Source organism: Endozoicomonas sp. Mp262 (genome assembly GCF_025643335.1).
Lineage (GTDB): Bacteria > Pseudomonadota > Gammaproteobacteria > Pseudomonadales > Endozoicomonadaceae > Endonucleibacter.
The window spans coordinates 3857301-3971403 of sequence record NZ_CP092489.1; the positions used below are offsets into that span (position 1 = coordinate 3857301).

127 protein-coding genes, 4 tRNA genes and 1 pseudogene (2 of these 132 only partly in view) are annotated in these 114103 nt (G+C 46.4%); 45 read left to right on the forward strand and 87 right to left on the reverse strand.

Translation table 11 applies throughout. The annotated features are described in order from the left end of the window. The 3 genes from rraA to MJ595_RS16700 form a co-directional block, all read left to right on the forward strand. Positions 1 to 408: the 3' portion of a ribonuclease E activity regulator RraA gene (gene rraA, locus MJ595_RS16690; protein ID WP_263079126.1), read on the forward strand. Its footprint begins 75 nt before the window's first position; only the last 408 of its 483 coding nucleotides appear in the window; the start codon falls outside the window, past its left edge; the stop codon is at positions 406 to 408. Between the two features lie 264 nt (positions 409 to 672). Next, complete coding sequence (locus MJ595_RS16695) at positions 673 to 2040, forward strand: transposase (protein ID WP_263078002.1); 1368 nt, start codon at positions 673 to 675, stop codon at positions 2038 to 2040. 392 nt (positions 2041 to 2432) lie between these two features. Beyond that, positions 2433 to 3053, forward strand: a complete 621-nt coding sequence (locus MJ595_RS16700) for a hypothetical protein (protein WP_263079128.1) — start codon at positions 2433 to 2435, stop codon at positions 3051 to 3053. A 7-nt stretch (positions 3054 to 3060) separates the two neighbouring features. On the opposite strand, the gene MJ595_RS16705 is transcribed toward MJ595_RS16700, so the two are convergent. Next, positions 3061 to 4089: a threonine/serine dehydratase gene (locus MJ595_RS16705; RefSeq protein WP_263079129.1), complete on the reverse strand. Its 1029-nt coding sequence runs from the start codon at positions 4087 to 4089 to the stop codon at positions 3061 to 3063. A 107-nt stretch (positions 4090 to 4196) separates the two neighbouring features. Continuing rightward, positions 4197 to 5510 carry an isocitrate lyase gene (gene aceA / locus MJ595_RS16710; protein ID WP_263079131.1) on the reverse strand — a complete coding sequence of 438 codons (1314 nt, stop codon included), beginning with the start codon at positions 5508 to 5510 and terminating at the stop codon, positions 4197 to 4199. Positions 5511 to 5643: 133 nt separating this feature from the next. On the opposite strand from aceA, the gene MJ595_RS16715 reads away from it, so the two are divergent. Continuing rightward, on the forward strand, positions 5644 to 6612 hold the full coding sequence (locus tag MJ595_RS16715) for a LysR family transcriptional regulator (protein ID WP_263079132.1): 969 nt from the start codon (positions 5644 to 5646) through the stop codon (positions 6610 to 6612). Positions 6613 to 6663: 51 nt separating this feature from the next. Here MJ595_RS16715 and MJ595_RS16720 read toward each other — a convergent pair whose 3' ends face one another. Next, complete coding sequence (locus MJ595_RS16720; protein ID WP_263079133.1) at positions 6664 to 7143, reverse strand: MarR family winged helix-turn-helix transcriptional regulator; 480 nt, start codon at positions 7141 to 7143, stop codon at positions 6664 to 6666. 223 nt (positions 7144 to 7366) lie between these two features. Between MJ595_RS16720 and betT the strand changes: the two genes are divergently transcribed. The 3 genes from betT (at position 7367) to MJ595_RS16735 (ending at position 11898) form a co-directional block, all read left to right on the forward strand. After that, positions 7367 to 9346 carry a choline BCCT transporter BetT gene (gene betT / locus MJ595_RS16725; RefSeq protein WP_263079135.1) on the forward strand — a complete coding sequence of 660 codons (1980 nt, stop codon included), beginning with the start codon at positions 7367 to 7369 and terminating at the stop codon, positions 9344 to 9346. A gap of 67 nt (positions 9347 to 9413) precedes the next feature. Next, positions 9414 to 9542, forward strand: a complete 129-nt coding sequence (locus MJ595_RS16730) for a hypothetical protein (RefSeq protein WP_263079136.1) — start codon at positions 9414 to 9416, stop codon at positions 9540 to 9542. 178 nt (positions 9543 to 9720) lie between these two features. Next, a complete protein-coding gene (locus MJ595_RS16735) occupies positions 9721 to 11898 on the forward strand; it encodes a malate synthase G (RefSeq protein ID WP_263079137.1) in 2178 nt (725 codons plus the stop codon). A 158-nt stretch (positions 11899 to 12056) separates the two neighbouring features. Here MJ595_RS16735 and MJ595_RS16740 read toward each other — a convergent pair whose 3' ends face one another. From MJ595_RS16740 to mnmA, 5 genes are all read right to left on the reverse strand, one after another. Further along, positions 12057 to 12341 carry a type II toxin-antitoxin system RelE/ParE family toxin gene (locus MJ595_RS16740; protein WP_263079139.1) on the reverse strand — a complete coding sequence of 95 codons (285 nt, stop codon included), beginning with the start codon at positions 12339 to 12341 and terminating at the stop codon, positions 12057 to 12059. Then, positions 12334 to 12624: a type II toxin-antitoxin system RelB/DinJ family antitoxin gene (locus MJ595_RS16745; RefSeq protein WP_263079140.1), complete on the reverse strand. Its 291-nt coding sequence runs from the start codon at positions 12622 to 12624 to the stop codon at positions 12334 to 12336. Before MJ595_RS16745 ends, MJ595_RS16740 begins: the two co-directional genes overlap by 8 nt. Before the next feature lie 451 nt (positions 12625 to 13075). Further along, positions 13076 to 14446 (reverse strand): adenylosuccinate lyase, encoded by a 1371-nt coding sequence (purB, locus tag MJ595_RS16750; protein ID WP_263079141.1) that lies wholly within the window; start codon positions 14444 to 14446, stop codon positions 13076 to 13078. Positions 14447 to 14590: 144 nt separating this feature from the next. Continuing rightward, positions 14591 to 15202 (reverse strand): high frequency lysogenization protein HflD, encoded by a 612-nt coding sequence (gene hflD, locus MJ595_RS16755; protein WP_263079142.1) that lies wholly within the window; start codon positions 15200 to 15202, stop codon positions 14591 to 14593. A 20-nt stretch (positions 15203 to 15222) separates the two neighbouring features. After that, positions 15223 to 16356, reverse strand: coding sequence for a tRNA 2-thiouridine(34) synthase MnmA (gene mnmA, locus MJ595_RS16760; RefSeq protein WP_263079143.1), 1134 nt, complete (start codon positions 16354 to 16356; stop codon positions 15223 to 15225). Positions 16357 to 16643: 287 nt separating this feature from the next. Between mnmA and icd the strand changes: the two genes are divergently transcribed. The 3 genes from icd (at position 16644) to clpA (ending at position 20830) form a co-directional block, all read left to right on the forward strand. Beyond that, positions 16644 to 17900, forward strand: coding sequence for an NADP-dependent isocitrate dehydrogenase (gene icd / locus MJ595_RS16765; RefSeq protein ID WP_263079144.1), 1257 nt, complete (start codon positions 16644 to 16646; stop codon positions 17898 to 17900). 258 nt (positions 17901 to 18158) lie between these two features. Further along, the gene (gene clpS / locus MJ595_RS16770) at positions 18159 to 18515 is read left to right on the forward strand and encodes an ATP-dependent Clp protease adapter ClpS (protein ID WP_263079145.1); all 357 of its coding nucleotides are present in this window, start codon (positions 18159 to 18161) and stop codon (positions 18513 to 18515) included. A gap of 20 nt (positions 18516 to 18535) precedes the next feature. Further along, entirely contained in the window at positions 18536 to 20830 is a 2295-nt protein-coding gene (clpA, locus tag MJ595_RS16775) for an ATP-dependent Clp protease ATP-binding subunit ClpA (protein ID WP_263079146.1), read from the forward strand. Positions 20831 to 20871: 41 nt separating this feature from the next. On the opposite strand, the gene infA is transcribed toward clpA, so the two are convergent. The 3 genes from infA to aat form a co-directional block, all read right to left on the reverse strand. After that, positions 20872 to 21090, reverse strand: a complete 219-nt coding sequence (gene infA, locus MJ595_RS16780) for a translation initiation factor IF-1 (protein WP_263079148.1) — start codon at positions 21088 to 21090, stop codon at positions 20872 to 20874. A 129-nt stretch (positions 21091 to 21219) separates the two neighbouring features. Next, complete coding sequence (locus MJ595_RS16785; protein ID WP_263079149.1) at positions 21220 to 21927, reverse strand: arginyltransferase; 708 nt, start codon at positions 21925 to 21927, stop codon at positions 21220 to 21222. Next, positions 21905 to 22645: a leucyl/phenylalanyl-tRNA--protein transferase gene (gene aat, locus MJ595_RS16790; protein ID WP_263079150.1), complete on the reverse strand. Its 741-nt coding sequence runs from the start codon at positions 22643 to 22645 to the stop codon at positions 21905 to 21907. Before aat ends, MJ595_RS16785 begins: the two co-directional genes overlap by 23 nt. A 147-nt stretch (positions 22646 to 22792) precedes the next feature. Between aat and MJ595_RS16795 the strand changes: the two genes are divergently transcribed. From MJ595_RS16795 to MJ595_RS16820, 6 genes are all read left to right on the forward strand, one after another. After that, positions 22793 to 24250: an aminoacyl-histidine dipeptidase gene (locus MJ595_RS16795; RefSeq protein WP_263079151.1), complete on the forward strand. Its 1458-nt coding sequence runs from the start codon at positions 22793 to 22795 to the stop codon at positions 24248 to 24250. A gap of 317 nt (positions 24251 to 24567) precedes the next feature. Then, entirely contained in the window at positions 24568 to 24966 is a 399-nt protein-coding gene (locus MJ595_RS16800; protein WP_263079152.1) for a hypothetical protein, read from the forward strand. Positions 24967 to 25166: 200 nt separating this feature from the next. Then, positions 25167 to 25442 carry a 4a-hydroxytetrahydrobiopterin dehydratase gene (locus MJ595_RS16805; protein WP_263079153.1) on the forward strand — a complete coding sequence of 92 codons (276 nt, stop codon included), beginning with the start codon at positions 25167 to 25169 and terminating at the stop codon, positions 25440 to 25442. Positions 25443 to 25635: 193 nt separating this feature from the next. Further along, the gene (locus tag MJ595_RS16810) at positions 25636 to 25986 is read left to right on the forward strand and encodes a hypothetical protein (protein ID WP_263079155.1); all 351 of its coding nucleotides are present in this window, start codon (positions 25636 to 25638) and stop codon (positions 25984 to 25986) included. A 599-nt stretch (positions 25987 to 26585) separates the two neighbouring features. Further along, positions 26586 to 27638 (forward strand): hypothetical protein, encoded by a 1053-nt coding sequence (locus MJ595_RS16815; protein ID WP_263079157.1) that lies wholly within the window; start codon positions 26586 to 26588, stop codon positions 27636 to 27638. A gap of 5 nt (positions 27639 to 27643) precedes the next feature. Further along, on the forward strand, positions 27644 to 28777 hold the full coding sequence (locus tag MJ595_RS16820) for a site-specific integrase (protein ID WP_263079158.1): 1134 nt from the start codon (positions 27644 to 27646) through the stop codon (positions 28775 to 28777). 409 nt (positions 28778 to 29186) lie between these two features. Here MJ595_RS16820 and MJ595_RS16825 read toward each other — a convergent pair whose 3' ends face one another. Continuing rightward, positions 29187 to 29339 carry a hypothetical protein gene (locus MJ595_RS16825; protein ID WP_263079159.1) on the reverse strand — a complete coding sequence of 51 codons (153 nt, stop codon included), beginning with the start codon at positions 29337 to 29339 and terminating at the stop codon, positions 29187 to 29189. A gap of 63 nt (positions 29340 to 29402) precedes the next feature. Between MJ595_RS16825 and MJ595_RS16830 the strand changes: the two genes are divergently transcribed. Next, on the forward strand, positions 29403 to 30020 hold the full coding sequence (locus MJ595_RS16830) for a protein DA1 (RefSeq protein ID WP_263079160.1): 618 nt from the start codon (positions 29403 to 29405) through the stop codon (positions 30018 to 30020). Positions 30021 to 30081: 61 nt separating this feature from the next. Here MJ595_RS16830 and MJ595_RS16835 read toward each other — a convergent pair. From MJ595_RS16835 to MJ595_RS16865, 7 genes and pseudogenes are all read right to left on the reverse strand, one after another. Continuing rightward, positions 30082 to 30155: transfer RNA gene (locus MJ595_RS16835), tRNA-Cys, on the reverse strand. A gap of 26 nt (positions 30156 to 30181) precedes the next feature. After that, positions 30182 to 30268, reverse strand: a tRNA-Leu gene (locus MJ595_RS16840). 32 nt (positions 30269 to 30300) lie between these two features. Continuing rightward, positions 30301 to 30374 (reverse strand) — tRNA-Cys (locus MJ595_RS16845). 46 nt (positions 30375 to 30420) lie between these two features. Further along, positions 30421 to 30496: transfer RNA gene (locus tag MJ595_RS16850), tRNA-Gly, on the reverse strand. Between the two features lie 62 nt (positions 30497 to 30558). Then, complete coding sequence (gene pgsA / locus MJ595_RS16855; RefSeq protein WP_263079162.1) at positions 30559 to 31125, reverse strand: CDP-diacylglycerol--glycerol-3-phosphate 3-phosphatidyltransferase; 567 nt, start codon at positions 31123 to 31125, stop codon at positions 30559 to 30561. Positions 31126 to 31430: 305 nt separating this feature from the next. Further along, entirely contained in the window at positions 31431 to 33275 is a 1845-nt protein-coding gene (gene uvrC, locus MJ595_RS16860) for an excinuclease ABC subunit UvrC (protein ID WP_263079163.1), read from the reverse strand. Between the two features lie 612 nt (positions 33276 to 33887). Then, a pseudogene (locus tag MJ595_RS16865) lies at positions 33888 to 34172 on the reverse strand (transposase); the annotation flags it as partial. A gap of 129 nt (positions 34173 to 34301) precedes the next feature. On the opposite strand from MJ595_RS16865, the gene MJ595_RS16870 reads away from it, so the two are divergent. After that, complete coding sequence (locus MJ595_RS16870) at positions 34302 to 35669, forward strand: transposase (RefSeq protein ID WP_263078002.1); 1368 nt, start codon at positions 34302 to 34304, stop codon at positions 35667 to 35669. A 121-nt stretch (positions 35670 to 35790) separates the two neighbouring features. On the opposite strand, the gene MJ595_RS16875 is transcribed toward MJ595_RS16870, so the two are convergent. Beyond that, a complete protein-coding gene (locus MJ595_RS16875; RefSeq protein WP_263079164.1) occupies positions 35791 to 36984 on the reverse strand; it encodes an IS1380 family transposase in 1194 nt (397 codons plus the stop codon). Positions 36985 to 37062: 78 nt separating this feature from the next. Between MJ595_RS16875 and MJ595_RS16880 the strand changes: the two genes are divergently transcribed. After that, positions 37063 to 37758 (forward strand): hypothetical protein, encoded by a 696-nt coding sequence (locus MJ595_RS16880; protein ID WP_263079165.1) that lies wholly within the window; start codon positions 37063 to 37065, stop codon positions 37756 to 37758. A gap of 10 nt (positions 37759 to 37768) precedes the next feature. On the opposite strand, the gene MJ595_RS16885 is transcribed toward MJ595_RS16880, so the two are convergent. After that, on the reverse strand, positions 37769 to 38698 hold the full coding sequence (locus MJ595_RS16885; protein ID WP_263079167.1) for an FAD-binding protein: 930 nt from the start codon (positions 38696 to 38698) through the stop codon (positions 37769 to 37771). Further along, positions 38698 to 39447, reverse strand: a complete 750-nt coding sequence (locus tag MJ595_RS16890; RefSeq protein WP_263079169.1) for an electron transfer flavoprotein subunit beta/FixA family protein — start codon at positions 39445 to 39447, stop codon at positions 38698 to 38700. Before MJ595_RS16890 ends, MJ595_RS16885 begins: the two co-directional genes overlap by 1 nt. 260 nt (positions 39448 to 39707) lie before the next feature. Between MJ595_RS16890 and MJ595_RS16895 the strand changes: the two genes are divergently transcribed. The 5 genes from MJ595_RS16895 to ltrA all read left to right on the forward strand — a co-directional run bounded on the left by MJ595_RS16895 (position 39708) and on the right by ltrA (position 46538). After that, positions 39708 to 41375 (forward strand): electron transfer flavoprotein-ubiquinone oxidoreductase, encoded by a 1668-nt coding sequence (locus tag MJ595_RS16895; protein WP_263079170.1) that lies wholly within the window; start codon positions 39708 to 39710, stop codon positions 41373 to 41375. 384 nt (positions 41376 to 41759) lie between these two features. Further along, positions 41760 to 42065, forward strand: coding sequence for a hypothetical protein (locus MJ595_RS16900; RefSeq protein ID WP_263079171.1), 306 nt, complete (start codon positions 41760 to 41762; stop codon positions 42063 to 42065). After that, positions 42062 to 42412 carry an IS66 family insertion sequence element accessory protein TnpB gene (gene tnpB / locus MJ595_RS16905; RefSeq protein ID WP_263079172.1) on the forward strand — a complete coding sequence of 117 codons (351 nt, stop codon included), beginning with the start codon at positions 42062 to 42064 and terminating at the stop codon, positions 42410 to 42412. Before MJ595_RS16900 ends, tnpB (MJ595_RS16905) begins: the two co-directional genes overlap by 4 nt. A gap of 40 nt (positions 42413 to 42452) precedes the next feature. Then, a complete protein-coding gene (locus MJ595_RS16910) occupies positions 42453 to 43976 on the forward strand; it encodes an IS66 family transposase (RefSeq protein ID WP_263079174.1) in 1524 nt (507 codons plus the stop codon). Positions 43977 to 44837: 861 nt separating this feature from the next. Beyond that, a complete protein-coding gene (gene ltrA, locus MJ595_RS16915; protein ID WP_263079175.1) occupies positions 44838 to 46538 on the forward strand; it encodes a group II intron reverse transcriptase/maturase in 1701 nt (566 codons plus the stop codon). 209 nt (positions 46539 to 46747) lie between these two features. Here the strand turns inward: ltrA and MJ595_RS16920 are convergent, their stop codons facing one another. The 7 genes from MJ595_RS16920 to MJ595_RS16950 form a co-directional block, all read right to left on the reverse strand. Continuing rightward, a complete protein-coding gene (locus MJ595_RS16920; protein ID WP_263079178.1) occupies positions 46748 to 46987 on the reverse strand; it encodes a hypothetical protein in 240 nt (79 codons plus the stop codon). Positions 46988 to 46993: 6 nt separating this feature from the next. After that, complete coding sequence (locus tag MJ595_RS16925) at positions 46994 to 48517, reverse strand: IS66 family transposase (RefSeq protein ID WP_263079174.1); 1524 nt, start codon at positions 48515 to 48517, stop codon at positions 46994 to 46996. A gap of 40 nt (positions 48518 to 48557) precedes the next feature. After that, entirely contained in the window at positions 48558 to 48908 is a 351-nt protein-coding gene (gene tnpB, locus MJ595_RS16930) for an IS66 family insertion sequence element accessory protein TnpB (RefSeq protein ID WP_263079172.1), read from the reverse strand. Then, positions 48905 to 49210 carry a hypothetical protein gene (locus tag MJ595_RS16935; RefSeq protein ID WP_263079171.1) on the reverse strand — a complete coding sequence of 102 codons (306 nt, stop codon included), beginning with the start codon at positions 49208 to 49210 and terminating at the stop codon, positions 48905 to 48907. Before MJ595_RS16935 ends, tnpB (MJ595_RS16930) begins: the two co-directional genes overlap by 4 nt. 49 nt (positions 49211 to 49259) lie before the next feature. Continuing rightward, entirely contained in the window at positions 49260 to 50051 is a 792-nt protein-coding gene (locus MJ595_RS16940) for an IS30 family transposase (RefSeq protein ID WP_263079181.1), read from the reverse strand. Positions 50052 to 50322: 271 nt separating this feature from the next. Further along, positions 50323 to 50688 (reverse strand): hypothetical protein, encoded by a 366-nt coding sequence (locus MJ595_RS16945; RefSeq protein ID WP_263079183.1) that lies wholly within the window; start codon positions 50686 to 50688, stop codon positions 50323 to 50325. 93 nt (positions 50689 to 50781) lie between these two features. After that, positions 50782 to 50940: a hypothetical protein gene (locus MJ595_RS16950; RefSeq protein WP_263079185.1), complete on the reverse strand. Its 159-nt coding sequence runs from the start codon at positions 50938 to 50940 to the stop codon at positions 50782 to 50784. Positions 50941 to 50992: 52 nt separating this feature from the next. Between MJ595_RS16950 and MJ595_RS16955 the strand changes: the two genes are divergently transcribed. Then, positions 50993 to 51595, forward strand: a complete 603-nt coding sequence (locus MJ595_RS16955; RefSeq protein WP_263079187.1) for a porin family protein — start codon at positions 50993 to 50995, stop codon at positions 51593 to 51595. A 139-nt stretch (positions 51596 to 51734) separates the two neighbouring features. Here the strand turns inward: MJ595_RS16955 and MJ595_RS16960 are convergent, their stop codons facing one another. Next, complete coding sequence (locus MJ595_RS16960; RefSeq protein ID WP_263079189.1) at positions 51735 to 52313, reverse strand: DUF1285 domain-containing protein; 579 nt, start codon at positions 52311 to 52313, stop codon at positions 51735 to 51737. A gap of 157 nt (positions 52314 to 52470) precedes the next feature. Between MJ595_RS16960 and MJ595_RS16965 the strand changes: the two genes are divergently transcribed. Beyond that, complete coding sequence (locus MJ595_RS16965; RefSeq protein ID WP_263079192.1) at positions 52471 to 53400, forward strand: YiiX/YebB-like N1pC/P60 family cysteine hydrolase; 930 nt, start codon at positions 52471 to 52473, stop codon at positions 53398 to 53400. Between the two features lie 414 nt (positions 53401 to 53814). Here the strand turns inward: MJ595_RS16965 and MJ595_RS16970 are convergent, their stop codons facing one another. From MJ595_RS16970 to MJ595_RS17200, 47 genes are all read right to left on the reverse strand, one after another. After that, positions 53815 to 54033 (reverse strand): hypothetical protein, encoded by a 219-nt coding sequence (locus MJ595_RS16970; protein WP_263079194.1) that lies wholly within the window; start codon positions 54031 to 54033, stop codon positions 53815 to 53817. Positions 54034 to 54505: 472 nt separating this feature from the next. Then, the gene (locus MJ595_RS16975) at positions 54506 to 55183 is read right to left on the reverse strand and encodes a hypothetical protein (protein ID WP_263079196.1); all 678 of its coding nucleotides are present in this window, start codon (positions 55181 to 55183) and stop codon (positions 54506 to 54508) included. Beyond that, positions 55183 to 55551: a hypothetical protein gene (locus tag MJ595_RS16980; RefSeq protein ID WP_263079198.1), complete on the reverse strand. Its 369-nt coding sequence runs from the start codon at positions 55549 to 55551 to the stop codon at positions 55183 to 55185. The genes MJ595_RS16975 and MJ595_RS16980 overlap by 1 nt, the downstream gene beginning before the upstream one ends. A 172-nt stretch (positions 55552 to 55723) precedes the next feature. Further along, the gene (locus MJ595_RS16985; RefSeq protein ID WP_263079199.1) at positions 55724 to 56581 is read right to left on the reverse strand and encodes a hypothetical protein; all 858 of its coding nucleotides are present in this window, start codon (positions 56579 to 56581) and stop codon (positions 55724 to 55726) included. Continuing rightward, a complete protein-coding gene (locus MJ595_RS16990; protein WP_263079201.1) occupies positions 56571 to 56945 on the reverse strand; it encodes a hypothetical protein in 375 nt (124 codons plus the stop codon). Before MJ595_RS16990 ends, MJ595_RS16985 begins: the two co-directional genes overlap by 11 nt. After that, positions 56942 to 62110 carry a host specificity factor TipJ family phage tail protein gene (locus MJ595_RS16995; RefSeq protein WP_263079202.1) on the reverse strand — a complete coding sequence of 1723 codons (5169 nt, stop codon included), beginning with the start codon at positions 62108 to 62110 and terminating at the stop codon, positions 56942 to 56944. The genes MJ595_RS16990 and MJ595_RS16995 overlap by 4 nt, the downstream gene beginning before the upstream one ends. Beyond that, positions 62088 to 62504, reverse strand: coding sequence for an NlpC/P60 family protein (locus MJ595_RS17000; RefSeq protein ID WP_263079205.1), 417 nt, complete (start codon positions 62502 to 62504; stop codon positions 62088 to 62090). The genes MJ595_RS16995 and MJ595_RS17000 overlap by 23 nt, the downstream gene beginning before the upstream one ends. Positions 62505 to 62541: 37 nt before the next feature. Beyond that, a complete protein-coding gene (locus MJ595_RS17005; protein ID WP_263079207.1) occupies positions 62542 to 63084 on the reverse strand; it encodes a DUF1833 domain-containing protein in 543 nt (180 codons plus the stop codon). 109 nt (positions 63085 to 63193) lie between these two features. Then, entirely contained in the window at positions 63194 to 63484 is a 291-nt protein-coding gene (locus MJ595_RS17010) for a hypothetical protein (RefSeq protein WP_263079210.1), read from the reverse strand. Then, positions 63484 to 64671, reverse strand: coding sequence for a reverse transcriptase/maturase family protein (locus MJ595_RS17015; protein ID WP_263079211.1), 1188 nt, complete (start codon positions 64669 to 64671; stop codon positions 63484 to 63486). Before MJ595_RS17015 ends, MJ595_RS17010 begins: the two co-directional genes overlap by 1 nt. A 59-nt stretch (positions 64672 to 64730) precedes the next feature. Continuing rightward, positions 64731 to 65072, reverse strand: a complete 342-nt coding sequence (avd, locus tag MJ595_RS17020) for a diversity-generating retroelement protein Avd (protein WP_263079212.1) — start codon at positions 65070 to 65072, stop codon at positions 64731 to 64733. Positions 65073 to 65121: 49 nt separating this feature from the next. Continuing rightward, entirely contained in the window at positions 65122 to 66489 is a 1368-nt protein-coding gene (locus MJ595_RS17025) for a formylglycine-generating enzyme family protein (protein WP_263079213.1), read from the reverse strand. Between the two features lie 8 nt (positions 66490 to 66497). Beyond that, positions 66498 to 67328 (reverse strand): hypothetical protein, encoded by an 831-nt coding sequence (locus MJ595_RS17030; RefSeq protein ID WP_263079215.1) that lies wholly within the window; start codon positions 67326 to 67328, stop codon positions 66498 to 66500. Next, the gene (locus MJ595_RS17035) at positions 67329 to 67796 is read right to left on the reverse strand and encodes a hypothetical protein (protein ID WP_263079218.1); all 468 of its coding nucleotides are present in this window, start codon (positions 67794 to 67796) and stop codon (positions 67329 to 67331) included. Continuing rightward, positions 67789 to 68142: a hypothetical protein gene (locus tag MJ595_RS17040; RefSeq protein ID WP_263079219.1), complete on the reverse strand. Its 354-nt coding sequence runs from the start codon at positions 68140 to 68142 to the stop codon at positions 67789 to 67791. Before MJ595_RS17040 ends, MJ595_RS17035 begins: the two co-directional genes overlap by 8 nt. Next, positions 68139 to 70202 carry a hypothetical protein gene (locus MJ595_RS17045; protein ID WP_263079220.1) on the reverse strand — a complete coding sequence of 688 codons (2064 nt, stop codon included), beginning with the start codon at positions 70200 to 70202 and terminating at the stop codon, positions 68139 to 68141. The genes MJ595_RS17040 and MJ595_RS17045 overlap by 4 nt, the downstream gene beginning before the upstream one ends. A 3-nt stretch (positions 70203 to 70205) precedes the next feature. Next, the gene (locus MJ595_RS17050) at positions 70206 to 70406 is read right to left on the reverse strand and encodes a hypothetical protein (RefSeq protein WP_263079222.1); all 201 of its coding nucleotides are present in this window, start codon (positions 70404 to 70406) and stop codon (positions 70206 to 70208) included. A gap of 17 nt (positions 70407 to 70423) precedes the next feature. After that, the gene (locus MJ595_RS17055) at positions 70424 to 70771 is read right to left on the reverse strand and encodes a hypothetical protein (protein ID WP_263079223.1); all 348 of its coding nucleotides are present in this window, start codon (positions 70769 to 70771) and stop codon (positions 70424 to 70426) included. Further along, the gene (locus MJ595_RS17060; protein WP_263079224.1) at positions 70771 to 71220 is read right to left on the reverse strand and encodes a hypothetical protein; all 450 of its coding nucleotides are present in this window, start codon (positions 71218 to 71220) and stop codon (positions 70771 to 70773) included. Before MJ595_RS17060 ends, MJ595_RS17055 begins: the two co-directional genes overlap by 1 nt. Before the next feature lie 10 nt (positions 71221 to 71230). Beyond that, the gene (locus MJ595_RS17065) at positions 71231 to 71593 is read right to left on the reverse strand and encodes a DUF3168 domain-containing protein (protein ID WP_263079225.1); all 363 of its coding nucleotides are present in this window, start codon (positions 71591 to 71593) and stop codon (positions 71231 to 71233) included. Further along, positions 71593 to 72114 carry an HK97 gp10 family phage protein gene (locus MJ595_RS17070; RefSeq protein ID WP_263079227.1) on the reverse strand — a complete coding sequence of 174 codons (522 nt, stop codon included), beginning with the start codon at positions 72112 to 72114 and terminating at the stop codon, positions 71593 to 71595. Before MJ595_RS17070 ends, MJ595_RS17065 begins: the two co-directional genes overlap by 1 nt. Next, positions 72098 to 72511, reverse strand: a complete 414-nt coding sequence (locus tag MJ595_RS17075; protein WP_263079229.1) for a head-tail adaptor protein — start codon at positions 72509 to 72511, stop codon at positions 72098 to 72100. The genes MJ595_RS17070 and MJ595_RS17075 overlap by 17 nt, the downstream gene beginning before the upstream one ends. Positions 72512 to 72554: 43 nt before the next feature. Continuing rightward, a complete protein-coding gene (locus MJ595_RS17080) occupies positions 72555 to 72887 on the reverse strand; it encodes a hypothetical protein (protein WP_263079230.1) in 333 nt (110 codons plus the stop codon). A gap of 14 nt (positions 72888 to 72901) precedes the next feature. Further along, on the reverse strand, positions 72902 to 73222 hold the full coding sequence (locus MJ595_RS17085; protein WP_263079232.1) for a head-tail connector protein: 321 nt from the start codon (positions 73220 to 73222) through the stop codon (positions 72902 to 72904). A 131-nt stretch (positions 73223 to 73353) separates the two neighbouring features. Then, positions 73354 to 74562, reverse strand: a complete 1209-nt coding sequence (locus tag MJ595_RS17090) for a phage major capsid protein (protein ID WP_263079233.1) — start codon at positions 74560 to 74562, stop codon at positions 73354 to 73356. A 9-nt stretch (positions 74563 to 74571) separates the two neighbouring features. After that, complete coding sequence (locus MJ595_RS17095) at positions 74572 to 75222, reverse strand: HK97 family phage prohead protease (RefSeq protein WP_263079234.1); 651 nt, start codon at positions 75220 to 75222, stop codon at positions 74572 to 74574. After that, on the reverse strand, positions 75200 to 76417 hold the full coding sequence (locus MJ595_RS17100; protein ID WP_263079235.1) for a phage portal protein: 1218 nt from the start codon (positions 76415 to 76417) through the stop codon (positions 75200 to 75202). Before MJ595_RS17100 ends, MJ595_RS17095 begins: the two co-directional genes overlap by 23 nt. Next, positions 76414 to 78129, reverse strand: a complete 1716-nt coding sequence (locus MJ595_RS17105) for a terminase large subunit (protein ID WP_263079236.1) — start codon at positions 78127 to 78129, stop codon at positions 76414 to 76416. The genes MJ595_RS17100 and MJ595_RS17105 overlap by 4 nt, the downstream gene beginning before the upstream one ends. 7 nt (positions 78130 to 78136) lie before the next feature. After that, positions 78137 to 78616, reverse strand: coding sequence for a phage terminase small subunit P27 family (locus MJ595_RS17110; protein ID WP_263079237.1), 480 nt, complete (start codon positions 78614 to 78616; stop codon positions 78137 to 78139). Positions 78617 to 78720: 104 nt separating this feature from the next. Continuing rightward, on the reverse strand, positions 78721 to 79092 hold the full coding sequence (locus tag MJ595_RS17115) for an HNH endonuclease (RefSeq protein WP_263079239.1): 372 nt from the start codon (positions 79090 to 79092) through the stop codon (positions 78721 to 78723). A gap of 375 nt (positions 79093 to 79467) precedes the next feature. Beyond that, the gene (locus tag MJ595_RS17120; RefSeq protein WP_263079240.1) at positions 79468 to 79710 is read right to left on the reverse strand and encodes a hypothetical protein; all 243 of its coding nucleotides are present in this window, start codon (positions 79708 to 79710) and stop codon (positions 79468 to 79470) included. Further along, entirely contained in the window at positions 79707 to 79913 is a 207-nt protein-coding gene (locus MJ595_RS17125) for a hypothetical protein (protein WP_263079241.1), read from the reverse strand. Before MJ595_RS17125 ends, MJ595_RS17120 begins: the two co-directional genes overlap by 4 nt. Then, positions 79910 to 80155 carry a hypothetical protein gene (locus MJ595_RS17130; RefSeq protein WP_263079242.1) on the reverse strand — a complete coding sequence of 82 codons (246 nt, stop codon included), beginning with the start codon at positions 80153 to 80155 and terminating at the stop codon, positions 79910 to 79912. Before MJ595_RS17130 ends, MJ595_RS17125 begins: the two co-directional genes overlap by 4 nt. Next, on the reverse strand, positions 80155 to 80562 hold the full coding sequence (locus tag MJ595_RS17135; protein ID WP_263079244.1) for a structural protein: 408 nt from the start codon (positions 80560 to 80562) through the stop codon (positions 80155 to 80157). The genes MJ595_RS17130 and MJ595_RS17135 overlap by 1 nt, the downstream gene beginning before the upstream one ends. A 38-nt stretch (positions 80563 to 80600) precedes the next feature. Continuing rightward, positions 80601 to 81656: a site-specific DNA-methyltransferase gene (locus MJ595_RS17140; protein WP_263079245.1), complete on the reverse strand. Its 1056-nt coding sequence runs from the start codon at positions 81654 to 81656 to the stop codon at positions 80601 to 80603. A 52-nt stretch (positions 81657 to 81708) separates the two neighbouring features. Next, positions 81709 to 81870: a KilA-N domain-containing protein gene (locus MJ595_RS17145; RefSeq protein ID WP_263079246.1), complete on the reverse strand. Its 162-nt coding sequence runs from the start codon at positions 81868 to 81870 to the stop codon at positions 81709 to 81711. Positions 81871 to 82421: 551 nt separating this feature from the next. Further along, positions 82422 to 82958 carry a hypothetical protein gene (locus tag MJ595_RS17150; protein ID WP_263079247.1) on the reverse strand — a complete coding sequence of 179 codons (537 nt, stop codon included), beginning with the start codon at positions 82956 to 82958 and terminating at the stop codon, positions 82422 to 82424. After that, positions 82955 to 83281 (reverse strand): endonuclease domain-containing protein, encoded by a 327-nt coding sequence (locus MJ595_RS17155; protein ID WP_263079249.1) that lies wholly within the window; start codon positions 83279 to 83281, stop codon positions 82955 to 82957. The genes MJ595_RS17150 and MJ595_RS17155 overlap by 4 nt, the downstream gene beginning before the upstream one ends. Then, complete coding sequence (locus tag MJ595_RS17160) at positions 83274 to 83594, reverse strand: hypothetical protein (RefSeq protein WP_263079252.1); 321 nt, start codon at positions 83592 to 83594, stop codon at positions 83274 to 83276. Before MJ595_RS17160 ends, MJ595_RS17155 begins: the two co-directional genes overlap by 8 nt. Next, a complete protein-coding gene (locus tag MJ595_RS17165; protein ID WP_263079255.1) occupies positions 83587 to 83754 on the reverse strand; it encodes a hypothetical protein in 168 nt (55 codons plus the stop codon). The genes MJ595_RS17160 and MJ595_RS17165 overlap by 8 nt, the downstream gene beginning before the upstream one ends. Positions 83755 to 83781: 27 nt before the next feature. After that, on the reverse strand, positions 83782 to 84249 hold the full coding sequence (locus tag MJ595_RS17170) for a single-stranded DNA-binding protein (protein WP_263079256.1): 468 nt from the start codon (positions 84247 to 84249) through the stop codon (positions 83782 to 83784). 90 nt (positions 84250 to 84339) lie between these two features. Continuing rightward, complete coding sequence (locus tag MJ595_RS17175) at positions 84340 to 84645, reverse strand: Ref family protein (protein WP_263079257.1); 306 nt, start codon at positions 84643 to 84645, stop codon at positions 84340 to 84342. Then, a complete protein-coding gene (locus MJ595_RS17180; RefSeq protein WP_263079259.1) occupies positions 84642 to 85061 on the reverse strand; it encodes a recombination protein NinB in 420 nt (139 codons plus the stop codon). The genes MJ595_RS17175 and MJ595_RS17180 overlap by 4 nt, the downstream gene beginning before the upstream one ends. A gap of 161 nt (positions 85062 to 85222) precedes the next feature. Further along, positions 85223 to 85741 (reverse strand): hypothetical protein, encoded by a 519-nt coding sequence (locus tag MJ595_RS17185; RefSeq protein WP_263079260.1) that lies wholly within the window; start codon positions 85739 to 85741, stop codon positions 85223 to 85225. After that, positions 85741 to 86547 (reverse strand): DUF6475 domain-containing protein, encoded by an 807-nt coding sequence (locus MJ595_RS17190; protein WP_263079261.1) that lies wholly within the window; start codon positions 86545 to 86547, stop codon positions 85741 to 85743. Before MJ595_RS17190 ends, MJ595_RS17185 begins: the two co-directional genes overlap by 1 nt. Further along, a complete protein-coding gene (locus MJ595_RS17195; protein WP_263079262.1) occupies positions 86544 to 87179 on the reverse strand; it encodes a helix-turn-helix domain-containing protein in 636 nt (211 codons plus the stop codon). Before MJ595_RS17195 ends, MJ595_RS17190 begins: the two co-directional genes overlap by 4 nt. Before the next feature lie 127 nt (positions 87180 to 87306). Next, complete coding sequence (locus tag MJ595_RS17200) at positions 87307 to 88020, reverse strand: phage antirepressor KilAC domain-containing protein (RefSeq protein ID WP_263079263.1); 714 nt, start codon at positions 88018 to 88020, stop codon at positions 87307 to 87309. Positions 88021 to 88444: 424 nt separating this feature from the next. On the opposite strand from MJ595_RS17200, the gene MJ595_RS17205 reads away from it, so the two are divergent. The 11 genes from MJ595_RS17205 (at position 88445) to greB (ending at position 96501) form a co-directional block, all read left to right on the forward strand. Beyond that, positions 88445 to 89188, forward strand: coding sequence for a LexA family transcriptional regulator (locus MJ595_RS17205; protein ID WP_263079264.1), 744 nt, complete (start codon positions 88445 to 88447; stop codon positions 89186 to 89188). Between the two features lie 912 nt (positions 89189 to 90100). Continuing rightward, positions 90101 to 90385 carry a hypothetical protein gene (locus MJ595_RS17210; protein ID WP_263079265.1) on the forward strand — a complete coding sequence of 95 codons (285 nt, stop codon included), beginning with the start codon at positions 90101 to 90103 and terminating at the stop codon, positions 90383 to 90385. Positions 90386 to 90430: 45 nt separating this feature from the next. Beyond that, on the forward strand, positions 90431 to 90769 hold the full coding sequence (locus tag MJ595_RS17215; RefSeq protein WP_263079266.1) for a hypothetical protein: 339 nt from the start codon (positions 90431 to 90433) through the stop codon (positions 90767 to 90769). 91 nt (positions 90770 to 90860) lie between these two features. After that, complete coding sequence (locus MJ595_RS17220) at positions 90861 to 91169, forward strand: hypothetical protein (protein ID WP_263079267.1); 309 nt, start codon at positions 90861 to 90863, stop codon at positions 91167 to 91169. Positions 91170 to 91225: 56 nt separating this feature from the next. Further along, positions 91226 to 91903 (forward strand): ERF family protein, encoded by a 678-nt coding sequence (locus MJ595_RS17225; protein ID WP_263079268.1) that lies wholly within the window; start codon positions 91226 to 91228, stop codon positions 91901 to 91903. Between the two features lie 30 nt (positions 91904 to 91933). Continuing rightward, positions 91934 to 92590: a hypothetical protein gene (locus MJ595_RS17230; protein WP_263079269.1), complete on the forward strand. Its 657-nt coding sequence runs from the start codon at positions 91934 to 91936 to the stop codon at positions 92588 to 92590. A gap of 33 nt (positions 92591 to 92623) precedes the next feature. Further along, entirely contained in the window at positions 92624 to 93076 is a 453-nt protein-coding gene (locus MJ595_RS17235; RefSeq protein WP_263079270.1) for a hypothetical protein, read from the forward strand. Between the two features lie 80 nt (positions 93077 to 93156). Beyond that, entirely contained in the window at positions 93157 to 93381 is a 225-nt protein-coding gene (locus tag MJ595_RS17240; RefSeq protein ID WP_263079271.1) for a hypothetical protein, read from the forward strand. Between the two features lie 452 nt (positions 93382 to 93833). Then, on the forward strand, positions 93834 to 95015 hold the full coding sequence (locus MJ595_RS17245) for a site-specific integrase (RefSeq protein WP_263079272.1): 1182 nt from the start codon (positions 93834 to 93836) through the stop codon (positions 95013 to 95015). Between the two features lie 370 nt (positions 95016 to 95385). Continuing rightward, the gene (locus MJ595_RS17250; RefSeq protein ID WP_263079274.1) at positions 95386 to 95832 is read left to right on the forward strand and encodes a hypothetical protein; all 447 of its coding nucleotides are present in this window, start codon (positions 95386 to 95388) and stop codon (positions 95830 to 95832) included. A gap of 168 nt (positions 95833 to 96000) precedes the next feature. Then, complete coding sequence (greB, locus tag MJ595_RS17255; protein ID WP_263079275.1) at positions 96001 to 96501, forward strand: transcription elongation factor GreB; 501 nt, start codon at positions 96001 to 96003, stop codon at positions 96499 to 96501. Positions 96502 to 96617: 116 nt separating this feature from the next. Here greB and MJ595_RS17260 read toward each other — a convergent pair whose 3' ends face one another. Then, entirely contained in the window at positions 96618 to 96947 is a 330-nt protein-coding gene (locus MJ595_RS17260) for a MarR family winged helix-turn-helix transcriptional regulator (RefSeq protein WP_263079276.1), read from the reverse strand. A 381-nt stretch (positions 96948 to 97328) separates the two neighbouring features. Between MJ595_RS17260 and xthA the strand changes: the two genes are divergently transcribed. Both xthA and MJ595_RS17270 read left to right on the forward strand, forming a co-directional pair. Beyond that, positions 97329 to 98135, forward strand: a complete 807-nt coding sequence (gene xthA / locus MJ595_RS17265) for an exodeoxyribonuclease III (protein WP_263079277.1) — start codon at positions 97329 to 97331, stop codon at positions 98133 to 98135. A 150-nt stretch (positions 98136 to 98285) separates the two neighbouring features. After that, on the forward strand, positions 98286 to 99086 hold the full coding sequence (locus MJ595_RS17270) for a TatD family hydrolase (protein WP_263079279.1): 801 nt from the start codon (positions 98286 to 98288) through the stop codon (positions 99084 to 99086). On the opposite strand, the gene MJ595_RS17275 is transcribed toward MJ595_RS17270, so the two are convergent. After that, the gene (locus tag MJ595_RS17275) at positions 99064 to 99957 is read right to left on the reverse strand and encodes a cation diffusion facilitator family transporter (protein WP_263079280.1); all 894 of its coding nucleotides are present in this window, start codon (positions 99955 to 99957) and stop codon (positions 99064 to 99066) included. The genes MJ595_RS17270 and MJ595_RS17275 overlap by 23 nt on opposite strands. Before the next feature lie 275 nt (positions 99958 to 100232). Next, a complete protein-coding gene (locus tag MJ595_RS17280) occupies positions 100233 to 100499 on the reverse strand; it encodes a glutaredoxin family protein (RefSeq protein ID WP_263079281.1) in 267 nt (88 codons plus the stop codon). Between the two features lie 76 nt (positions 100500 to 100575). Between MJ595_RS17280 and MJ595_RS17285 the strand changes: the two genes are divergently transcribed. Together MJ595_RS17285 and MJ595_RS17290 are read left to right on the forward strand one after the other, a co-directional pair. Continuing rightward, the gene (locus MJ595_RS17285; RefSeq protein WP_263079282.1) at positions 100576 to 102555 is read left to right on the forward strand and encodes a cation:proton antiporter; all 1980 of its coding nucleotides are present in this window, start codon (positions 100576 to 100578) and stop codon (positions 102553 to 102555) included. A 3-nt stretch (positions 102556 to 102558) separates the two neighbouring features. Then, positions 102559 to 102753 (forward strand): DUF2970 domain-containing protein, encoded by a 195-nt coding sequence (locus MJ595_RS17290; protein WP_263079283.1) that lies wholly within the window; start codon positions 102559 to 102561, stop codon positions 102751 to 102753. 301 nt (positions 102754 to 103054) lie between these two features. On the opposite strand, the gene sohB is transcribed toward MJ595_RS17290, so the two are convergent. Beyond that, positions 103055 to 104086: a protease SohB gene (gene sohB / locus MJ595_RS17295; protein WP_263079284.1), complete on the reverse strand. Its 1032-nt coding sequence runs from the start codon at positions 104084 to 104086 to the stop codon at positions 103055 to 103057. Between the two features lie 271 nt (positions 104087 to 104357). Between sohB and MJ595_RS17300 the strand changes: the two genes are divergently transcribed. Then, positions 104358 to 104672, forward strand: coding sequence for an SCP2 sterol-binding domain-containing protein (locus MJ595_RS17300; RefSeq protein ID WP_263079285.1), 315 nt, complete (start codon positions 104358 to 104360; stop codon positions 104670 to 104672). A gap of 165 nt (positions 104673 to 104837) precedes the next feature. Here the strand turns inward: MJ595_RS17300 and MJ595_RS17305 are convergent, their stop codons facing one another. From MJ595_RS17305 to MJ595_RS17330, 6 genes are all read right to left on the reverse strand, one after another. Continuing rightward, positions 104838 to 106160, reverse strand: a complete 1323-nt coding sequence (locus tag MJ595_RS17305) for a hypothetical protein (RefSeq protein ID WP_263079287.1) — start codon at positions 106158 to 106160, stop codon at positions 104838 to 104840. 176 nt (positions 106161 to 106336) lie between these two features. Further along, on the reverse strand, positions 106337 to 106537 hold the full coding sequence (locus MJ595_RS17310) for a hypothetical protein (RefSeq protein WP_263079289.1): 201 nt from the start codon (positions 106535 to 106537) through the stop codon (positions 106337 to 106339). Between the two features lie 112 nt (positions 106538 to 106649). Next, positions 106650 to 107453, reverse strand: a complete 804-nt coding sequence (gene nudC, locus MJ595_RS17315) for an NAD(+) diphosphatase (RefSeq protein ID WP_263079290.1) — start codon at positions 107451 to 107453, stop codon at positions 106650 to 106652. A 35-nt stretch (positions 107454 to 107488) separates the two neighbouring features. Beyond that, a complete protein-coding gene (gene dnaQ / locus MJ595_RS17320) occupies positions 107489 to 108211 on the reverse strand; it encodes a DNA polymerase III subunit epsilon (protein WP_263079291.1) in 723 nt (240 codons plus the stop codon). A 1-nt stretch (position 108212) separates the two neighbouring features. Further along, a complete protein-coding gene (gene rnhA, locus MJ595_RS17325; protein ID WP_263079292.1) occupies positions 108213 to 108665 on the reverse strand; it encodes a ribonuclease HI in 453 nt (150 codons plus the stop codon). Then, positions 108662 to 109441: a class I SAM-dependent methyltransferase gene (locus MJ595_RS17330; RefSeq protein ID WP_263079293.1), complete on the reverse strand. Its 780-nt coding sequence runs from the start codon at positions 109439 to 109441 to the stop codon at positions 108662 to 108664. Before MJ595_RS17330 ends, rnhA begins: the two co-directional genes overlap by 4 nt. Before the next feature lie 435 nt (positions 109442 to 109876). On the opposite strand from MJ595_RS17330, the gene gloB reads away from it, so the two are divergent. The 3 genes from gloB to MJ595_RS17345 form a co-directional block, all read left to right on the forward strand. Beyond that, a complete protein-coding gene (gene gloB / locus MJ595_RS17335; RefSeq protein ID WP_263079295.1) occupies positions 109877 to 110659 on the forward strand; it encodes a hydroxyacylglutathione hydrolase in 783 nt (260 codons plus the stop codon). Positions 110660 to 110744: 85 nt separating this feature from the next. Beyond that, on the forward strand, positions 110745 to 112376 hold the full coding sequence (locus MJ595_RS17340; RefSeq protein WP_263079296.1) for a LysM peptidoglycan-binding domain-containing protein: 1632 nt from the start codon (positions 110745 to 110747) through the stop codon (positions 112374 to 112376). A 280-nt stretch (positions 112377 to 112656) separates the two neighbouring features. Next, positions 112657 to 114103: the 5' portion of an extracellular solute-binding protein gene (locus MJ595_RS17345; protein WP_263079297.1), read on the forward strand. The gene runs 365 nt beyond the window's last position; 1447 of the gene's 1812 nt are visible here — the first part of the coding sequence; it begins with the start codon at positions 112657 to 112659; its stop codon lies off the right edge, out of view.

Here is a 114103-nt window from a genome sequence, read left to right on the forward strand (position 1 = left end):
AACTTTGGTGGTATGGATAGGTTCTACGGCGAAATAGTGACTATTAAATGCTTCGAAGATAACTCCCTGGTTCGTGAATGGGTGGCCCAAGAGGGTACTGGCAAGGTTTTGGTTATTGATGGGGGAGGATCAATGGCCAAAGCCCTGTTGGGTGACATGCTGGCAGGTAAAGCAGTCACCAATAACTGGGCAGGCATTATTGTCTATGGTTGTATCAGGGATGTGGATGCTATTGCGGATATGACCATTGGCGTTCAGGCCTTAGGCTCTCACCCCATGAAAACGGAAAAGAAGGGGGCAGGGGAGTCCAATATAAAGGTCAGTTTTAAAGGGGCAGATTTTTCTCCGGGTCATTTTTTATACGCCGATAATAATGGTGTCGTATTGTCAAAAAAGTGTTTACTATAAATTCAATGGCAAGGTTATCACAGTAAGAAAGTAGTCAGTATAACGGATCAGCAAATGGACTGTGTAGCGAAGAAAAGGACTTCTTATGATGACAAAACTCATCTTTTTGCTATCTATTTACCTGGTTGTCAATGGTGCCAGCTATTCCCGTGACATCAATTAAATCACTGCAACAGCAAGGCTTACAGTAAATTCCAAATGGAGTGATTTCGCACAAAATAACGTCTACTTTTGATAGGGATACTTTATCAATGGCTGTCTCTCATGGCTTATCCATTCCAAAAAAGTCGTAAGCATCTTTGTGCAAACAGTTTAATTACTACGATTTCTGAAAGTTATGAGCAAATTCCAGATGTCCGACCAAACAAGGATTCCAGAAAAATAACAATACATGATGCCTCCATGTCCGCTTTTGCCATGATGCATCTCAAGTACCCATCGCTCCTCTCGTTTGAGCGTGATAAAACAGAGCAAGAAGTAAGGCATAACCTTGAGCACCTGTATCAGATAAAAAAACGTGCTCCCTGTGATACCAGTATGCGGGAAATCCTGGATCCAATAGATCCCGTAGAGTTCAAAAAGCCTTTTAAGACATTGCTGTCTAACGTCCAAAGGGGCGGATTACTGAAGGCATTCGAATTTCACTGCGGGAACTTGAAAAATCACTACTTGCTCCCGATCGATGGAACTGGGCTATTTTACTCCTGCAATAATAAAAAACCTTGTCAGGAGTGCTGTACTAAAAATAAGGGAAAGGCCAACGAAGCTCACTACCACCAGTTAATGGCAGCATGCATTGCTCACCCGGATCAAAAAACAGTCTTGCCATTGGCACCGGAAGCCATAGTTTGCCAGGACGGTTCGACCAAAAATGACTGTGAAAAAAATGCCATTAAACGGTTGTTTGCCACCATACGAGAGCATCACCCACGTCTAAAGTTCGTTATTCTTCTGGACAGTCTTTATGCTGACAACCCCACTGTCCAACTGATTAAGAGTTATGGCTGGCATTACATCATTGTCGCGAAAGATGGCAACCATGCCTCGCTGGTTGAAGCGATGGATGAGCTGGATAAAGAAGGAAAAGTTCACCGTGCTGAAAAAGTTAATGAAGAGACTGGAATTAAGTGGTGGTTTCGCTATGCCAATGACGTCAGGCTGAACAAGGCAAAATATGCAGAACAGGTTAATGTGCTTGATTTTGTCGAAACCGATAAAAAAGGTAAACAGCATATCTGGTGCTGGGTGACTGATATTCCGCTTAACGAAGAAACCATAGAACCCGTCATGAAAGGAGGGCGCTGCCGATGGCATATTGAGAACCAGACGTTTAACACCCTGAAAAATCAAGGCTACGATCTCGAACATAACTACGGTCACGGTGAGAAGCACTTAGCCACAAATCTGGCCTATCTGACGATGCTTGCTTTTCTCGTAGATCAAATACAGGAACTGTGCTGTCCCCAGTTTCAGGAAGCTTTAAGAACCCGCTCAAAAGGAGTCCGTATAGCATTATGGAAATGGATACAGGGCTATTTTTTGCATTGGCTGATAAAAACGTGGGAGGGGCTTTTTTACACAGTAACTCATGGTATTGAAGAGAAAAGGGTGATTCCATTCGATACATCATAACCGGCCATATCGTAGCTACGTTCAGGGGTGACATTTTTTCTTTAAAGCTCCGCTTTGTTAATTGGCGGCTCAGTTTTGATCGGCTTCATTATTTTTGCTGCCTTATTGTCAATACCAACGATCATCGACGTTCATCATGCGGGAATAGCTGCAATGGTGCAGTTGCCAATGAGCCGGAAGTCAATATAGCATGTAAAATTCCAAGTGGTGTATACCAGGTTGTATTTGATAATAACAACAAATTATCTCTTGGCATTGAGAATGGATATATCTCCAGTTTTTCAGGACTCTATCAAGAGCAGCGCATACTGGGACTTTTTGGTGAAGACCAGGAGCATGTCATTGAATTTAATCTCCTGGCATCAAGTTGCGTAAATAACAAATTAATTATTGTGTGGGATACGTCTGAGGACAGCCCCAGCTATTTATCAAAAAACTCGGGTATTTTATATGGCAGATATAGCCAGAATATTATTATTTTTGACGATATAGCGGAATACCCATCAAACCTCTCTACATTTTCAGGAATGACCTCAGGTACTAAAGAACCTATAAAAATGCTGTTGATGGAGGAGGATGAATTACCACAGACCTATACCACACACACTCATTGTGATTTTTTAAATTATTCCAAATTTACTTTGGATAATAACCACTATCTCATTGAGTTAAATGGTTATGCTGTTAATAGCAGAGATTTTATATCTGTCTATGAATACAGTTATAGGGATATATTTTCAACAGAGTACGACATTAAAATTGCGATAGATGATTTTATCTATGCATGCAGTGATACTCAATTATTTTTGCTTGTCATCCCTAAACGAAACAAAAACAAAGTGGTTGTCACAAGTAAAAATCCGGAAAATATCGAAAAATCAACCACAAGGCATAGCTTACTATTCGGCGGAAAGATTGAGGAAGACCGTTCTTCTATAAATAGTACAGTATCAGCAAAAGATACATTTCAAAACTTTACATTTATCAACGGTGACTTCGAAAAAGTTAATTAAATGAAGTTTATGTTCTTAAAAAACAAGAAAAATCCTTCCTGTCTATATTACCTCCCGAGGTAATGATAGCCACATTTTTTTTGTGAAAAAGAGCCGGATGCTGAAGTATGGCAGCAATGGTTATAGCCCCACTGGGTTCCAACACCAGCTTAAGCTCTTCAAAGGCCAATATTATCGCCTCTTGAATAAATGATTCATCAACTGACAGCCCTTTTACAGATGTCTCTTGGGCAACAGTAAAGGTGGCTATGCCAGGGGCTGGCGCCAGCAAGGCATCACACTGGCTAGGAGCGTTCCCGGGAGCTCTTGCCCGCTTTCCCTGAGTCAGTGATCGTCCCATTCCATCATAACCATCAACTTCTACCGCATAGACCTGAGTAGCGGTGGTTTTCGGGGAAAAAATCAAACTGCTGCCTGCCACCAGACTGCCGCCACCGGATGGACACAGCAGACAATCACAAGGTTGTTGGCCCACCAGCAACTGACGCTGTAGTTCAACGGCCACTGAAGCCTGTCCTTTTATAATCAGAGGATCATCAAAGGGATGGAGAAGAATATAATGGCCTTTCCTGGCAATAGTTGCAGCCATCCTGCTGGCAGCTTCCTCCCGCGAAGGGTTTGTATCATGGCAAAGGGTGACCTCTGCTTTCAGTTTTTTGGCACTTTCTATTTTATTAACTGGCGCATCAAAAGGCATAACCAAATGAACGGGAATATTCAACAGTTTTCCTGCCTGGGCAAGCCCCCTGGCAAAGTTTCCTGAAGAGTAAGCGGCAACGCCTTGTTTTCTTTCCTTTTCACTGAGCTGCATTAGCCGGAAAAGCGCCCCCCTGAACTTAAAGGCACCGGTAATCTGGAGATTTTCAGGTTTTACCCAAACTTGCCCGGCAATCATCTGCCCCAGTGTTTCACTGAGAAGTAAAGGGGTAACCCGGGTATAGGGTTCAAGCTGATTATAGATTTCATTCAGCTCTTGATGGGAATACGCTTCATGCAAAAAAAAAGATTCTGCATGTTGATCTGTGGTCTCTGGCATTGTCTACCGCTTCAATCCGTTATCCTGCTTGAAAAGATAGACCCTGATATACAATAAGGAAGGCCAAAGCCTTCCTTTTGATGTTTTTTAACGTTATTGATATACGATCAGAATTGATCTTCTTCCGTAGATCCGGTTAATGCCGTCACCGAAGACTGTCCACCTTGAATAACGGTGGTCACATCATCAAAGTAACCGGTTCCCACTTCCTGCTGGTGTGCAACAAAAGAATAACCCCGCTCGGCGGCAGCAAATTCAGGCTCCTGAACCATCTCCACATAATGCTTCATGCCTTCACCCTGGGCATAATTATGAGCCAGTTCAAACATGTTGTACCACATGTTATGGATGCCCGCTAAGGTAATAAATTGATATTTATAACCCATATCACTGAGCTCCTGCTGGAATTTGGCGATGGTGGCATCATCCAGATTTTTCTTCCAGTTGAATGAAGGGGAGCAGTTATAGGCCAGTAGTTGCTCCGGATACTCCTTACGAATGGCCACGGCAAATTTACGGGCCTCATCGAGATCCGGGGTGGCCGTTTCACACCAGAGCAAGTCAGCATAAGGCGCATAGGCAAGGCCCCTGGCTATGGCTTGATCAATACCGGCCCTGGTACGATAGAACCCTTCATCAGTGCGTTCGCCAGTGAGGAAAGGTGCGTCGTATTCATCACAATCCGATGTAATCAGATCCGCAGCATTGGCATCGGTCCGGGCCAATACAATAGTAGGCACGTCAGCAACATCCGCAGCCAGGCGTGCTGAAATTAACTTTTGCACGGCTTCCCTGGTGGGTACCAGTACCTTGCCTCCCATATGGCCACATTTCTTCACCGATGCCAGCTGATCTTCAAAGTGTACACCCGCAGCCCCTGCCTCAATCATGGCTTTCATTAACTCATAGGCATTGAGCACTCCACCGAAGCCAGCCTCTGCATCCGCTACAATCGGTGCAAAATAATCGGTATAACTGTCATCCTCGGGATTTACCCCTTTCTTCCACTGAATTTGATCCGCCCGTTTAAAGCTGTTGTTAATGCGCTGAACAACCGTTGGTACAGAATTAACGGGATAGAGTGATTGATCAGGATACATGGTAAAACCGGTATTATTGTCCGCTGCAACCTGCCAGCCGGAAAGATAAATAGCCTCAATGCCTGCCTTTACCTGCTGAACCGCCTGACCGCCTGTCAAAGCCCCCAGGCAATTGACATAACCCTTTTTAGCGGAACCGTGAACCAACTCCCATAGCTTTTCAGCGCCCTGCCTGGCTAGCGTATTTTCTACTTTTACAGAACCCCTGAGTCTTACCACATCTTCCGCAGTGTAGGTTCGTTTTACATTTTTCCAGCGAGGGTTTTCGGCCCAATCGTTTTTAATGCGGGCAATTTCTTCAGCGCGGTTATAGGTTGCCATTATTATTATCTCCACCAATTCAAACGGGCGTTTAAAGTCTCACAGTGAATCCTAAACAAAAGTTAATAATTCTGATAATTTATATATCTTATGACGGCTATTTCCGAGATGAATAATAACAGGCTGTAACTTTATGAACATTGCTCGAGTTGATCTTAATCTATTGGTATATCTTGATGTTTTATTGAGAGAAAAAAATGTCACCCGGGCAGCGGAGCAATTAGGCATTACCCAGCCTGCCCTAAGCAATGGCTTGCGGCGTTTAAGGAAATTATTTAACGACCCTTTGCTGGTGCGTACCAGTGATGGCATGACACCCACCGAAAGAGCCCTTGAGTTAAGACCCAAAATTTGCGATGCCCTCTATACCCTGGAACAGGCCATTCAACCTAATATGCCATTCAGTCCCATTAGCAGCCATCGTGTCTTTCGGATTATGGCCAGTGATTATGCCGAGTCCACCTTAATTCCCAAGCTGCTAAGGCAACTTAGAATCCAGGCGCCGCATATTACCCTTGATGTACTGACCCCCAGCGATGTCAGTTTTTACGACGTTGAACAGGGCAGGGTGGATATGGCCATTAACCGGTTTGATACCTTGCCGCAATCATTTCATCACACCATATTATGGCGAGATGGTTTTTCCTGTGTCATTAGTAAATCAAACCCGATACTGGAAGAATTCACCTTGTCTAACTACCTGACTGCCAGGCACATCTGGGCCAGTAAAACGGGCATGGGCATTGGTGTCGGGGTGAATCCTGAAGATGTCCAGAAGCTGGGTTGGGTTGATGAGGCATTATCCCAACTGGGTTATAAACGGGATATCAGTGTCTTTACCCGTCATTATCAAGTGGCCATGTTACTATCCGGCCAAAATGATTTAATAGCAACATTGCCCACTAAACTGGCCCACCAGCAACAGGGTAATTCCTCTCTTGTAGTGCTGGCACCTCCCTTTGATATTCCCCCCATCGAGCTGACACTAGCCTGGAGTCCACTCCTGCACCATAGCCCGGATCACCAATGGCTCAGGCGGGTGATAAAATCTATCACCATCGAAGATACAGCCAAGCAATCAGATAAACAGTTACAGATCTAATTATTTGATATCAAATAATGCATGGGTCAGCTTAATGATTATTGAGCATTATCAGGGGTTTGGGGAGGCTATATCCAGCAGGGGGGCTGCATCAATGCATTCAGCATCCATCATCGCAGCCACTCGCTGAAGGGAAGATAGCAACTGGGTTTTCTCCCATTCATCAAGTGCCTCAAACCGTTCGATAAATTTCTCGTGTAACAGTGTGGGAGCCGTAGCCAGAACGCTATGACCGGTCTCGGTTAAACGGGCATACACTATGCGTTTATCAAGGCTGCTACGTACCCTTTCCACATACTTTCGCTCTTCCAGACGATTAAGGATCGTGGTAACGGTTGCCTGGCTCAAAGACACGTCTTGAGAGATTTTTCTGACCGTGACATCCCCAAGGGTATCAATGACCCTTAACACTATAATTTGAGGGATCGTTAGGCCACAGACCTTGATCATCCGCTTGGATTGCAGGTCAGTGGCACGAATAATCCGCCGAAGCGAAACCAGCACATCATTCCAGTAACAGGGTTCAGCCATAACAGCTCACAAAAATAACAGAGAAAAGAGAAACAGGGCACTTATTTGCCACAGAATAAGCCCGTAAGCAATCAAATTTTGACCTCTAATGGTTAGAGGTATAATATTTGCGCCCCTCTATTATGTCTAAATACTGATCACTTCTTTTCAATGCAGTCATGGGAAAGGTTGTTGGTATGACTACAGGCATGTCAGATGTTCCTTTTCAGGAGACCCCCTCTTTATGTCGTTACAACCGACACAAGCCACTTCACCAAAGCACCCGTTAAATCCCCCCGTATTTTTTGGCGCCTCCCTGCTGATCTTTCTTCTGGTGGGCTACACCGTGTTACTTCCTGAGCAGGCCGGGCACTATTTTAGCCAATTACAGTTAAGCATAACCACCAATGCCAGTTGGTTTTATGTGTCTGCAGTGGCCATTATTCTTTTATGCGTAGCCTACCTTGGGCTATCTCGATACGGCGATATCAAGTTAGGCCCGGACCATGCCGAACCTGACTTCAGTTTTGGCTCATGGTTTGCCATGCTGTTTTCCGCTGGAATGGGGATTGGCCTGATGTTTTTCGGGGTATCAGAACCGGTTATGCACTTTCTATCCCCTCCGCTTGGCGAAGCCGGAACGATACAGGCAGCCAGCGAGGCCATGAAACTCACTTTTTTCCACTGGGGACTCCACGCCTGGGCTATTTACGCCATTGTTGCCCTGATTCTTGCATTTTTTGGTTACCGGCATGATCTGCCATTGACGCTGCGTTCTGCCCTTTACCCCATGATTGGAGACCGCATTCATGGCTGGGCCGGACATGCCGTCGATATTTTCGCCATTCTTGGTACTGTTTTTGGTGTGGCTACCGCCCTGGGCTATGGCGTACTACAGGTGAACTCCGGTCTAAACTACCTGTTTGGTATCAGCATCAGTAACCAGACTCAGGTTGTTTTAATTATTGCTATCACTGCGTTAGCCACCATTTCTGTTGCCACGGGACTGGACAAGGGCATTCGGCGACTGTCAGAGCTTAACCTGACCCTTGCCCTGGTGTTGCTAGCCCTGGTGATCATCCTTGGGCCTACAGTGCTTCTGCTTCAGATGTTTATTCAGAATACCGGGGGGTATCTCTCTGATATTGTCAGCAAAACCTTCAACCTCTACGCCTATGAACCCACCGATTGGCTCGGGGGCTGGACGCTGTTTTACTGGTCCTGGTGGTTATCCTGGTCCCCCTTTGTAGGTATGTTTATTGCGCGTATTTCCCGTGGTCGAACCATTCGTGAATTTGTAACCGGTGTGCTGTTTGTACCGGCGGGACTGACATTTCTCTGGATGACGGTTTTTGGCAATACGGCCATTGATATGATTATGAATCAGGGCATGGATAGTCTTGGCCAGGTGGTTCAGCAAGATGTGTCCCTGGCGTTATTTAAATTTCTTGAGCATTTCCCTTTCTCCAGCACACTATCTTTTATTGCCATGCTGATGGTGGTTGTGTTTTTTGTCACCTCCTGCGACTCTGGTGCCATGGTTATTGATATGCTGGCATCCGGTGGCACCAGTAAAACACCTATTTGGCAACGGGTTTTCTGGTCTACACTGGTCGGTGTTGTTGCAACAGTACTATTGCTGGCTGGCGGACTTCAGGCACTGCAAACGGTAACCATTGCCAGCGCATTGCCCTTTACCATTATTTTGCTGACCTCAACCTATGGGTTATTAAAAGCACTGGCAGTGGATGCCACCAAAAGGGATAGTCTGGCTCAAACCATGCTAACCCCTAAAGTAGGGCATAAAACCATTCCATGGCAGCACAGGCTGGGTAATTTGGTTCGTTTTCCCCGCCGCACCCATGTTAATCGCTTTATCAAACAGCTGGTGATGCCTGCCATGGAGTCAGTGGCCGCAGAACTTCATAAGCAGGGCGTAGATACAGCCATCGAATTTAACGAAGCGAAAGCAATCCCCACCTTGAAAGTCTTTCATGGTGACGAGCATGACTTCCTTTATCAAATTTACCCCAGAGCCTACTTACAGCCCAGTTTTATGCTGGATGAAGAGGATGATGAAGAACGGAAGTATTTCAGGGCTGAAGTATTTTTGAGGGAAGGGGGACAGGACTACGACATTATGGGCTGGACCAAAGACCAGGTCATCGGCGATATCATTGACCAGTATGAAAAGCATATGCATTTTTTACATATGGTACGTTAATTATTGTTTTACTTTGTTTTTCTTTGTGGTAAATTTTGTGAAAACTTGATAATAAAGGACAACAATAATGAACTGGCTCAATGATCTCGAAAAGGAAAATCCTCTCTACGCCTTGGCTGATGAGTGCCTGGAGCATGTGGTAGAAAGCTATTACCTGATTTTCTCCGACCAGAAAGATGACCAGCCAGAAGATTGATGCCTCACATAGAAAACCGCCCTTCGGCGGTTTTCTATAATTCACCATTCCCTATTCCCCCTTCAACACCACTATTTCCATAGAAAATAATGGAAATACAGTGCATAAATTAGTGATTTCCAAAACAAATCCAATAAAATTCCAGTTAATAAAATCATCAGGAAGTGGAGTATAAATAATGACCGTTCGGGTTTCACGAGGACGCTTGCAAGTTGCCAGCATTATTGCAGATTTACTTGAAAATGAGATTTTACCCGGTACAGGTATTGATTCTCATAGCCTTTGGCAGGGCCTGGAAAATATTATTGATGACTTAACCTCCATCAATAACGCTTTACTGCAAAAACGAGATAGCCTGCAACAACAGATAGATACCTGGCATAAAAAACATAAAGGACAGCCCCATAATGCCACTGCCTACCAGCAATTTCTGACTGAGATTGGCTACCTTGTTCCTGAAACCGGTGACTTCACCATTGCCACCGAAAATGTAGACCCTGAAATTGCCATTCTCGCAGGCCCTCAACTGGTGGTACCGGTTATCAATGCACGCTTTGCCTTGAACGCGGCCAATGCCCGCTGGGGAAGCCTTTATGATGCCCTTTATGGCACCGATGCCATCCCTGATCAAGAACACAGTAACGGCCAGGGGTACGATCCTGCCAGAGGGGAAAAGGTTATTGCCTTTGCCAGAGCATTTCTTGATGAAGCTGCGCCATTGTTGAAGGGCAGTCATAAAGACGCCACTCTGTATTCGGTTAAAGAAAGCCAGTTGGCGGTTACCCTGGCGGATGGTTCGATAACCACTCTCGCACAAGCAGAACAGTTTGCAGGCTATCAGGGAGAAGCACTGTCTCCCGTCTCCATCCTGCTAAAAAATAACGGGCTCCATATTGATATCCTCATAGATCACCAATCAACCATAGGAAAAAGCGACAGGGCAGGCATTAAGGATATTATTCTGGAAGCAGCCTTAACCACCATCATGGATTGTGAGGATTCTGTGGCTGCCGTGGACGCTGAAGACAAAGCCCTGGTATATAGAAACTGGCTGGGATTAATGAAGGGAGAGCTTGAAACCACCTTCAAAAAAGGAGGCAAGTCTTTGACCCGGAAAATGAATCCGGATCGTCACTATAAATCACCGCAAGGGCAACTGCTGACTTTACCCGGACGCAGCCTGATGTTTGTCCGGAACGTGGGACACTTGATGACCAATGATGCCGTTCTGGATCATGAAGGCAATGAAACACCAGAAGGTATCCTTGACGGTCTGTTTACCGCCCTTATTGCCCTGCATGATGTAAAGAAAAATAGCCATTTGGTTAACAGCAAAACCGGCAGCGTTTATATTGTAAAACCCAAAATGCATGGGCCTGAGGAAGTCTCATTTACCTGTACTCTCTTTGGTCGTATAGAGCAAGTGCTTGGCTTGCCGGAACATACCCTGAAAATAGGCATAATGGATGAGGAGCGCCGTACCTCACTGAATCTTAAAGCATGCATTAAAGCGGCCAAAGAACGGGTTGTATTTATCAATACCGGCTTTCTGGATCGAACCGGTGATGAGATCCATACCAGTATGCGGGCTGGCCCGGTGATAACCAAAGGAGCCATGAAACAGACCCAATGGATTCAGGCTTATGAAGATCAAAATGTTGATTTAGGGCTAAAGACTGGCATGAAAGGCCGGGCCCAGATTGGCAAAGGCATGTGGCCCATGCCTGATGAGATGGCCCAAATGATGGAAGTTAAAATTGGACACCCACGTTCTGGAGCGAATACTGCCTGGGTTCCATCGCCCAATGCCGCGACCCTTCATGCTATCCACTACCATAAAATCAATGTGGCAGCCCGTCAGGATGAACTGATAGCCCGCCAGCAAGCCAGTATTAATGACCTTCTAACCATACCCATTCTTGAAAATCCGGGATCACTGACGCCAGAACAAATCCAGCAAGAGCTGGATAACAATGCCCAGGGTATTCTGGGATATGTGGTTCGCTGGGTGGAGCAGGGGGTAGGTTGTTCCAAAGTACCGGATATTAATAATGTGGGCTTAATGGAAGACCGTGCGACGCTCCGTATATCCAGTCAACATATAGCCAACTGGCTTTATCATGGACTTTGCACGAGAGATCAGGTCATGGAAACCCTGAAGGGGATGGCGGTTATTGTTGACCAGCAAAATGTCAACGATCCTTTATACCGGAATATGGCACCGGACTTTGATAGCAGTATCGCTTTTCAGGCCACCTGCGATTTGGTATTTAAAGGAATAGAACAGCCGAATGGGTATACGGAGCCTGTGCTGCATGCCCGCCGTCGTGAGTTTAAGGCAATCAATAAGAAATAATTGCGCCATAAACGCCTCGTCCCCAGCACTCCGAGGTTAATGGGATGATCCGCCCCATCTACCGGCTTCGGTGAGCCAAAACGATGTGTATTAGTTAACACTAATGGAGCGGATCACCATATCTATTACAGTTGTTGGGTACGCTAAGGGCTGAGCCCCTATTCAGAAGGCGGCCACTGCTGAGCAGCATGCAAAATACGCAGTATTCGGATAGTAGTTTCACTCTCCTTGTAAACAAGGATGTAGTTTCCCCAAGCCACCAACTCCCTTGTTCCTTCAACACGACCTGACCTGCCAAGTTTGGGAAAATCCATCAGTTTCTCAGCCTTGGTTTGAAGGTCATCCTTGAGTTGAAGGGCCGCCACTGGGTTATCATCAGAGATATAATCGACAATGGCTAAAAGATCGTTACGGGCAAGGCTTAACCACTCCAATTTACGCACGGCGTTTTTTCCTTTCGATCAGAGCCTGGGCTTCATCCATCACCTCAGTGTGAGATAAGGTGTCTTCAGAGTTCAGTGCTTCCCTAACCCGCTCTCGAAACCAGGCATCATGCGCTTCAGGATCACTAGTGAGGCCAACAGGCAAGCCACCTTCTTTGGTTATCCTGGTTAGCAGGATCCGGACAGCATCAGAAAGAGTTAGCCCGAAGTTAGCCAGTTTTTCAGCGGCTTCTGTTTTTAATGCGTCATCTACACGAACGTGCAGCATTGATGTCTGAGTCATGACAAATACCTTTTATTTTATAGTGTCTATTTATTATGTATCTCAATTGAGATACGGTCAAGTATTGAGGCTCTTGGGACTCTGTCGACATTTAGGATCAAGTATTTTGTATACAGTTGATCGGCCAATCTGCATATTACGGGCAACTTCGGTTGCTCCCATGCCCCGGGGCTTAAGTTTAGCTACTTTTTTCTTATTTACGTTAGTCGAATGTAGAACAGGGTCTTGCAAAACGGGACGGATTATATATATGTAAAAATTATTTTTATTAACCACGGCACCCTAAAGGGCATAATAAAGACACAAAGACACGGAGATTTATAGTTTAAAAATATAAAAACTCTGTGCCTTTATTATGCCCTTTAGGGTGCCGTGGTTAAAAAAAGAGCATCAATCTCGTTTTGTGTAAACAGTCTCAGAACGCCAGGAATGCATACGGGAACTTCAGCAATTAAATAGCTTTCGCCTGAACGGCTGCATTTCCGGTGTAGTTACCGGGAGTTAAGGCCTTAAGCTCATCTTTTACATGAGCCGGTAACTCCAGGCCATCAATAAAAGAGGCCAGGGTTGCCTGGTTAATACCTTGTTGACCACGGGTCAGGGCTTTCAGCTTTTCATAGGGCTGTTCAATACCGTAACGACGCATAACCGTTTGAATCGGTTCAGCCAGGACTTCCCAGGCACTGTCAAGATCTGCATCCAGTTGGGTCGGGTTTACTTGCAATTTGCCCAACCCTTTCAGGGTAGAGGCGTAAGCAATCAGGCTGTGTCCCAGGCCAGCCCCCAGATTTCTCAATACCGTAGAATCAGTCAGGTCTCGTTGCCAGCGAGATACCGGTAGTTTGGTGGCAAGGTGCTGCATGATCGCATTGGCGATCCCCAGATTCCCTTCAGAATTTTCAAAATCAATGGGGTTAACCTTGTGGGGCATAGTGGATGAACCCACTTCACCGGCAACGGTTTTCTGTTTGAAATAGCCCAGGGAAATGTAGCCCCAGATATCCCGGTCAAGATCAATAAGGATGGTATTGAACCGGCACACTGCATCAAACAGCTCGGCAATGTAGTCATGGGGTTCTATCTGGGTGGTGTAAGAATTCCATGACAGGCCAAGGGAGGTTACAAACTTCTCGGCATGTGCCTCCCAGTTCACTTCAGGATAGGCGGATAAGTGGGCATTATAGTTGCCTACAGCACCGTTGATTTTACCCAGTGGTCGGATATCACAAATCTGCTTCAGCTGTCGCTTCAGGCGATAGGCGGTATTGGCCAACTCCTTGCCAACAGTGGTCGGAGAGGCTGTTTGTCCATGGGTTCTAGCCAGCATGGGTTGCTCGGCATGCTCCCTGGCCAAGGTTTCAAGGACAGTAACAATCCGCTCCATTTCAGGAATGGCAACATCGGCCATACCACTTTGCAGCATTAAACCATGAGACAGGTTATTGATATCCTCTGAAGTACAGGCAAAATGAATAAACTCACTGATGGCTGCAAGCTCTTCATTATTCTGCACTTTTTCTTTAATAAGATATTCAACCGCCTTCACGTCATGGTTGGTGGTTCTCTCAATCTCTTTAACACGCTCAGCATCCGCCAGGGAAAAGTGGCTGACGATACCATCCAGCAATTCGCTCGCTTCTTTTGAAAAGGCGGGAATTTCTTTGATTTCAGGATGATTGGCCAGAGCCTGTAACCACTTCACTTCCACCGTTACACGAAAACGGATCAGTCCGTATTCACTAAAGATGGTTCTCAGGTTACGGGTTTTATCTCCGTAACGACCATCAATGGGGGAGACAGCGGTCAGTGCAGTCAGCTCCATGTCTAAGCGCCTTATTTCTCAGGAAAAAGGCGCATCATACCGAAATCCTTTTGTTATTTCAGTGCCTTTTAGCCTGGAGGCTAAATTAAGCAGGATTGTTGGTTGATGAGGAATAAATAGCAGGTTTTATTCCCCATCTGTTTTTTAAAGACGGTTTAAGCCGTCAAGCAGTTTTTTTCTGCTGAAGAATAGATGCCAGCGAGTTCCCCCGAGTTGTCGCCAGAGCATGGCAGAGCGTATTCCCGCCAACAGGATTGCCCTGATTTTGTTGGCATTGCTCGGTATCTGCAAACAACCGGGATCTCCTGTGACCTGGATACGGGTTTTGAATGTACTGATGGTATCCAGGTAGATGCCAGCCAGGCTGGACATCACATTCTCATGGAGCATGCCGAAATGGGTGGCCTGCTCCCTGGTCCGTTTCAATCGTTCGCCAATGGTATTCAGCATGGGCGGCGTTCTATTCAGCTTTCGCTCAAGATGTATCAGTGCCAGTGCGTAGCGAACCACATCGCCCTGTACCGCCTCGGTATCCCTGTTCAGCACTCCTTTTAACAGTTTTCGTCCCAGGGTAAGCTTATCGTAGCCACCATAAACCTCAGGTACGGCTTGCGGTGATGTTACAAAAATACTTTGAATGGATGGCTGTAAAACATCTTCAGGCAACTGCCCGGTTTTTGCTAATCGTTCAACCAGCGCCGCAGCTTGAAAAATACCTGCAAGGGCGGCTGCCTGCTCCTTTTTTGAATGTTGCACCAATATTTACTCTGTCTTCATCATCTAGCCAAACTGTCATCCAGTAACTGCCGTATTGAGGCATGACGGGCTTCAATCACCCCTCCACCAAGACAGGTATCACCCTCATAAAAGACCACTGACTGACCAGGGGTTACAGCCCGTTGCGGCTCCTGGAAATGCACCAGATAACGGCCATCATCACCTTGTGACAGTTGACAGGGCTGTTCCTGCTGGCGATAGCGTACTTTAGCCTTGAGCATACAGGGCATATGGGGAGGAGTGCCTTCAATCCAGTCAATATGGGATGCCGTTAACGCTTCAGAAAACAACAGTGGGTGGTTATTGCCCTGACCCACCACCAGCACATTACGGTGAAGATCTTTTTCCACCACATACCAGGGAGCATCTCCGGCATTTTTCAGCCCGCCAATCCCCAGCCCCTGCCGTTGACCGATAGTATGGTACATTAGCCCCGAATGTTCTCCAATAACTTCTCCATCACTGGTTTCAATAGCACCGGGCTGGGCAGGGAGGTACTGCTTGAGGAAATCCCGGAAGCGACGCTCCCCGATAAAGCAAATACCAGTACTGTCTTTCTTGTTAAAGGTTACAAGACCGTGCTTCTCTGCCAGCTTACGTACATCAGGCTTACTTAATTCGCCCACAGGAAAGAGCGTTTTGGCAATCTGCCTCTTACCAACCGCATGAAGAAAATAGGTCTGATCCTTATTGTTATCCAAACCTTTGCACAAGAGGGTGGTATTGTCCCGATCAACCCGCCTCGCGTAATGGCCTGTAGCAATATAGTCAGCCCCCAGAGTCAGGGCATAATCAAGAAATGCCTTAAACTTGATTTCTTTATTACACAGAATATCCGGGTTAGGAGTCCGGCCATTTTTGTACTCATTGAGGAAATGTTCAAATACATTATCCCAGTACTCCGCCGCAAAATTAGCCTTATGCAACGTGATGCCCAGTCTGTCACACACATCCTGGGCGTCGGCAAGATCCTGCATGGCAGTGCAATATTCAGTGCCGTCATCTTCTTCCCAGTTTTTCATAAACAAGCCTTCAACCTGAAAACCCTGTTGCATCAGGAGTAAGGCCGAAACAGAAGAATCAACACCGCCGGACATACCGACAATAACACGAGTTTCAGATGGCTGTTTCATTAACACAATTAAGTCATTAAAAAATAACCGACTATTCTACATGGCAAAAAACCGTTGCCAAGCACTATAGGGATAAGAATAGGTATAAGAATCATAGCTAAAGAAGCAGGCATTTCGCATTTTGTAACAAAACCACATTTATTCCTTACATCGGTTAGTATATCTTATTACACGACTTGAGGGGGGCGGTTACTCCAGTACATGCATTAGCTGCCTGCATTTAAATGAAGATGTTTAGCCTGGCTGTACTTTAATAGCCTAACGATAACATAAGAACGGAGTAGAGAATGGGATACCAAAAGATCAAGATTCCTGCCAGCGGTGACAAAATCACTGTCAACAAGGATCTTTCCCTCAATGTTCCCCACCAGCCAATTATCCCCTATATCGAGGGTGATGGTATTGGTGTCGATGTTTCTCCTGCCATGTTAAAGGCCGTGGATGCCGCCGTAAACAAAGCTTACGGCGGCAAGCGCTCCATTGCCTGGATGGAAGTCTTCTGCGGCGAAAAAGCCACTCATGTGTACGATGATAATACCTGGCTGCCCGAAGAAACCCTGACAGCGCTTCGGGAATATGTGGTAGGTATCAAGGGACCTCTAACCACCCCTGTGGGTGGCGGCATTCGCTCTCTAAATGTGGCCCTGCGACAGGAACTTGACCTGTTTGCCTGCATCCGACCCGTACGCTGGTTTAAAGGTGTGCCAAGTCCTGTTAAAGAACCAGAGAAAACAGACATGGTGATTTTCCGGGAAAACTCGGAAGATATTTATGCGGGTATTGAGTGGCAGGCAGATAGTCCTGAGGCTAACAAAGTCATTAGCTTCCTGCGGGATGAAATGGGTGTTAGCAAAATTCGCTTTGAAGAACACTGCGGCATTGGCATCAAGCCCGTATCAAAAGAGGGAACCCGGCGACTGGTGCGTAAGGCAATCCAGTTTGCGATAGATAATGATAGAAGTTCCGTCACCCTGGTTCATAAAGGCAATATTATGAAATTTACCGAGGGGGCATTCAAGGACTGGGGTTATGAAGAAGCCGTAAGCAACTTTGGGGGCAAACCTCTGGATGGCGGCCCGTGGCATGTGATCAAAAATCCGAACACCGGTGCGGACATCATTATTAAAGATGTGATTGCTGATGCCTTTTTACAACAGATTCTAATGCGTCCGGCGGAGTATGATGTCATCGCCACACTCAACCTCAACGGCGATTATGTCTCTGATGCTCTGGCAGCACAGGTGGGAGGCATTGGTATAGCACCCGGTGCCAATATTGGTGCCCCCGTAGCCTTATTTGAAGCTACCCATGGTACAGCACCTAAATATGCCGGGCAGGATAAAGTGAACCCGGGTTCTGTTATTCTATCCGCTGAAATGATGCTGAGGCATCTGGGCTGGACTGAGGCGGCCGACCTGATTATCAAAGGGGTTGAGGGCGCTATTTTGGCAAAAACAGTGACCTATGATTTTGAGCGGTTAATGGAAGGGGCTACTCTAGTTTCCTGTTCTGCTTTTGCCGATGCCATTATTGACCATATGTAAATCAACCAGCCTGAACACAACCTGTGTTCAGGCGAGCTTTCAAAACGCACTGGTACTTTAAATCATGACAACATGATTGTGCTTTTTGGCAGTATCTTTAGAATGGTAATTACTGATTGGTTTTTTTCTGGAATAAAGCAGAGATTGTTGTCAGCTATCACTGTATTTATTTTCCCAATAAAATAAGGACTCCAGCATCGTAACCGGTCACCAATATCGTTTCATGAGCTACAGGCTATAAGCTGTTATCAATATCATATGAGTAATCTCAAAAAGTTTCGTCTAAACTTAGAGAGTGAAGGGCACGAGCAGGAGGGCGATCAGGATATCGCTGTTGCTCCGGAGAAAACCCGCCTGAAGCCCCCTTCAATGTATCAGGTCTTGCTCCTGAATGATGACTTTACACCAATGGATTTTGTCGTTGATGTTCTGGAAAGATTTTTTAATATGCCAACGGAAAAGGCTGCCCAAGTCATGTTAACAGTCCATACTGAAGGAAAGGCCACTTGTGGTCTATTCAGCAAGGATGTTGCGGAAACCAAAGCCCAGCAAGTTAATCAGTATTCCAGAGAAAACCAGCATCCCCTGTTGTGCAAGACAGAAAAAGCCGATTAGCGTTTTCAGGGTTAATTAATATGCTAAATAAAGACCTCGAGTTGACACTTAACAGTGCTTTTAGAGATGCAAGGAGCAAGCGTCATGAATTTATGACGGTTGAACATTTGTTGTTAGCCTTGCTGGAGAATGAATCAGCCTCAAGGGTTTTGCTCGCATGTGGCGTTGAACTCGATAAACTTCGAAAGGAGTTATCCGAGTTTATCGATACCACCACACCGCTCATATCAATTAATGACGCTGATCGTGAAACTCAACCCACCCTCGGTTTTCAGAGGGTACTGCAAAGGGCTGTTTTCCATGTTCAAAGCTCTGGTAAAAAAGAAGTCACCGGAGCTAATGTCCTTGTGGCCATATTCAGTGAGCAGGAGAGTCAGGCGGTCTACTTCCTGAAACAACAGGATATCGCCAGAATTGATGTGGTCAACTATATTGCCCACGGCATTTCGAAAATACCCGGACAAGAGCTGGAAGAGCTTGGTCATGACCTGGTTGAAGAGAGTGACTCTGAACAGGGTGGAAAAGATCCACTGAAGAATTATGTTACTAACCTCAATGAGCAGGCCCGTCTTGGCAGGATAGATCCTCTGGTGGGTCGGGAAGAAGAGGTAGAGCGCGTATGCCAGATACTCACACGCCGTCGTAAAAACAACCCTCTGCTGGTTGGCGAAGCGGGTGTAGGTAAAACCGCCATTGCCGAAGGGCTGGCAAAACGGATTGTTGATAAGGAAGTGCCTGAGGTTTTATCCAAGGCAACGGTTTATGCACTGGACCTGGGGTCGCTTTTGGCCGGAACCAAGTACAGGGGCGATTTTGAGAAGCGATTCAAGAAGTTACTGGGTGAACTTAAAAAGCTGGATCATGCCATTCTGTTTATCGATGAAATCCATACCATTATTGGTGCTGGCGCAGCATCTGGCGGTGTGATGGATGCCTCGAACTTACTCAAGCCATTACTCACATCCGGTGACCTTCGCTGCGTTGGCTCCACGACTTTCCAGGAATTCCGCGGAATCTTTGAAAAGGATCGGGCCCTGGCCAGACGTTTCCAGAAAGTCGATGTTATAGAGCCCAATGTAGAGGATACCTTTGAAATATTACGGGGACTGAAGAAGCGCTTTGAAGAACATCATGACATTGAGTATCGGGATGATGCATTAAAAGCAGCAGCCGAGTTAGCTGACCGCTACATTAATGACCGCCACATGCCAGACAAGGCCATCGATGTTATTGACGAAGCCGGTGCCTATCAGCGACTCCAGCCTGAAGATAACCGCAAGAAAACGATTGAGGTGGATGATGTCGAGAGTATTGTTGCCAAGATCGCCCGCATTCCTCCAAAATCCGTATCGTCGTCAGATAAGGAAATACTGGAGCGACTGGATCGCAATCTGAAAATGGTGGTATTTGGCCAGGATGGTGCCATCACCTCTCTGGCAACAGCCATCAAACTCTCACGTGCTGGCTTGAAAGCACCGGAAAAACCTGTGGGTTCATTCCTCTTTTCAGGCCCCACTGGCGTCGGAAAAACCGAAGTATGCCGTCAGCTGGCCAAGGCTCTTGGCATTGAACTGGTCCGTTTTGATATGTCTGAGTATATGGAAAGCCATACCGTTTCACGGTTAATTGGTGCACCTCCCGGATATGTCGGCTTCGACCAGGGCGGTCTGTTAACCGAGGCGATAAACAAAACACCTCACTGCGTGCTACTTCTCGACGAAATAGAAAAGGGACATCCCGACGTGTTTAATCTGCTATTGCAGGTTATGGACCATGGCACACTCACAGATAACAACGGCCGTAAGGCGGATTTTAGAAATGTTATCCTGATCATGACCACCAATGCCGGTGCCGAAACCCTGAATCGAAGCTCTATGGGCTTCCTGGAGCAGGATCATGCCTCCGATGGCATGGAAGTGATCAAAAAGACCTTTTCACCAGAATTCAGAAACCGGCTTGATAGTATTATTCCCTTCAAACCTCTGGATGATGAAATTATCAAGCATGTGGTTGATAAGTTCCTCACGGAACTACAGGCCCAGCTTGATGAGAAACGTGTTCAGATTGATGTGGATGATAAAGCCTGTGCCTGGCTGGCAGATAAAGGCTTTGATCGTCAAATGGGCGCACGCCCTATGGGACGGATAATTCAGGAGCACCTGAAAAAGCCTTTAGCTGAGCAGATTCTTTTCGGCAAGCTGGCAGAAAGTGGAGGAACCGTTAAGGTAACTGTCCGTAAAGGAGACCTTCATTTGAAGATTGAAGCCGCCAAAAATCGCACATCTGATCTTGAGGCTGTTGAAGGTACTGACTAACGAAAAAGAGATAAAGCGGGAGGGGGCCTTTAGAGCCCCTTTTAGCGGGAACGGTAGGTGATCCGGCCCTTGGTCAGGTCATAAGGTGTCAGTTCTACCTTAACCTTGTCACCGGTCAGAATACGAATGTAGTTCTTACGCATTTTTCCGGAAATATGAGCCGTTACCACATGGCCATTTTCCAGTTCAACACGAAACATGGTATTTGGCAGAGTGTCAACAACGACACCTTCCATTTCAATGCTATCTTCTTTTGCCATTAATTAATTACCTCGGGGGGGATAGTCAGGCAGGTAGATTATTTACGGCCAGCATTCTGCCTGAAAACCCCGTGTTTTGTAAAGCAATGCTTTCCCGTCACCCTGTAAACGCAACATTGGCACCGGTTTTTAGATAAGCCGCGACCAATGATTATTGATCAGTAACTCCATAGGCTTGTAATCGATTTTATAATCCATTTTTCGACATCCTTTCACCCAGTACCCTAGGTGCAGATACTTAAGCCCCAGCTGCCTGGCTTTCATTATTTGCCACAGGATACAGTAACGCCCAAGACTGCGTTTACCATGGTCAGGGTCATAGAACGTATAAATGGCAGAAAGGCTGTCTTTTAATCGGTCAGTCACAGCAACGGCGATTAGCTGGCCATTGATGCGAAGCTGGTAGAAACAGCAATAATCGGGGCTATCCACCAAAAAGCCGGTAAACTGCTCCACTGAGGGAGGAAACATATCCCCGTCTTTATGTTGGCTACGGATATAACGTTCGTAGAGCCCATAGACTTCATGGCTGAATTCCGGTGTATGCTCAGTAATGTCAATATCCTGATTCTTCTGCCAGTTTCTCTTTTGGCTTCGACTCAATGAAAATTCTGATACCGGTATCCTTGCCGGTATACAAGCCTTGCAGCCAGAGCAGTGAGGGCGATAAATATGGTGACCGCTGCGCCTGAAACCAATATCCGCCAAGCGACTGTAAAGTGCCTGACTTAATGGCTTTTCCGGATCCATAAACAGAGTGGTGGCATCCTTTCCGGAAAGATAACTACAGCTATGGGGCTGAGTTGCATAGAACTTAATATTTTTTAGTGATGTCATTTGAAAGGTCATTCCATTGCCATTCAAAGTTCCAGTTTGCACCGGATGGTAATGCCTGGCAATAGCGCCCAATCAACTCCACAAACTGATCCCTGGGAATCGTGATTCCCCCCAATGATTCCAGGTGCGGACTATAAACCTGGCAGTCCACAAGCTTAATCTGCCATTGCAGCAGGTGTTTACACAACCAGGCAAACGCCACTTTTGATGCATTATTCTTTTTGCTAAACATGGATTCGCCAAAAAACACCTGGCCAATGGCAACGCCATATAAACCTCCCACTAATTGGTCATTTTCCCAAACTTCCACAGAGTGAGCATGCCCTAAAGTGTGAAGTGAATGGTACGCCTCAATCATTTCTTCTGTAATCCAGGTTTCACGGGTATATGACCTGGGTGCCGAGCACGCTTTTATCACCTGATGAAATGCCCGGTCACAGGTGACTTTATAGCTGTTTTTTTTAAGCAATTTCGCCAGCGACCGGGAAATATGCAGCTTGTCCGGATAAATAACCATGCGGGGATTTGGACTCCACCAAAGGATAGGTTCCCCTTTATTAAACCAGGGAAAGACCCCATGACGATAAGCAGCCAGCAGGGTAGCCGCTGACAGGTTACCTCCTGCAGCAAGCAACCCATTAGGGTCTGTCAAGGCGCTGCCAGTATCAGGAAAAGAGGGATCTGTTTCATCCAGCCAGGCGATTATTCTTTCTGTCATAATGATAAAATAGTCAGATTCTGTTGACTTCAGACAAGGATAGTTAATACACCCTTATACCATAAGTGTTTATCCTGATTGGATCTCGGTGTTTCGGTGTGTAACGTCAGTGCACACAGATAGTTAAAGTCAACAAGGGAGACAACAGTGTCACAATTTGGAGACCTCAAGCCCGAAGCCCTGTGGCGTCATTTTAGCGATTTATGTCAGATTCCTCGACCATCAAAGCACGAAGCTGCAGTATGTAAGCACATCAAACAGTTTGGTGAGCAACTTGGTCTGGAAACCATTGTTGATGAAGTCGGCAATATCATTATCCGGAAACCGGCTACCCCTGGCATGGAAAATCGTAAGGGTGTCATTCTTCAAGGGCACGTAGATATGGTGCCGCAAAAAAATACTGACACTGACCACGATTTTACCAAGGATCCTATCCGTGCCTACATTGATGGCGAATGGATGACTGCCGAAGGCACCACCCTTGGCGCAGATAACGGGGTTGGTGTTGCTGCCGCCATGGCACTGCTGGAAGCCAAAGATATTGAGCACGGCCCGCTGGAAGCCCTGTTTACCGTTGATGAAGAAAGCGGAATGACCGGAGCAGAAGGGCTTAAGCCCGGAATTCTCCACGGCGATATCATGCTGAATATGGATTCCGAGGAAGAAGGCAAACTCTGCGTAGGCTGTGCAGGCGGCGTAGATGTTGTTATCCGTGGCGAGTATACCCCCGAGCAGGTCACGGCCGGATACAGTCACTTTGAAATTGCCCTGAGAGGCCTGAAAGGTGGTCACTCCGGCCAGGACATTAACCTTCAGCGCGGTAATGCCAACAAGCTGATGGTTCGTTTGTTGAAAGAACTGGCACCGCTTGGAATGGAACTTACCCGCTTTAAAGGCGGCTCCCTGCGCAACGCTATTCCACGGGAAGCCTTTGCCTCTGTAGCCTTGCCTGCCAAGCAAGCAGAACAGGCGGCGGCTATGGTTGACCGTTATATCACCATCTTCCGTGCCGAGCTGGCCGAAGTGGAACCTGACCTCAGCCTCACCATGACTGCTGCCGAACAGTCTTCCGCCCACATTATTCCAATGACTGAACTGGCTCGCTGGTTGGATGCCCTCCATGTATCCCCTTGCGGCGTCCACAGAATGAGTCTGAGTGTAGAAGGGGTTGTTGAAACCTCTAACAATCTGGCGGTAGTCACCATTGAAAATGGCCACATAGTTATTGAAAACATGGTGCGCAGTCTGGTTGACACAGCCCGGGAAGAACATGCCGAAACCATTGCCGGCCTATATCGTCTGCTCGGTGCTGAAGTGAACAAAAAGGGTGCTTACCCTGGCTGGAAACCGAATATGGCCTCCAGCATTCTCAAAACCATGAGCGAGACTCATAAGAGCCTGTTTGGAAAAGAGCCTGAAGTAGAGGTTATTCACGCGGGCCTGGAGTGTGGTTTGCTAGGCAGCACTTATCCTCACTGGGATATGATTTCTTTTGGCCCAACCATTCGATTCCCTCATTCTCCGGATGAAAAAGTACACATCGCATCTGTAGCAAATTTCTGGCGGTATCTCCAGACTACCCTTAAAAACATTCCTCAGGCATAATACCTAAAGCCTCTGCCCTCTGCCTTGTTTGCAGAGGGCTTTACCTGGTTACTACAGGTGCAGATTGAATAGACGCGCTTTTTATTACAGTAATAAGATACTCTCTCGAAAAGAGATTTATCCAGTTCTTTTCTTTTGGGGTGGAAATGTAATAGAATTCGCCACCATCTATTGTCTATCTGCTTTTCACCAGCCGCATTTAATGAAGAACAATTCACATCTTCCTTACCTGTCTTTTGCCGATGCACTGATTGGTTGTGCTGGTAGAGGCTTTATTTCATTAACAATCTGACACTCTTCTGGAGGTATGCAAGTCTATGGGTAACCTGAATGTAGGAGACCACTTTGTCAAAAATGAAGATATGGATATCATTGAGCAGAATCGCCTGCAGGCTTTGATTGAAATCACTGAACAGCACAACAAAGAAGTTAGCCAGCTGAAATCAAGGCTGGAAACCGCTGAAAAGAAGGCGGAAAAACTGAACAAGCAAGTTAAGGATGCCGATTCCGAACTGAAATCCCTGAGAGTCCACAATCCTGATCGCATGAAAAAGCAAATCAAGCGTCTTCAGGAGCAAAACCGGGCACTGACTGGAGAGAACTCCACCCTGAAGAGCAAGCAAAAGCAACTGACTCAACAGCTGGACAGCACAAAACAAGAGCTGAAGCAGCTGAAAGAGGAAAATGCCGAGAAAGAAAGCGGCGAAGAAAAGTAATCACTTCACCAAAAAAAAGGTTGGATCAAAACTTTCCTTCCAATTGGTTTTTGGCTGTACAGGCAGTAGAGAGCGAGAGTTACCCCTGGTAATCTTCCCGGCATATATCGCTGCTGGCATACAGACTGTATAGCCCCAACCTTCACTCAAGCCAAAGCGCCTGCTATTCTCATATCAATGAAATTAAGGAGAATTAATGGATGAGCGATTGGCAACCCTGTCGATATAACCAGATCGATCATATCGAAAAAACCTACACATTCAAGAAGTACTCATCAGCACTGGCCTATGCCAATGCCATCGCAGCACTTGCCGAATTTCATAATCACCACCCAAGGCTGGTGCTGGAATGGGGCAGGGTAACCATTGCCTGGGGCACCCATCAATCCAAAGAGGGGAGCGGGGTCTTTTCAAAAGATCGAGCGCTCGCTAAAGCCTGTGACAAATTATTTGAAACCCTGGCCTGCCAGCTATAGAAGAATAAGCGGTTATATTTTTCGAACCATTGCAAATAGTACAATAGTACATATAATGATACTCACATAAGTACTGACAGATCGCGAAGATTTAACTAGCTGTGCTTGATGCTAAAAAGAAAAACCCCAGTTAAATCAATTTATTTACCAGAACATCGACACAAGCGTGTCATAATTTTTAAGCTATCGCCTGATGCATGCCGTTTATTCAGATACTGAAGAACTGGTGGTCAAGCAAAAAAGTCACAGCCTTAACGCCAATGACTACCGCGACTGCCACCCCTATATTTACTGGTGGATTCGCACAGTACTGAAACCCTTATGCCGAAAAACAGTCAACGTATCTGACTTTCGTCTTTATCAGGCATTTAAGACAAAAGGCTTTAAAAGCGAACTGGTGAAGGAAAGCCTCCGGGGTTTTATTCGAACCCATGGGCAAATTATCCAGTCATGGTTCTTGCAGAAATCCCCCAAACCCTGCCCTCCTCTAGAGTATACAGATATAGAGTACGCAATAACCGCCAGTAAAAATTCTCTCCTATAGCGAGATAAAAAAATAGTTCGCAACCCTTGCACCTCAAAGCTCGCGCATCGAAAAATAGCATAACGAGACTGGCGGAAAGAAATACCTTTCAAAGGCTATTCACTACCCATTTATTACTGCGGAATCTCTACAAAAGCAGATGCTATATTTTCAATCTAAACTATACCAAGATTGAATGATCACGCGCCGCATCACCAAACCACTCTAACCAGACAATTTATTGTGTGAATACATTTCACGCATTGACTCTTGGTCAGACCGCAGCTTTAAAGTAATCTCGCCAGAAGTAAGCAAAATTAGAAAAAATTAAACACTAAGCCGTCTTCTTTTTTATACCAATCTTCCCGCCAGTAACACCGACACTTTTGTGTCAACGACACTCTCATCACGTCAAAAGTAGACCTTAAAGCCCAAACCGATGGCTTTACAGACATATTCTAACGCATTGATTTCCAAGACCTTTCAATACCCGCTTAAAACCACTATTTACTACCGGTAAGTTCAGTTACCGGCAGTAAAATGCCTATATTGATACTATAAATACTAGTGCTATAATACTGGTATTATCAGTATTTAATTTATCCTTTTCGGGAAATTTGATGAAAAAAAACACTGACACCCAGAAAAAAGAGCTTATTTTCAGGATTCTGGACGACCTTAAAGCCGGTGGTGAAAAAATAAACGCCGATAAGGTCGCCAAACTGGCCCAGATGGGTAAGCAAACGGTGTTGCCTTACTACAACGACTGGCGTTTTTTGGATCAGGCAGAAAAACAGGATGAAGATTGCGAGCTACCTCTTGACCTTATAAGGGTACTGAAGCGTATGCTGGTAGAATGGAAGCAGGAAGTTTCAGGTGATTTGCTGAAATTTCAGCAACAGGCAGAACAGGATAGCGAAGAGCTGAAAGGGATAATCAACCAGCTCACCGAACAAAATCACCACCTATCCAGCGATATAGACCACAAAGAAGAAAAAATTTCGCATCAGAATCAACATATCAAAGAGTTAGAGGCAGCCCTTAATCAGAAAGACCAGGTAACTGTAGCCCTCTCCACTGAACTGGATGGTGAAAAAAGAAAAAATGCAGACCTCAAACAACAGTTAGTTGATCTTCAAAGCAGGCACGAACAGGAGTGCGCAGAGAAAGAAAATAAACTGGATCTGCAATATCGCAACCAGATTGATCATTGGATGAAAGCACTGGATGACGAGAGATTGCAAACAGCAAAACTAGCAAAGGAAATAGAACAACTGAGAGTAGCAATGCTTGCAAGAGAAAAAGAAAAAAACACAGTGGAAACCCGGCTAAACCATAAAACTGAAGCTTATATAGAAGCCTGCGAAGAACGCAACCACCTGAGGTCCGAGTTAAAAACCCATGCTCTACCCATGGAACTGTTATCACGATTACTGATCATTCTGGATGCTAACAAAGAAAATATTACCGAAAAGGCCAAAACCTTAGTAATTTCAGAACAGCACTGCAAAGCCCTGAAAAAAGAAGAGCAACGACTAAAAACGGAACTGGAAAATAAAAACGAACAACTCAATCAGGCAAAAACAGTTGAGCTGGAGCTGGAAAAAAGCAAGGGTTATATAGCTGCTCTGGAAAGCACCCTGAATAGATTACCCAAGGAAGAAGGCAATTAGGCTTTATGAAAAACTATCCATATCCAGAGCTGCTTAACCAGGTAAAATCCAGCGCGAACTTTGGTGTATCCCGTCACGTATCCGAAGGGGAAGATCTAAACCTGATGGGAGCAAAGGACGACAACGATGCTCTCGCCCTTTTCCTGAATAAGGCAGGCACGCGATCTTTAGAAACCCGTCGACGCTATGAAAGGGAAACCGTTCGATTTACCTTTTTTATTTACCATGAACTGGGCATTGACTATAAAGGCGTTCGCCTTAAGCACCTGCAAGCCTACCTTTATTTTATTCAAAACCTTCCAAAGCAATGGCTACAGGCCGGGCTTCTTCCCGGCAGCCCGGATAAAATACTATTCAAGAATTCGGTTAAGGCAGGAAAAAGCACGGACCAGGTAATAGATGTACTCTCCGCTTTTTTCTCCTTTCTTGAAAAAAACCGATACACCATCGGCAACCCTGCCGCCTCCCTGGTAAGGTCTGGTGAGAAAACAGCCCGTGGTAGCTCGGTTATTCGGTATTTTTACGATAATGAGTGGTCAACTTTTAAAGACTATCTCGATAACCTTCCCTCAGATAGCCATAAGGACAAAGCTGAGTCAGCAAGAATTCGTTATATTATTGCCATTACCTATGGCCTGGCCTTGCGAGAATCTGAAGTAACACAACACACCTGCTCAGACATTCATCCGGACGGTGAAGGTGGGCTTTACCTCAGCGTACTGGGAAAAGGAAAAAAAAGAAGACACCTCCCTATCAATAAAAACCTGCAAAATACAATAGCTGAATATAGGGCCACACACGGCCTTAGCGGAATCTATGGTGATAACTTCCCTCTTGCGCCCAGGTTGAGACGGTCAAAAGGAAGCATTACCCCCCTATCCTCCCGTGGCTTAAGGTTTTTTTGGCAATCCCTTATGCAGGATTGCGCCTTGAAATCTGATGATCACTACCTATCAAACCGCCTCTGTGAAATTCCATTTCACTCCCTCAGACATACCGCACTGACACATTTGGCACGATCCATGGACATAGAAGACCTGGCTATTTTTGCCGGACACGACTCCATTAATACAACCAGCCAGTACTACCATGCCGAGGCTGAACGACTTCGAACCTTAACCGAAAATCACGGGCTGTAAATTTTCTTAACACCGTATAGGATACAAAAAATGCGGTAGTTCATACCTCCCCTGCAAACACTGCGGCTGATATCAAGATTAATGACTCGCTAGCAGAAGAAGCGAAATTATGCCATCCTAGGTTCTATAGAGCCTTATGTCATAAGCCTATAAATAACGATACCACCACGCGTTTTATATAAAATCAGTATATTGAGAACCATCAGGGACGATGACTCGATCAGTAGCCAGATGCAAAAAATGCGGCCATAAAGTATCCAAAAGCTACATCTCCGCACTAGGCGGGGTCTGGCATCCTTCCTGTTTTTCTTGCACAGGCTGCAGAAAACCCATAGGCGATGATCGATTTCTGATGTTTTCCGGTCATCCCTATCATAGCTGGTGCCTAAAATGTGCTGGTTGCAAGCGCTCAATCAAGGGTAACTGCATCGAAGCCGAAGGTCTGCCCTGGCATATTGCCTGCCACAAAAAACAAAATCACCCAAAATGCTCGGTTTGCAGCAAACCTTTGTCCCGGCGCTATTTTCTGGATTTTTGGGGAAATGCTTTTTGCAATACTCACCAGAATTATTCCACCTGCGCTAGTTGCAACAGAATTGTCTGCGAAAATCTGACCGGTGGAGGGATGCAATACCCAGACGGCCTGTTAATTTGTAACTTATGCGGATTGCATGGCGTATCAACCCTTGCAAGAGCTGAAAAATTAATGGCAGAAATGCGCTCAGCACTGGCATCAGTGGGACTAAAACTCAACAAAGCGCAAACACCTATTAAATTATGCGACAGGGATGAGCTTCATAAAGCCAGTCGTCATGACTTTCACGATGAACGCCCTCTTCTAGGCATGGCGCGCTGGACGATTACATCATCCAATGGGCGTATAGTCGCCAGAACATTTAAAGATATTCTTATCCAAACCCACCTTCCGGAAGAGCATTTCAGAACAGTGGCTATCCATGAACTGACCCATGCCTGGTTGTTTTATCACAATTATCGGGACTTGCCACTTATAGTCGAGGAGGGGCTCTGTGTATTGATGGAATATATTTGGCTTAGAAGCCAAAAGAATCAGGATGCCAGATTCCGGAGAACCATGATTTCCCAAAGTCTTGACCCAATATATGGCGATGGCTTTCGTAAAGCCAGGCAAGCCCTGGAACGAATGCCCCTAAAAGTTCTACTCAAATACGTTAAAGAAAAAAAGAAATTTCCGGGGAAGCTGGCTGCTTTTTTCTATCATTAACACTGTCTTTCTATATCTGGCGCAATAAAAAAGCGAACATAAATATGTTCGCTTTTTAGATTGGAGGCGGGCACCGGAGTCGAACCGGCCTAGATGGAGTTGCAGTCCACTGTATAACCGCTCTACCAACCCGCCATAAACTGATTTTCTATCTTTAAAAATGGTGCCCGGAGCCGGAATCGAACCGGCACGGCCGTTAAGCCGAGGGATTTTAAGTCCCTTGTGTCTACCAATTTCACCATCCGGGCATACCAAGCCAGAATTTATACCGGCTTGAATTTGGAGGCGGGCACCGGAGTCGAACCGGCCTAGATGGAGTTGCAGTCCACTGTATAACCGCTCTACCAACCCGCCTGCAATCTTTACAGGAAAATGGAAAAACCCATTTTACCTTATATTCTGGAGCGGGAAACGAGACTCGAACTCGCGACCCCAACCTTGGCAAGGTTGTGCTCTACCAACTGAGCTATTCCCGCAGAAGATGAGGCGTATTTTAGGAATTTCCTGGCTCCTGTCAATAGCCCCAAGCAATAAGTGACTATTTTTCTTCTTTTTTGAAGGGAGTCAGGTCAGGCCAGGCGGCTTTTAGATAGACGTACATGGACCAAAGCGTAAGCACTGATGATATATACAGTAATACCACACCCAGATAACCAATCCAGTTTTCAATGGGTGGAGGGGATAACAGCAAAAAAGTAATGGAAGCCATTTGAGCCATGGTTTTCGCCTTACCAATCATACTGACAGCCACACTGGTACGCTTGCCAAGTTCAGCCATCCACTCCCGAAGGGCCGATATGACGATTTCACGACCAATAATAATCATGGCAGGTACCGTCATCCAAAGCGCCCGGAATTCATCTATCAAGAGACACAATGCAGTTGCCACCATGATCTTATCTGCCACAGGGTCGAAAAACTCTCCAAAAGGCGTGGTTTGATTTAACTTGCGGGCAAGATAACCATCAAACCAGTCTGTCCCGGCAGCAAAAAAGAAAATACCCGCTGATACCAGGTAGCTCCAGTGAAAAGGTAAGTAGAATACCACTACAAGGAATGGAACCAGGATAATACGTATCGATGTTAGAATATTTGGGACGTTCATGGCTAAATGCTTAATCGCCTATGTTTACTGGGATATAGCCATTCAGGCAGACTCCATGGGTCATGGTTGGGACTCACTTTTCCTAAATCTATACAGTCCAGACTAAGAAATAGGCTTTCCCGTGGCTCGTAAAGGGAGTCAGGCCCAACTTCCGTTGATTTGAAACCCAGAGTTTATGACCCATCTGATTTGCGATGAATGCAACATGCCCTGTGAAGTCAAACTCCAGCAGGTATTAACTGTGCTATGTATGGTACTGAGTTCTGTATCTTATTCCAGTGTGGACAATCCACTTTTTCCATTTATTACTCATGGAGAAAATTATATATGGTATCGGCCAGCTGCTGGCTGATACCTGGAACCTTAGCCAGCTCATTCACAGAGGCTGCCACCACACCTTGCTGACCACCAAAATATTTAAGTAAGGCCGATCGCCTTTTACCCCCAACACCAGGAATATCCTCTAAAAGGGAACGATTTCTGGTTTTATGTCGTTTCTGCCGATGCCCTGCGATAGCAAAGCGGTGAGCTTCATCCCGAATATGTTGGATAAGCAGCAGTGCGGCTTCATACCCTTCAGTAATTAGCTCCCGCCCCTGATAAAGTAATGTTTCCAGCCCTGGCTTTCGTGATTTCCCTTTAGCCACCCCAAGTAAAGGTATTCCTGACAAATCAAGATCAGCCATGACCGTTTCAGCTGCACTTAACTGCCCCTTACCACCATCAATAAGAATAAGGTCAGGACAAGGCTTACCTGATGCCACAAATTTCTGGTAGCGGCGCTGCAAAGCAATCCCCATGGCGGCATAGTCATCACCAGGAGAAATATCTTTTATATTAAATCGACGGTAGTCGCTTTTTAGGGGGCCTTCCCGATTAAATACGACACAGGACGCGACGGTTGCTTCTCCCATGGTATGACTAATATCAAAGCACTCAAGCCTTTGCCCCTGCGAGGGTAACTCCAGCAGTTGCATTAGCTGCTCTACCCTCTTATGCATTCGCGTTTGATCCAGCAAAGTTGCCTTTAAGCTCTGCTCGGCATTTTTATTGGCAAGATTCAACCATTGTTTGCGATCTCCCCTGACCTGCTCTTTTATCTCTATTTTTTTACCCGATAGCTGATTAATTGCCTCTTTCAGTGCCGAAATACATGAGAGTCTAAAAGGCAGAATAAGCTCCTCAGGAAAGTCACGGTTTTGGGAAAGGTTAATATAAAATTGTGCTAAAAATTCATCAAGGTACTCTTCCCTGGCTTTTTCCAGCTTAAATTTTGGAAAATAGGCTTTACTGCCTATAACTTGCCCATCCCTGACAAAGAGAACGTGAAAACAGTAACTTCCTGAATGCTCGGCATAGCCGATAATATCGGCACTGCCACCCGCCCGTATCACGGACTGGCCTTCCTGAACCTTCCTCAACTGAATAATCTGATCCCTGATATCTGCAGCGAGTTCAAAATTTAGAGAGCGAGAGGCATCTTCCATCCTCTGAGTCAAACTCTCTGTTAACTCCTGACATTTACCGGAAATTAGTTGGATAGAATCCAGGACATCCCTGGCATACTCATCCTCTGTGACCAAACCAACACAGGGCGCTTTGCATCGCCTGATCTGATACTGCAGGCAAGGACGGGATCTGTTTCGAAAATAGCTATCTTCGCACTGTCTCACCTTAAAAACTTTTTGCAATAAATTAAGACTGTCTCTTACTGCACTGGAACTGGGATAAGGGCCAAAGTAACGATCTTTATTTGCTTTTTTTCCGCGATGAATACCCAAACGGGGCCATGAATCCTCTGAAGCCAGAACAATATAAGGATAAGATTTATCATCCCTAAGCAAAATATTATAAGGAGGCTTTCTGAGCTTGATCAGGTTTTGTTCCAGCAACAGCGCTTCTGTTTCCGAGTTAGTTACAATGACATCAATATCAGCCACCTTGCTGATTAAGGCCATGGTTTTGGTACTTAACCCTGACGCTTGAAAATAACTGGATAGCCTATTTTTCAGGTTTTTTGCCTTTCCTATATACAAAGTATGCCCTTGCTGATCCCGCATATCATAAACACCCGGCTTACAGGGCGTTTTTTTCAGAAAAGCCTTGTGGTCAAAAGAAGAGTTTGATTTGTCAGGAGCACTACTGGTCATACATTATCCATTCTAAAATAAAGGAGAATCATTATACTTATAAAGGGTTAATTTGACTTCTAATCACTAAAAAATCTTTTCTAAACTGAAATAAGAATACTCAAAGAGTATAGCGCCCCAAATAGGGTAAAGAGGAACACCAAGCATTACAATGAATGACCAGCTTTTCATTCTACCTTAAAATCTAAAAGCCAGATATCAAACCTAAAATAATAAATGCCATTTAAGCTATACTCTTGTTCACCTATTAATCTGCCACTCGTCTATATAATGATTAGTCTAAAATTCAGAAGCACTCAACATAAAAACCCTGTAGAAAAATACTTATTTGCTACATTATTTGGATACATATTATTCTTCAGCTGTTTATCATTCGCTGAAAAAAAAGATATTATTATTAGCCCGGATATTTCATAAAGCAGCAGGCTGTCCATTCAATTTTGACTTTTCTGTGGGGGCTGCTGTTTTATCACTCTGTGACTAAAGGTCTTCAGGCTCCGACTACACCAATCTGAACATTTAACGATCAATTCTGCTTTTTTAGGCCGAATGAATACTCCAAACGTCTCTCATCTGGTTATTATTTAGGCGGGCTAAGCGTTGTGGAGGCTGCTACCCAGGCCGAGGCAACGGCATTTGATAAAATATCTCTGTTACATGCTGCAAAAGCTTCTTGAATGGGCAGCTGCTGGGTAGGTGCAGTTTGATCCGATCCTTGTACTCAACCACCTTAACCGCTACTTTGCAGAGTTTTGTGATTACCGTTGATGGCTGGGCTTTCTCCAGTTCCGTTCCTTTCAAAGCCTTGGTTCTCAGCTCGTAATGCAGAACGTAAGCCGCACAGGCATAAAACAGTCTCAAGTGATTGGCCAGAAAGGTCTGGTCTGACAGTCTGTCACCCAGCTATTCCCGTGACATCAATTAAATCACTGCAACAGCAAGGCTTACAGTAAATTCCAAATGGAGTGATTTCGCACAAAATAACGTCTACTTTTGATAGGGATACTTTATCAATGGCTGTCTCTCATGGCTTATCCATTCCAAAAAAGTCGTAAGCATCTTTGTGCAAACAGTTTAATTACTACGATTTCTGAAAGTTATGAGCAAATTCCAGATGTCCGACCAAACAAGGATTCCAGAAAAATAACAATACATGATGCCTCCATGTCCGCTTTTGCCATGATGCATCTCAAGTACCCATCGCTCCTCTCGTTTGAGCGTGATAAAACAGAGCAAGAAGTAAGGCATAACCTTGAGCACCTGTATCAGATAAAAAAACGTGCTCCCTGTGATACCAGTATGCGGGAAATCCTGGATCCAATAGATCCCGTAGAGTTCAAAAAGCCTTTTAAGACATTGCTGTCTAACGTCCAAAGGGGCGGATTACTGAAGGCATTCGAATTTCACTGCGGGAACTTGAAAAATCACTACTTGCTCCCGATCGATGGAACTGGGCTATTTTACTCCTGCAATAATAAAAAACCTTGTCAGGAGTGCTGTACTAAAAATAAGGGAAAGGCCAACGAAGCTCACTACCACCAGTTAATGGCAGCATGCATTGCTCACCCGGATCAAAAAACAGTCTTGCCATTGGCACCGGAAGCCATAGTTTGCCAGGACGGTTCGACCAAAAATGACTGTGAAAAAAATGCCATTAAACGGTTGTTTGCCACCATACGAGAGCATCACCCACGTCTAAAGTTCGTTATTCTTCTGGACAGTCTTTATGCTGACAACCCCACTGTCCAACTGATTAAGAGTTATGGCTGGCATTACATCATTGTCGCGAAAGATGGCAACCATGCCTCGCTGGTTGAAGCGATGGATGAGCTGGATAAAGAAGGAAAAGTTCACCGTGCTGAAAAAGTTAATGAAGAGACTGGAATTAAGTGGTGGTTTCGCTATGCCAATGACGTCAGGCTGAACAAGGCAAAATATGCAGAACAGGTTAATGTGCTTGATTTTGTCGAAACCGATAAAAAAGGTAAACAGCATATCTGGTGCTGGGTGACTGATATTCCGCTTAACGAAGAAACCATAGAACCCGTCATGAAAGGAGGGCGCTGCCGATGGCATATTGAGAACCAGACGTTTAACACCCTGAAAAATCAAGGCTACGATCTCGAACATAACTACGGTCACGGTGAGAAGCACTTAGCCACAAATCTGGCCTATCTGACGATGCTTGCTTTTCTCGTAGATCAAATACAGGAACTGTGCTGTCCCCAGTTTCAGGAAGCTTTAAGAACCCGCTCAAAAGGAGTCCGTATAGCATTATGGAAATGGATACAGGGCTATTTTTTGCATTGGCTGATAAAAACGTGGGAGGGGCTTTTTTACACAGTAACTCATGGTATTGAAGAGAAAAGGGTGATTCCATTCGATACATCATAACCGGCCATATCGTAGCTACGTTCAGGGGTGACATTTTTTCTTTAAAGCTCCGCTTTGTTAATTGGCGGCTCAGTTTTGATCGGCTTCATTATTTTTGCTGCCTTATTGTCAATACCAACGATCATCGACGTTCATCATGCGGGAATAGCTGTCTGTCACCGGACAGATCACTTTTCAGGTGCTTAATGAAATTCTCATCCTGCCCTCTTGGGCAGTACAGATCCTCATAAATCACCTCTGGGGAAGCCTCTTTGATTGAGGTGACAATAAAGCGGGGATTGTCGCCTTTCTCGTTAACCTCTGCCTTATAGATTATCCGGGTATCGAGCCCTTTCCAGCTTTTAGCCTGATACTCGGCCTCACCGTACAGCCTGAGTCGTTCTGGCTCAGGCATATCGTTCAACTTGGCTAAGGCTGTTTTAACCTTGAAAGCTCGACGAGCCTCATCTAGCAACTCTTTGGCTTTAGGGCGTAAGGCCGTCTTGTGACCGGCACCTTTACCCAGCACATAATCAGCATGAGTATTAGCCTGAACAACATGCATTAACTCAGGTTGAGCAAAGTGGCTATCCCCGCGCACCAGCAAATGGGTTTTTGGCCACCGTTTACGGATAAGCTTGATGACACGCTTGATAATAGCGGCATTTTCCCTGCCTGTTGGCGTTTTGCCTGGACGGAGGATGGCAGTAATCAGCTTGCCACTGAGACCTTCAAAAATCAGCAAAGGCAGATAACAGTAGTCCTGATATTTGGCATTAAACAAATTCATTTGCTGCGATCCGTGGGTAATGGCCGGTGTGTGATCAAGATCGATCACGATAGCCATAGGTGGCAAGTCATAACTGGCGATAAAATGATGCACAAATGCTTCAGCCATTTGATAGATATCTTTGCGCCGCATGGACTTCCCGAGCCGTGTGTAGGTGGGAGATGAAGCCAGGTGGTTATCATCATCCAAAGGGTTTCGTCCGGTAGCCAGCTTTAACATGGGGTCTTTACGGAGGCGGTTGCTGTCGTTGGCATCCTCATAACCGCAAGCCATTTGCAAAATTCGCTGAACCAGGAGGTTTTGCAGAGAGTGGTCAATGTAGGATGGGTGACGCTTGTCATCAATGGCCTGGGTCAGTCTGGAAATAAGTCCGCTATGCAATATGGTTTCCCGTAACAGCAGAGCCCCAAAATCTGAAGATAACTCTCCACCATTGAAGTCCGCACGGATAGTTTTACCATTTGAAGGATGAAAGCGAAGCTGCTCTTGTGTAGATTGGGTCATGGCAAGTTCCGGTTTGCTTTTTCCGAAGCATTTTTTTGTCAATCCAATCGTACCAACAGATTGGACGGAACTTGCCTTTATTTATGAAATATCCGGGTTAGAAAATTCCATCAAGGAAAAATGCTAGTAAAGATGCTCCATAATGTGACAAGCTGGGATGAAAATACTCATCGCTACACCCTATCTCACGACTACGCACGAATAGATACAGAAATTAGCGAACTCGCTAAAGTTGGCTCAATACGAGCTTCAGCAACAAGTTTATTACCACCTTCTATACCTTCTAATATTTATAAAGACATAGGTTTTCTACTGAATGCTGATACAGTAGTTATTCGTTGTGTATATACTGAAGGTGTATCCAGTACCAGAATTGATAGAACTGGTGATGAAATCATATGGCACCCGACAAAAAAAGAATACTGCAATCGGGATATGGCATTAACTACATATCACGGGAGCTTTAGAGTAAGTCCTATTTTAGGTCATCTAAAACAAGTAGATTCCCTTGAAACCCTGCTTAATCATTTAGTAAATCAATATGATAAAGATAAAACACAGCTAGATCATAATGAGGTAGTCATTAATTACAAAACGCAGTCTATAGTAGCTATATTAGCTGCTAAAAATAGACTTTTTGATGTTTTTTCCGGTTCTGAAAATAAGCTAATTCAAACTGAGGCCAGTCACTTACAAACAATGTTAAAAGACAGTCTTGAATTAGACTTACCTATTCTAGTCTACGATTGCAATACTGGAACTCTGGCTCTATACAACCGAGAGCTTACCGGCTTATCTGAGTCCATAAGCCGGTAAAAATAAATACCTAAACTTTGTTCTCTAACTCCGGTAACACTTCAAACAGGTCTGCCACCAACCCATAATCAGCCACCTGAAAAATAGGAGCGTCTTCATCCTTATTAATGGCGACAATAACCTTACTGTCTTTCATCCCTGCCAGATGCTGAATCGCACCGGAAATCCCCACTGCAACATACAGGTTGGGTGCCACAATCTTGCCTGTCTGCCCCACTTGCATATCATTGGGGACAAAACCTGCATCAACGGCTGCCCTGGAGGCACCCACAGCAGCACCGAGCTTATCAGCAAGCTTATACAGTAGCTCAAAGTTCTCACCATTACCCATACCACGTCCACCAGATACAATGACACTGGCTTCTGTCAGTTCAGGGCGATCTGACTGGGCAAGCTCTTCACCCACAAAACTGGAAAGCCCAGGGTTATGCCCCGAATCCAGTTGCTCCACTGCCGCTGATCCTCCGGTTGCAGCCACAGGTTCAAAAGCCGTTGACCGAACTGTAATCACTTTTATCGCAGCACTACTGATGACTGTAGCAATAGCATTACCGGCATAGATGGGACGGGCAAAGGTCTCCGGCCCTTCAACCCGGATAATATCGGAAATCTGATCCACGTCCAGGAGTGCAGCCACCCGGGGCATAAAGTTTTTACCTGTAGTGGTGGCTGACGTCAGAATATGGCTATAGTTCTTGCCAAGTTCAGCTATCAGCAGGCTGGTATTTTCAGCCAGTTGATTACCATAAGTCATATTATCTGCCACCAGTACCTTGCTGATATGATCAACCTCTGCCGCAGCTTCCGCCAAGGCACTGCAATTGACACCGGCAACTAATAGATGAACCTCCCCGCCAATAGTCTTTGCCGCTGAAACAGTACTCAGAGTGGCACTGTTTAAGGTTTTATTATCATGGTCAGCAACAACAAGAATAGCCATTAGATCACCTTTGCCTCATTCTTCAATTTCTCAATCAGCTCATCAACACTCCCTACCTTAATACCTGCCTGACGCTGTTCTGGAGGATCAACCCTGACTGTTTCCACCGTCGTTTTAACGTCCACACCCAAAGCTTCAGGCGTTTTTACTTCCAAAGGCTTGCGCTTTGCCTTCATGATATTAGGTAAAGCGGCATAGCGAGGCTCATTAAGACGGAGGTCTGTTGTAACAATAGCAGGTAATTTTAAGGCCAGTGTTTGCAAGCCGCCATCAACCTCCCGTGTCACTTTGATAGATTCTCCTTCAACCACCAGTTCGGAGGCAAAGGTTCCCTGAGGTAATCCAGACAGTGCTGCCAGCATTTGCCCTGTTTGATTATTATCTGAATCAATAGCCTGCTTGCCTAAAATAACCAGATCCGGTTTCTCCTCATCAACCACTGCCTTCAATAGTTTTGCAACGGATAATGAACCAGGCATGTCACTGGTTTCTATATGGACACCCCTGTCAGCCCCCAGGGCAAGCGCTGTCCTGATTTGCTCCTGACAGGCTTTTGGTCCGATAGAGACTGCAATAATATCTGTGCCTACCCCTTTTTCTTTAAGTCGAACCGCTTCTTCTACGGCGATTTCACAGAATGGGTTGATGGCCATCTTAACATTGGTTAAGTCCACATCAGAGTTATCCTGCTTCACTCGCACCTTAACGTTGTAATCAATGACCCGTTTGATGGCTACTAGGATTTTCATGGGTTCGCAGCCTTCCTTTATTAGAATTTGAATAGTTTTACGTTATACAAACTGTAGCTATGACTAAAACAGCCTGCGCAAGCGCAGTCTACCAGCCTGTCAATAAGGGTTCAAACGGATATTTTATGCGCCATTCTAAGGGTGATTATCATCTCGGCGCTGGTTATTTGCCGATGTACGGGTATAATGCAAAGAAAATTAAAACAAGCGTTTAATAATAAGTATAATTATATTGATACCCGGCAGGGAGGAGGCTGATCATGGAACGCGAATCCATGACTTTTGATGTAGTCGTTGTCGGTGCAGGTCCTGCAGGCCTATCAGCAGCTTGCCGCTTAATGCAACTTTCCCGGGAACATGGACATGAACTCAGCGTCTGTGTGGTTGAAAAAGGTTCAGAGGTTGGCGCCCATATTTTATCAGGAGCCGTATTCGAACCATCCGCCCTTAATGAGCTGTTTCCAGACTGGCGCGAATTAGGTGCACCGCTTAATACGGCAGTGAAACAGGATGATATCTATGTTTTGAGATCTCAGGAAAAGGCTACCAGGGTGCCCGACTTTCTCGTTCCTAAAACTCTGCACAATGAGGGGAATTATATCATTAGCCTGGGTAACCTTTGTCGCTGGCTGGGTGAACAGGCAGAATCCCTGGGCGCAGAAATCTTTCCCGGCTTTGCTGCACAGGAAATTCTCTTTGATGACAGTGGTAGTGTAAAAGGAATTATTACGGGTGATATGGGAATTTCCGCATCCGGTGACCAAAAAGACAGCTATATGCCTGGAATGGAATTGCGGGGAAAATACACGGTTTTTGCTGAAGGCTGCCGGGGGCATTTGGGAAAACAATTAATCAGTCACTTCAGGCTGGATGAAGGTAAAGATCCCCAACATTACGGAATTGGCATAAAAGAGCTCTGGGATATAGATCCTGAAAAGCATAAGCCGGGGTTAGTGGTACATACGGCCGGTTGGCCGCTTAGTTGGCCTATGGCTGAAAAAGGCAGTACCGGTGGAGGTTTTCTCTACCACCTGGAAAACAACCAAGTGGTGTTGGGTCTGATCACCGATCTTAGTTATAGTAATCCCAATCTCAGCCCATTTGAGGAATTCCAACGTTTTAAGCTGAACCCCGTAATCAAACAATACCTTGAAAATGGCAAGCGCGTCTCTTATGGAGCCAGAGCTTTGGCCAAAGGAGGCCCCCAGTCATTACCCAAAATGACATTCCCCGGAGGTTTATTAATTGGCTGTGATGCCGGCACTATGAACGGTGCCAAAATAAAAGGCTCCCATACCGCCATGAAATCAGGGTTATTGGCTGCTGAAACAATTTTTGAAGCCATTAGCAGTGGCTCAGCAGGAACCGAAGAACTCACAAGCTTCTCAGTGGCTCTCAAGAACTCCTGGCTTTATAAAGAGCTTTATCAGCAAAGGAATTTTGGTCCGGCCATGCATAAGTTCGGTAATATTATGGGAGCTGCATTTGCCTTCGCTGATTTAAACATTTTTAACGGTAAGCTGCCCTTTACCCTTCATGATAGCAAGCCAGATTATACCCAGCTCCAGGCTGCAAGCAGTTGCAAGGTGATCCAATATCCAAAGCCTGACGGTAAAATTACTTTTGACCGCCTCAGCTCCGTATTTCTATCCAACACCAATCACGAAGAAGATCAGCCTTGCCATTTAAAATTAAATGATCCTTCTATTCCCGTTGAACAGAGCCTGCCCTTATATGCTGAACCAGCCCAGCGCTACTGTCCCGCTGGCGTTTATGAAATTGTGGAAGGAGAAGATGGCAACAGTCACTTTCAGATTAACAGCCAAAACTGCGTACACTGTAAAACCTGTGACATAAAAGACCCCTACCAAAATATAACCTGGGTTGCTCCAGAAGGAGCTGGCGGACCAAATTACCCAAACATGTAGGTGCGACGAGAGTCGTCCTTGTATAGCGTAAGCGTTTGATTTTAAAGCGCTTATGCGCTCACTAAGAAGAAGTCAGATGACTTTTAGTGGGTTCGTGCGGTGAAAGTCCGTACACTATCAACTACCGTCGGTTAAAGGCATTCCACGCCCCGACATCATCAACAACGGCTATCCACTGATAGTCATGTTCTACTACGGCTGTAAATCTGCGGGACGGATGCCCCGTTTCCAGTATGTTCATAATAGATCCTCTGATTCCAGAGCTACCATTAGGTGGCTCTGTTCCACTACGACTGTAAATCTACGCAGTAAGCGCCAATTTAAACCCACCTTAAAACTCCAAATCAAAAAAGTTAGGTTTTCTATTTTTTAGGAAACCCTACTATGAAAACAGATGAAGCCGCCAAACTCAGACAGCTTTGGCAGCAGCACCTTAAGGACTGGCAACAATCTGGCATAAGGCAAACTCCCTGGTGTCGCCAGAGGGGACTGTCTCCCCATCAGTTCAGTTATTGGAAGAAAAAGTTGATGACCAGGCCTGCACAGCCAAAACTGATTCCTGTTGCTGGGATGTCAAAGCCTGACCTTGTTTCTCAGTCTCCGGTTGTCATGCACCTGCCCTCTGGTATCAAGCTGGAGGTATCCGTCGAGCAAGTGCCTGGGCTGGTTCAGGCGTTGCAGTGCCTATGATTCGTCCAGCGGCTGATACTGACGTATTCCTTTATAGTGAGCCCGTGGATATGCGTAAGTCTATCAATGGCCTGGCCACTCTGGTGGAACAGGAGATGGCTCTGTCCCCCTTTGACCGCAAGCTGTTTGTGTTTTGCAACCGGGGAAGAGACAAGGTGAAGCTGCTTTACTGGGAGCGCAATGGCTTTGTCCTCTGGTATAAGCGACTGGAGAAATTCCGGTTCCAATGGCACTGGGATAGCATGCCCTCCCATATTGATGGTGATCTTCTCAACCGACTGCTGGATGGCTATGACATTCGTCCTCCTCAACCTCATCCTGCGCTGACCTACACGTCAATGATCTGATGCAGGGAATTGTCTTCCTGCCTTAGGGTATCCTTCAGGGATGAACGACACCCTTGCACATCTTCCTGATGACCCCACTATCCTCAAAGCCTACATTGCCCAGCTGCAAGGCAGGCTTTCCACTCTTGAGGAACATATCCGGCAACTGATCCGGCAGCGCTTTGGCGCGTCTAGCGAAAAAGCACCAGCCAATCAGTTCGGCCTGTTCAATGAGGCCGAGCAGGACCAGCCTGACAATCCTGATGCAGTGGCAAAAGCAGAGGCAGAAATCACAGTCCCTGCCCATCAGCGCAAGAAGCCGGGGCGCAAGCCATTACCTGAAGCCCTGCCCAGGGTTCGTCGGGAACATGACCTCCCTGAACAGGAAAAGGTCTGCTCCTGTTGCGGTAGCCATGACCTGCACAGGATCGGCGAGGAAGTCAGCGAGCAACTGGATATCATTCCCGCCAAGGTTCAGGTTATTCAGAACGTGCGCCCAAAGTATGCCTGTCGCCATTGTGAAGGCTCCATCCAGACCGCACCCATGCCTCCCCAGCCCATACCGGGTAGTATCGCTACACCGGGCTTGCTGGCCTACATTGCCACCGGAAAATATGTGGACGGCTTGCCCCTGTACCGCCAAGAACAGTTTGTGCTGAACCGGCTCGGGGTTGAAGTGGCCAGGGCAACCACAGCCCAGTGGATGGTGCGTTGCGGTGAACTGGTACAGCCCCTGGTCAACCTGATGCGAGATCATTTACTTGAATCTCCGCTGATCCATTGTGACGAAACCCATGTCAAGGTGCTGAGGGAGTCAGGGAAGAAAGCACAGAGCCTGTCGTACATGTGGGTACAGGTGGCAGAGCCTGTTCCAGATCACAGAGTCATTCTATTTGATTATGATCCCAGTCGGAGTGGGTCCGTTCCTGTCAGGTTGCTGGAAGGCTTTAAGGGGTATCTGCAAACGGATGGCTATGAGGGCTATGCTGCCATAGGCCGACAGGAAGGCATTATCAGCCAGGGCTGCTGGGCCCATGCCCGGAGAAAATTCAATGAAGCGGTAAAAGGCCTGAAAAAAGGGGTAAAAACTGGAAAGGCTTATATGGGAATGGCCTATATCCAGAAGCTTTACCGTATTGAACGGGAAATAAAAGACTGTTCCTGTGAAGAAAAGAAAATGATCCGGCAACAGAAAAGCCGGGACATTCTCAGTCAGCTACGACAATGGTTAGATAAATCGCTACCACAAACGCCCCCTAAAACACTGTTGGGTAAGGCGCTTAATTACCTCAATAACCAGTGGGATAAACTGATTCGCTACTGCGATGAGGGTTATCTACGCATGGACAATAATCTGGCAGAAAACGCCATTCGCCCCTTTGTCATCGGGCGTAAAGCATGGCTGTTTAGCACCAGTCAGGCAGGCGCTAATGCCAGCGCTAATCTGTACAGTCTGGTAGAGACAGCGAAAGCCTGTGGCTTGGAGTCATATGCCTATTTAAAGGAGGTGTTTACCCAGCTACCCGCAGCAAAAACACTGGCGGATATTGAGCAACTGCTGCCATGGAATCAAAACTCTTCTTAAATCAAGGTGGGGTTAATTAATCGCTTACTCTACGCAATCTAATAGGTTGATAGTATGCTCATGTTGAACCTTCCAGCTTGCTGGTAGACAGTGCTTTTGCATTGTAGGAATTAGTGAAACTGTTGATGAAGGTGCTACAGGGAGGGTAGCAAGCAGGTAGCTGATTAAAGGGCTAAGTGCCTTGAACAATTGTCTCACCGTCTGACCGGTAGGAGACTCGCTGTGCAACCAGCGGTAGCCTAGGGGTAGCGCATAACTGGCAACGGTTTTGTGTGAAGCACCCTGACAATGTACCCCCTCTTCGGAGGTGACAGTTAGCCGCGAGGCGCTGCTAGATACTGCCAGTGACAAGGCGGTTGAGGGGCTAGGCTGAGCAATAAGATGAACGCAAGTGAATCGTTGATAAACGTCGTTATAGGGACGAAGCCAAAGTCACTGACAGGCTTTAACCAAAAGGTATCTGGTCGGCTCTGGTGTTTTACATTCACCAGACGTTGCCATTAGACCAGCGGCGAACAGACGGCATCTACGTTGTTCATGTTGTTCAAGGTAAACTCGGTAAGCCCGCAACTTCGCCCTTTGGGCAGGTGATCCGCAAGGTGATCTGTTGAGGTTGCGGGTAGAGGAGGATGGAAAAAGCGAATGCTGCCTTGTAATGAGGCAGATACCGGGGTGAAACATAACCGGCGGCGAAAGCTGTGCCCACTTCCATCTGGTCTCTCATGGCGAGAGGCTTGTTTAACCCTAAAGAAAGTCTGAAGGCTTCGGCTGGCAAGGCTTATTATGAATATTCCTAACGGGAGACTCACTCCCGTCAGGGTTGTGCTGCTCTTCCAATAGGAAATCAAACAGGAGAGTAGCATGACAAGCGTTTCCCTATTGGAGAAATCTGCGCTCTCTGGCAGACCTGAAGGATGGCATCAAATTGATTGGCATCATGTACACAGGACTGTTCGGGGCATGCAGGTTCGGATCGCCAAGGCAGCGAGGGAAAAGAACTGGCGTAGGGTGAAAACTTTGCAACGGTTTCTGACCCGCTCGTTTTGTGGCCGGGCATTGGCTGTAAGGCGGGTGACTGAAAATAAAGGCCGGAAAACACCAGGTGTGGATGGTGCAATCTGGTCAACGCCCGAAGCTAAGTGGAAGGCAATAGGTCAACTGAAACGGCGAGGATACCGTGCGATGCCATTGCGGCGAGTGCGAATCCCCAAGGCAAATGGGAAGAAACGCCTATTAGGTATTCCGACCATGAAGGACAGAGCCATGCAGGCGCTGCACCTTCTTGCTTTGTTGCCGGTGTCTGAAAGTATGGCTGACCAGAGTTCGTATGGGTTCAGGCCAGAGCGTTCAACCGCAGATGCCATTATGCAGTGTTATATGCTGTTGCGTAAAAAAGGCTGTGCGGAATGGGTGCTGGAAGCAGACATTGAAGGATGTTTTGATCATATTGATCACCAATGGCTGGTTGATAATGTACACATGGATAAACAGATCCTGCAAAAGTGGCTCAAGACCGGTGTTGTGGATATGGGTAAGCGGTGGCGGACAGAGGAAGGTACACCGCAAGGTGGCGTTATCTCCCCTACCCTTGCCAATATTGCCCTTGATGGTCTGGAGTCTTTGCTGGCTAAACACTTCGGTGCAAAGGGCAGCAAGAAGTTACGCAGGTACAAAGTGGGTCTGGTGCGTTACGCAGATGACTTCATTATTACTGGTATATCGAAAGAGGTGCTGGAGGATGAAGTCAAACCGTTGGTTGTTGAGTTTTTGTCCCGTCGCGGGCTGAGGCTTTCAGCGGAAAAGACACGTGTAACCCATATCAACCGAGGCTTTGATTTTCTGGGATGGAATGTACGAAAGTACAGTAGCAAGCTGTTAATTAAACCATCCAAGGAAAATACCAAGGCATTTCTTGATAAATGCCGAAAGGTTATCAAGGCCAATGGCAGCGCCAAGCAAAAGCACCTGATTTGGCAGTTAAACCCGATCATTCGTGGTTGGGCTAATTATCATAAACATCAGGTGGCAAGTGACGCATTCGCACGAGTGGATGCCATGCTATGGAAAGCACTATGGCGCTGGGCAAGGCGGAGACACTGCAAGAAAGGAAGACAATGGGTAGCCAAGCGGTATTGGCATCACATTGACAATCGGCAGTGGACTTTTGCTGAAACAGTGGCAAGGGAGTCTGGCGGTGGCGGTGCTAAACTGGTTTATGCCAGTGACACCAAAATCAAAAGGCATACCAAAGTCAAAGCAGATGCAAATCTATTTGACCCTGCATGGGAGCTTTATTTTGAAGAGCTGAAGCGTAAACGAATGCTGGATTCTATTCAGTACAGGAAACGCATTAGTAAACTTCATGCGAGGCAAAAAGGAGTCTGTACACTTTGCAGGCAACCGATAAACCATGAAACAGGATGGCATGTTCACCATGTAGTTAGGCAGGTGGACGGCGGCAGTGACAATCTGGACAACCTGATGTTGCTACATCCTAATTGCCACATGCAGATTCACAGTCTGCATACATCAGTCTCAAAGCCGGTTCCTTCGGGGGTTTAGTGGAGGCTTGAGCCGTATGCGGGGAAACTCGCACGTACGGTTCTTAGGGGGCTGCGGTACAGTAATGTACCGTGGCTACCCGACGTGCGACGAGAGTCGTCCTTGTATAGCGTAAGCGTTTGATTTTAAAGCGCTTATGCGCTCACTAAGAAGAAGTCAGATGACTTTTAGTGGGTTCGTGCGGTGAAAGTCCGTACACTATGCTGGATTCAAGCAATAAGTGCAATCGACTTCCCAGTATAGACTTCGAGCGGGGTTCGCCCCCCTAAAACTTTTCTTGGCATGGTATTAATCAAGAGTTCAGTTTCCCAAACCTCTTCTTTTGTCAGATCCCCAAGAGCCATTTTTTTAGGCCAGGTTCGACGGATAATGCCATTGGTATTTTCGTTGGTACCCCGTTGGTAGCTGGCATAAGGCTTAGCGAAAAGTAAGCGATTAATTAACCCCACCTTGATTTAAGAAGAGTTTTGATTCCATGGCAGCAGTTGCTCAATATCCGCCAGTGTTTTTGCTGCGGGTAGCTGGGTAAACACCTCCTTTAAATAGGCATATGACTCCAAGCCACAGGCTTTCGCTGTCTCTACCAGACTGTACAGATTAGCGCTGGCATTAGCGCCTGCCTGACTGGTGCTAAACAGCCATGCTTTACGCCCGATGACAAAGGGGCGAATGGCGTTTTCTGCCAGATTATTGTCCATGCGTAGATAACCCTCATCGCAGTAGCGAATCAGTTTATCCCACTGGTTATTGAGGTAATTAAGCGCCTTACCCAACAGTGTTTTAGGGGGCGTTTGTGGTAGCGATTTATCTAACCATTGTCGTAGCTGACTGAGAATGTCCCGGCTTTTCTGTTGCCGGATCATTTTCTTTTCTTCACAGGAACAGTCTTTTATTTCCCGTTCAATACGGTAAAGCTTCTGGATATAGGCCATTCCCATATAAGCCTTTCCAGTTTTTACCCCTTTTTTCAGGCCTTTTACCGCTTCATTGAATTTTCTCCGGGCATGGGCCCAGCAGCCCTGGCTGATAATGCCTTCCTGTCGGCCTATGGCAGCATAGCCCTCATAGCCATCCGTTTGCAGATACCCCTTAAAGCCTTCCAGCAACCTGACAGGAACGGACCCACTCCGACTGGGATCATAATCAAATAGAATGACTCTGTGATCTGGAACAGGCTCTGCCACCTGTACCCACATGTACGACAGGCTCTGTGCTTTCTTCCCTGACTCCCTCAGCACCTTGACATGGGTTTCGTCACAATGGATCAGCGGAGATTCAAGTAAATGATCTCGCATCAGGTTGACCAGGGGCTGTACCAGTTCACCGCAACGCACCATCCACTGGGCTGTGGTTGCCCTGGCCACTTCAACCCCGAGCCGGTTCAGCACAAACTGTTCTTGGCGGTACAGGGGCAAGCCGTCCACATATTTTCCGGTGGCAATGTAGGCCAGCAAGCCCGGTGTAGCGATACTACCCGGTATGGGCTGGGGAGGCATGGGTGCGGTCTGGATGGAGCCTTCACAATGGCGACAGGCATACTTTGGGCGCACGTTCTGAATAACCTGAACCTTGGCGGGAATGATATCCAGTTGCTCGCTGACTTCCTCGCCGATCCTGTGCAGGTCATGGCTACCGCAACAGGAGCAGACCTTTTCCTGTTCAGGGAGGTCATGTTCCCGACGAACCCTGGGCAGGGCTTCAGGTAATGGCTTGCGCCCCGGCTTCTTGCGCTGATGGGCAGGGACTGTGATTTCTGCCTCTGCTTTTGCCACTGCATCAGGATTGTCAGGCTGGTCCTGCTCGGCCTCATTGAACAGGCCGAACTGATTGGCTGGTGCTTTTTCGCTAGACGCGCCAAAGCGCTGCCGGATCAGTTGCCGGATATGTTCCTCAAGAGTGGAAAGCCTGCCTTGCAGCTGGGCAATGTAGGCTTTGAGGATAGTGGGGTCATCAGGAAGATGTGCAAGGGTGTCGTTCATCCCTGAAGGATACCCTAAGGCAGGAAGACAATTCCCTGCATCAGATCATTGACGTGTAGGTCAGCGCAGGATGAGGTTGAGGAGGACGAATGTCATAGCCATCCAGCAGTCGGTTGAGAAGATCACCATCAATATGGGAGGGCATGCTATCCCAGTGCCATTGGAACCGGAATTTCTCCAGTCGCTTATACCAGAGGACAAAGCCATTGCGCTCCCAGTAAAGCAGCTTCACCTTGTCTCTTCCCCGGTTGCAAAACACAAACAGCTTGCGGTCAAAGGGGGACAGAGCCATCTCCTGTTCCACCAGAGTGGCCAGGCCATTGATAGACTTACGCATATCCACGGGCTCACTATAAAGGAATACGTCAGTATCAGCCGCTGGACGAATCATAGGCACTGCAACGCCTGAACCAGCCCAGGCACTTGCTCGACGGATACCTCCAGCTTGATACCAGAGGGCAGGTGCATGACAACCGGAGACTGAGAAACAAGGTCAGGCTTTGACATCCCAGCAACAGGAATCAGTTTTGGCTGTGCAGGCCTGGTCATCAACTTTTTCTTCCAATAACTGAACTGATGGGGAGACAGTCCCCTCTGGCGACACCAGGGAGTTTGCCTTATGCCAGATTGTTGCCAGTCCTTAAGGTGCTGCTGCCAAAGCTGTCTGAGTTTGGCGGCTTCATCTGTTTTCATAGTAGGGTTTCCTAAAAAATAGAAAACCTAACTTTTTTGATTTGGAGTTTTAAGGTGGGTTTAAATTGGCGCTTACAGCGAAAAATACGTCAGCATTCACTGCTTCTGATACCTTTTCATGGGCTGCAAACTCGCCTCCATTATCCAGGGTGATGGTGTGAACTGTTGAAACTCGTTTCAGTAGGCTGATCATTGTATCCGCTACTGTTTCAGACTGTTTGGTATCCACTTTGCCAATGAGTGTAAAGCGGCTCTTTCGGTCGACCAGCGTGACCAAGTGAGCGTCTTGCCCATACACAGTATCACCTTCCCAATCTCCCAAGCGAGACCGAAGCTCTACCACTTCAGGACGTTCGGTAATATCGACCCGATTAGGTATAAGAGAACGGCCTGCCTTGCGTTTACCTCCTTTGCATCGGCGTTTCCCAAAGCGGGGCAGCTTTTTATACAAGGAACCTCCCTGAGCTTTGTTATCAGCAATTCGGCTGTATACAGAGGTATGACTCAGAGCGATCTCAGGCACCTCAATTTTCATCCTGCAACTGATGTTTTCAGGAGACCAGCCAAGGAGTAGCCCCTTCTCTATGATCGGCATTTGTCGTTCATCTGTTTTGCTGTGCTTTTTGGCAGATTTCCTACGCTGCATAGCCAAGTTATGAGCCGATTCAGCACAATACCCATTATCGCCAGTATTGCGTTTCAACTCACGGGATAAGGCGCTCTCACTGATACCTGCAACCTCTGCGATCTCATTCTGAAAATGACCTTTTTCAAGGAGCGCCTCAATCTGGTATCGTTGCCCTTGGGTCAGCTGCTTGTATCGTCTGGTTTGTGTACTCATTCCTGACATCCATTTCTTAGTGTGAGAGCTACAGAATGTACCAGCAGCTGGCTCACATATGAAATATCAGTCGATTGCACTTATTGTATTAATCCAGCATCAACTACCGTCGGTTAAAGGCATTTCACGCCCCGACATCATCAACAACAGCTATCCACTGATAGTCATGTTTTACTACGGCAGTCAATCTGCGAGACAGAACTTATCTCCAGCTTGTTTATGGAAGAGGAAGGCACCCATACCATCAGGCGGATGAAGCGTACCAGCCGTTTCAGCAAACCGGCTTAACATATTGAAGCACCTCGGACAGCATGGATTTCAGGGTACCTACTTCTGATCTCAGGGTACCTACTTCTGATTTCAGGGTACCTACTTCTGATTTCAAGGAGCCAAGCTCACCAGTAATAGCTTGCCTGAAGTCGTTGAATTCGGTTTTCAAGTCTTGCTGGTTCTTTTCGAGAGCCAGCTGTCCTTGCTCCAGCCGCTCAACACGCTGGGCAGTCTCCTTGCAAAGGCGGTGAACCTCCTCTTGCATATCGTTCCACACCTGATGCTTGACTTCTTCTTTCTTAAGGATCAGGTGATGCAGATTGATAACGTCAGCTTCCAGTTTTTCGACCCGGTTCTCAAGTGACATGGGATAGTACATCTCTGTTATTGCTTATTGGTACGGCTGATTGAATTTATAACGATTAATCAACCGGTTATTCGTCAATTATAAACCAGAAAATCAACTATGCTGGATAAACAGCCCGGCATTATCGACCCGCCCAGGAGGGTACAGAATAGTTCTACCCCGGCCATCTCGATGCGGCAGATAAATCCTGCCAATGAAATCATCCTGATTAACTGGCTGACGGTGGGTGAGTAGAGAAAACTTGTCAGCCATTCAGTATCTCCGATAAGTTAGATTATTCAGATAATAAAAAAAGGATAGGGATATGCGGACAGGGATTTTCGCATTATTGCTTGGATTGGCGCTCAATGCCCAAGGAAGAGAAGGACACTCAGGTTTTTATGGGGGAGTATTGGGCGGTGGAGGTAAATTCACCGGCAAGGTAGACTATAGCACCCTTAATTTGGAGGTTGGGGATAACGTATCTGGATATGGCTTGTTTCTCGGCTATAAAACCACAAAAGGAAACATGACCGCAGGATTTGAAGTGGACTACCTTGAATATAGCGGTAATATAGACCTTGGCGTACAGGCAACTAACTACCACTTAAAGGCTAAGATGAAGCATTTCTATTCGGCTAGCCTGTTACTTGGTTATATGACGGCTGATACAGTAGAAGTTTATCTGCGGGGTGGTTACGGCAAAACACATGCCACTATAGAAGTTGGAGAAGTGACACCGATTGAAAGTGATATTAGCTTTAAAATGCCCGTTGCCGGTATAGGTGTTCGATTCAGTAATGACACATCTCTTGGCTTGAAGCTGGAGTACCGTTATCACTTTAACGAAGACTATAAAATGTCAGACAATGCTGACTTTAAATCCAGTGCTAACTTATTTTTAGTCAATCTTGATTATATGTACTGACCAATGCTGGTAATTAAAAACCCGCTAACAGGCGGGTTTTTAATTACCTCAAAATAGCAATAAAACCAGCCATCACCAAGCACATTCCGGGTATCTTTATTGATGCGTAACCGTCTGTGTCATAGACAGGTTAAAAACCTTATTCTGAACGACTATCTTCAATACTACCTAATGAATAGAAATGCTCTGAACTACTTATCACTAAGTGACACTTCCCGTTAATCTGTTTTTCTTCTGCCATATCAATCAATTGATAAAAGGTATTTCTGTTAATCAGGGCATCCAGATTATCCCTGACCCTGATATAAGGTTTTGGCTCACCGCTGACCGGTTCCTCCAGTACCCATAAACCATGGTGTTCTCCTAACACACACTGATCACCCACATTCGTCAGAAAATAAAGTTTATCTTCTCTTCTTTCTACAGAGATAGCTACAAAGGGAGCATCATCCACCTGAATTCGAACTTTTTCCACCGGCGTTACCAAATAAAAGCTACCATCCTCATCTCTTTTCAACACTGTAGAAAAAAGGCGAACCATCGAAACTCTATCAATGGCTGTTCCCATATAAAGCCAACTGCCATCACTTAATATTCGGATATCAATATCCCCACAAAAGGGTGGATCCCATAAATGTATGGGAGGCAGTTCGTTTCCTTTTGGCAAGCTCGTCAGACTCTCAACAAGCTCTGAAGGGGAGGAATATTGCCTGGTCAAACGGAAGCCTCCAGTCTTTTTTATAATGAATAAACATGGCGCTGTATTCTGTGCGCCGGGATCAGCGTTTTATAACCAGCCTATAAACATCTTACCAACTTATCGCAGGATGCTAATCTAATCATATAGCCTTCATAATTATATCAGGGAAGAACACTTGAATATTATAAAATCATTAGCCAGTATTTTGACGAAATGGTTAATGCAGGAAACTCAGGAAGCATCTGCCTCACTCTGTGATTTTGAAAGAATCCGTCATGAACTCAAGCCTTGTGATGTTATCCTGGTGGAAGGCCGATCCAGAGTTAGTCAGGTTATCAAGCAAACCAGCTATAGTCCCTGGTCTCATGCCATGCTTTATATCGGCAGACTCCATAATATAGAAGACAACAGAATTCGCCAGACTGTCATGGAGCGCTACAATGGCTCTCCCGATGAGCAGCTTATTATTGAAAGCGAGCTGGGGTACGGAACCGTTGTTCACCCGCTAAGCCGTTATGAAAACGAGCATGTACGCATTTGTCGGCCTAATGGATTGAGCTTTCAGGATAGTCAGCAGGTTATTCATTATGCTGTCAGTCGGTTAGGTGTTGGTTATGATGTCCGACAGATATTGGATCTGGCTCGTTTTTTCTTTCCCTACTCTATTTTGCCTCGACGATGGCGGTCATCCCTATTCCAATATTCTCCGGGACAGGAAACAAAGACAGTTTGTTCAACAATGATTGCAGAAGCATTCAGTTTTATCCATTTTCCTATTTTGCCACTGGTCAAGCGTAATGGAGACAAGGGGGAAGTACAGTTATTCCAGAGGAATCCCAAACTGTGCAAGCCCAGTGACTTTGATTACTCTCCTTATTTCCAGATTATCAAGTATCCTTTTCTTGATTACACCCATCATTCTGACTATCGGCTTTTACCCTGGCATGGTCATGGGGCACTTGAAGGTAGCGAATCAGACTTATATATGTCACCCAGTAAACTGGAAGAACTTAAACAGGCACAACCTATCGATAAAATCGAACTAACACAACAGCTAAAGAGTGATGATAAGCTAACACCTCCTCCCTCAGAAACATCCCATTAATGCAATATAGAAACTAAAATATATATTAATATTCCTAATAAATCTTATATAAAAGTGGACGCCTGATAATTCTAGTCCATACTTCTACTTGCTGATTTGGTCGACTTCCCCCTACGGCTAGATCAGCCTAGGTCAGTAATGACCTTGGTACTTGGATTGTGTACCTATGTTTCACTCCTAAATGGTCTTAGCCCGGTTTCGCTCCCCCCAGTGATCCGGGTTTCTTTTTGTCTGAAAACCGTGGCTTGCCCTTGTTTTTAAATGGTTTTTTTAAATTCTGCACTTCTGTCCAGTTTTTCAAAATCAACATTACGGGTCATTATAAGGCAAAAAAACTTGCCCAAAACTTGCCTAAAACTTGCCCGGACTTGCCTCAAAAAATCCCCGCCTGGAATCACTAAGCGGGGAACCTTATCAATTCAGTTTTACCTCCTTGCTCATAATCACGTCGTCAAATCCCATCCTGCTCAGCGTGTCAGAAACTTGACGCAAATCACAGCCCAGCTCCTTGTACCACTCAGCCAGTGCTAAGTCAGATTTATCCCCAAAGCATTCAAACCGGCACTTTGCGTTTTTTTCCATCAGTGAAACTCGCGCAGCAATAGACTCTAAACGGTTGATTGGATGCGGCATACCATTACCTCGTACTCAATTATGAGGAGATACCCCCCCCCCCGTGTTTCGATTTGCGCCAATCTTACTCCACGCCTTTCTGGGAAAATTGATACAGATCAATATTTGATTACGAATTAACCAGCGGTTAATATTTATGTATTAACAATAAAAACGCATAACCAAATTTAACAAAGGACGGTTGATTTTGACGCAAGACGAGCTGCTAGCGCGATTTTCTGCGAGACTTACAGCTTTGCTGGATAGACAACATATGTATAAAAACCAGCTCGCCCATGCGGTTGGGGTCAGTAGTGTGGCCGTAAACAAATGGACAAGGGGTAAGAGCCTGCCGTCGTTGCTGATGCTTATGCAGATTTGCGAAGCGCTTGACGCTACTCCTAACAGTCTGCTGATTGATATGAGAGAAGATCGGAGGCGGAGGAATGGCAGGAGAAAGAAGTAATGCCCGGCGCTAAGTCCGGGCTTTGTGTTAATGCAGCTCCTGAATAATTAACTCTAACCCGCTGATGATTGGTGTGTCAGAAATAAAATAGTCTTCAATAGTAAAAGGGACTTGACTTCCGATCATGGGCACAATCACGTCATTTTTATTCAAATCAAATTCTGCAACCGTGAAAAATTTACTATAATAATCTTTGCTAGGGATGCCTGTAGCTCCGGAATACGGAATGACTTTGTACTCTTCCCACTCAACGGCAGTTGAACTCCCCGCTTTTCTTGTGACACATAAATTAGACTGGCTCCCTGCGACTTTATTCTTTATCCGCACGGAGAAATAAACAAAATACCTGCCAGTGTTCGGAATAACGATTCCTGATGCTGGATCGCCAGCTACGGCATCAATCAGGTCAAAGCCGGTATCAGCTCGCTCTACTAGCGGCAAAGCAAAAGCAGACTCTTGTTCTTTCCCGCTCACACTCGGATCACTTGCAAATATCGCATGATTGCCCAATCTTCTGCTCATGCTTTGCAGGCCAGACTCTACGCCTGCAATTCTCCCCGCCAAATCTGGCGATAAAGCAGGGTTTTCAGAATTGAGAGCTGTCATTGAAAACAGCGTTTCCCGTAATTTTGCAGGGCTGATTTTGTGACTGGTATTATCAGCCAGGTTATCAGAGTTTTTTTGATTAACTGTTTCGATTGTCATTATAAAAACCCGTTGCTGAATCCGTCACTAAATGCTGTATTTTCTGTTGGCGGTAGAGCTGTTAAATCACCGATAGCAATGATTGTTAAACCCTCGCCGGTTTTTTCTAAATCAAAAACGTCATAAACAATTTTGATTTTTTCCCCGGCGTATAAATCAATCTCGACAGGTTTGAAGTATTTTGACTCATACATGCTGGATAAATACAGGGTGTATGGCTGCCCTGTTGACTCAGCCAGCACTTTGACTACGCCAGCATTGCGGCTGTAGCTGTCAGGTGCGACGATCCGCACCCGGCCTGTTGTTTTAACCTCGTGCCATGTGGTTGAGGTGTTTTGGGTTGCTCTGGTGAGCAGTGGTGTTGTCATGTTTTTTTTCAACTCTTAATTATGCATGACTATAATTAAACCGATTTGATATGCCAGCACTGGATTATCTCAACCGGCGGTGCATAAGTGGGTATCCGGCAAGAGTACACCCAGACTGTATGTGCTGTTGCAAATCTGCGACGCGCTCGGAGTTACGCCTGATGAGTTGTTGTTATAAGCTTGATAGCGATGTGCCTATGGGGATTTTTGCTGTTGCTGAAAAAATAAACCATAAAAAATGAATCCAACTCATTGATCCTATGTCTTGTAAAATATTATCCGGATACGCGGCTTTTACCTGCAATCTGTTATCCATAGATAGGCCGATAAAGGGTGCGTACGGACAATCGTCATGCAGTCCATTTTCCCCCGTAGCCGAAACAGGGCTGATAGGCATCGTGTTAAATACACAATAATCACCCTTCAGCACCCTAGGGAATTTAAAAGATGGCAGCATGCGGTGTTTTGATGCGCTATCCGACGAATCGCCAGCAACATAAATATAGCCTCTTTCTTCTATCTTTTTTTTGCAATAGTCCAGGCTCCAGTTTTGCGGTAAGTGATTTGGAGCATATATAAAAAGACTATCGTTAACTTCGATTATATTACCATTTTTATCAAGCACTATCCCTTCAATGTTAACCAGATCGGTGATATTTAGCACTTCATGCTCGGATGAAAAAACAGGTTCAGATTTGCCGTTTCGTACAATTACCCCATAACTTGATTTTTTTGTTAGCGGAATCTTTCGATATATTCTAAATTCTCCATTTTTTGTGCCACTAAAAGGAGTAACAATTATCTTGTATTTTATACTCTGTGTATTTGCATCAAAATCATATTTTATAACTGCGCCACCAGAACCTTTGCTTACTGCAAACAGCACAGCATCAGACAGCTTGTATGTCTTTTCGTATACGGCTGTCGATGCGAATTTATATATTTTGTCAACGCTTATATTTACATACTCCTCACTTATTGTTTTTTCGCCATTGGTATTTAGAAAGTTAACTCCATAGCTACCACTCATAATAAAAAATTCCTGCGTAAACGTCTTCGCTTAATGTTATATGAGCTTCAGAAAAGCCGCCTATAGACAGACTGAATTCTATTTCTTTTCCACTATTTATAAACTCATGCGTTAATACTAAAGAGCTGGGATCTTTTATATTTCTAAACAGTCTGCCGTAAGGAATAATATTGACAAAGAACCTATCAAAATTTTGATAGGCTGGTAACAATAGTATTTTTTTTACCGGCTGTCTCGGTGGTGCTGTTTCTCCTTTTTTAAAGTGTAAGAGTTCAGTGTCAAGCAGTTTGTAAGTACTGCCAACTAAAACAGAGTCAAAGGTTTTCTTTCCTTCAGGGTTGTATGTTCGAATTCCTAAACTCATGATAGTTCGCCTATTTCAACCCTTAATACATTATGCTCATCATAAACACGGATAAAATTATTTTTGATTTCTAAACGGCCTCCAGTATCGGCGGATTTAATATTTAGCTTTCCTTTATAAACAATATCGTTCGTGTTCTTGTCGTAGTACAGCTGACCATTTTTCTCTGTTTTTTCTCCAGATCCAACCCAGAACGGGTAGTTTCCAACACTGGAAACCTCAACGCGGGGGCCAGTAATAGGAGCTGTTTTAAAAGTGCCTGCGGTAATAGTGCCGAGATTTGCGGAGACTGCTGCCAGATTGTCAACGCTGATCTTTTTGGCAGTTATCCCACCGTCCTCGATAGAGACTCCAGGCATAACGACTTTGCCATCTTTCACAGCAAACGACAGTGCAGAGGCACCCGGAGAGCCAACAGCAAATGTATCAACACGGAACAATGCATTGCTGCGCTTCCCGTCGTTGTTCATCTGGAACCCGCTGCAATAGCCGTTAACGTCCATCTGAACGCCCCATTTTGCTTGAAGGGTTTTTACTCCGTCTTTTACCTGAGCAATGGCGGTAGACTGCTGCTGGACTGCTGCTTTTGCGTCATCAACTGCCGCCTGAGCTGTTGTGATTTTGCTGCTGAGAGCGCCATCGGCAGCCGCGCGAGCCTTTACCTCTGTCTGTATTGCTGTGTTAATAATGCTGTCAGCGCTTTTATAGTCAGCAGTGACTTTATCAATGCGCTGCCCCAGTGAGTAATCGGCACCCGACCTCGTGCTTGCCTCGCTGCTAATAGAGCTTTGCAGGTGCTTGTCGGCAGTCTTGTAGTCTGAGATAGCTTGAGTTACCTGCCTGCTTAAAGCCTCATCCGCTGTAGCTCTGGCCTCCTGTTCAGCCTTAATTGCCGCTCCTGCCGCTGTGTCACCAGAAGCAATGTCAGCAACAATTTTATCAACGCGCTTGCTCAGAGCCTCATCAATAGTTGTTCGGGCAGACTCCTCTTTTTTGATAGCTGCTACACGAGCTGCGGTTTCGTCTGACAGCTCAGAGCTGATAGTCGTTATCTGTTGAGCAAGACTTTCATCTTTTGCAGCTCTTGCGGTTGACTCCTGCTGTATAGCCGCTGTCCGGTTTTTTGTCTCGGTTGACAGGTCAGCAGCTATTCGGGTTATCTGACTGCCAAGGGCTGTATCTTTGGTAGCTCTTGCTGATGCCTCCTGTGTTATTGCTGCTTTTCGGGCTGCGGTTTCGTCGCTCAGGCTTGCGGCAACAGTATCAACCCGCTTACCTATGGCTTCGTCGGCTGTAGCTCTGGCCTCCTGTTCTGCTTTGATTGCTGCGTTAGTGTTGGTGCCACCGTCAGTCATGTCTGCCACAACTTTATCAAGACGTGTTGCTAGTGCCTGATCAGCATCGGTTAGCGTCTCGATCTCGGTATGCACAAGCGCAGTGACTTTTTTATCGCCCTCTTGATACTCAGACTCTACTTTGCGTATCCACTGGCTGTGCGATTCGTCAGACGTGGCCTGAGCTTGAGCAATGACTTTTAAGCCTGCGCGGGTAATGGCAATGTCAGACTCAAAGCCCGCCACCTGCTCATCAATCTTTTTAGACAGAGACTGGTCGGCAGTTGTTCGAGCTTCGGACTCCTGCCGGACAGCCGCTACCCTTGCCGCTGTTTCATCTGATAATTCAGAGCTGATAGTGTCAACACGCTTACTCAGGGCTTCGTCGGCTGTAGTCCGGGCTTCCTGTTCTGACTTAATAGCTGCTGTGCGATTTGCGGTTTCGGTCGAAAGATTGGCCGCAACAGTGTCAACCCTGCTGCCAAGAGCCGCATCTGCCGTGACTCGCTCAGTTACGGCTGCATCTATGTCGGAGCCTAAATCCTGCCGGGCTTTTGCCAGATCAGCTTGAGCCTGTTTAGCCTGGTTAGATAAATCAGTTTTGACATCTGCAATATTGCTATCAATCTCTGAGTTTAAGTCCTGCCGGACTTTATCAAGTCCCGCCTTTGTCTCCTGAGCTTGTTTGTCTATCTCTTGCCGGTTCTTGCTGATGTCAGTTTTAACTTCGGCAATGCCTTTGTTTATTTTGTCGTCAAGGTCTTTTACATCGCCCTCGATCTCAGTCATATCCAGCTTTGCTGTGGTGCCAGAGAACTCGCCGGAGTAGTTAAACTCAGATGCTCCCCACACGTCACACCATGCAAGCCTGAAGAACCAAGAGCCTTTCAGATTAAGGTCAAACCGGGCAGCTTCGGAGATTTGCAGCAAATTGTCAGTACCGGGGGAAAAACCCTTGGCCTGACTGCCCCAGATTCGCAAATCCCGCAAATCAGGCTCATTGCTACCATCAACAGTGACAATAAAGGCGTCAATCAGAGGGTGAATCTGGATGTTATTCGGCACTGCCGGAGGTTCGTTCCTGACTCCCAGTGTTGCAGGTTCGCCTGGTACGCCTTTGCTGTTATATGGCGTTACGCGGACAGTAAACGCCCGGCCTGAGCCGCTATTAACACTCTGCTCTGCTGAGTACTCCCAGCGAGTGTCTTTATACTGCTTTACGGAGTACAGGACTTTGCTGTTTTTGACGACATCAACAGTGTAGTGATCTGCGCTGAGTACTGGTTCCCACTCAACTTTCAGCGCTGGCCCAGTGAATGGCTCAGACAATGTAATCGTGGTTGACGGAGGCACGTCGAAGTCTTTACCAGTTAATTTGATAAAGCCAGTTTTCCAGTCGCCTTGCCCGTCAGCTACGCCTGCCACTCTAAACCAGTTGCTGCCGTTGAATAGCCTGGTTGACCATGTGTTGATGGTAGTGACAGCGACTCTTGCCCACTCTTTACCGTCAAGACTGTGATCTATAACAAACTCACGCGCACCGGCTGTTGATTGCCAGCTCAGGGTTGCGGATTGCGGGTCTGTCACCTCCTGCACGATAACCAAGTCAGAAATAACCGGCCTTACATCACGAGGCAGATTATCCCCCGCACCGCCCTTTTGAGGCACTGGCAGCGCTTCAAAGCCATAGACAACAGGATTATCATAAACAGCAGTAACAGAGACTTGACCGCTGGCTGCTGGCGCAATGCTGGTTACGATAAAATCTTTGCAGAAAGCCCCGTCTGTCCCGATCTGGAATTGTGTGCGAGCTTGCATGTCGCCGGTATAAATATCAAAATCGGGCTTTTCAGACAGCAACACCCTGTTACTACCAGCAGCCTCAATTTTATAAGGGCCCGCCATCGTCCCGTCAGGCCTGCACAGAGAGATATAATTCTGCTTTGCGGGATGCAGCTCTACATCAGAGCTGAGTGTTGCCCGGAGTCCGTCAAAAGCAACAATCTCGCCAGACTGCCCCCAGCCCTGGAGCCAATAGCTAACCCCGATTTTATCCCCAAACATGGAGTTGAGCGCCTGCATCTCAGTAGTAAAGCTGATTTGCATCCGGCGATAGATCATCTTTGCACATTCAAAGATGCCGATCCGGTAAGCTTGCTCCCGGTTAGCTACTGATCTGAGGGTAATCCGTTTGGGGTTAGCTGCTGGATGATTCGGCAACTGGCACAGGATTTCGTCATTGTCCCAGATGCCCTGGTTGTAAAACTCGACGATGATGGAGTCATTGTCGCCAGCCTGGGGAAATGATCGCTCAACCGATGGAGGATTAGGCATCATAAACGGGGTATACATTGATCGCCTGATTAGCTTCTGCATATCCCGCACGACATAAAATTTGCCGTTGTGAGTTAAGACGGTTCCCCGGCCTGCCGCTGCAATCTCCTGCAAAGCACCGAGTAGAGTGCCACGAGTATCAAATACCCGGCTGACAGTTTCGCCTGCCAGCTTCCATTGCTGATGCAGACTCAGGATATTGTCTAAATCAATCAGATCATCAGACAATCGCCCGCCATGTGTGGAGCGGATAGCATTGCAGAAAGCCCAAGCAATCTCCCTGTTTTTTGTTGGCTTTGTCCAGCCGTTGCCCGTCCATTCGGGTGTTAAAGCTGTGGCTTTGATATTAAAACGCTTTTCAGACTGCTGGCTCAGGTTGTTTGATGCCCGGACACGGACAGCAATCTTTGTGATGCCGGGATACTCCTGCCTGCTGGGGTAATAAGCCCTTGCTTGCTCCCAATGCACAGAGTCCCGCGCTTTTGTGCTGGTGCTGGCGTTGTTGGTACGCTTTACCCGGACATGATAGCGAGCGTCTTTGACCTCCCACCTGTGGCTCCATCGCTGGGGAGTTGTGGTAGCACCGGAGTATTTGACGGATTCAGACTGCCAGCTTCCCGCTGGCTTATCATCTTCATCAATCTCCTGGTACTGAATTTCTATTTCCGCTGTTCTGCCGTACAAGTCACCATCATCATTCATCCCATAAATACCACCACGGGCAGAAAAATCGCAGGCGAGATAGTTGGCTTTCTGGTTTTTCTTCACGACAACGTAAGGGCCAGACCAGTCTTGATACTCCTCCTCATTAGGGCCAAACATTTCAATACCGGCCACTTCTTCGGATGTATCGACGTTATCAGGAAACAGCGTTACTTTGTCGTTTGGCCCATACACTTCATACTCAATATCTTGATAAGCAGAATGTTCGGTATCCCCGATCTGCAAAGGCTCTAAGTCAAACTCACCCCAGCCAAGACTAAAAAGCTGATAAAGATACTGGTCGTTCCCGTCATACTCCTTCCAAGGCTGGCTCAACATATCCGGCCAGTGCCGGTTATAGCCGACGGCGAAAGGGATGGGGTTCATCAACCGCGCCTGGTTGCCCTGAGCATTAATATCATAAGTCGGGCTAGCATCTGGCAGGACAGACTCAGACGGTGGTGGAGGCATGGAGGATATAGCAACAACAGCCGCCACTGCTGCCGCTGCCGCTGCTGCCCACGCCCAGTAGATAGCTGTGCCTGCCGCGTAAGGCCGCACAGCCAGTACAACAGGCTCACCCTCCCTCAATACCAGTTGCGGCCATAGCTCAGGCTCTACCGCTTTACCGGACACAATGCACTCTACCGGCTGGCGTTCTAACTCCTGCGAGTATCCCGGCACATTATCAGACATCCATTGGTGCAGGGTTTGACCGGCTTTGACTTGATGGATTACCTCACCCTCACGCGGCCTGAGTATATTTTCCCATTCAATGATTGTGGCTTTTTTCATAAAACTCGACTTTCGTGAAGGCTCTTTGAAGGATATGTAAGTGATCGAACCGGACACCGGCTTGCTCCCTGCTGTGCAGCACCCCGCCGCCGTCTACAGAGAGATACAGGCCAACATGTCTGACTAATAGCTGCCCGTCTTTTTCCTGCCAGCAGACAACTATGCTGCCGTGTGAAGCTGTTTCTGATTTGCGCCAGACGCCTGACTGAAGCTCTTGATAAAACGCCTGAGTGATGCCTGCCCGGTCATCTGTAATAACGTTGCCATGCTGATTGATTGAGCTGTCAAAGTGCCGTTGCAGCACATCAATGATTAAGCCCCAGCAGTCATAAGCATCGGGGCCACGGGCATAAGCAATCCAAGGCTTACCGAGGTAGTCCAGTATCCAGTTCATAAATTCACTTTTTTAACGAGCGAGAATTTGCGCGCGTCTATCTGACAAGTCCGGGGGCGAAAGCAGGTGTATAGAGGTAATAAGGAAAAGGCCGGTTAACAATATCGACAATCGTCGCTGTAGCAGTTATCTGCCCGTCCTGACATCGAGCGCCCTGCAAAGACCATTGAAATGGCACGTTTTCGGGGCCAGTCACCTTGCCCGTATCAACATCAAGCAAATACAGCCGGTAATACGTTTTCAGCTCGCCCGGAGAGCTGACAGCTCTATCAAGCTGCTCTTCCACGTCCATTGTTATATCACCGAGCGTAATTTGCAGGTCTGCATAGCCGTTGTCGTTAATCGTTGGGTCGGTGATCGCCAGTGGTGCCGGGTCGAAATTTACGGTTTTGCCACCATCAACAGGGGCTGACTTTTCCAGCGGGCAGTTAACAGGGGTCAGGCTGTCACTGGATGAAACAAACCGGAACGGCCTGTTTATTCCGTTTTCATCCGTAAATGCCTGATGATGAAACTCAATAGTCTGTAGCACCACGGCATTAACCGGAGCGCTCGCGTATGCTGTTTTTAGTGCTGACATAGCATAAAAAAAACCGCCCGGAGGCGGTCTTATCAATCCTTCGGAGGGTAATCGGGGAATCGGTCTTTTAGAAAGTCCGGTAGTTCGGGCCAAGGGGTATCCAGACTAATCATTGCATCTTCCTCAATGTTTCCCTGAATTGCAGGGTTTGCTTATACTGCTGCTCAGAAATATCCGTTTTCACGCCCAGCTCGTCCTGCTCTTTATAAGTCTGCACAACATCAAAAGTGTCAGACAGCATTCGCTGCCTTTTAGCCTCCTTGCTTTTTTGTAAAGCCGTGGAAGCTTCGCAGGCATCACGGGTTATTGATTCGATTTCATCATCATCAAGCCCTAGCTTTTTTAAATACTCCGGCGAGGTGTCTGTATGACTCTCGCCGTCAACGATGTATGAAAACATTAACTGATCTCCATTTTTTTGCTCAGTAGCGCCTTACGCAGACCGTAGCTGTTGCAGTGGCTGGCATGACCTATCCAGCTTTGCAGCTTTCGACCTGCATCCGTTATTGATAACTCACCCGTCTTTATCTGTCTTTTATATTTTTTTATTTTTGTTTTGATTCGCTTAATACTGCATTTTCTCAGCAATCTATGAGTTGGATATATTCGATAGCCGAGAAAATCCAAAGCCCTGCCATTTTTTACAGCAACAGGAAAAACCTGAGTCTTATGATTTGTTTTTAGACGCAAGTAATTCAGCAGGAATCGCTCTATATCAGCCCGCCATTGGTGCAACTGTCGCTTATCATGATGAACGACCACAAAATCATCCATATAGCGAATGTACCGCTTTATGCTCAGCGTGTGCTTCGCATACCAGTCAAGCTCGTGCAGATAAATGTTTGCACAAAGCTGGCTGGTGAGATTCCCGATAGGGATTCCATTCTCACCAGGGGAGCTATCAATAATTGCTGAAATTAATGACAGTGTTTTTTTGCAGCTTATTTTTTGAGAGATCAGCTTTTTGAGCGTCTCTCTGTCAATGCTTGCGAAGTATTTTGATATATCTGCTTTAAGGGCATAGATTTTCCCACACCTTCTTTGAACGTCTCTTAAAAACCTCTGCGCTCTATCTGCACCTGCATGAGTGCCTTTTCCGACACGGCACGCATAGCTGTCATAAATAAACCGTTTCTCAAATATTGGCTCTATTGCTGCGACAATAGAATGCTGAACCACTCTGTCACGAAACGGCAATGCTGCAACCAGTCGTTTTTTTGGCTCATAAACATAAAAATTATGGTATACGCCTGTTTGATACGACCCCCAGAGCAACTCATTTTGAAGCTGTATCAGATTCTCGTCGAGATTAAAGAAAAATTCAGCTACTTCATGTCGATTTCTTTTTCCTTTTCTGGCTCTGTAAGCCGCTTTATAGAGGTTTTCAAAATCAACAATCTGAGAAAATAAGTCAGAACCGGCGCACCGGCCTGACTGTTCAATATTTTGGCATCCAGCCATGTCGAAGACATCCTTTTTACAATGCACTGGATATACAGCCATAGCCGGATAACTTCTGGCGATTGAAAGAGCGGGGCGAAACCCGATATTGCTGTTGGCGTTGGAGCGAGCGTTGTTCAAGTTCAACGCAGCGAGGCCAGCATTCGAGCCGTTGTTCCAATTGCCGCCACGGAAAGGAAGGCGTTTTAATGTCTGCGACGTTCATTTTGCATCCAGCTTCCAATAATACATCCAATTTCATGCAAATGCTTTGACCATATTTCGTACTTTTTTATGGGCAAATACTTTAAATCAACAGACAGCCTAAGCAATGTTCGTAAAAATTCGGTATGTATATCCATATCCGCAAGGGTTGTCTTTTTGTGGTGGCGCTTGCCACACCTGATAACCAGTTTAACCAGCTCCAGCATAGCCTCTCTTATTTCAGCACATAGCGTGTGTCTCTCGTGCTTTGGATAATGCCTGAGAGCTGTATAACCATATGCCGTCATATCTTGGCATTTTTGCAATAAAATAAATTCTGACATTTAGTAACCGCCCGCTCTCGCGGGCTTATCAAGCAACAAATAACAAGCATCAAGCAGCAAAAGCGGGGCGAAACCCGATATTGCTGCTGGCGTTGGAGCGAGCGCCGAACAAGCCCAACGCAGCGAGGCCAGCACCCGAGCCGTGCGCCCAACGGCCGCCACGGAAAGGAAGGCGCTCGCCGTAGTTTCGGATATACATTCGACCCTGAATATCTTTCCCCACAGGCTCTATAAGCAGGCGTTTCATCAGCTCGTTCGAGACGTAAGACGGGTCTTTTGTGATCGCGTCCCACGTTTGCGAATTGTCCGCATAGTAACCATTATCGCCTTTTGGCCCTGCATAATTTGTTACTTTGCTATTGATAAATTGAGCGCCCTTGCTACCTTTATCGCTTTCATCGCCCGCAGCAGGGGAGTCAAAGTAGCAATCTTGCGCAACCCAGCTCGCCTCCGGCATGGCGAAGTCGTTATCAGGAGTGCAAATTACTCTGCCATCTTGCGTCTTTAGCCCTAGCTGCCACTCCCAAACATTGCCGACCAAATCATACACACCCGCATCAGTTTTATCATGCGCCCACGCTGCCGGGCCTGACCCTGTGTTTGTTCTGGCTGCACCCGAACGATCATTTGCTGCTTTGCCATCACCCCGCCTGCCGAACTCAAAATAGTTTTCGTGCGACCTGCCATATTGCGTATTACCTGTTGGTTGGTAGCCGTTAGCGATACACCATAGGCTGACTGCTGCCCATTCGTGAGCAGTCATCAGGTGCCAGCCCGACCCTTTGTCTTCACACGCTTTTTTTGCAGTATCAAAATTTATTGAGGTGCGAGGATCGACACCGGGCATCGATGCCGCACTACTGCTTGACGCTAAATATTTTCCAATAAATATTTCCGGCAGTGCGTCACCGTCTTTTACAAATGCCGTAACGTCACCGCTACCCATGACATCAGTCATGCCGATGTCATCGTATGTAAATCGAGGTATGACAACCATCACATTTGCATTGCCCTGAGAGTCATACAGAACTGTGTTTTTTCCGCCTGTGGCTGACTCCACTGCGTGGCGGTAGCTGTCTTTGATGTAAGGGGCAACCCAGTCACCACTTATTCTCCCGTTGCCATCTGCTAGCGGGATTTTGCCAGCGGCAGGGTTTAGCGATGCCGTACCGCCCGTCACTACTGCCGCCGCTGAATCAGCCGACTTTTTAGCATTGGTCTCACTTTCTTTTGCCTCTGCCGCCTTGGTTGTTGCTGTGGCTGCGTCAGATTTGGCGCTGGCCGCTGATGCTGTAGCAGTCTTCTCTGCCTTATCCAAAGTGGCTTTGCTTGTCGTCACCTGATTTAACAAGCTGGTCGTTGCAGACGTAAGACCACTGACTTCTTCGACCAGATCGCCCAAAGTTTTATCTGTCATAGTGTTTCTCAGTTAAACGCGTGGAATTTGCTGATGATTTCTTGAGTACGGATAAGGTCGGCTGCTACACCCACAATCATTGCGCCAGTTTTGTTTTCTGCGGCTTCTGCGCTGGCCTGTGCTGTTTCTGCCTTACCTTGAGCGGTTTCCGATGCTGCCTTTGCTGACTCTGCCCCCGCCTGAGCCTGCTGCGCTGTCCGCTCGGATGATTGCGCCTGTGCCTGAGCTTGCTGTGCTGTTCTCTGGGCTGACTCTGCACCAGACTGGGCTGTAACTGCTGCTGACTCTGCGGCCTCTGCTGATGCCTGCGCCTGCTCTGATTTACCCTGAGCTGCTTCTGATGCTGCCTGAGCCTGCGCCGCTGCCTGCTGTGATGCCTGAGCCTGACTCTGTGCTGCCTCTGCCTTACCCTGAGCCAGCTCTGCTGCTGCCTGCCCTGCTTCGGCCTTCCCCTGAGCCGCCTTTGCTCCCTTCTCGGCTGTCTCTGCTTTACCCTGTGCGACCAGTGCCGCCTGTTTTGCTGCCTCAGACTTAGCCTGAGCTGATTCTGAGGCTTTTTGTGCTGTGACTGACTGAGTAGCTGCACTCTGAGCTATGCCAGCCTGCCGCTCTGCTTTATCGCTCTGAGTCTTTGCAAAAGCGTTTGCTGACTTAATATCAGTAATAGTGGGGTCGATCTTCGCCCACATTTGCCTCTGCACGTTGCGAGTGCTGGGGATAGTGCCGCCTTCCACCTGTATTACTGCATGATCATCACCATCCAGTACCGCTTTGTGTTTGCTGGCTGCCTGCTCTGCGTCAGTGGCCGCCTGTTCGAGCCGTTGTGATACCGTACTCATTCAAAAAATCTCTGGTAATTCGTAGTTAATAACACGGCGATAACGCTCAGACGATTTGATAGAGCTGCCAACCTCGCTGCCCTGCTGCATGATTAGCTCTGCCAGTTCATCGGGGATGATGTAGCGGTCTATGCAGTCCAGCTTTAAGCTCACCTTCCATCGGAATTGATCTCTCTTTGCTGGCTGCACATCAGCAATACGGACAGTCTGCGGGATAATGTCACCGCCCAGCTTTAGCTCCTGCGCGAACCAGTCTGTTATGTGGTCTTTGCAAAACTGCCGGAAGACCGCGAGCTGTTCATCAGTCCAGAGATAGTTGCAGGTGAAAACGGTTAGGTGTTTGGCTGATGTCGTCCGCGATCGGGAGGCACCCAATATATTTTTAGTCGTCTGAGCAATGCCGAGTGTGTAGCTGTATCCCTGCTTGAGCGGTTTCCCCAACTCAGCAGGCCAGATAATGTCAGTCATACAACTCCAGCTTTAACGATACAGTCCAGTGATTGCCGGTATGGCTGGCTGTCGGAGCTGAGATAATCTTTGCTCTCTTGCGCTCAATCACCCCTGCCCGCTTGACCGGAGCCATAAAAAAAAGCGCCCCGTAGTAGAGACGCTTGATATAGAACCAGTCGAACAAAGACCGCTGTATATCCGACAGAAGAAGCTTTGCAGTAACGTGCTCTGGCGGATTCTCTTGCCTGACTCTCGACCCCGGACTAAAGCCAAGCTGCTTTGTCTGCACCAGCTCAATATTCTGGTCATAGCTGTAACCGGACAGGAGCCAAACCCCGAGCGCATCAGGCCACTCTACACTCATCGACTAGGACTCCTCTGCCAGCCAAGATGCTGCCGACCTGCATTGACAAAAGCACCGCCCCGGCGAATCTGGTTTGTTAGGTTTTCTTCGGATTTGGCTACAGCGATGGTGATGATCCGGTCTGCGTCGTTTATGCTGGCAGACGTGCCTTCGGGAGCATTGTTAATAATGATTTGCCAGTTGGGTTTGCTGTCTGCCTGCTTTTCTTTGCTGCCATGCTTCGCCAGGTACGCCTTTAAATCTGCGTTTGTCCGATCATCAACAACCCGCTCACCCTTTTGTAGCAGCCACGTTCCCTCGCTGGGTACATAATCAATACCGCTGTGTGCAATACCTGTAAGCTGCACTGCCTGAGCTGCTGCGGTTAATGCTCCAGACTCGACAGTGGTAGTTGCCACAGCGGGCATATTGTAGGGAAAGGGTGCGCTAGACCACGCTTTCATGATTGCAGGAATGGCGGAGGACATGGTTTCTGCAATATTGAAAGCCTTGGTTGCAGCAAACATTACTTTATAGGCTTTTGACTGGGTTCCCATCATTTCGCCCATTACGCCTGTAAAGCTGCTTAACCCATTCTGCAAAAGTTTTGAGTGCTGCTTTGCCGATTGTTTCTCTATCTGGTTTTTTGCATCAGAAAACTGCTTCTGCGTTAAAAGCCCTTTGTTTTTATACTCCTCAGCTTTCTTTAGCTTTTCCTGCTCATGAGCGTCAATCAGCTCCAGCTCGGTCATATTCTGCTGTTTAAGCTGTTCAAGCCAGTCAGTGCCTTGGGTGTTTATGATGTCGGTGCCGCCAGTACCGTTACGAGAATCACCGCCCGTGTTACTGGTTACGCCAGGAACAGGTGTTGCCGCATTAACTGATGAATTATCTATCTGGTCAATCAGAGCATTAACCTGATCTCCAAGGGAGTCAGAAAACTGGAATGGAGTGATTAGCTGCTGCTTTATTGCTGCTATTTTTCTATCAAGCTCATCCAGTCGCTGCTGATCTTCGGCTGTTTCAAAAAACTGAGTCTGATTATCTGTTTCTTGCGTGTATATCGAGTCGTAAAGCGAATCTCTTTGAGATTCAAGGCTTTTTAGCTGGGCCTCAAGTCTTGCAGAATCCTCGCTAAACTCAAGGCCAAAGTTTTTATATATCTCCCTTAGCTTGTTGTGACTTTTGTTTAATATTGCCTCTATCGCTTTCGCTGTGGTGTTTATAGCCCCTAGCAGCGATACAGCTATAAATCTGGCTAACCCCTGAAAACCCCCGTGAGCCTTAGCTATTTCTGTTAACCAATCCCTTATGCCATTACTAACCATTGACACGGCAGGAGCACCAGCAGCCTTTATCTGATCCCACAGGCCGCCAGTGGTAACAATCAGCCCCTCCATATCCTTGTTGGCTTGGCTGATCTGCTCCATTTGAGCGCTAGTTAATGCAAGCCCAAGACTTTCTACTTCGGTAACAAGGTTTTGCAGCTCTCCTTTATTTTTTACCAGCGATGGCAGCAAGGATGTGGATGCATCGTTTAGCTCATCGAGCCAAAACCGGGCATCCGTTTCTGTCATTTTGTTAATTTCTTCAGAGAACTTTTTAAATTGCTCATCTGGTGCCAGGTCAGCCCAGTCTTTAGCTGACTGGTTTATCTGGGTGAAGAAATTAACAAGAGGGCCGCTGTTATTTTTGGCTGCATCGGTAATTCTGGTATTCAAATCCTTGAAAACATCAGAAAGCTGATCGCCAGATACGCCAACTTGTTGAGCTGCCTTTGTGTAAGCGTCCCACTTGCCAGCAGCAACACCTACCATGTCGGCCTGCCGCTTTATTTCTGCCGTATTTTCGTAGGCTTGCTTTATGCCGTACAGGGCCGCCCCCGTACCAACGGCAACCAAGGCTGTCTTCATCGACATAGCCGCACTGGTAAGCCCTTTGATAGAGCCTGCCGTTGCTGTCGATGCCCGTTTTACAAACCTGCTAAAGTTGCCGTATTGCTGCTGGGATCGCCGCAACTCTGATCTAAATTGAGCAGAGTTGAGTCCCAGCGTCGTTATTAATGATGCCAGTACTGCCATAAATCAGAGTTTCAGATAGTTAGCCCAGCGCGCCATTTCATCATCAGGATTCTGTTTCAGAGCAGGCTTTTCTGGTGCAGAGGGTTCGGAGGGTTCGCTGATGATTTTGAAATATGCCCGCCACTCTTGTATCTCGCGGGCAGGCAGCTTTTCTATTTCACAGACAGGTAAACCGAGTTCGACTCCCAACCGGAACAGGAACATTCTGCCCGGTCGGGATCTCAGTTTTTTTCTACATCATCCGTTGGTACGATGCCGCTGATTTTTGCACAGGCTTCGGCCAACTCTTTAACAATGGAGCCGGGCATTTTGTTGATCTGGTCAATATCATCAGGGGTAAAGGCCAGCTCGCCATCGTCATCGAGGACACACGACACAATTAATTTTGCCTTCATGTTGTCGCTGTTAATTACGACCTCGCCAGCTTCATCTGTCTCAAACATCATACCTTCGTACTGGTCAAATGCTTTAGCATCCATTTCGCGAATGGTTACAGCTTGTTGAAGCTGCTTGATATTGACCGTTTCAGTTTTAAGCTTTGCTGTCAGCAGGGTTTCACGAATATTCATTACTTGGCACTCTCAGTAGACCATACGGTAGGCGTTGCTGTGTTTTTCTTTGCGTAGACAACCATTGTTGTCGCTGCGTTAAATTCTGGCTCTGGCAGCGCCCAGCCATTCAACACCATTTCGAAGACGGCTGATTTTTTGGATCGGGTAAACTCCATCTTCACTTTTCTGGTTTCCTGCGCTGCCGCTGCGGTTCGCAGTGATTCCTGCGCCGTGTTGTCATGATAATAAATAAAGGTCAATTCTCGGTCTTCGCCTTCACTCAATGCAGGGATGTATTTGAATCCCTCAACATCAATGGGAGTAGCATCAACAAAAGTTCCTTTATCACCTGTTACGCCTGGTGACTTGATACCGGGGATTTGAGTAAAAGTGTTTCCTGTTGCATCAGCTAGATAAAATTTGATCCCAACCGATAATGATGCATCAGTCGCAGTAACGTCTGTCATTTTGCCAGTCCTAGTAAATTACAATATCAATAATGGATCGTTTGATATGGATATCAGATGGAGGATCATCCATCCGGTTTTCAACCTGCGACCACTGCACACCTGCAAAGCGTTTTCTGTGCATTGTCATTTCAACGGCATCAGCCAAAGCGTTGGCATCCATAGCGGTCATCGACAGACAATTGATCTGCCATCGCTGCCCTTGCAGGCCGCCAGCGTCGTCAAGCGGGTCTTCAAATCTGGTGCTGACTCGCCACGCCGAAATAGCAGGCAGCTTTTCAGAGTCTGGCACCGCCCCCGGATAGATTTTTTCCCCAATAAGTCCCTGTACCGCTGGCGAGGCCAGCAGCATGGATTTAATTTTCAGAAACATTAACGACCTCTGGCTATCGCTCTCTGGATCGCTGCGGAAAGCACCTGCTTCTGAATTGATAATGCGTTTTGAGCATTTGATTCAAAAGCGGGTCGAATAAATGGGGTTGCAGGTGTGCCAGGGTGCATATTCCCCCGATCTTGATGTGCTCCTCGCTCTCTTTTGGCGCTTCTTCCAAGAGCATGAGGTTCTGTCCCGTATTCCAGCCAGTACGCATAAACAGGAGCATCCATCTTCCCGCTGGCTGCCATGTTTTTTCGACTTTTGAAAACCCCAATGTTAGCAAAAACATCAGCGTAATTAGTGCTTTTAGGGAATGTCACCGTTGTTTTGATGGATTCAAGCAGATTTCCGGTATCAACCAACCCTTTCGACTGCACATTCGCTGTCATGCTTTTCTTGATTGGCTCTGCTGACTTCCTTGCAGCCTGCCTTAATACCTTCTTTTGAGCTACAAGATTCAACTCTTTTAGCTGGTTTTCAAGCTCCGAGAAACCGGCAAGACTAAACTCCATGTCCATTAAGCACCTCCGGCAATACCCTGTTTATAACATAGTGGTACGTCTGGGCAGCTTTTTCTGTTCTCAACACCTTTCTTATTGAGTATTCGTGTGCCTGCGGTTTATACAGGCATTCGAGCTTTAACCAGCGTCGCTTTGTGTCAGACACAACGCCCGTGATTAAATAGAACCTATCCTGCCAGGCTAGCATTGCTCCGTTCGGGATTTTTCGATGCCTAAGCATGACCAATAATGTGTTTTTATCTGCCTCCATACCAGCAGCTACATCAATATCTGTTTTGCTTGAAATATCCGCCCGAAAAGCAGCCGCCACCTCATAATCATTAGACCTCTCCCCCCACTCGTTTTTTGTGGGAATAACAAAATAGGCGTACTCTCGCAGCTTCCCAGCTTGCATATTTTCTCCGGGTATAAAAAACCCGGCTTTCACCGGGTCTGATTTATTTATCCTTGAGCTGTTGCATTAGCTCCTCATGCTGTCGCTTTCGTTCGCCGTGTCGCTTGCCTGTAATGTATAAAATACAAACCAGTAATCCGCACAGAAAGCCAACTGCACCAAAAAAAACCGTTAATACAGCCGTAACAGTAATGAGCAAGCCCCAAACGACAAGAAAAAATACCAAGGAACCTGCAAAGGAACCTATAACCGATGCCGACTGAGCAAAAAATAATCCCACAATCGGTAGTGAATGCAAAAAAGCTGCAATGCGAGAGGGTGCCACCCTCTTAAACCGAGCAGCGGAATGCTGAAAGCTATCTGAAAGTCTTGACATATCGCCCCCATAAATTACACGGGAATTATGCGGTATCTCTCCAGCAAATAGCTATAGGCCAGTGGCACTTGTTTAATGGTTCGCTCAGAAGTGGCTTCCCTGTTTTCGTAAAGCTGACCGACCATAAGCAGCATAGCCATCAGGATATTCTCCGTTACCAGCAAGCCATTACTGTCATCATCTGGCACCCGATCTTTATAAAGATGTCGATTCAGATGGTTCTGGACAGCAAGCTCCGCCGCCGATCCATACAGAGTTAACTCCTGATCTTCTTCAATATCATCAGCATCGAGCCTGAGCTGCTTTTTGATTTGCTCTAAAGTCAAAAACTGCATATCTGATTTTTCTCCCCTGTAGCCCCCGCCAGCCCTGAGCTACAGAGGGTTAAAATTTGAAATCGTGTCCTACGTGAAAACTTTTGAGCGGTTTGGGGGATTGCCCGTCAGAATTCACGTAGGAGCAGGGTTTAGGATTTCTGTTTCAGGATTTTGATAGCTTCACTGTTCTTCAGGAAACCGCCAACGCGCTTGGTCGTGTAAAAACCGACATAAGGTTTGTTGGTGTATGGGTCGCGAAGCATTCGGATGCCGATCCGGTCAACGATGGTATAGCCTCGCTGGAAGTTACCGAAAGCAACACCTGTGGTGCCAGAACTCAGATCAGGCATCGCCTCATTCTCGGCAATACCGTAACCCAGAATCGTTGAAGGCTGGCCGGAGGCTAAGCCAGGCTGCCAGATGTAATTACCTTGACTGTCTTTCAGCGTCCGCACCTGGAACAAACTGTTATTGTTCATCATGTAGAGCGCGCCAGCTCGGTAAGGCTTGCGAAGCGTGTAAATCAGCTTCATCAGCTCATCGGCAGACACAGTTCCTGCTGCTGCGGAGGAGATTGTCTGCAATGTGCCAAAGGCTCTGGTTTTATCAGCAGTGGCCGCCATTGGGTAAGCAAGGAATCCTTTTGGCTTTTTGGAGCCGTTGCCGCTGGTAAAGGTTTCCTCTTCCTGCTCGCTGAACTCACCTTGCAGCTCAGAGGACAGCCAGCTTTCCATATTAAAGAAAGAGTCATCCAGAATGCGCTGTGTAGCCTGCGGGTTCGCGTAGACTTCGCCCCAGACAGGCTCTACCTCTTGCAGTTTCGGTGTATTGGTTTCTGGCCGCTTGTCGGTTTCGCCAACCCAGCCGGAACCAGCTCCATGCACATTCACCAATTCTTTGTAAGACGGGGTGCCTGTACTGATAACCCGGCATACCTGACGCATGGTGACAGCATCGCGGGCCAGATCATCAATCTGTCGGTTAATATCCAGAGGGATAGCCCGACCACCATCTTCATCGGAGCCAGAATTAAGCGCTTTGCGTTCCAGCTCTTCAAGGCCAGACTCGTCACCCTTGGTGATGAATCGACGAAAGGCTTCCTTGTGCTCTTTCTGCGCCTGATCGGAGCCGCCGCCTGTTCGCCCTGGTCGCTTCAACTCCTTCAGCTCAGCCTCAAGACCGGACTTGAGCTTATCCAGTTCGGACAGCTTACCGTTAAGCGCTTCAACCTGCTCGGACAGCTTGCCTTTTTCTTGCTCTACAGCTTCAAGGCGCTTATCGTTTTTCAGCTTGAATTCGTCGAAGGAGCCTTTGATTTCCTCTGCGACGTTTTTAATGTCCTGAATATCTACAGCCATGCTGATTCCTTAAATAAATTTGATTGATTTCAGTGCGTTCAAAGCTGCATCTTCATCAACTTCTCGCTGCTTCAGAGCAGTAAACCCTTCAGACATAAACGCTTTAGCCTGAGAGCGTGAAAGCCCAACGTCGCGCAGGACTCTTTCAACTTGTTTAGGTGATACCGATTCGCCGCGGGATAGCGCGCTCTTTACATTAGAAATTCGAGCTTCGTCGTTTGCCGGGAATGTCACCAGTGACACCTCCCACAAATCAACACTCTTTAGAAGGTATGCGCTTTTGGCTTTATCCCATTCAAAATCCACATTGGAGTACCCGATAGAAAGGCCAGACAAAGAGCCAGCTTTCATGTGAGCATGAGCGCGCTTTGCTAACGGATCGTCATCAATAAGCAGCCTGCCTTCAACGTACAGCCCCTGTTCATCCTCTTCCATCTTGGTATAAACCCCAATCGGTTCATCCATTCGATGCTGCCAGAGCAAAGCAGGAAACTGCCTTTTTTCCTGCCACTTTTCGAGACTGGATTTAAAAGCACCTGGTACAACAATGTCTGAATAACTGTCTTTCACCCCGAAGACAGAGCCATACCCGCTAAACTCGCCGGTATCACTGACGCTTTTTATCTTTAGCGGAGTATCAAGCCGCTGTTTTGTTATCATCCTGTCCGGCCTCTGGGTTGGTTGTCATATTCATTGGTGTTAGATAAACATCCCCGCCATCTCTGGGATTCATATCTTCAAGCGCCCGGCAGTCGTTAGGGCTGTAAATGCCCCATTGAATACCGCTTGCATAGGATTCCATCCGTGTTTTTGTATCACCACGTAGCAATGCGCCTGCATTAAATTTGGCGTAATGGTCGCCCTGCTCACTCTCATCCAGTAGCCCTATGTTTATCCGCTCTTCAATACGGGTCAGATAAGGCATCAGGGAGTAATTAACAAAGGATTGCGACTGGTGCTCAATGTTCGAGAAGGTGGCTCGCTCAAGGTTGGCAATCATGTGAGGGGGAACCCGGAAGATTGAGCAAATCTCATCTTTCTGGAATTTTCTTGTTTCCAGAAATTGAGAGTCTTCAGCGTTCATGCTCATTTGCTTCCAGTCCAGCCCCATCTCCAAGATCATTGGGCGATGAACACTGGCTATCCCTGAGTGTCTCTCGTCAAAGCTCTTTCTTAGCCGGTCGAAAGCTTCGTCCGTCATCTTCTGGTCAGTACTGAGTACGCCAGAGGTTACAGTGCCGTTTTTGAAGAGGTTATCCCCCCACTCCTCAGCGTTTGAGGCTAACTCAAAGGTTCGCCGGGTCTTCTCTATTGGGTTTACACCAAGAAAACCATCGCCGCACTCGGGGAATATTCGGACATGCCAAACATCATCCTGAGTCAGCTTTTGATAAGAGCCGTCCTTGAATGTCACCTGGTACTCAGGCTGGTACTTATCATTCAGCTTTGCAGAAACGGAGTCAGGGTTTAGCGGCAAAAGCTCGCTGATCTTGCCAAGCGTCCTGACTTTGTAGGCGTAGAAGTTACCTCTCAGGCACAGGCACTGAATCAACAGCTCTTTGAACTCCTGCGGAGTCTGATAGTCATTGGGGGCAATCCGCAGCAGTCTGGTCAATGGATGATTGACAGCCTTTTTCCTGCTTTCGCCTGACTGGGTATAAAGATTTATGGGCAGCATTCCCACCGATTCAGAAAGCACCCGTATGCAGCTAAATACAGCCGCAAGTGCAAGAGGGTCAACCGGCCTTTCATTGCCGGTAGCGCCATAGGTGTCAATCCCAAACCCTTTTTCTTTTGCAAGATCGGCTGCGTTTTCAATGGAGCCTGATTTTTTGAAAAAATTGAAAAACTTCATAGGCTCCGAATACCCACTGCCGCAATGTGATCGGCAAGACTTGTTTCACTGTCGTTAGACATGGCCCGACCAATCGCCATAATCAGCGCCACCGCGCCATCAATCTTTGAATCTGGGTTTTCTTTGATTGGCCTGACCACATCATCGTTGCCGGTAATGTTTTTCCCAACAACATTACCCATGCACCATGTAAGCAACGGGTTTCCATCGTGATGGAATCGACCAGACATCACGGCAGCCTCCAGCTCCTTCATAGGGTCGGACATACCTGTGTAATTCTGGGTAATTTCTGTTGCTTCCATTCCCTCATCAGCCAGGGCATGGGATAGCGCTGTTGCTCCATGAGGATCGATAGCAATATCTTCAATCCGGCATCGCTTATTGAGAGCCACTAGTTCGCTCAAGATGTCTCGATAGTCAATCTCAGCTCCATCAGTTGCTATCAGAAATCCGCCGTTTACATATTTCTGATACTGCTGAGCCAGCTTCTGCTTATCACTGTTGTAAACTGTCGCTTCAGGAATGAAAAATAATGGAGAAACGCAGTAATAATGTTTTTTGCCATCAATATCTCTGGTGAATACTGAAGCGGCTGCTGTTAAATCAAGCTTTGCAGCAAGGTCTAGCCCGGTAAAGCAGTCCTGGCCTTCAAATTGCTCTATAGATAGAGACTCATCTGCACATGATCGCCAGGCTTCCATGTTGAAGAAGGCGCATTTTGCAGAAACCCACACATTCAGATGTTTTGTCTTAAATGTATTGGCAAATCTGGCATTATTAATCGCTCTCTGCTGCTGATTTATCAGGTAGTCTTTATAAACGGAAATATCAATATTTGGATTAGCCTTGATAAGAGTCTCTGGCTTCGTCCAGTCGTCACCCTCGTCGATGGTGTAAATAACACCAAAAAGCTCATCATTGGGAGTTGCCCCCTCCAGCATCTCGACAACTTCCCGCCGTTTGTCATAGCAAGGTCCGTCAATGTTGTAGCCGGCAGTGGTAATGGTCCAAAGTATCGGCTGCCTTCTTGACCCCATACCAGTCAGCAGGGTTGTATACAGTGCATCTGTTTTATGTTCGTGGTATTCGTCAACGATGCCGCATGATGGCGAGGCACCATCACCAGGATCGCCTATCATTGGCTCAAATCTGGCACCATCAGCAGGACGACTCAGGTTTGACGCATTGACCTCTATACCAAATGCATCGACCAGATGAGGAGTGCGCTTGCACATCAAGCGAGCAGGCCTGAACACCTCCCAAGCCTGTTTCTCTGTAGTCGCACCCGAATAAACCTCTGCCCCGAACTCATCGTCAGCAGCAAAGCAAAATACACCGACACCGGCAGATATAGCAGACTTGCCATTCTTTCGGGGAATCTCTGTATAGACCTCTCGGAACCTGCGGAAACCATCGGTTTTCTTTACCCAGCCAAACGCTGTGCAGACTATGAATAGCTGCCAAGGCTCAAGGGTGATGAGCTGGCGCTTATTCGCCCATTCCCCTTTGGTGTGGGGCAAAAGCTGGATGAATTTAGCAGCCTTTTCAGCCTTCGCTTTGTCGAATTTATAAAGAAACTCTTTATCTTTCTGCCTGGTTAAATCTGATAGATGCCGCTCACAGGCAAGCCTGACCAGACGGCAGACAATTATTTTACCTGCAACGACTTCCCGAGCGTATTTGTTCGCCCGGTTTACATTGTCGTATGCCATTTTTTTATTACAAATTTAAAAAGGGGTTGCTGGCCTGTTGCTTATTTCCACCAATCAGCCGCTGGCGACTGGATGGATCAAGACCTAAGAGAGCGCCAAACGTGCATAGTTGGCGGTAGGATTCGTTGACGATTGTTGCGGCAGGGTGTTTGTACTTCTTGCCGTTGTCGTCGGTCAGAATTGCGCTACCATTTCTTGATAGCTCTAATTGGGCTGTGCGCCAGTTGCTGTATGAGCAACAAAAGACCTCAATGTTATGCAGGTCAGTCACAGCGACAACCTTTTCCCTGCAAAGCTGGGGAACGATGGTTTCCCACATGCCTCTTGCAATGTCGTCTAGCCAGTCAGGGGGAGATGCTTCTACAAGCTGGGTGAAGCTAGGCTCTTCTGTATTAATTTTTCGTTTGCCGGGATTTCCTGCCAGTTGCTTTCTGGCAGACGGCTTAGGTTTTCGCCCCCTGCCGGAGGCAACGGATTTCCCTGTCATTTGTCAAGCCTTGGAATTTTTAATTACGCGGGTGTAAAAAAAAGCCTGGGTGGAGGTTTTATAGGGTCGTTCCCTGTAGAGATTTGCCTACCCCCCCCCTCCCTCTAGCGCCTGCTCAACGCTGCACCCTCTCTCCCGCTCTTTCTGTGGTGACAGGTAGGACAGAGAGCCTGAAGGTTATCAAGACTGTCATCGCCTCCAAATGCCTTAGCTTTGATGTGGTCAACATGGTTAGCAGTCTTGGCTATCCCTTGTCGCCTACACTCTTGGCATAGATAACCATCACGCTCCAGCACAGCACGCCTCAGCTTCTGCCATGCAGCACCATAACCACGTTGAGAAGCGCTACCCTCTCGCCTCTGCTTCCTTGCATAACTGTGTGCTAGATCACCATGCCTCTCACAATACCCATGCCGCTCTCGCGTAGTACCAGAGCAGCCACGCTTACGGCAGGCTTTCTTTGTTCTTGCTGGCATCACCTCACCTCCGGCAGCCCATGTTTTTTACATGCAGCAACCAGCTCCTTCTCTACTGTTGAGTGGAGCCTGGTATTTCTTTTGCGGGATTTGAAGTCTTTGAGAATGGCTTTGAGAAGGGCTTGTCTGTTGTCTTTCTGTGTCATTCGGGTATTACAGTATTACCACAAACAACGCACTGACACCCAACACCCTCGACAATAAGCATTAAGGCCGAACCGCAAGGGCATTGCCTCACCCTTTCCGCTTTGCCGTCGTAGGGTATCCACTGGCCTTGCATAGCTTCAGACCGCTTTTGCTTGAGGCTCTTTTGTCTTGGCTTGAGCTGTATTACATTGTTCATGTTGTTAGTATAAACAACTATACAGCATCGCTCTATAGCTGACCGTTATATCTCATGCAAGGCCATAGCCGATAAGCTGCCTCTTTATCATGCTCCGACAGCTCGACCTCTTTAGCCTCAAGCCTGAGTCGCTGCCGGTATATCTGGCGATAGCTGTCTTTAGTCCATAACACCAGTACGGCTTTACCCATCACCAGAGTCGAGCTTTTAAACCGCCAGCCGATTTCGTTTGCAGCCTGCTCGCTGGGGCATTCCAGCTTGATTATGCCTTTCACGGCTTGCGCCTCATTTCGATAATGATGGTTTCCAGCTTGACCAGCCGCTTATCCATTCGATCCATTAACTGCTTAAATCCCTCGTCGTCTTCGGCTTTGGCTTCGAGCACCGCCACTCTGGTTCTCAGGTTAAACAGTCCAACCGTTGCAGGTATCACCAGTACGGGAAGCAGGTTAATAGCCCAGTCGGGTATAATCATCATTTCAGCTCCGGCAGATCATCCCGCTTGAGCATTGCCAGAGCATCTTCTGCCGTTTTGCCTGCCAATCCGTTGTTGTTAGTTTTTGCCAGCCAGCGCAGGCCGTTGGATATGCTGCGACAGATAAACCGCTCAAGCAGTGTCGCCCACTTAATACGCCCGATCATTGCAAGGCAGGCATCCTTTGCAGCAGCCCAGATGATAGGCCAGACTGCGCTTTTTAATATACTGATTATCAAAGGCATTAAGACACCGCCTTGCTGATGCCGTCAGCTATCAAATAATCAGAGTAGGGCTGCACCCCGTTTTCGTGCTTAATGATGCACTTAATCAGTTCATGCAGGTGATCGCCCACAAAGAACTCTGAGTCTGGGCATACACAAAGATATTCGGCGGCATGATCTGTGTACGCCTCTGAATTATTCTCTGTTGGTGGCGCCCAGCGATAGATAATCTTTCTGAGCGTGTCCAGCCCATAGAGTTTTTGGTAGTTAATCAGTATTCGAGCCATCGCCCGAACACCCCATTCAGGGGAGATAAACTGGCAGAATGATTTGTCTGGCTGGCTCTTTGCCAGCCCTTGCCACTTGTCACCGTGTCGAATGTTGCCGGGGTTATGATTTCTGATTCCCCGCCGGTCAAAGATATTCATAAATCCCCCAGACATAAACAAGGTTTCGATCGCAACAGTTAGGCCGCTATACCAGCTTTACAGCCAAGTCTTTCTGCTGCCGATTTAAAGTAATTCGGATCTTTTTCGATTCCAATGAACTGCCGCCCTGTGTTTAGGCAGGCCGCGCCAGTTGAGCCAGACCCCATAAATGAATCCAGAACAATTCCGCCCGGCTTTGAGCTGACGGTAATTATATGCTCTAGCAACTCAATGGGCTTTTCGCACGGATGCTTCCCTTTTCTCGGCTTCACCGGATCAAAAGACCAGACATCCGTATAATTGATATCTTTTGATACCGAGAATGGGCGCCTCAGGTGTTCGTATTCCCGCCTCAGGTGTTCGTATTCCCGCCTCAGGTGTTCGTATTCCCGCCTCAGGTATTCGTATTCCCGCCTCAGGTATTCGTATTCCCGCCTCAGGTGTTCGCCGCCCCTGCTGTTAAATACCAGCCTGGCTGCCTCATACATTTCCCGCGTCGGCATTTGCCATTGCGATGATGTAAAAGTGTGCCGAGCAAACATATATTTCGGCATTCCCAGTCTCGCCATTCCGGCCATAATCTCCTTGGTGGATATGCCGCACCGCTCCTTTTCGTCAGCAAAGTACTTTCTCAACGGCTCAAAAACAAAGCCTCTCAGTTTTTCGATCTGCCGCTTGTAGCCAGACTCGCCCAGCGCCATCGAATCAGCACCGTATTGCTCCGCAAAAATAATTGCTTCCGTCTGAGGAAAAAACGACCTGAGCGCGCCTTTGTTTGCTCCTTTATGCCAACCGCTAGGCTTAACCCATGTAATAGAGTTCAAGACCTGAAAATGGGTTTCGATCTCAACCTGTACGCGATGCCTTAACTCTGGAGACGCAAATACGTAAATAGAGCCGCTTGGTTTTAAAATTCTTGCCCACTGCGCGCAAGCCTCCCCTATAAAATCAATAAACCCTTCTGAGTCGTCCCACTGATTATCCCAGTCATTTTTTTTTACCTTAAAATAAGGAGGGTCGGTTAATATCAGATCAACCGACGAATTCGGGATATCCCTCATTAGCTCTAGACAGTCGCCGTGCAGTAACTTCATAACAAACACAAAAAAAAAGCCCCGCTAATTCAGCAAGGCTTCGGGAGTAAAATTAAATTGCCTTTGATATTTTTGCAGGAGAGTCAGCAAAGAATTTATCAAGAATAGTGTAAACCCCAACCTTAAATTCAGGATCGATCCACCCGGCATAATCATAAGCAAGAAGCTTGTCCGCCCATGTTCCAGCGTTATTGCCGCCCCTTACTTTTCTCAAACTGGGATATCCCAGTTTGGACTCAAGAGCCACAACACCAACTAAAGGCGCAATAAATAACGGGCTTTAACAGGTATACAACCGCATATTGCCGAGGCGTTACTATGCGAGCATCACCACCCGTCTTGAGTTCGATTGCCGCCCTTGCTAGCCATAATCAACAGGAGCAGCCCTGTAAGCTGTCGTTGCCCTCGCAAGTTTCACAGCAGCAATTGTCGTCAGGGAGCTTGATTTTTTTATTGCTGCCCGTGTGAGGCTTAAAGGTTTTCTTTTTGGGTAAAAATTCCTTTCCAAGTGTTTTTTCCCCGTTATTTTTGATTTATATTGAGAGAGATCGGGAGCGAACTTTTCGAGGGAATGGGCGCAAACCCCCTTGATTTGACAGACAAGGAGGCAGGAAAAAAAGAAAGGCAAGCTGAAGTAAGAATATGAACAATGCACGCTCCAGCCTGTAAAAACACGCATAGCAGATACAAAAAAAGCTCGAGTTAGAAAAACCCGAGCCTATAAATTTATTATATATTTGTCCGGTGGTGTGGACAAGTGCTTTTTTATGCAGCATTACCGATAAACCACCCCTTATCCCCGATAACCTGCCCCGCTCTATCCTCAATATCCGCTATAGCAAAAACAGCCCTGACCGGAGCGACCAGCTTGCGCCGCACTGTGCGCTCAGAAACACCAAGCGTCTCAGCTATCTCCCTATTACCCACCCCGCACTTGACCCTATAGACGTTATGCCGATCAAAAAACCATTGCATCAGTAGCTCATTACTGAGCCTGCGCGCCAGCTCGCTACAGCCTCTTAACACTGGCTTGATCTTCCGCCAGCAGTCAAACAGCAATAACCCGTCAACGGTATAGCAGTACGCCAGCATCGTATAATCATACTCTGATAGAGACTCTCTCAATGCAGCTCTGACTCGAGCATCCTGCGCCAGCCGCTCTTTAAAATCACTTGGCTCTGTCGTATGCCGGTTAACTGTCGGATGATCTTGCTCGTATGCAGGCCAGTAGCTTTTATACATCAAGCCTCTCAAGTCAAAAGCGCTTAACAAGGCCTGCCTGGTGCTGTAGTAGTAACTCAATGTGTCGCCCTCTGAATAGCTGAATCAATCACCTCTAGCGCCATGCCTGTTCTGATGTGATTTGTGGTGAACTGGTAAACACTCCACCCCTCAAGCTGTGCAGCGTTAAACTTTTCAAAATCTTTATTTTGACCACTGCCGCGAGAGTGACCGCCGTTGACCCATACCCCGCCCTGAACCTCGATCAATATCTTTAGCTTTGGGTATGCGAAATCTGCGCGCCAAAGCCTTTTGCTGTGAAACCTGTATTCCCGCTTTGGCTCCGGCAACTTTGCCGCCCTGATCTGATGCAGCAAGGCAGCTTCTAATCTGGATTTACCCATTGCCGCCACCCTCAGCCCTTATCGCCTGCTGTCTTTCGGCCTCAGCCGCAACCTCCGCCTTCGCCCTGCGAACAGAAAAAAAGCACTGAAGGAACGGGAGAGCTGGAAGAGTAAGAAGAGTAAGCAGGCAGAAAAAAACAGCTATCCCCGCCTTTGCTGTTACCTTTGCTGCCTCAATCAGATAATCAGACACCCAACCCCCGACAACCTGACGATAACTAAAAAAATGCCACCACGATTTCACGTAACCAAGCCTTGCCATGTTTTTCGGGCATCGCCTTATTTCGCCGTCATCTCTTATCAGATCATCCATTGTTTTTGATTCCCCGCTTCCCCCAGGCTCTATCAGTCGTGTATACCTTTTTGCTGACATAGCCTTTTGCTGTTTTGATGATTGCCAGAGCCTCCCTGTCCGGCAGATATTCAAGCTGGCCGATGAGCGATAGCAGCTCATCAGCTATTTGTTTTTTCACTTCCTGCATTTTTCAGCCTGTTAGCTGTCAGAAGGGGATATCACTGTCGAACTCATCAAACCCGCCGCCCTGCTGCTTCTGCGACTGCTGCCGAGCCTGCTGGTATTGATTCGGCTGCCGCTGCTGGTACTGACTACCCTGTGATTGCTGTTGCTGCTGCGGCGCTCCCTGCTGGCCGCCCTGCCTGCCTCCCTGCAATGCCACATCATTAACCAGTATGACTGGCCTGCTTTTCTGAGTGCCGTCCTGAGCTGTCCACTCATCCAGCCCAAAAGCCCCTGTAACAGTTACCGGAGTGCCTTTTGTGAGATAACCGGCCAGCTTTTCAGCCCGCTCCCCAAACAGCTTACAGGCAAGCCAAGCTGTTTTTTTATTTTCGCCCCAGCCTGTTACCGCTGGCAGGCTAAAAGAGGCAATGGCCTTGCCGTTCTGCGTGTAGCGTGTCTCACAGTCTTTACCGATGTGACCGCTAACCGTGATTACGTTAATGCTCATTACTGCCCCCACATATCAATGTCCATGTTTTTAAGCGCCTGCCAGACGATGCTGGCAATCCCGGTCAGGCACATTGCTAATAAAATAAACTCAATCATAACTACCCCCGATTGACTGCTGTTTTAAATCTGCGACTCTCTGCCGTGTTTCGTCCGATAGCTGCTGCTCAGTACCGAACAAAAATTTAAACTCGACAGGGGTCATGTGTACCGATAAGACGCTGCCCTGATGGTGTTCCCTGCACAGAGGTATCACGTCATAGTCTGATGCTCTCTGTGCCATGCCCTGCCCCGCTCTCGGATGATGCAACTGGGCTGGCGTTCCCGGCATGTTCATTTTTTCGCAAGCGAGGCAGCCAATACTGGCCGCCAAGTTTTTATATTGCTGGCGTTTCAAATTCGCCCCCTCAAATATTCGTCATAAACAGAATCTTCCGGCCTTGGCAGCCTGATGCCTGCATCAACAGCCCAAGCATCAATTCGAGTCATGTACTCACAAAATTCTGTTTTATTTAATTTCGTTGTTGATTTGAGTTGCGCCGGTATTTCAATACCAATATCCGGCACGTCTTCATAACCGAGAAACAGGTGTTTAAATGCGAGGTGATAGCCTTCTTTTGTGCATTTACCTGTCATCTTTCTTTCGATGATTGATAGCCACTTCCAATAAAGCGCATTGGCTGATAAAGACCGTTTAGGCTTAAAAGGCCGATAGCTAAACTCTACCGGCTTTTTTAAGTGAACCTGATTGACGACCTTTATCAGTTCCCGTCTTGCCGCCTCTGTAGCTATGACTATTTTCTGTGAGTCCATGCGGGATACTTCGGTTTAATATCGTCTTTAATTCCTTGCCAGCACCCGCACATAAAAACACATAGCAGGTATAAGAGCGCTTCAATAATCATTAGACAGCCCCCGCAAAGACCCAAAATGCCCCGACTATCCATCCCGCCAAAGCAATCACGCTCACGACATCATTGATAAATTGCTTTGACATTGCTGCCACTCCACTTGCACATCAGGAAAGAGTTTATATTGGACATTTCGGGCAGTTGTTTGGGCGCTCCTCTTAACCCATGATTAAGCGCACCCCATAAAGCCTGATAAGAAAACCCTATTAATTTAGCTGCGCTTTTTAAATTACCGCCCGATGCCAGGTGCTCTCTTGCCGTTATTAAATGGTCTTCAGTTAATCGCTTTTTCTTGCCTTTTAATCCGAGCTTGCATCTAACTTTAAGGATTGACTGGGGTCTACAACCGATAATGCTTGCTGCTTCTTTGTAAGAAATACCCGGCTTTGTTTTTATTAAACTTAGATATTGCTCCTTTATTGTTTTAGATTTTATTACAGCTTTACCTAAACCTAGCTCTTTTCTATATGTTTTTATTGTTCTTTCAGAGCATTCTATTAATTCTGCGGCTCTTTTAACTGTCGCTGTCGGATTTAATTCAAAAAGAACTCTGACTTGTTCGAGTCTTTCTTTTTTGTTCATTATGCAGCCTCATTATTTCCAGCGAGCACTTTAAGTTTTTCTAACCAGATTGCCTTTTTCTCCTCCAATCCGTCGTCGGTTAACGGCCTGGGTTCTGGCTTCGGTCTTGGCTCCGGTTTTGATTTTGGTGCGTTAAGCTGCTTTGGCTTGCCCTGTGTCCCCATGCCTGCCATCAGCTTGGCAAAGTTGGCTCTCTTATCGTCAAGCCTGGGCTTGCTCTGATCGTATCCGCCCTGAAACGTCAACATTGCCCGATCCGGGTCGCCTATCAGCGCCGGAGAATCCTGCCAATCATGCCCTTTTACTGAGTTATGGTGTGTCGCCATTCCGGTCAACAGCCTTGGGTAGCTATCATCCATCGGCCTGCCTGTATACCCCTTGTAGCGTCGCTCGAACTCATTTTGCTGGTAACAGTAGTCGTCACTGTTTGACCGGGTACAGAAGTACGTCCAGCCGCCCATATCCTCAATGACTTTGTGAATAATCGGGTCATCAAAACAAACATCACGATAATGCCCGTGAACCCTCAGAGCCTTGTCTGCTTTAGTCCATGCCATTGCTGATCGGCTGCCGCTATCACCCTCGATCATACGGATAACGTCTGCCGGTTTCGGCATAAACTGGCCGTTGGTCGGGTTCTGAATGTGCAGATTAAAGGCACGCTGGATGTCAGGCAGGCTGTAATGCTTGAGCGCCATCATGTAGACCTTGATAGCTGCTTCTGACAGTTGCTTGCCGTAGGTTTCTGCTGTCCCTGTGACAAAATTAAAAAAACTGGTGACTTCCTTCGGGTCTTTGATGTTCATGCCTGCCCCCCAAACATTTCATCGAGAATATTGCTGCAAGCCTGCTGAGTTGCCTGCCCAGCTAAAGACATGTGAGTTGTCGCCTGCCCGGTTGGCCGCTGCTGTTTTGGCTTGAAAATCCCCTTATACCCATTAGCTATACTGGCCTCGATCATGTCGGCCTGTAGCTGCCAGTCACCGTTAGAGTCTTTAATCAGCTTATTGATAGCCGTTGTTTCAGACTTTGCGGTTTTGAAGCTGAACCGTAGCTCGTCCCGTCTGTATTCCAGCCAGTTATGCCACGCTTCAACATTTAGCTGATCCGGGTAGATTTCTAGGTTCGACAGGGGTTTGGGGGCTTTTTTGGCCGGCTGCTTTTTGGGTTTTGAGGCTGGCTTTGGCTTGGGTGCGTTAACTGCACAGTTAAGCCAGATTTTACGCTCTGTACCCTCTTGAGTTTTAATAAACTCAACAGTTATGAAGCCATGCTTTTCCAGCCGAGCTATACGCCGCGTAACCGTTGGAATGGAGATGCTGAACTTGTCGGCCAGGTATTCATTGCCTGCATCGCAGTAGCCATACTTGACCGTGTACCCGGTCAGCTTGCCGTAAAAGACAATATCCGAGTCGCTTAAATGTGGGCTGTATGCCACATCCCCCGGAATTGTTAAAAAGTATGAACTCATCTATAATAACTCTCGTTAGTTTTAAGCCTGCCATGCCTCGAAACCTGACAGGCTTGCTGATGGGAACCCCTGCTTTTTAAGTAGGGGTTTTTCTTTATGCAGGTAAAGCTAAGGCTTTTTCTCTGCCGATCAGTCCAGCAACATACTCAATGCCTTTTGCCGTAAACCTGCACTGAGTAAATGCATGCCCGTTAGTCTCACTAACCCCAGTCCGAACAACAAAACGCCCTGCATCAATATGATTTTTGTATGCAGTCCACTCCCCGCCAAGGGAGTACATAATCCGGTGAGACTGCAAAAACTCCCTGAACTCAGGCTCCTTGATGCCCAAAAGCCTTGCTACTTGCCGAAAGCCTTTAGAGCCTTTGGATTCTGTGTATTTTTCAACAAACTCAACCTTGGGCGCCTGTGCCTCAAGCTGCTTCTGCTGGTTTTCTGCCAACTGAGCCAGCCTGCCAGCCTCTAACAATGCGGCCGCATAAGTCTGCGGTATTTCTGGCTTATTGCTTCTGGCTTCAAGCTCCTGCCAGCGATCAACAAGTCTGGCTGTAAACTCAGGAGATACTTGAGCCATAACCACGTAGCTGTCTCGCTTATTTACGCCATAGACCGTACGATTATCTGACCGACCCCTGCCTGAAATGTATGGCTCCACAGATTGTGTAACCAATATCAACCCCTTGTCTTGCAAGCTATCCATTGTTCTCTTTACGCTGTCAGGCCGCTTACCTGCCAGTCCTGCGATCTCGATATGAGACATTGTTTGCTCTGTCTTTTCAGAGCAGTGAATCAACGACAAATTACCCATAACATCTCCAAATTAATTAATTGCGCTATATCGCAAGCGCTGCGCCCTTGCCCAGAGGGTATCGCCGCCAATGCTGCGCCAGCCCTACTCCATGTAAGACCGTTGCGCCCCTCTACGGGATTGACGACGCTGGACAACTCATTTTTAAAGAACGCGGCACTATGACCTATGAGCTTTTAAGATTTTCCAGTCTTAAATCTGGCCTCAGATCAAGGGGATGAACCCCTAGCACCTGCGAAAGTTTTAGAGCAGAGTTGCCGCTAAGTGGCCTCTCTCCTGTAACAGCTCTATGAAGCGCCGACTGCGGTATTCTTGCCATCTTTGCGAGGCGCGTCACCGTGCAGTCGTTTTCATCCAAAAAAGCCTTTACTTTTTCCATAGCGTACCAGTACATCCCGCTAAAATGACATTATGTCATATCATAATGCCAAAAGTCATAGATAAGATCAATATTTTATGTCAATATGACTATGACAAATGGCATAAAATAATTAATAATTTGCACCATAAGACCATAAGTAAGAGGGAAGGCATGTTTACAGCAATAGGAGCTTATAAAGTGGATTGGGTAGACAGGACTCTGGCGCTAATGGCGCAAAAGCAGTTAACTCAGCTCGATCTGGCTGATGCTATCGGTTACAGCCAGTCTGGTCTTAATCGCATCCTCACGCGTCAACGAAAAGGCAGGGTCGATATCATCACCAGAATCTCTAAGGCTCTGGGTACTAGCTCTGAGAACCTACTGCATGGCATAGACCGCGAGGATGCCCCATCTCAACAGATGAGCGTTCCAGTGCTCACCAATGCTGAATCAATGCTAGCCTGGGGAAACAATGCCGAATCTGTAGACCGTAATACTATCCAGTGGCTAGGCTGCCCGATTGATAGCGCCGGTAGCAGATCATTCGCCTATAAAGTTGTATCTGATGATATGACAGCGCCTTATATGACTGGCTGCTATGTGTTTGTTGATCCCGGCCTAGAGCTAAAGCAGGGTGCAGACGCGCTGTTTCGTATGCCGAACGGTCATATAGCGTTTAGGCAGTACCAAGTGGTAGCTGGACAGGTAATACTTAAACCGCGCAACCCGTCATACCCGTCAATTACTGCCGATGAGTCTGAGATTTCATACCTTGGCTCCGCTATTGGTGCTCTGATCGTCAACTAAGGCGGTCAAGCACCGCCAGCCCTTCCCCTTTAAGCGCCTTCTCTTTTCTTCCCGCCATCTTGACCGCCGATCTTGTGAGTCTGCCAGCCTCTCGCACTAATCAAAATTGATGAGTCCGCACTAATCAAAATTGATGAGTGGGTGTATTTCGCTTGAACCCCTTGATATATATAGCCTGTAGCCTTTTTGGTTAATCCTTGCACTAATCAGTTTTGATGAGTGCCTTCTACTATCAAGTAATATAAATATACAAGTAAGATAAATAACCCTATATCCCTTAAACCTACCCTTCTTGTTTGCTGGTGACTATCCAGAGCTTTCAATCGTTAAGCATTCACGATCGTCTCAGAAGACAAGCAAGCGCCTACCTTAAAGCAAAAGTCTGTCAGTTAGCGCAAAGCTACCAGTAAAAACAAAACCGCCTCAGATGGCTTTATACGGCCATTCTCGCCAACGCGCCTGGCTTGCGTAATGCTGAAATGGCATTCATGGAAACTCCAGACCGACAACTAAAATGACACAGCAATGCCGAATTTATAAAAATTATGCCAAATGGCATTGACACTATTATGTCATTTTGACATTATGAATATGTCGATAAGACATCGACAAGCCAGCCACCCGGCAAACAAGTCTCCAAGCCGGTATCTGGTAACTAACAGGCCACAGTGCCAACGCTATTTAACAATTTGGTCGCGGTGTTTCAGAAGCTATGGCGAATCAGGGGGGAACCTGTCTACCAGAGAGGCTGATACACATCCGGTTACGCGAGCCGGACTTGCGAGAGTTGCTCGCCAGCCTGAACCGTCACAGGCCGCAATAGAACGACGGAAAGCTGACCTAGAAAACAGCCTTTAGCAATTACTGATTGCTAAAGAGTGTTTTTTGACCGCAAAAAAGAGAGGAAAGAGAATGACTTGTTACGTATCACAACAGATTGACCAGTACAGCGACGACCCACTGGAGGCTCAAGAAATCGCCATCGAAGAAGAGGCTGTACAGAGAACTGGGGAGAGCTTCAAAAAGCTTGAAAAGGCGCTGATCGGACTCGGTGACGATCTGCTGAAAGCAGTGATGTTCGAGGTCATCGCGGACGAGCTGGAATACGCCCTGATCGACGAGCATAGCGAGTGCATACGCCGGGAAATTGAAGACCAGCAGGAAGCCTGGGCAGTAGATCAAGCAGAAGCTTGCTAACAGCAATGCCGGTAGAGATACCGGCTTTTTTTACCATGGGGATTTATGATTACAGCAAAATTAAAGACGGAAGCGCGGCCAGCATCAACCTGCATGGCTGATGTGATGATCTGGGATGCTTTGGAGCCAGCCACCAAAAACTTTTTGAGGCTTGAGGCGCTGATTACAGCAACAGGCCAGCAGCACTGGATAGACTCACAGCTCAAACTGGGCAGGGTGCAGACCTTTAGAAACGAAGTTATCCGGCAGATCATCGAGGACTGCAAAGACTGGGAGCATGACATGATCGCAGCTGAGATAGCGGAGATTAACCGGCAGGACTGGGAAAGGCTCACTAAAGAGCGCGTCGGACTCTACGACGGGAGAGTGTTGTGTTTGATATAAACGGAATGCTTTAGCCGGTTAGCCCCGGCTTTTTTTACCATGGGGATTTATGATTACAGCAAAATTGAAGGCGCGGCCAGCGTCAACCTGTATGGCTGATGCAATGATCTGGGACGCCTTGGAGCCAGCCACCAAAAACTTTTTGAGACTTGAGGCGCTGATTACAGCAACAGGCCAGCAGCACTGGATAGACTCACAGCTCAAACTGGGCAGGGTGCAGACCTTTAGAAACGAAGTTATCCGGCAGATCATCGAGGACTGCAAAGACTGGGAGCATGACATGATCGCAGCTGAGATAGCGGAGATTAACCGGCAGGACTGGGAAAGGCTCACTAAAGAGCGCGTCGGACTCTACGACGATGATCGAGAGTCAGAGCTGTTTAGAAAGGTTTTCAACTAGCCGGTTAATCCCGGCTTTTTTATTTCAAGCTTCAACCGCCAGGAGTAATCGCAGCAATGGATATGTCCTCAGAGACAAACAAGATTTTCCCCGCATTCGTCAAAATGCAGGCCGCACTCGGCAATGCAGCAAAAGACAAGCAGGGTCACGGCTACAACTACGCTGATCTGTCAATGTGCATTGGTGCAGCAAAGCAGCCTCTTGCAGATAACGGGCTGGCAGTGTCGCAGATGATCGGGCAATCAGAACACGGCACCACGCTGATAACAATGCTCATGCATGAGTCTGGGCAGCATTTCCGGTCTGAGTTTGTCATGGAGCGCGCCTCGCTCATGGGAGGAGCCGGTAAAAACCCAGCTCAGGTCATGGGCAGCTCAATAACCTACATGCGCCGGTATGCATACACAGCAATACTGGGCATGACTCAGGCCGACGACGATGGAGCTATGGTCGGCTTTGATAATCAGCAGCAAAGACCAGCAGCAAGGCAGCCCGCGCCAGCGCAAGTAGAGGAAAGAGCTATCAACCCGCAGGAGTACAAAGCTTTGCAGGGAGCCTTGATGGTTGCCGGTATGGATGAAAAAGAGTTTTGCCACAAATTCGCAATAACCAATATAGGCCAGCTACCAATCAGCAAGCTTGAAGGATCGTTGAAGAGGTTGAAACAGATGGCAAATGAACAGGCAGCATGGCAGGATCACCCGTTAAGCAAATTAAATGGTTTGCAATCGTAGCTGAAGAAATAAATTAATTTAGGGAAAAATATGACCAGCGTAATTGAATACGGTATTACCGACGCAGCTCTGGCAGAATTAAAAGAAAAGTTTTCTGTCGTCCCGTCCGATCACGATGCGTTAAAAAAAGAAATCAGCGCATTAACTCCATACCGGACAAAGCTCAAAGCTCGAAAGGACGAATTAAAAAAGCCGATCCTTGAAGAAGGTCGCAAGATTGACGCAGAGTTTAAAAGAATTGATTCTGCTTTGCTGGAATTAATAACGCCTCGCCGTGAAGCAAAAAAGATAATTGACGACAAAATAAAAGCCGTCAAAGATGAACAGGCCAGAGATATCGAAAAGGAAATAGAGGTTATTGAAAATCTACCAACTTCATTTATCAATAGCTCAATCGACGAAATAAAAGAAGAGGTCGGCAGGCTTGAAATATTAAGGGAGGCTGGCAAGTTTTACACGCAGACCAAGCGAGCCTTGATAGCGATAAATGGCAGTATTGATAAGCTGCAATGCCTGCTGGCGTATAAGCAGCATGAGCCAGAGCCGGAGAGCCTGCCAACCAAGGCAGAGGCTATGCAGGCAGTTATGCAGGAGTGCTACTTTACAGCAGACGAGGCGCTGAATGTGTTGAGCAGTATTGCTGCTGGTTTAATACCTGGAGTCACAGCGAGCTTTGCAGATGATTAAGGCAGACGAGTTTGTTTTCCGATTTTTTGATGATTGGGATATGTTGCAGATCATGGCAATGTATCCCAATTTGAGGCAGAAAAAACAAAAGACAAAAATCAAGATCAGCTTATCCGACTTAAAAAGCCGGAAAAAGAAACATTGATATTAGGAGTGAAGATGGAAGTGTTAACAGAAAAGCAAAAAGCCGCCAGAGCCTACTATGCAAAGAATGCAGAAAGCATTAAGGCGAAAAAGAGAGCGCAGTACAAGGCAAGCAAGCCTGCCGGTCAAATAAAAAAGACCAGCACTAAAAGCCTTGCTGCAAAAATGAGAGCAGCAAAGAAAGCTGCGTTATCAGCTAACGATCAGCAAATAGCAGCGAGAAAAAAGATTGATGATTATTTGCTGGCAAGAGAGCTGGGTGTAGATGAGCTAAGGAGGATTGTTGTCCATGCTTGGAATCGCAGACATGAAAGACAGAATGAACCTGATCAAGCCGTATAACCCTTGAGTTAAGCGGCTGGCTGGTAAGCCAGTCCGATGCAACAAATTGTTATGCGGCGATTGACAGAGGAAAAAAGAACATGGAACCAGTAAAACCCACTTTAGTGATTGAATTAAATGTTGATTGTCCTGAATGTGGACACACATTTGATTTAGTGAACGACACAGATTTAAACGAAGAAGGATGGCTTTTAGATCAAGTTTTACCTGATACAGCATGGATAGATGCCCATAAGGAATTCGAGTGCGATACACACTGCCCTGAATGCAGTGCTGAATTTGAAGTTAAAGGCGTTGATTGGTAAGCCGCATAACACATATTATAACTCAACCGAGTAATATTGGGTATTAGGTGGATAAAAACTCAGGTGAGTGATATTGCATTATTGAGCAGCAATTAACTCACCTGAGTTGTATTTACATATCAAACCAAGTCATTTTGGTTTCACAGTATTTGTCAAAGCACTGCAATGACTTATCACGGCAATTAAGTGATATTCTCGGCCTCGGCTGGTGATTTGATAGCCCTGCTGGTCAGGGCTTTTATGTTTTTAGTACACGATACGAGTACCAAGAAAAAGGAGTATAGATGAATGCCTAAATGGGTTAGACTCAGGGTTTATCTGGAGCAGACAGGCGAATCCAGAACAGCAGTAAAAAATAAAATATCTGCCTGCGTGTATCGCGAGAGAATCCATTTTAGATATGATCCATATTGCAAAAAATCAATATGGATGAACATGGAGGCTATTGAAAAGTGGCTAGACAACTCACCACCCCACGCGGCGTGAGATTGAAGGGGACGGGAGTACAAATAAATTTCTCGTGGCTGGGAAAAACTCGATTTGTCACCGTCCCCGGACTACCGCAAACCGCGAAAGGGGTTAAGCAAGCAGCAGCGCTGAGAGAGATTATAAAGCGCGAAATGGAGTTAGGCCAGTTTCGCTGGTCTAATCATTTTCCTGAACATAAATTAGCAAAAGCTGAGACTCCCGCACCATCCGGCCTGACTGTTAAATGCCTGCTTGAGCGCTGGCTAAAAAAACAGGAGGGCATTTTATCCCCGCGTTACTACCGCAACTCAACCTACCGCGTTAACTCAATTCTTATGCCTAAATTCGGCCATATTCCTATATCCATGCTAACACCCGGTCATGTGAGAGACTGGGCAGACGAGCTTGATATAGCCCGAAAAACGATAGCAAACTATCTGGCTCCGCTAAGGTCTGCCATTCGTGAAGCTATACGAGACAGGCTTATCAACAAAAACCCTCTCGATGGGCTTGTGCTGCCGAAAGAAAAGGTTGAGATAACAAAACGGGTCGAGGATCGCCGGGATGATGTGAACCCATACACCCGAGGAGAGGTGGATCGGGTTTTATCAGGATGCGAACATTTGTCGGAGAAAAACCTGTTTCAGTTTGCTGTCTGGTCAGGCGTTCGCCCTGGCGAGCTAATAGCGCTCGAATGGCAGCATGTGGACTTAAAAAAAGGAATGGCAAGAATATGTCAGGCCGTCTCCGACAGAACCATGAGCGACATCAAGACGAAAGCAAAGGGTCGTCGTGAAATCATGCTGTTACCCGATGCTCTGGCAGCTCTGAGACAACAGAGAGCTGTTAGCCGGCTATTACCGCATGGCAGGGTGTTTGTTAATCGCGAGAGGCAGCCCTTTGCAGACTATAACGCTGTTTACTGGTGCTGGCATTATGCTTGCAAGAGAGTCGGAGTTACTAATAGAGGAATCGGTCAGACTCGACACACGTTTGCGAGCTGGATGCTTGAGGCTGGCGAGTCTGAAATGTGGGTTTCGAAAATGCTGGGTCACACAACTGTCGAGATGGTCAGAAAGCATTACCAAAAATTTGTTAAAGATGACTCGGTTACAGGGTACACCCCGAAAAATGATTGGAGTCTCAAAAGTACAAAACAGGGGTAAAAACTTGCCCAAAACTTGCCCCGAAGCCAATGGTAAAAATAAAAAGCTATAAAAAACAACAGGTTAGGTCATAATATACAGACCACTCCTAAATGGTCTTAGCCCGGTTTCGCTCCCCCCAGTGATCCGGGTTTCTTTTTGTCTGAAAGAAAGCTACAGCCTTTTAAAATCAAGAGTTTTGATATTACCCACTATCCATCTTTACTTTCATAAACCGGCTATGATTGGATAAATATAAAATTTTGCTACTTCTCATTCTTTTTTGATCAATGAAGCATCAAGGCATCCACGGCTTTGTTGATATAGATCAAAAATTACAGCCTCATATTAAAAATAGAATCACAGTCTTCCGGAAGAGGAGATAATAAAAATGGGCAATGCAATTATAAAAAAATGGAGCGAGCAAACCTATCCAGGCTTTGAAGAATTCAAAAGTTATGTTGAGTCTTGTGATCTCGTCTCATACAAAAATGACGGGGTCAATAGAAACAATGACGATAGCTGTATATGGTTCAATGATGCCAGCGGCGGTAGACCCCAGGCAGATATGGAGTATATATTGAATGTCCCCAAGTTCCGTCACTTCCATAATTTAATGCCTGCTGGAACAGACCCGGCCATCGCTTTTTGTCAGCTTATGACGCTTAGATATCGCTCTAAACTTGACCTGATGAATGAATCAGGTACTTACCTCATTCGTTTTCATGTATGGGAAGATATATATACCAACAAAAATGAAGCACAACTCTCCCAAAAGGTAAATTTCAGCTACTCAGCAAGTAATAAAGAATACAACAATATGATTATTTGCTTGTAACCTGCTCTTTTTCATGAGAATTGCTGTCAGCCTTGATACTATATTCATAGTTCCAGGCTGGCTGTTTTCCTCCTATGACTGGCATATTATTTAAAGAGAACAGTGAAATGAGGTAAGTTTTATCCTGTAGGCTCATTGATCGGTTATAGACTCAAAACTGTATTTACTATGAAATCACCACTAATAACACTGGAAGGAAAACAGTCGCTGGAAGAAGAGCTGCATTACCTTTGGAGAACCAAACGTCCACAGGTTACTCAGGCTGTTTCAGAAGCAGCAGCTCTTGGTGACCGGAGTGAAAATGCTGAATACAAAGAAGCTAAGAGAGAGCTACGAAGCATTGACCGCCGTGTTCGTTATCTGCGCAAACGTCTGGACGCTATAAAAGTAGTAGAATACTCACCGGAACAGGAAGGAAAGGTATTTTTTGGTGCCTGGATTGAGCTTGAGTCTGACACAGGTAAGGTTTACTATTTTCGAATTGTAGGAACAGATGAGATTGATGTAAAAAAAGGTTATATCACCATTGATTCTCCAATGGCCAGAGCATTAATTGGAAAACAAGTTGATGACGAGGTTATAGTGAAAGCGCCCTCTGGAGATAAATATTGGCTCATTAACAAAATACAATACCAACCTTTCTCCATTGAGAAACAATACGAGAAATAGCCATTATATTGAAGAGCAGAAATTTTAGAATCCTAAGAAATCAGGGCTCAAGCTATAACCGGAAAAATTTCCAGCTTAAACAGCAGTCAGCATTGCTGAGCCCAAAAACCTATTCATCATTTCAGGTATCGTGATTTCTGCTTTATTTTTTCTACAAGCTTTTTCCCTTTAGCTGAGAGCGTCAACTTGAAATAACGACCATCATCTTCATGTTGTGCTTTTTTAATAAGACCAAGTCCTGGTCGATCATGTCGACCTTCCCCTAAACGCTTAACGCTGACGGCAATATCACTGGGAGTTCCACACTGCAACTTATCAGCATTAACAAGATCTGTTATTGTTTCTCCCGGATTTTCAGCGACAACGAGCAAAATCTGCCACTGTATTACTGTTAGTGGGTACTCTTGCATTAACTGGGTTAATTTTATAAGACCTTTTAGAGTCATTGACTGGTTACCTTTATTGGTTATTAGTAAAACCTGTTCTTCAGGCCGTCGTCTACTTTGATGTAAACATGCTTTTAGCCCAATAAGCACAACAGGTATAGCTACTGCTGTTCAAGAATAAATATTAGACAGTTTTATACTGTTCTGGCAAATTTTATAGTGCTATTTATTAGATTTACGCACATTGTCACCATAACGTTACAAAAAGTAACATTAAAATCAGAATAAAAAGAGATTAAATATGCAATCCTGATACTAAAGATATACTATAACTGGTTAATAATTAAGTAATTATCTAACTTAACCCTATGCCTAAGTAACGACGCTGAGTGATAAACTCCATATATCCTCCTAATAATTCACGACATACTCATCTTACCTATGAAAATAATCTCATTTAATGTCAATGGTATTCGAGCACGCATACATCAACTGAAATTTATAATTAAAAAATACCAGCCAGATATAATTGGACTCCAGGAAACCAAAGTAGCTAATGAAGACTTCCCTCTGGATGAGTTAGGAGAGCTAGGCTATCACATTAGCTATTTTGGTCAAAAGACACACTATGGTGTTGCTATTTTAAGCCTTGTTAAGCCAAATAATACCCAAAAAGGCTTTATTAACGATGATCCCAATGCCCAAAGACGGTTAATTATCAGTGATTATCATATTAATGGACTTCCCTTGAAAGTAATTAATGGCTATTTCCCCCAAGGAGAGAACCGAAACCATCCGGTTAAATTTCCAGAAAAATTGAAGTTTTATGCCAATTTACAAAATTACTTGAACGTTCATTGTCTTCCTTCTGATAACCTGGTTGTCATTGGTGATTTCAATATTTCAGCCACTGATCAGGATATAGGAATTGGTGACGATAATAAAAAGCGGTGGCTAAGATCCGGAAAATGTAGCTTTCTACCTGAAGAGAGGGAATGTTTTTCCAGGCTGGAAAACTGGGGGCTGTTTGACTGTTTCCGAATACTGAACCCTACTGTAGATGACTGTTATACCTGGTTCGATTACCGTAGCAAGGGATTTGATAAGGAACCCAAGCGCGGACTCAGGATTGACTCTGTGTTAGCCACCAGGTCTCTACTCTCCTTGTGCAAATCGGTTGTCGTAGATTATCAGGCTAGAGCAATGGATAAACCCTCAGACCATGCTCCGATTATTGCTACGTTTTAATATAAGGATGCATAATATATAAGCAGGATCTGTTATTTAACCGATCCTGGATCATTAGTATACAAGCATTTGCTTATATTTATCTTTGAGATAAACCTTATTAGCGGTGTAGGATAGAATCCTCTTAGTATCAGTCCATGAAAAGCTTAAATGAGTAACCATCTTGTAGATATCGGAGTTAACCTGACCGATAAGTCTTTTGATTCCGACAGAGATCAGGTCATTGAACGAGCCAGACAGGCAGGGATTAAAAACCTGATCATTACTGGCACATCCATAGAAGAGTCAGAAAATGCTGCTACTATCGCAGTAAAGCACCATGGCTGTTTTTCCACTGCCGGCATTCATCCTCATCATGCGAAGGAGGCGGGCTCACAGTCTTACCATAACCTACATAACTTACTGACCAGGCCTAAGGTGGTAGCTGTTGGGGAAACAGGTCTGGATTTCAATAGAGATTTTTCTCCAAGACCTGTCCAGGAAGCTGTTTTTGAGAAACATATTGAGTTGGCCTTAAATCTAGGCAAACCTCTTTTTTGTCACGAGCGGGACGCATCGCAACGATTTATCGATATTATAAAACCTTACCGGGATGACTTGGCTGATGTGGTTATTCACTGTTTTACTGCAGACCGTACTGCACTGTATCAATATCTTGATCTTGACTTTCATATAGGAATTACAGGCTGGATATGCGATGAACGAAGAGGAACGCATCTCCATGATTTAATATCTGATATTCCCCCTAATCGACTAATGGTTGAAACAGATGCCCCTTATTTATTACCCAGAACATTGTCTCCAAAGCCAAAAAACAGAAGGAATGAACCCTGTTTTTTACCCGAAGTGGTATCTGTTATAGCGGAACATACAAAAAGAACATTCCGCCAGGTTGCTGAACAAACAACAGCCACTGCAATGAATTTTTTTAATCTGGATCCAAGTGAATGATGATATCTGCTTCGGGTAAATAATCAAGAATGGCTACTTTGGCACTGTAGCCGATATCATGGGCTTCTTGTAAAGGGAGCCTTCCGTCAAGATCCAGGTGCAGTTGAATAAAAGGTTTTGAACCGGATACTCGGGTTCTGATCTCATGAACGCCTTTTACTCCTTCAACAGATAATGCAATATTTTCTATTGCTGTTTGTTCATTAATAGGCAGTGATTGATCCATCAGGTTTTGTATAGCGTCCCAAGCTAATTTTTTCACGCTATATAGCATGTAGCCAGAGATAATAATGGCCAGTGCGTTATCAATCTGATAGAAGCCTGCATTAGCACCTAACAGTGCAATAATCACCGCAGCATTGGCTAAAAGATCGACTTTGTAATGGAGAGCATCTGCTTTGATAGCCGCTGAATTTGTTTTAGAAATGACGTAATATTGAATTGACAACAGGATAATGGTAGCAATGATAGAAAAAACCATTACTGCTATACCAATAGGTTCATTACTTAAAGAGGATTGCTCTACTGACAATCTATCCAAAGCATTAAGTAATACAACAACAGCTGATCCAGATATGAAGGCTGATTGTGCCAAGGCAGCAAGTTGTTCTGCTTTGCCATGACCAAAGTGATGGCTTTCATCGGCGGGAGTTATGGCAATTCTTATGGCTATCAGCGTGATAATAGATGCAATGATATCCATTGCAGAGTCGATAAGTGTTGCAAGCAAGCTTAATGAGCCGGTCATAAACCAAGCCATTAGTTTAGCAAATATTAATAAACTGGCAGTGATGACTGATGCCATAGAGGCAATTTTCAGTAGTTTTTTGTTGGTTTTTTCTTTATTTGTGTCAGGTTTAAGGGTATTCATAAGCTGGGTAATTTATGCTGAATGCCTCATTTTAATAAATCTTAATTAACTTTTCATTCAATGAAATATGTTTTTTTATTGGGTGGAGGTGTTGCTTGAGGCCGTTATTTTAACCTGTATCCGCTACTTTTTTCCTCTTGCAGCTGGTTTTAGGTTGCAGGAGGAAAAAAGTAGCGGATACAGGTTAAAATGAGGCTAAGTGATTTAAATTTTTGGGTTTGCTGTTTGAACAGTCAAGTGTAATATGATTGGATATTATCTTTTTTTAATAGAGATTAATCGCTTTGCAGCCAATTTAATATCTCCTCTTTGGAAAAGGGCCACCCCTTTTCCATACCAGTGCTTACAACGTGTAATACAGGAATTCGGGTACCATAACGAGAGATAAGGATATCACTCTCACTAATATCCACGGACTCCCAGGACACATTGAGTTTTTTGGGTAGGGTCCTCAGAATTTCTTCCGCCTGTTCACAGAGATGACATCCTGCTGTGGTGTAAAAATAGAGCTTTTTCACTGATATATCCTCAATTTCAAACATTTGACGCCAGTTTTGTCATATAATTTTTAGAGTAGCCAGCAGTTGGCACCATAATGATAAGCGGACGCTCCCGGTCATGGACTTCATATTTTTTAACCAATTAATTCTTATCCTGGCGCTTTCTGTCGTCACGATTGCCCTGTTTAAACGCTTTAACCTTCCGGAAAGCCTGGGCTATCTATTTGTAGGCATCCTTCTTGGCCCCACCACATCAGGCTTTATCACCGATGACTTTGATATTAGCCTGCTGGCCGAAATCGGCGTGGTCTTCCTGCTCTTTACCCTGGGACTTGAATTCTCATTGAAAAGTATCAAGGCCATGAAAAAGGAGGTCTTTGGCCTGGGGGGCATGCAAGTCTTACTGACTACAGTGGGCATCTTTGCCCTGCTACTGACTATTGGTTATACGGTTGTGGAATCCCTGGTTATATCCTCGGCCCTGGCACTCTCCTCCACTGCCATTGTCTCAAAAGAACTCACCCAAAGAAATGAAATTCGTTCAAGACAAGGCCAGCTTGCCATCGGCGTTTTACTGTTCCAGGATATCGCCGCAGTGCTGTTTTTGATTCTTATACCTACAATCGCTAACGGCCAGGGTAAATCAGTGGTTTCCACCCTGGGATTCACCCTTGGCAAGGGGCTGTTTTTTGTCGTAACCATGCTATCTGCCGGTAAATGGATATTACCCCGAATATTCCATGAAGTGGCCCGGGCCCGATCCGAAGAGTTATTCGTTCTTACCGCATTAATGACTGCACTGATGGCTGCCTGGGTGGCTCACTCCCTTGGCCTGTCCATGGCACTGGGCGGCTTTGTGGCTGGCATGATGCTGGGTGAGAGCACCTATAAACACCAGGTTGAAGCGGATATTCGCCCTTTCAGGGACGTTTTACTGGGTTTATTCTTTGTTTCCGTGGGCTTGATGCTGGATGTAGACATCCTGAAGCAATATTGGCCAATGATTCTATTGGCCACCTGCGGACTGGTGCTCTTCAAGTTTTTAGTGGTATTAATCATTGCCAGAACCTTCCATGAAAGTAAAAAGGTATCCCTCAAGACCGCCCTGTCCCTGTGCCAGGGCGGTGAGTTCTGTTTTGCCTTGATTGCCCTCGCCTCCCAGTATGGACAAACGGGGGGAGAAATTGCCTCAATGGTGCTGTCTGTCACCATTCTTTCCATGGTGGTCGCGCCTTTATTGATTCGTAACAGCCACAAATTGGTAAACCTGGCAATGACCAGTAAAAAACAAGCCCGGCCGGAACAACTCACTGAAAGCGGCTGTGATGATGAAATACGCAAGCAAACGGCCCATATTCAGCAGCATACCCTGATCTGTGGTTATGGCCGGGTGGGTCAGACCATCAGCCGATTCCTGACCCAGGAAGGGAAAAGCTTTGTTGCCCTGGACGAAGACCCCCTCCACGTTCAGGAGGCCTGTCAGGCTGGAGATCCGGTATTTTATGGCGATTGTCGGCGAATAGAGTTGCTGGAAGCGGTGGGCCTGGATCGCGCCAGCCAGATTGTCATTTGTATTGACCAGACTGATTCTGCACTGCAAACCATAAAAGCAATCCGCAGCAAAGTGCTTAGTGTCCCCATACTGGTAAGAACCCGACACTTTAAACAGGCAGAAGTCCTGAAGCAGGCCGGTGCCACTGTCGTTATCCCGGAGGTTCTGGAATCCAGTTTGTTAATCGTCAAGCATGTAATGCTAATGCTGGGATTCCAGCCGGAACTGGTTCGAGACCGAATCAAGCAGGCTCGTGAGCAGCGATATGAGATTCTCAGTGGCTATTATCCCGGCATCAACGACTACCTGATGAGCAGTGAAAAATCTGAACACCGACACGCCTTAACCATCAATAACACCTCTGATCTGCTGGGCAGGAACCTGGAAAACCTGGGACTTTCTGATTATAACGTAACCCTGGTAGAGATCAGACGCAGCAATAAAGTCGTCTCCCCTAATCCTGGCATGATACTGGAAGATGGTGATATTGTTGTTCTAAGCGGTTCCAGCAGGGCCATTGCCAGGGTTCAGAAACACTTCGGTTAATTTATGAATAGAAAACGCATGGTGGATGTCATACAAAGTGTCCTGGCATCCGCCTTTGGTGTTCAAAAATCAGAAAACTATCATAGAGATGTACAGGAAGGTCGCCCCTCCCAATATATTACAGCCGGGATTATTGCCACCGTTATATTTGTCTTATCATTGATTGGTATTGTTGAATTAGTTCTATATTTCAATTGACCACAAACGCTTCATACGCCCTGGAATAACATCTGAGGCGCATGAAGCCATGGCTCTACTGCTGGCTCAGCCAAAAAACCACCGTTGCCACCACAGTCATAATCAGGACTACTGCCGCTATCGCATCGGCTTTACTGTCACTCATCGACTTACCTTGCCCCATAGCTTCCACCTTTTTTTATTGTTATCCCAAAAAATTAACTCATCTCAGGTAAGACAGCAACTCACGTCATCTTCTATTTTCAGCTATGGATATATAGAGAATCACCCGACTTAAAGCCGGGCTTGGCTATTTTTCGAATCAGGATGAAAAGAAACGACTGCCGTTCAGGCGCTCCCACCACTTTAATAGAGTAGTATCAATCGCCCCATGGGCAACCATCCCCAGTTTATCCGCAACGCCTTTTTTCACTACATAAGCCACCTGAACCACATCAGCATTCTCTGCTTTCAGGCCAATGTATTCATCACTGGTCATCAGCTCATCCACCAGTTTCATTTCCACCGCTTTTTGTCCATACCAGACCTCACCGGTGGCCACTTTTTCAATATCCACTTTGCCGCGGTAATCCTTGATAAAGTTCTTGAACAGGCCATGGGTATCTTCAATATCCTGTTTAAATTTCTCCCGACCCTTATCGGTGTTTTCACCAAAGACTGTTAGTGTCCGCTTGAACTCACCGGCGGTATGCAACTCAAGATCAACATCATTCTTTTTCAGGATTTTGTTAAAGTTAGGCAGTTGTGCCATCACACCAATGGAACCGATAACTGCAAAGGGTGCGGAAATAATGCGATCCCCGGTACAGGCCATCATATAACCGCCGCTGGCTGCCACCTTATCCACCGCAATAGTCAGGCGAATCCCCTTACTTCTAATGCGGCATAGCTGTGAAGATGCCAACCCGTAGGAGTGAACCATGCCTCCGGCACTTTCCAGGCGGATAACCACTTCATCATCGGGTTGTGCCATTGATAAGACGGCAGTCACTTCTTCCCGAAGGGATTTCACGCCACTGGCCTTAATATCCCCATGAAAATCAATAACAAATACCCTGGATTTAGGTTCGGTGACTGCACCTTTTTCCTTCTTGGCCTTCTTTTTTTCATCCTTACTTAATTTTTTTAACGCTTCCTTATCCAGCAGCGCATGCTGAAGGCTCTCTTTCAACTGCTGGAAGTGCTCGTTAAGCTTGGTAACTTCCAAATGCCCCTTATGTAATTTCCGGGTTTTCTGCCCCACTGCTGTCACTACCAAAACAGCTGCCAGAAGCCCGCCAATAAGGGTGATTGTTTTCGCAAAAAACAATGCGAACTCTGCTATATACTCCAATGGACTCTCCTTAAACAGGCACTTAATGATTGCTGATTATAAGTAGAGATTGGGTGAAATTATATATTCTATGATGGAAATAACCCTTCAGCGGTGACGAAAACCACCAGGCCGGATTATCTACACCGGAATCCCATCATTCTGATAGGTATTCTTTCAAACACCTGTATGAATTTTCATTGACATCAAACGCTGATCACCATAATCTGAGCCACAGAAGTTCGGACATCACCGAGCGTAAACGTTATAGAAAGAAATTAGGGGTATCTAAATGACGACTGTTGCAGAAACGATTGAAACAATGAAAGCCAAGTTTAATGCCGATGCAGCAGCGGGTCTGGATCTGGTGTTTCAATTTGATATTGAAGATGGTGATACCTACCACCTGTTTGTAAAAGACGGTTCCTGTGAAGTGGTGGAAGGTGCTCACGATGCTCCTAACGTCACCCTGATCATGGACACAGAAACCATGGTGGGTGTAATGACTGGTGAGCTGGATGGCATGCAAGCCTTTATGATGGGCAAGCTACGCGCAGAAGGCGACATGATGCTGGCTACCAAACTTAATGAATTATTTCCTGCCTGATAACAAGCCTGCCAGTAATAATCTCTGATCAAAGGCCTACTTTAATAAACGCGCCTGTGGCTGATTTTATATAAATGCCCTGACTTACGGCTCCATCCTGCTTTCCGGTGGTTTTACCTGAAAGCAGGATGTTTCTGACTTCACTGCGTTATCACGCAAAGGCGATTAATAAAAGCTTACCCCCTCCAGATCATCATTGACTGGAACCGTGAGAACGCCATCGTCCATTCGTCGAGCAATGGTTGTGTAAAGGCGAGTGTACATATCCATACTTCGGATTTGCGCCTGTTTCACAAAGTCATCAGTATAGTCCTTTGCACTTTGCCTATCCTTGCCATTTTCATCTTTATGAGTAAAACCAAGACTGTGCATCATTTCATGCTGGAAAGATGGTGCCGATCTTGCACCCTGCCCCCCCAAAATGGAGCTACTGCTTGGATATAATGGCGTGCCAAAACTGGCATTGTGACCCTGACCCTCAGGATTAGAGGGAACCCATTTAGCCGTTAATGATTTATCAAGAGGCATGATAGGTCTGAGCGGAACCCAGCCTTCAAGGCTAGCACCAAATATATTGACACGATAATCCTCACCAATATTACGAACCCGAAGCAATGTTTCAATCAAATTACCTCTGGAGTGAAGTTTATCGATAACTGATGAGTCAGACATCAGGGCAGAAGCATCTGTGACATAAGGAGCCTGTTGATCAGGGTCAACATTACCGAAGTAATTGGTATGGTAATTATAAAAAGTACCACCCCCTGTGGTCGTGCAGGGTTCTCTATTTTCGCCATTAATACAGACAATTGAGTCTGCATAATAGCGGGTATGAACTGCGTATTTATGCATGGCGAAATTCGCCGCCACTATTTTTATGGCATCTTCCCTGTTTTTTGCATCCTCAGGATAATTGTGAAAAATGTCCTTTATCGGCCCTGAGCACTGCTCTACAGAACGATCCCAGCAAAGTGCTGTCGGCTTGTTCCACTCTTTATGCTCATAAAAATAATGATCCTTTGCCGTCATATCCTTCGGGTCATCAGGAAGAAAGTACATTTCATCCATCACCTTGGTAAACAGCTGCTGATAGGTCATTTCCTGAGCATTATAAAGGAACAGATCTACATTTACGTTTTTCTTTTCACCATTGACCCGATAAGACAGGGACATACTGAATTGATCTCTGTAGTCTCCTGGCTCCATCCAGTCTTCAGAAGAAAACTGATAGTTCAGTAACTCATCAACATCATTGAACTCCTGACTTTTATGTGAATTTTTGATGGTGACAGAGCGAATATAACGCTCATCTGTGGAGCGCCACAATACTTCAGAAAGAATGTCCTTATAAACCTGATCTGAAAACAGATGTACGGAGTCATTAAAATAAGCGAGTTCTTCCTCAGCAGAATCCCCGGTTTGAGAATTATCCTCAACCTCAACAGAATCCCCGATTTGTGAATTATCCTCTATTGCTGGTGATGCCAAGCTATCGTTTCCCGACTGGCACCCATAAAGAACCGTTAAAAACAATGATAAAACAAAAATCTTGTACTTTTTCAAGACCAAAAAACCCCCACAAACGATTCAAATTAAATCATTTTTAATATGATGTTAATTAAAAACTGTCCATACCGACAAATAAGCCCATTAGTATATGACGATTAATAGGCAAGAAAAATAATGGAAAACCGCTGAAACCAAACAAAGGCCAAAAGGTTATTGATAACAAGTAATATGATTGGATAATATCTATTATTTAAAAATTCTCTTAAAAGAATCGGAAGGTGGGGAACTTCAACGGAGGATTTTCGTCCAGCTAAACCAAAACCCGTTTGAAAACCGGATATTGCTGACTTGCCCATTAAGCGAAGTGATTACTAAAACGCACCCTTTATAGCTCCATCAAATTACGGTTCTCTAACTGGGTGCGGTTTAGCCATACTCATAACAGGGATTTAGAAAGTGTGATGGGTATTAGAACCGATCTATCAACTGCCTGGATATGGTGAACAAAGGTGGAAGCTCCGGCAGCATTGAGCGTTTAAACCACCCACCGTCACATAACTCCCTTTGATCCAGCTTCAGTTCACCCCCGGCATATTCTGCCCGGAAGCCCAACATTAAAGAATGAGGAAAGGGCCAGCTCTGGCTAAACTGGTAATTCACGGATGACAAACGAACTCCTGCCTCTTCCATTACCTCCCTGTGAACCGCCTCCTCTGCACTTTCCCCTGGTTCAATAAAACCGGCAATCACTGTATACATCGCCGATGCCTTACCATGCCGTTGATGGCGAACCAGTAATAATTCATCCTTGCGGGAAACAAGAACAATAATACAGGGTGAGATTCTGGGATAAACGGTATTTTGGCATCGCTGGCACTTCATGGCCCACTCGCCGACTACTGGTGCGCAGCTATTTCCACAGCAGCCACAATATTGGTGGGATTTCCTTGATTCCCGCAACTGAATGGCATGACTCAATAATGCAAAAACAGACGGATCAGATATTGTTAAAACGGAGCGGACAGTACTAACCGCCTTATCATCGGGAAGAGCATTAATATCAACAGACGCTACAGGCTCATCTCGCCAATACCCCGTGACCAGCGAGGATAGGTCTCCATCAATAAAATCGGGTTGATGACTCCACAGTACGCTACCTTGATCGTTTAAAACCAAATCATTGTTATGAAAAACCAACCAATACCGGGGCTTAAGTGAAGAATCCCAGCCCTGCAAAGGCTGATACTCTGTGGGACTCTCATTATTAGTCAACAGAACTATTCCTTTATTTACCAATGAACAGATGCTTATGCTTCAGAAACATCAGTTTCCCAGCAGTTGATACCTGACTTTTTCTGAATGGCCATAAGCTTCTTTTGGTGCCGCTCATACTCTTCGGCTGATGCCCTGATCACTTTTAAAGGTGCCCTGGAAGAAGATAACCGTCTGATAACGGCCCCCTCAACACCGCCCTCGGATTCGGAAGCATCACCACCGAGCCATAACATCCGCTGGCCACCGGTCATCGCCAGATAGACTTCCGCCAGAATTTCGGAGTCCAGCAACGCGCCGTGGAGGGTTCTTGATGAGTTATCTATATGGTAACGCTTACACAATGCATCCAGATTATTTTTCTGTCCCGGATGCTTGTTGCGAGCCATCACCAGCGTATCAATGATAGTGCAGTGATCTTCAACCTTCCCATAGCGGGCAGACAATAGCCTGAACTCATGATTCATAAAGCCCACATCAAAGGGGGCATTATGGATAATCAGTTCTGCGCCTTTAATGAATTCAAAAAACTCATCAGCAACAGCGGCAAAAAGTGGTTTATCTTCCAGAAAGTCATTGGTAATGCCGTGAACCCGAACCGCTTCCTCTTCAACCACTCGCTGCGGGTTAATATAGACATGGTAATGATTGCCGGTTAACTTGCGGTCAATCATTTCAACACAGCCAATTTCAATAATTCGGTGTCCCTGGGCCGGATCTATACCTGTGGTTTCGGTATCAAGAATAATTTGTCTCATGCTATAACTCTTCAGAATTCACTACTTCTTCGGCTCCACGACACGCCAACTGATCCGCAACCTCGTTGTCAGGATGACCCGCATGACCTTTAACCCAGCACCACTCAACCTGATGCTTTTGATTTTGCTCATCAAGTAAAACCCATAGATCCTGATTCTTAACCGGTTTTCCCGAAGCAGTTTTCCAGTTTTTTCGCTTCCAGTTTACCATCCACTGGGTAATACCCTTACGGAGATATTGAGAGTCCGTTGTCAGCTTAACCTGGCAGGGGCGCGTCAATGCCTTAAGCCCCTCGATGGCAGCCATAAGCTCCATACGGTTATTAGTGGTCATAGCCTCACCACCGTATAAGGTTTTTTCTGCCTTACCATAACGAAGTAACACGCCCCAGCCCCCGGGACCCGGATTACCTTTACAGGCGCCATCAGTATAGAGCTCAACGAGCTTGCTCAAGAACTTTCTCCATAACGACCCGCACTGGGCCTCGCAATTGGCCGACCCACCAGCCTGTTTTTCACTCTGGGCCAGGCTTTTTGAATAGGTGTAATGCCATGGTCTTCACGAGTAGCCAGGATGCTGTAAAAACTTCCTATGGGTAGCCGCCAGTGGTCACAGCGCTGTTCTATAAATTCGGCACTGATACCCTTAAATAACCGGTCCAGGGGAGCAGTGTATGCCCCATAGTGAACCTGTTCGGTCCTGAACCCCAGCAGGGTTAACCAGTCCCTTAACCGCCTGACAGAAATAAAACGGGTTCCCTGAAAAGCCCTGACGCGCTCAGGAATAAGCCAACGGGCAATAAAACTCAGGCTTAACGGGTTAAATCCAACCACCAGCAATTTACCATTAGATATAATAGTACTCGCTGCCTCGCTCAATAACCGATGGGGACTTTCAGCAATATCAAGGGTGTGATGCAAAAGAACCAGGTCAAGGCTGCCCGGTTCCACAGGCCAAAAATAAGGATCACAAACCATTTGGGACAGGCCACTGCACTCCAGTTTAAATGGCGTCACGGCAAAATGATGGCCTGTCTGGCTATTTTCAAGCCAATTATAATGTAAAGCGGGACTTGTTTGACAGGCGTAATAGCCAAAGACCGTTCTTAGCTGAAAATCAATACAGCGCCGTTCCGCCTTTATTAAAGGCCGACCCGCCGGAGACTCTAGCCAGCGCCCCAGTCGGATCATTCGATCCTTGAAGTCTGTCGTCTGAACATCATCACTCATTTAGCAACCTGTGCCCCCCACACTATGACAGTATATGCTGCCTTGCCTTGGCCATTCTATCGGTTGTCAGAAAAATCGACTAGCACGCATAAAGAGCCAAATGTGTTCCGTGTGAATTACTGTTAGTATTTATTCACTAGGGGCTGTTGACGTTTGCTCGTGTGCTCAGCCAAAACCAGCGGTTTCGTGGCTAGACGCAGTAGCGCAGGAAGACTCATGTCTTTCAAGCTACTGCAACGACGGCACGGAATCGCTGGTTTTGGCCCTTCGGGTGGCTCGTAAAGCGGCTTTCCGGCTGCGTTGGACTGGCTTGACGTAGAATAACTATGCCTGCACCAGTCCTCCTTGCGGAAAACCGCTTTACGAGCCACTGAGCTCACGATCAAACGTCAACAGCCCCTAATAATCTTACCATTAATCAACCTGGTGCATGATATGTTGACCATCAGTCCCATACCCGCTTTTTCAGATAACTACATTTGGGCGATTCAGGCTATGGGCAATAATGAATGTATAGTGGTTGACCCCGGTGATGCAGAAAGTGTTGAACAGTACCTGACGGCTCAACAGCTTCGACTCACAGGCATCCTGATAACCCATCATCATTTTGATCATACTGGCGGGATCAGCCAGCTTGTCAGACAAAGGGATATTCCTGTCTATGGCCCTGAGAACTGCAAAGTTCCAGTCATTACCCATACCCTTCAGGAAAACGACACTGTAACAGTTCATAATACGCCCTTTACAGTTATTTCAACACCTGGGCACACGCTGGATCATATTGCCTATTTTTCCGGCACAGGAAACACTGACCCTATTCTCTTTTGTGGTGACACATTGTTTTCCGCTGGCTGTGGTCGCCTGTTTGAAGGAACTCCGGAACAAATGCAGCAGTCATTGGATAAACTATCCAGACTTCCCGAGAATACCCGGATCTATTGTGCCCACGAATACACCCAGGCCAATCTTGCATTTGCCATCAGGATGGAACCAGAAAATCCGTGTATAAAAGCACGCCTGGTGGAGGTTGAACAACTGAGACAGCATGACAAAGCCACTTTACCCTCCTCAATCGGCCTGGAAAAAAGAACCAACCCTTTTCTCAGAACTCGTAAAAAAGCAGTGATCAATACCATTCAGGACAGTATGCCCCTGTCAAATTCACCCGCCCCCGGAGAGGTACTGGGAATTATTCGCCAATGGAAAGATCAATTTTAGAGGTTTTTACCCCCTAAATTTGCCTGACTCCACGCTTTTTGAAGTGATACACTGATTAACCAGCAACACACTCAGACCTGTATATATGCCTCTACTTCATCGTCTTTTTTCCCCCAGGCAAAGCCAACTGCCTGGGGCAATCGCTCTGTTACTGGCTTTGACAGGATGCCAAAGTCAGCATCCTGTTGAATCGGTTAACAACCCAATTACCATCAACAAACAGGGAAAGCCCACCTCAAAAAATAAAAAAGCGTCTAATGTCAGTGATGAAGTGGAAACTGAAGCGAGAAAAGTAGATGCCCGGGAACAACAAGAAACCACTGTAGAAATCACGGATCTCTGGCAACGCATTCAGGAAGGTCTGGATTTGAACCTGAACCAGACCAACCGCCGGATTCAAAAAGAATTACGGCTGTATAAAAATAACCAGCATTATTTTGACCTTATAGCCACCCGGGCCAGTCCTTATCTTTATTTTATTATCCAGGAAGTAGAAAACCGTAACATGCCCCTGGAACTGGCTCTGATGCCTGTGGTAGAAAGCGCATTTGACCCTTTTGCCTACTCCCATGCCGGTGCATCAGGTCTCTGGCAGATCATGCCCGCCACCGGGGAACATTTTGGCCTGAAGCAAAACTGGTGGTATGACGGTCGACGGGATGTTGTGGCAGCGACTCATATGGCCCTGGACTATATGCAAAGTCTGTATGAAATGTTCGGTGATTGGGAGCTGGCACTGGCCGCTTATAATTCCGGGCCTGGCCGGGTTCAAAATGCTGTTCGGAAAAATACTAAAAAGGGCAAATCCACCCGCTTCTGGTATTTGGACTTGCCTGATGAAACCACATCCTATGTACCCAAACTTATCGCCCTGGGAAAGATCATCCAGAAACCTGAAAAATACGGCATAAACCTCACCCATATTCCCAACCAGCCCTTTTTTGTCTCTGTTGAGACCGGAGGTCAGCTGGATTTAGCCAAAGCGGCCAAGTTGGCTGGCATACCCATTGCCGAGCTCTATAAACTCAATCCTGGCCTCAATCGCTGGTCCACACCACCAGAGGGCCCGCATCATCTGGCTTTACCTGCCAAAAAGGCCGAGTTTTTTAAAAACAGATTAACATCCCTTCCCATGGATAAACGGGTACAATGGCGCCGTTATAACGTCAAGCCAGGAGATAGCCTTAACAAAATCGCCAAGGAATATCGGACTCAGGTTTCACTTATCAAGGAAATAAACAGCCTTGAGTCAACAATGATTCGGATCAATCAACCTCTATTAATCCCTGTACCCGCCAAGAATGCTGAAGAGTACAGCCTGACTCTGGGCCAACGGCAAAAGGCCCGGCAAAACCGCTCTGTCAGTGGACGGCAAAAGTATGCCTACATTGTCAAGCCAGGCGATAGTTTCTGGACAATATCCCGCAAGTACCGTGTTGGCGTTAATGAGCTGGCCCGATGGAATAATATGGCGCCAAAAGACCCCCTCAGAATCCATCAAAAACTGGCAGTATGGGTAAAAAACGCTAACAACAACGACAAGGTGGTGCGCAAAGTAAGCTACAAGGTCAGACCCGGGGACTCCCTTTCCCGTATTGCCGATAAATTCAATATCGGTGTAGGTAACATAAAGGACTGGAATACACTGGATGCCAAATACATTCAGCCCGGCCAGCAACTGACTTTATACGTTGATGTCACCCGTGCTTATGACTAAACCACACCCGGTTAGAAAACCAACAACTTGATAAACCTGATCAAGGCGCGCTTTAGTAACCGCTACGCTCACTAAAAAGAGCTAAAGCCCTCTCGCTCCCCCAGCAGAATCAGGGTTTCGAGAAACCCTGAATATTCTCCGCTGTCATCCTCCACAGGATGACAGCATATGTGTTTATAAAACATCCAAACCAAGTCGATAACAAAAACAGCACCGATGTTAAAACACACTATTATCTATTCCTGATTATCACAACAACCCTATTACCACAGGAAAAAAGATGCTCTTTCTATTTCAGAGACTTATAACAGGTTTGATAACAAGCTGGGTAACTTTAGTGGCTGTGGCAGGAACCCCCTCCTCAAGCCCCGCTATTTATACCCATGCAGTGGCGCTCTATGGTACCCCAAAATACCCGGGAGGCTTCACCCACTTTAACTATACCAATCCGAATGCGCCAAAAGGCGGAGAGCTCCGGCAGGCCGCCATAGGTACCTTTGATACCCTAAACCCCTACTCTGACAGAGGAACTGCTGCAGCAGCCAGTAACCTTATCTATGATACACTGCTGGCAAGATCCTGGGATGAACCCCTCACCAAATATGGTCTGCTCGCAGAAAAAATCGAGCTGAACCCTGACAATAACTGGGTTGCCTTCCATATTAATCCCAAGGCCCGTTTCCATGATGGCAAGCCTGTCACCGCAAGGGATGTCAAATTCACCTTTGATTTGTTCAGGGAGAAAGGCTCGGCCTTTTATAAAAACTTCTATAAAGACGTCAAGGAAGTCACCGTCACATCAACATATCGGGCGCTGTTCCATTTCAGCAGCAACCAAAACAGGGAGCTTCCCCTAATTCTAGGACAAATGCCGGTATTACCGGAGCACTACTGGAAAAACAAAGACTTTAATTCGCCAGGCCTTGAGATTCCCATTGGTAGCGGCCCTTACAAACCTGTGGCGCTTTCCGCAGGACGATCCATCACTTATGAGCGTGTAAAAGATTACTGGGGGAAGGATATCCCGGTGAACAAAGGACGCTTCAATTTTGACCGGCTTCGCTACGAATATTACCGGGACAACACAGTGGCACTTGAAGCTCTGCTTGCCGGTGAGTATGACTTTAAACTGGTTGATGATCCAAGGATATGGGTGGATCACCTCAATGATGACGTACTCAAGAAAAAAGGCTTTTCAAGGCAGTTGCTCAAAAACGGGAATCCACAGACATTAACCATCACCTATAACACCCGCAACCCTCATCTTACCGATCAGCGGGTCAGGGCTGCCCTGGGTTATGGCTTTGACTTTGAGACAGTGAACAAAAACCAGTTTCATAACATGTACCAAAGGGCGGATAGTTATTTTAGCGGAACCCGGTTTGCCACATCCGGACTGCCCGGACGCCCCGAACTCCAATTACTCTCCCCATGGAAAAGCAGTCTGCCAGAACCCTTATTCAACCAGCCCTATGTTCCACCAGGGGGTGAACCCAATCTAAGTACACGAGAAAAAAAGAAAGAAGCCTTAAAACTACTGAAATCGGCAGGTTATAAAATCAGTGGCCGCTATCTATTCAAAGATGGCAGGCGCCTTGAGCTGGAAGCCCTGGTATCGCTGCAAGAACATGAAAAAACCATGCTGGTATTTCAAAAAGGGCTTGCCGGGATAGGCATAAAGCTCAACATCAGAACGGTTGATCCAGCCCAATACATTGAAAGAATCA

Bases quoted from the DNA above. Each gene is read 5' to 3' on its own strand.
- MJ595_RS16695 (WP_263078002.1), top strand. From the start codon at position 673: ATGGCTTATCCATTCCAAAAAAGTCGTAAGCATCTTTGTGCAAACAGT.
- MJ595_RS16705 (WP_263079129.1), bottom strand. From the start codon at position 4,089: ATGCCAGAGACCACAGATCAACATGCAGAATCTTTTTTTTTGCATGAA.
- aceA (WP_263079131.1), bottom strand. From the start codon at position 5,510: ATGGCAACCTATAACCGCGCTGAAGAAATTGCCCGCATTAAAAACGAT.
- MJ595_RS16715 (WP_263079132.1), top strand. From the start codon at position 5,644: ATGAACATTGCTCGAGTTGATCTTAATCTATTGGTATATCTTGATGTT.
- MJ595_RS16720 (WP_263079133.1), bottom strand. From the start codon at position 7,143: ATGGCTGAACCCTGTTACTGGAATGATGTGCTGGTTTCGCTTCGGCGG.
- betT (WP_263079135.1), top strand. From the start codon at position 7,367: ATGTCGTTACAACCGACACAAGCCACTTCACCAAAGCACCCGTTAAAT.
- MJ595_RS16730 (WP_263079136.1), top strand. From the start codon at position 9,414: ATGAACTGGCTCAATGATCTCGAAAAGGAAAATCCTCTCTACGCCTTG.
- MJ595_RS16735 (WP_263079137.1), top strand. From the start codon at position 9,721: ATGACCGTTCGGGTTTCACGAGGACGCTTGCAAGTTGCCAGCATTATT.
- MJ595_RS16745 (WP_263079140.1), bottom strand. From the start codon at position 12,624: ATGACTCAGACATCAATGCTGCACGTTCGTGTAGATGACGCATTAAAA.
- purB (WP_263079141.1), bottom strand. From the start codon at position 14,446: ATGGAGCTGACTGCACTGACCGCTGTCTCCCCCATTGATGGTCGTTAC.
- mnmA (WP_263079143.1), bottom strand. From the start codon at position 16,356: ATGAAACAGCCATCTGAAACTCGTGTTATTGTCGGTATGTCCGGCGGT.
- icd (WP_263079144.1), top strand. From the start codon at position 16,644: ATGGGATACCAAAAGATCAAGATTCCTGCCAGCGGTGACAAAATCACT.
- clpS (WP_263079145.1), top strand. From the start codon at position 18,159: ATGAGTAATCTCAAAAAGTTTCGTCTAAACTTAGAGAGTGAAGGGCAC.
- clpA (WP_263079146.1), top strand. From the start codon at position 18,536: ATGCTAAATAAAGACCTCGAGTTGACACTTAACAGTGCTTTTAGAGAT.
- infA (WP_263079148.1), bottom strand. From the start codon at position 21,090: ATGGCAAAAGAAGATAGCATTGAAATGGAAGGTGTCGTTGTTGACACT.
- MJ595_RS16785 (WP_263079149.1), bottom strand. From the start codon at position 21,927: ATGACATCACTAAAAAATATTAAGTTCTATGCAACTCAGCCCCATAGC.
- aat (WP_263079150.1), bottom strand. From the start codon at position 22,645: ATGACAGAAAGAATAATCGCCTGGCTGGATGAAACAGATCCCTCTTTT.
- MJ595_RS16800 (WP_263079152.1), top strand. From the start codon at position 24,568: ATGGGTAACCTGAATGTAGGAGACCACTTTGTCAAAAATGAAGATATG.
- MJ595_RS16805 (WP_263079153.1), top strand. From the start codon at position 25,167: ATGAGCGATTGGCAACCCTGTCGATATAACCAGATCGATCATATCGAA.
- MJ595_RS16810 (WP_263079155.1), top strand. From the start codon at position 25,636: ATGCATGCCGTTTATTCAGATACTGAAGAACTGGTGGTCAAGCAAAAA.
- MJ595_RS16815 (WP_263079157.1), top strand. From the start codon at position 26,586: ATGAAAAAAAACACTGACACCCAGAAAAAAGAGCTTATTTTCAGGATT.
- MJ595_RS16820 (WP_263079158.1), top strand. From the start codon at position 27,644: ATGAAAAACTATCCATATCCAGAGCTGCTTAACCAGGTAAAATCCAGC.
- MJ595_RS16830 (WP_263079160.1), top strand. From the start codon at position 29,403: ATGCAATACCCAGACGGCCTGTTAATTTGTAACTTATGCGGATTGCAT.
- pgsA (WP_263079162.1), bottom strand. From the start codon at position 31,125: ATGAACGTCCCAAATATTCTAACATCGATACGTATTATCCTGGTTCCA.
- uvrC (WP_263079163.1), bottom strand. From the start codon at position 33,275: ATGACCAGTAGTGCTCCTGACAAATCAAACTCTTCTTTTGACCACAAG.
- MJ595_RS16870 (WP_263078002.1), top strand. From the start codon at position 34,302: ATGGCTTATCCATTCCAAAAAAGTCGTAAGCATCTTTGTGCAAACAGT.
- MJ595_RS16880 (WP_263079165.1), top strand. From the start codon at position 37,063: ATGCTAGTAAAGATGCTCCATAATGTGACAAGCTGGGATGAAAATACT.
- MJ595_RS16885 (WP_263079167.1), bottom strand. From the start codon at position 38,698: ATGGCTATTCTTGTTGTTGCTGACCATGATAATAAAACCTTAAACAGT.
- MJ595_RS16890 (WP_263079169.1), bottom strand. From the start codon at position 39,447: ATGAAAATCCTAGTAGCCATCAAACGGGTCATTGATTACAACGTTAAG.
- MJ595_RS16895 (WP_263079170.1), top strand. From the start codon at position 39,708: ATGGAACGCGAATCCATGACTTTTGATGTAGTCGTTGTCGGTGCAGGT.
- MJ595_RS16900 (WP_263079171.1), top strand. From the start codon at position 41,760: ATGAAAACAGATGAAGCCGCCAAACTCAGACAGCTTTGGCAGCAGCAC.
- tnpB (WP_263079172.1), top strand. From the start codon at position 42,062: ATGATTCGTCCAGCGGCTGATACTGACGTATTCCTTTATAGTGAGCCC.
- MJ595_RS16910 (WP_263079174.1), top strand. From the start codon at position 42,453: ATGAACGACACCCTTGCACATCTTCCTGATGACCCCACTATCCTCAAA.
- ltrA (WP_263079175.1), top strand. From the start codon at position 44,838: ATGACAAGCGTTTCCCTATTGGAGAAATCTGCGCTCTCTGGCAGACCT.
- MJ595_RS16925 (WP_263079174.1), bottom strand. From the start codon at position 48,517: ATGAACGACACCCTTGCACATCTTCCTGATGACCCCACTATCCTCAAA.
- tnpB (WP_263079172.1), bottom strand. From the start codon at position 48,908: ATGATTCGTCCAGCGGCTGATACTGACGTATTCCTTTATAGTGAGCCC.
- MJ595_RS16935 (WP_263079171.1), bottom strand. From the start codon at position 49,210: ATGAAAACAGATGAAGCCGCCAAACTCAGACAGCTTTGGCAGCAGCAC.
- MJ595_RS16940 (WP_263079181.1), bottom strand. From the start codon at position 50,051: ATGAGTACACAAACCAGACGATACAAGCAGCTGACCCAAGGGCAACGA.
- MJ595_RS16945 (WP_263079183.1), bottom strand. From the start codon at position 50,688: ATGTCACTTGAGAACCGGGTCGAAAAACTGGAAGCTGACGTTATCAAT.
- MJ595_RS16950 (WP_263079185.1), bottom strand. From the start codon at position 50,940: ATGGCTGACAAGTTTTCTCTACTCACCCACCGTCAGCCAGTTAATCAG.
- MJ595_RS16955 (WP_263079187.1), top strand. From the start codon at position 50,993: ATGCGGACAGGGATTTTCGCATTATTGCTTGGATTGGCGCTCAATGCC.
- MJ595_RS16970 (WP_263079194.1), bottom strand. From the start codon at position 54,033: ATGCCGCATCCAATCAACCGTTTAGAGTCTATTGCTGCGCGAGTTTCA.
- MJ595_RS16975 (WP_263079196.1), bottom strand. From the start codon at position 55,183: ATGACAATCGAAACAGTTAATCAAAAAAACTCTGATAACCTGGCTGAT.
- MJ595_RS16980 (WP_263079198.1), bottom strand. From the start codon at position 55,551: ATGACAACACCACTGCTCACCAGAGCAACCCAAAACACCTCAACCACA.
- MJ595_RS16985 (WP_263079199.1), bottom strand. From the start codon at position 56,581: ATGAGTGGTAGCTATGGAGTTAACTTTCTAAATACCAATGGCGAAAAA.
- MJ595_RS16990 (WP_263079201.1), bottom strand. From the start codon at position 56,945: ATGAGTTTAGGAATTCGAACATACAACCCTGAAGGAAAGAAAACCTTT.
- MJ595_RS16995 (WP_263079202.1), bottom strand. From the start codon at position 62,110: ATGAAAAAAGCCACAATCATTGAATGGGAAAATATACTCAGGCCGCGT.
- MJ595_RS17000 (WP_263079205.1), bottom strand. From the start codon at position 62,504: ATGAACTGGATACTGGACTACCTCGGTAAGCCTTGGATTGCTTATGCC.
- MJ595_RS17005 (WP_263079207.1), bottom strand. From the start codon at position 63,084: ATGTCAGCACTAAAAACAGCATACGCGAGCGCTCCGGTTAATGCCGTG.
- MJ595_RS17010 (WP_263079210.1), bottom strand. From the start codon at position 63,484: ATGTTTTCATACATCGTTGACGGCGAGAGTCATACAGACACCTCGCCG.
- avd (WP_263079212.1), bottom strand. From the start codon at position 65,072: ATGTCAGAATTTATTTTATTGCAAAAATGCCAAGATATGACGGCATAT.
- MJ595_RS17025 (WP_263079213.1), bottom strand. From the start codon at position 66,489: ATGACAGATAAAACTTTGGGCGATCTGGTCGAAGAAGTCAGTGGTCTT.
- MJ595_RS17030 (WP_263079215.1), bottom strand. From the start codon at position 67,328: ATGAGTACGGTATCACAACGGCTCGAACAGGCGGCCACTGACGCAGAG.
- MJ595_RS17035 (WP_263079218.1), bottom strand. From the start codon at position 67,796: ATGACTGACATTATCTGGCCTGCTGAGTTGGGGAAACCGCTCAAGCAG.
- MJ595_RS17040 (WP_263079219.1), bottom strand. From the start codon at position 68,142: ATGAGTGTAGAGTGGCCTGATGCGCTCGGGGTTTGGCTCCTGTCCGGT.
- MJ595_RS17045 (WP_263079220.1), bottom strand. From the start codon at position 70,202: ATGGCAGTACTGGCATCATTAATAACGACGCTGGGACTCAACTCTGCT.
- MJ595_RS17050 (WP_263079222.1), bottom strand. From the start codon at position 70,406: ATGTTCCTGTTCCGGTTGGGAGTCGAACTCGGTTTACCTGTCTGTGAA.
- MJ595_RS17055 (WP_263079223.1), bottom strand. From the start codon at position 70,771: ATGAATATTCGTGAAACCCTGCTGACAGCAAAGCTTAAAACTGAAACG.
- MJ595_RS17060 (WP_263079224.1), bottom strand. From the start codon at position 71,220: ATGACAGACGTTACTGCGACTGATGCATCATTATCGGTTGGGATCAAA.
- MJ595_RS17065 (WP_263079225.1), bottom strand. From the start codon at position 71,593: ATGTTTCTGAAAATTAAATCCATGCTGCTGGCCTCGCCAGCGGTACAG.
- MJ595_RS17070 (WP_263079227.1), bottom strand. From the start codon at position 72,114: ATGGACATGGAGTTTAGTCTTGCCGGTTTCTCGGAGCTTGAAAACCAG.
- MJ595_RS17075 (WP_263079229.1), bottom strand. From the start codon at position 72,511: ATGCAAGCTGGGAAGCTGCGAGAGTACGCCTATTTTGTTATTCCCACA.
- MJ595_RS17080 (WP_263079230.1), bottom strand. From the start codon at position 72,887: ATGTCAAGACTTTCAGATAGCTTTCAGCATTCCGCTGCTCGGTTTAAG.
- MJ595_RS17085 (WP_263079232.1), bottom strand. From the start codon at position 73,222: ATGCAGTTTTTGACTTTAGAGCAAATCAAAAAGCAGCTCAGGCTCGAT.
- MJ595_RS17090 (WP_263079233.1), bottom strand. From the start codon at position 74,562: ATGGCTGTAGATATTCAGGACATTAAAAACGTCGCAGAGGAAATCAAA.
- MJ595_RS17095 (WP_263079234.1), bottom strand. From the start codon at position 75,222: ATGATAACAAAACAGCGGCTTGATACTCCGCTAAAGATAAAAAGCGTC.
- MJ595_RS17100 (WP_263079235.1), bottom strand. From the start codon at position 76,417: ATGAAGTTTTTCAATTTTTTCAAAAAATCAGGCTCCATTGAAAACGCA.
- MJ595_RS17105 (WP_263079236.1), bottom strand. From the start codon at position 78,129: ATGGCATACGACAATGTAAACCGGGCGAACAAATACGCTCGGGAAGTC.
- MJ595_RS17110 (WP_263079237.1), bottom strand. From the start codon at position 78,616: ATGACAGGGAAATCCGTTGCCTCCGGCAGGGGGCGAAAACCTAAGCCG.
- MJ595_RS17115 (WP_263079239.1), bottom strand. From the start codon at position 79,092: ATGCCAGCAAGAACAAAGAAAGCCTGCCGTAAGCGTGGCTGCTCTGGT.
- MJ595_RS17125 (WP_263079241.1), bottom strand. From the start codon at position 79,913: ATGATGATTATACCCGACTGGGCTATTAACCTGCTTCCCGTACTGGTG.
- MJ595_RS17130 (WP_263079242.1), bottom strand. From the start codon at position 80,155: ATGCCTTTGATAATCAGTATATTAAAAAGCGCAGTCTGGCCTATCATC.
- MJ595_RS17135 (WP_263079244.1), bottom strand. From the start codon at position 80,562: ATGAATATCTTTGACCGGCGGGGAATCAGAAATCATAACCCCGGCAAC.
- MJ595_RS17140 (WP_263079245.1), bottom strand. From the start codon at position 81,656: ATGAAGTTACTGCACGGCGACTGTCTAGAGCTAATGAGGGATATCCCG.
- MJ595_RS17155 (WP_263079249.1), bottom strand. From the start codon at position 83,281: ATGGGTAAATCCAGATTAGAAGCTGCCTTGCTGCATCAGATCAGGGCG.
- MJ595_RS17160 (WP_263079252.1), bottom strand. From the start codon at position 83,594: ATGGATGATCTGATAAGAGATGACGGCGAAATAAGGCGATGCCCGAAA.
- MJ595_RS17170 (WP_263079256.1), bottom strand. From the start codon at position 84,249: ATGAGCATTAACGTAATCACGGTTAGCGGTCACATCGGTAAAGACTGT.
- MJ595_RS17180 (WP_263079259.1), bottom strand. From the start codon at position 85,061: ATGGACTCACAGAAAATAGTCATAGCTACAGAGGCGGCAAGACGGGAA.
- MJ595_RS17185 (WP_263079260.1), bottom strand. From the start codon at position 85,741: ATGAACAAAAAAGAAAGACTCGAACAAGTCAGAGTTCTTTTTGAATTA.
- MJ595_RS17190 (WP_263079261.1), bottom strand. From the start codon at position 86,547: ATGAACATCAAAGACCCGAAGGAAGTCACCAGTTTTTTTAATTTTGTC.
- MJ595_RS17200 (WP_263079263.1), bottom strand. From the start codon at position 88,020: ATGGGTAATTTGTCGTTGATTCACTGCTCTGAAAAGACAGAGCAAACA.
- MJ595_RS17205 (WP_263079264.1), top strand. From the start codon at position 88,445: ATGCCAAAAGTCATAGATAAGATCAATATTTTATGTCAATATGACTAT.
- MJ595_RS17210 (WP_263079265.1), top strand. From the start codon at position 90,101: ATGACTTGTTACGTATCACAACAGATTGACCAGTACAGCGACGACCCA.
- MJ595_RS17215 (WP_263079266.1), top strand. From the start codon at position 90,431: ATGATTACAGCAAAATTAAAGACGGAAGCGCGGCCAGCATCAACCTGC.
- MJ595_RS17220 (WP_263079267.1), top strand. From the start codon at position 90,861: ATGGCTGATGCAATGATCTGGGACGCCTTGGAGCCAGCCACCAAAAAC.
- MJ595_RS17225 (WP_263079268.1), top strand. From the start codon at position 91,226: ATGGATATGTCCTCAGAGACAAACAAGATTTTCCCCGCATTCGTCAAA.
- MJ595_RS17230 (WP_263079269.1), top strand. From the start codon at position 91,934: ATGACCAGCGTAATTGAATACGGTATTACCGACGCAGCTCTGGCAGAA.
- MJ595_RS17240 (WP_263079271.1), top strand. From the start codon at position 93,157: ATGGAACCAGTAAAACCCACTTTAGTGATTGAATTAAATGTTGATTGT.
- MJ595_RS17250 (WP_263079274.1), top strand. From the start codon at position 95,386: ATGGGCAATGCAATTATAAAAAAATGGAGCGAGCAAACCTATCCAGGC.
- greB (WP_263079275.1), top strand. From the start codon at position 96,001: ATGAAATCACCACTAATAACACTGGAAGGAAAACAGTCGCTGGAAGAA.
- MJ595_RS17260 (WP_263079276.1), bottom strand. From the start codon at position 96,947: ATGACTCTAAAAGGTCTTATAAAATTAACCCAGTTAATGCAAGAGTAC.
- xthA (WP_263079277.1), top strand. From the start codon at position 97,329: ATGAAAATAATCTCATTTAATGTCAATGGTATTCGAGCACGCATACAT.
- MJ595_RS17270 (WP_263079279.1), top strand. From the start codon at position 98,286: ATGAGTAACCATCTTGTAGATATCGGAGTTAACCTGACCGATAAGTCT.
- MJ595_RS17275 (WP_263079280.1), bottom strand. From the start codon at position 99,957: ATGAATACCCTTAAACCTGACACAAATAAAGAAAAAACCAACAAAAAA.
- MJ595_RS17280 (WP_263079281.1), bottom strand. From the start codon at position 100,499: ATGTTTGAAATTGAGGATATATCAGTGAAAAAGCTCTATTTTTACACC.
- MJ595_RS17285 (WP_263079282.1), top strand. From the start codon at position 100,576: ATGGACTTCATATTTTTTAACCAATTAATTCTTATCCTGGCGCTTTCT.
- MJ595_RS17290 (WP_263079283.1), top strand. From the start codon at position 102,559: ATGAATAGAAAACGCATGGTGGATGTCATACAAAGTGTCCTGGCATCC.
- MJ595_RS17300 (WP_263079285.1), top strand. From the start codon at position 104,358: ATGACGACTGTTGCAGAAACGATTGAAACAATGAAAGCCAAGTTTAAT.
- MJ595_RS17310 (WP_263079289.1), bottom strand. From the start codon at position 106,537: ATGGGCAAGTCAGCAATATCCGGTTTTCAAACGGGTTTTGGTTTAGCT.
- dnaQ (WP_263079291.1), bottom strand. From the start codon at position 108,211: ATGAGACAAATTATTCTTGATACCGAAACCACAGGTATAGATCCGGCC.
- MJ595_RS17330 (WP_263079293.1), bottom strand. From the start codon at position 109,441: ATGAGTGATGATGTTCAGACGACAGACTTCAAGGATCGAATGATCCGA.
- gloB (WP_263079295.1), top strand. From the start codon at position 109,877: ATGTTGACCATCAGTCCCATACCCGCTTTTTCAGATAACTACATTTGG.
- MJ595_RS17340 (WP_263079296.1), top strand. From the start codon at position 110,745: ATGCCTCTACTTCATCGTCTTTTTTCCCCCAGGCAAAGCCAACTGCCT.